This is a genomic window from Phenylobacterium sp. Root1290, from assembly GCF_001425305.1.
Lineage (GTDB): Bacteria > Pseudomonadota > Alphaproteobacteria > Caulobacterales > Caulobacteraceae > Phenylobacterium.
The window spans coordinates 257,567-370,473 of record NZ_LMEE01000002.1 but is presented as its reverse complement, the minus strand read 5'-3'; the positions used below and the strand labels follow the sequence as shown (position 1 = coordinate 370,473).

The 112,907-nt window shown below is 67.5% G+C and carries 101 protein-coding genes and 1 pseudogene (1 of these 102 cut by a window edge); 64 read left to right on the top strand and 38 right to left on the bottom strand.

The features are described 5' to 3' along the window. Positions 1–1,183, bottom strand: partial view of an ABC-F family ATP-binding cassette domain-containing protein gene (locus tag ASC79_RS11220; RefSeq protein ID WP_056015920.1) — the 5' portion only. Its footprint begins 629 nt before the window's first position; 1,183 of the gene's 1,812 nt are visible here — the first part of the coding sequence; it begins with the start codon at positions 1,181–1,183; its stop codon lies off the left edge, out of view. A 30-nt stretch (positions 1,184–1,213) separates the two neighbouring features. Continuing rightward, on the bottom strand, positions 1,214–3,316 hold the full coding sequence (locus ASC79_RS11215) for a transglycosylase domain-containing protein (RefSeq protein ID WP_056015917.1): 2,103 nt from the start codon (positions 3,314–3,316) through the stop codon (positions 1,214–1,216). Positions 3,317–3,363: 47 nt separating this feature from the next. Between ASC79_RS11215 and ASC79_RS11210 the strand changes: the two genes are divergently transcribed. From ASC79_RS11210 to ASC79_RS11130, 17 genes are all read left to right on the top strand, one after another. After that, entirely contained in the window at positions 3,364–3,828 is a 465-nt protein-coding gene (locus tag ASC79_RS11210) for a YcgN family cysteine cluster protein (RefSeq protein ID WP_056015914.1), read from the top strand. Positions 3,829–3,936: 108 nt separating this feature from the next. After that, positions 3,937–4,854 carry a DnaJ C-terminal domain-containing protein gene (locus tag ASC79_RS11205; RefSeq protein ID WP_056015911.1) on the top strand — a complete coding sequence of 306 codons (918 nt, stop codon included), beginning with the start codon at positions 3,937–3,939 and terminating at the stop codon, positions 4,852–4,854. 91 nt (positions 4,855–4,945) lie between these two features. Then, positions 4,946–5,275, top strand: a complete 330-nt coding sequence (locus tag ASC79_RS11200) for a PepSY domain-containing protein (RefSeq protein WP_056015908.1) — start codon at positions 4,946–4,948, stop codon at positions 5,273–5,275. 8 nt (positions 5,276–5,283) lie between these two features. Next, positions 5,284–5,976 carry a response regulator transcription factor gene (locus ASC79_RS11195; RefSeq protein ID WP_056015905.1) on the top strand — a complete coding sequence of 231 codons (693 nt, stop codon included), beginning with the start codon at positions 5,284–5,286 and terminating at the stop codon, positions 5,974–5,976. Beyond that, positions 5,973–7,361, top strand: coding sequence for a sensor histidine kinase (locus ASC79_RS11190; protein WP_056015903.1), 1,389 nt, complete (start codon positions 5,973–5,975; stop codon positions 7,359–7,361). Before ASC79_RS11195 ends, ASC79_RS11190 begins: the two co-directional genes overlap by 4 nt. 90 nt (positions 7,362–7,451) lie before the next feature. Further along, positions 7,452–8,846, top strand: a complete 1,395-nt coding sequence (locus ASC79_RS11185; protein ID WP_056015901.1) for a hypothetical protein — start codon at positions 7,452–7,454, stop codon at positions 8,844–8,846. A gap of 61 nt (positions 8,847–8,907) precedes the next feature. Then, positions 8,908–9,984, top strand: a complete 1,077-nt coding sequence (gene ccmI / locus ASC79_RS11180; protein ID WP_056015899.1) for a c-type cytochrome biogenesis protein CcmI — start codon at positions 8,908–8,910, stop codon at positions 9,982–9,984. After that, positions 9,981–10,478, top strand: coding sequence for a cytochrome c maturation protein CcmE (ccmE, locus tag ASC79_RS11175; protein ID WP_056015897.1), 498 nt, complete (start codon positions 9,981–9,983; stop codon positions 10,476–10,478). The genes ccmI and ccmE overlap by 4 nt, the downstream gene beginning before the upstream one ends. Next, positions 10,475–12,451 carry a heme lyase CcmF/NrfE family subunit gene (locus ASC79_RS11170; RefSeq protein WP_056015895.1) on the top strand — a complete coding sequence of 659 codons (1,977 nt, stop codon included), beginning with the start codon at positions 10,475–10,477 and terminating at the stop codon, positions 12,449–12,451. The genes ccmE and ASC79_RS11170 overlap by 4 nt, the downstream gene beginning before the upstream one ends. Continuing rightward, positions 12,448–12,885, top strand: a complete 438-nt coding sequence (locus tag ASC79_RS11165) for a cytochrome c-type biogenesis protein (RefSeq protein ID WP_056015894.1) — start codon at positions 12,448–12,450, stop codon at positions 12,883–12,885. The genes ASC79_RS11170 and ASC79_RS11165 overlap by 4 nt, the downstream gene beginning before the upstream one ends. 159 nt (positions 12,886–13,044) lie before the next feature. Next, entirely contained in the window at positions 13,045–14,640 is a 1,596-nt protein-coding gene (locus ASC79_RS11160) for a Do family serine endopeptidase (protein WP_056015891.1), read from the top strand. Between the two features lie 27 nt (positions 14,641–14,667). After that, positions 14,668–15,339, top strand: a complete 672-nt coding sequence (locus tag ASC79_RS11155) for a response regulator transcription factor (RefSeq protein WP_056015889.1) — start codon at positions 14,668–14,670, stop codon at positions 15,337–15,339. A gap of 15 nt (positions 15,340–15,354) precedes the next feature. Continuing rightward, positions 15,355–16,761 (top strand): HAMP domain-containing sensor histidine kinase, encoded by a 1,407-nt coding sequence (locus ASC79_RS11150; protein ID WP_056015887.1) that lies wholly within the window; start codon positions 15,355–15,357, stop codon positions 16,759–16,761. A gap of 57 nt (positions 16,762–16,818) precedes the next feature. Next, positions 16,819–19,710 carry a bifunctional [glutamine synthetase] adenylyltransferase/[glutamine synthetase]-adenylyl-L-tyrosine phosphorylase gene (locus tag ASC79_RS11145; protein ID WP_056015885.1) on the top strand — a complete coding sequence of 964 codons (2,892 nt, stop codon included), beginning with the start codon at positions 16,819–16,821 and terminating at the stop codon, positions 19,708–19,710. 124 nt (positions 19,711–19,834) lie between these two features. After that, positions 19,835–20,377, top strand: a complete 543-nt coding sequence (locus tag ASC79_RS11140) for an RNA polymerase sigma factor (RefSeq protein ID WP_056015883.1) — start codon at positions 19,835–19,837, stop codon at positions 20,375–20,377. Between the two features lie 4 nt (positions 20,378–20,381). Further along, the gene (locus ASC79_RS11135; protein ID WP_056015881.1) at positions 20,382–20,810 is read left to right on the top strand and encodes a hypothetical protein; all 429 of its coding nucleotides are present in this window, start codon (positions 20,382–20,384) and stop codon (positions 20,808–20,810) included. After that, positions 20,811–21,287: a periplasmic heavy metal sensor gene (locus ASC79_RS11130; protein ID WP_056015879.1), complete on the top strand. Its 477-nt coding sequence runs from the start codon at positions 20,811–20,813 to the stop codon at positions 21,285–21,287. Here the strand turns inward: ASC79_RS11130 and ASC79_RS11125 are convergent. From ASC79_RS11125 to pepN, 3 genes are all read right to left on the bottom strand, one after another. After that, positions 21,284–23,818 carry an ATP-binding protein gene (locus ASC79_RS11125; RefSeq protein WP_056015876.1) on the bottom strand — a complete coding sequence of 845 codons (2,535 nt, stop codon included), beginning with the start codon at positions 23,816–23,818 and terminating at the stop codon, positions 21,284–21,286. The two genes, ASC79_RS11130 and ASC79_RS11125, sit on opposite strands and share 4 nt — an antisense overlap. Positions 23,819–23,907: 89 nt before the next feature. Further along, positions 23,908–24,408 carry a response regulator gene (locus ASC79_RS11120; RefSeq protein ID WP_056015870.1) on the bottom strand — a complete coding sequence of 167 codons (501 nt, stop codon included), beginning with the start codon at positions 24,406–24,408 and terminating at the stop codon, positions 23,908–23,910. A gap of 86 nt (positions 24,409–24,494) precedes the next feature. After that, positions 24,495–27,113, bottom strand: coding sequence for an aminopeptidase N (gene pepN, locus ASC79_RS11115; RefSeq protein ID WP_056015866.1), 2,619 nt, complete (start codon positions 27,111–27,113; stop codon positions 24,495–24,497). A gap of 124 nt (positions 27,114–27,237) precedes the next feature. Between pepN and ASC79_RS11110 the strand changes: the two genes are divergently transcribed. Beyond that, positions 27,238–27,885, top strand: coding sequence for an OmpW family protein (locus tag ASC79_RS11110; RefSeq protein ID WP_056015863.1), 648 nt, complete (start codon positions 27,238–27,240; stop codon positions 27,883–27,885). Positions 27,886–28,018: 133 nt separating this feature from the next. On the opposite strand, the gene ASC79_RS11105 is transcribed toward ASC79_RS11110, so the two are convergent. Then, positions 28,019–28,588 (bottom strand): hypothetical protein, encoded by a 570-nt coding sequence (locus ASC79_RS11105; RefSeq protein ID WP_056015860.1) that lies wholly within the window; start codon positions 28,586–28,588, stop codon positions 28,019–28,021. 138 nt (positions 28,589–28,726) lie between these two features. On the opposite strand from ASC79_RS11105, the gene ASC79_RS11100 reads away from it, so the two are divergent. Together ASC79_RS11100 and ASC79_RS11095 are read left to right on the top strand one after the other, a co-directional pair. Further along, complete coding sequence (locus ASC79_RS11100) at positions 28,727–29,848, top strand: acyl-CoA dehydrogenase family protein (protein WP_056015855.1); 1,122 nt, start codon at positions 28,727–28,729, stop codon at positions 29,846–29,848. A 14-nt stretch (positions 29,849–29,862) separates the two neighbouring features. Beyond that, positions 29,863–31,092: an acyl-CoA dehydrogenase family protein gene (locus tag ASC79_RS11095; protein ID WP_056015852.1), complete on the top strand. Its 1,230-nt coding sequence runs from the start codon at positions 29,863–29,865 to the stop codon at positions 31,090–31,092. A 71-nt stretch (positions 31,093–31,163) separates the two neighbouring features. On the opposite strand, the gene ASC79_RS11090 is transcribed toward ASC79_RS11095, so the two are convergent. Further along, entirely contained in the window at positions 31,164–32,300 is a 1,137-nt protein-coding gene (locus ASC79_RS11090) for a glycosyltransferase (RefSeq protein WP_082532078.1), read from the bottom strand. 205 nt (positions 32,301–32,505) lie between these two features. Continuing rightward, positions 32,506–34,290 (bottom strand): VWA domain-containing protein, encoded by a 1,785-nt coding sequence (locus ASC79_RS11085; RefSeq protein WP_056015846.1) that lies wholly within the window; start codon positions 34,288–34,290, stop codon positions 32,506–32,508. Positions 34,291–34,482: 192 nt separating this feature from the next. Between ASC79_RS11085 and ASC79_RS11080 the strand changes: the two genes are divergently transcribed. After that, positions 34,483–36,690 (top strand): TonB-dependent receptor domain-containing protein, encoded by a 2,208-nt coding sequence (locus ASC79_RS11080; RefSeq protein WP_200937165.1) that lies wholly within the window; start codon positions 34,483–34,485, stop codon positions 36,688–36,690. A gap of 76 nt (positions 36,691–36,766) precedes the next feature. Here the strand turns inward: ASC79_RS11080 and ASC79_RS11075 are convergent, their stop codons facing one another. Further along, positions 36,767–36,949: a CsbD family protein gene (locus tag ASC79_RS11075; protein WP_056015843.1), complete on the bottom strand. Its 183-nt coding sequence runs from the start codon at positions 36,947–36,949 to the stop codon at positions 36,767–36,769. A gap of 262 nt (positions 36,950–37,211) precedes the next feature. Between ASC79_RS11075 and ettA the strand changes: the two genes are divergently transcribed. Then, complete coding sequence (gene ettA / locus ASC79_RS11070) at positions 37,212–38,879, top strand: energy-dependent translational throttle protein EttA (protein ID WP_056015840.1); 1,668 nt, start codon at positions 37,212–37,214, stop codon at positions 38,877–38,879. Positions 38,880–38,938: 59 nt separating this feature from the next. On the opposite strand, the gene ygiD is transcribed toward ettA, so the two are convergent. Further along, positions 38,939–39,730: a 4,5-DOPA dioxygenase extradiol gene (ygiD, locus tag ASC79_RS11065; protein WP_082532077.1), complete on the bottom strand. Its 792-nt coding sequence runs from the start codon at positions 39,728–39,730 to the stop codon at positions 38,939–38,941. Between the two features lie 72 nt (positions 39,731–39,802). Next, on the bottom strand, positions 39,803–40,315 hold the full coding sequence (locus ASC79_RS11060) for an AAA family ATPase (RefSeq protein WP_156378237.1): 513 nt from the start codon (positions 40,313–40,315) through the stop codon (positions 39,803–39,805). A 51-nt stretch (positions 40,316–40,366) separates the two neighbouring features. On the opposite strand from ASC79_RS11060, the gene ASC79_RS11055 reads away from it, so the two are divergent. The 6 genes from ASC79_RS11055 (at position 40,367) to metH (ending at position 47,941) form a co-directional block, all read left to right on the top strand. Then, a complete protein-coding gene (locus ASC79_RS11055) occupies positions 40,367–41,302 on the top strand; it encodes a 2-hydroxyacid dehydrogenase (protein ID WP_056015834.1) in 936 nt (311 codons plus the stop codon). An 84-nt stretch (positions 41,303–41,386) separates the two neighbouring features. After that, complete coding sequence (locus ASC79_RS11050) at positions 41,387–42,358, top strand: metalloregulator ArsR/SmtB family transcription factor (RefSeq protein WP_056015831.1); 972 nt, start codon at positions 41,387–41,389, stop codon at positions 42,356–42,358. Next, positions 42,355–43,287, top strand: coding sequence for a methylenetetrahydrofolate reductase [NAD(P)H] (gene metF, locus ASC79_RS11045; RefSeq protein ID WP_056015828.1), 933 nt, complete (start codon positions 42,355–42,357; stop codon positions 43,285–43,287). Before ASC79_RS11050 ends, metF begins: the two co-directional genes overlap by 4 nt. Beyond that, entirely contained in the window at positions 43,284–44,138 is an 855-nt protein-coding gene (gene bla / locus ASC79_RS11040; protein ID WP_056015823.1) for a subclass B3 metallo-beta-lactamase, read from the top strand. Before metF ends, bla begins: the two co-directional genes overlap by 4 nt. Beyond that, positions 44,135–45,199, top strand: coding sequence for a homocysteine S-methyltransferase family protein (locus ASC79_RS11035; RefSeq protein ID WP_056015820.1), 1,065 nt, complete (start codon positions 44,135–44,137; stop codon positions 45,197–45,199). Before bla ends, ASC79_RS11035 begins: the two co-directional genes overlap by 4 nt. 81 nt (positions 45,200–45,280) lie before the next feature. Continuing rightward, on the top strand, positions 45,281–47,941 hold the full coding sequence (gene metH / locus ASC79_RS11030) for a methionine synthase (protein WP_056015817.1): 2,661 nt from the start codon (positions 45,281–45,283) through the stop codon (positions 47,939–47,941). A 13-nt stretch (positions 47,942–47,954) separates the two neighbouring features. On the opposite strand, the gene ASC79_RS11025 is transcribed toward metH, so the two are convergent. Beyond that, positions 47,955–51,854, bottom strand: a complete 3,900-nt coding sequence (locus ASC79_RS11025; protein WP_156378236.1) for a hypothetical protein — start codon at positions 51,852–51,854, stop codon at positions 47,955–47,957. Positions 51,855–52,191: 337 nt separating this feature from the next. On the opposite strand from ASC79_RS11025, the gene ASC79_RS11020 reads away from it, so the two are divergent. Beyond that, positions 52,192–52,902 carry a hypothetical protein gene (locus tag ASC79_RS11020; RefSeq protein ID WP_056015811.1) on the top strand — a complete coding sequence of 237 codons (711 nt, stop codon included), beginning with the start codon at positions 52,192–52,194 and terminating at the stop codon, positions 52,900–52,902. A gap of 597 nt (positions 52,903–53,499) precedes the next feature. On the opposite strand, the gene ASC79_RS11015 is transcribed toward ASC79_RS11020, so the two are convergent. Next, positions 53,500–54,108 (bottom strand): peptidylprolyl isomerase, encoded by a 609-nt coding sequence (locus tag ASC79_RS11015; RefSeq protein WP_056015807.1) that lies wholly within the window; start codon positions 54,106–54,108, stop codon positions 53,500–53,502. A gap of 55 nt (positions 54,109–54,163) precedes the next feature. Continuing rightward, the gene (locus tag ASC79_RS11010; protein WP_056015804.1) at positions 54,164–54,610 is read right to left on the bottom strand and encodes a c-type cytochrome; all 447 of its coding nucleotides are present in this window, start codon (positions 54,608–54,610) and stop codon (positions 54,164–54,166) included. Positions 54,611–54,766: 156 nt separating this feature from the next. Here ASC79_RS11010 and ASC79_RS11005 point away from each other — a divergent pair, with 156 nt between their 5' ends. Continuing rightward, positions 54,767–55,222 (top strand): surface-adhesin E family protein, encoded by a 456-nt coding sequence (locus ASC79_RS11005; protein ID WP_056015799.1) that lies wholly within the window; start codon positions 54,767–54,769, stop codon positions 55,220–55,222. On the opposite strand, the gene ASC79_RS11000 is transcribed toward ASC79_RS11005, so the two are convergent. Beyond that, positions 55,219–55,533, bottom strand: coding sequence for a hypothetical protein (locus ASC79_RS11000; RefSeq protein ID WP_056015797.1), 315 nt, complete (start codon positions 55,531–55,533; stop codon positions 55,219–55,221). The two genes, ASC79_RS11005 and ASC79_RS11000, sit on opposite strands and share 4 nt — an antisense overlap. Positions 55,534–55,619: 86 nt before the next feature. Between ASC79_RS11000 and ASC79_RS10995 the strand changes: the two genes are divergently transcribed. Continuing rightward, positions 55,620–55,991 (top strand): hypothetical protein, encoded by a 372-nt coding sequence (locus ASC79_RS10995; RefSeq protein WP_156378235.1) that lies wholly within the window; start codon positions 55,620–55,622, stop codon positions 55,989–55,991. On the opposite strand, the gene ASC79_RS10990 is transcribed toward ASC79_RS10995, so the two are convergent. From ASC79_RS10990 to ASC79_RS10975, 4 genes are read right to left on the bottom strand one after another with little or no spacing between them, the layout of a single operon-like run. After that, complete coding sequence (locus ASC79_RS10990; RefSeq protein WP_056015791.1) at positions 55,988–56,392, bottom strand: hypothetical protein; 405 nt, start codon at positions 56,390–56,392, stop codon at positions 55,988–55,990. The two genes, ASC79_RS10995 and ASC79_RS10990, sit on opposite strands and share 4 nt — an antisense overlap. 60 nt (positions 56,393–56,452) lie before the next feature. After that, positions 56,453–57,529, bottom strand: coding sequence for a phosphotransferase (locus ASC79_RS10985; RefSeq protein WP_056015787.1), 1,077 nt, complete (start codon positions 57,527–57,529; stop codon positions 56,453–56,455). Further along, positions 57,526–57,873, bottom strand: coding sequence for a nuclear transport factor 2 family protein (locus ASC79_RS10980; protein WP_056015784.1), 348 nt, complete (start codon positions 57,871–57,873; stop codon positions 57,526–57,528). The genes ASC79_RS10985 and ASC79_RS10980 overlap by 4 nt, the downstream gene beginning before the upstream one ends. Positions 57,874–57,884: 11 nt before the next feature. Then, the gene (locus ASC79_RS10975) at positions 57,885–59,117 is read right to left on the bottom strand and encodes an NAD(P)/FAD-dependent oxidoreductase (protein WP_200937163.1); all 1,233 of its coding nucleotides are present in this window, start codon (positions 59,115–59,117) and stop codon (positions 57,885–57,887) included. Positions 59,118–59,225: 108 nt separating this feature from the next. On the opposite strand from ASC79_RS10975, the gene ASC79_RS10970 reads away from it, so the two are divergent. After that, on the top strand, positions 59,226–60,206 hold the full coding sequence (locus tag ASC79_RS10970) for a LysR family transcriptional regulator (protein ID WP_056015781.1): 981 nt from the start codon (positions 59,226–59,228) through the stop codon (positions 60,204–60,206). Between the two features lie 1,128 nt (positions 60,207–61,334). Continuing rightward, a complete protein-coding gene (locus tag ASC79_RS10960) occupies positions 61,335–62,117 on the top strand; it encodes a siderophore-interacting protein (protein WP_200937161.1) in 783 nt (260 codons plus the stop codon). Here the strand turns inward: ASC79_RS10960 and ASC79_RS10955 are convergent. Continuing rightward, positions 62,114–62,335, bottom strand: coding sequence for a hypothetical protein (locus ASC79_RS10955; protein ID WP_156378234.1), 222 nt, complete (start codon positions 62,333–62,335; stop codon positions 62,114–62,116). The genes ASC79_RS10960 and ASC79_RS10955 overlap by 4 nt on opposite strands. Before the next feature lie 333 nt (positions 62,336–62,668). Between ASC79_RS10955 and ASC79_RS10950 the strand changes: the two genes are divergently transcribed. Then, positions 62,669–63,079 (top strand): hypothetical protein, encoded by a 411-nt coding sequence (locus ASC79_RS10950; protein WP_156378233.1) that lies wholly within the window; start codon positions 62,669–62,671, stop codon positions 63,077–63,079. A gap of 111 nt (positions 63,080–63,190) precedes the next feature. On the opposite strand, the gene ASC79_RS10945 is transcribed toward ASC79_RS10950, so the two are convergent. After that, positions 63,191–64,120: a LysR substrate-binding domain-containing protein gene (locus ASC79_RS10945; protein WP_056015768.1), complete on the bottom strand. Its 930-nt coding sequence runs from the start codon at positions 64,118–64,120 to the stop codon at positions 63,191–63,193. Between the two features lie 99 nt (positions 64,121–64,219). On the opposite strand from ASC79_RS10945, the gene ASC79_RS10940 reads away from it, so the two are divergent. After that, positions 64,220–64,399 (top strand): hypothetical protein, encoded by a 180-nt coding sequence (locus ASC79_RS10940; RefSeq protein ID WP_056015765.1) that lies wholly within the window; start codon positions 64,220–64,222, stop codon positions 64,397–64,399. 11 nt (positions 64,400–64,410) lie between these two features. Here the strand turns inward: ASC79_RS10940 and ASC79_RS10935 are convergent, their stop codons facing one another. Both ASC79_RS10935 and ASC79_RS10930 read right to left on the bottom strand, forming a co-directional pair. Further along, entirely contained in the window at positions 64,411–64,656 is a 246-nt protein-coding gene (locus ASC79_RS10935) for a DUF3297 family protein (RefSeq protein WP_056015763.1), read from the bottom strand. A 38-nt stretch (positions 64,657–64,694) separates the two neighbouring features. Beyond that, on the bottom strand, positions 64,695–65,558 hold the full coding sequence (locus ASC79_RS10930; protein WP_200937159.1) for an HAD family phosphatase: 864 nt from the start codon (positions 65,556–65,558) through the stop codon (positions 64,695–64,697). A gap of 229 nt (positions 65,559–65,787) precedes the next feature. Here ASC79_RS10930 and ASC79_RS10925 point away from each other — a divergent pair, with 229 nt between their 5' ends. Beyond that, complete coding sequence (locus tag ASC79_RS10925; protein ID WP_056015754.1) at positions 65,788–66,315, top strand: VOC family protein; 528 nt, start codon at positions 65,788–65,790, stop codon at positions 66,313–66,315. 84 nt (positions 66,316–66,399) lie between these two features. Next, on the top strand, positions 66,400–66,783 hold the full coding sequence (locus tag ASC79_RS10920) for a hypothetical protein (protein WP_056017859.1): 384 nt from the start codon (positions 66,400–66,402) through the stop codon (positions 66,781–66,783). Between the two features lie 4 nt (positions 66,784–66,787). On the opposite strand, the gene ASC79_RS10915 is transcribed toward ASC79_RS10920, so the two are convergent. Beyond that, positions 66,788–68,161 carry a PLP-dependent aminotransferase family protein gene (locus tag ASC79_RS10915; protein WP_056015752.1) on the bottom strand — a complete coding sequence of 458 codons (1,374 nt, stop codon included), beginning with the start codon at positions 68,159–68,161 and terminating at the stop codon, positions 66,788–66,790. 83 nt (positions 68,162–68,244) lie between these two features. Here ASC79_RS10915 and ASC79_RS10910 point away from each other — a divergent pair, with 83 nt between their 5' ends. Continuing rightward, entirely contained in the window at positions 68,245–68,685 is a 441-nt protein-coding gene (locus tag ASC79_RS10910; RefSeq protein WP_056017856.1) for a DUF983 domain-containing protein, read from the top strand. Positions 68,686–68,924: 239 nt separating this feature from the next. Here the strand turns inward: ASC79_RS10910 and ASC79_RS10905 are convergent, their stop codons facing one another. Both ASC79_RS10905 and ASC79_RS10900 read right to left on the bottom strand, forming a co-directional pair. Continuing rightward, on the bottom strand, positions 68,925–69,287 hold the full coding sequence (locus tag ASC79_RS10905; RefSeq protein ID WP_056015749.1) for an EthD domain-containing protein: 363 nt from the start codon (positions 69,285–69,287) through the stop codon (positions 68,925–68,927). Positions 69,288–69,289: 2 nt separating this feature from the next. After that, a complete protein-coding gene (locus tag ASC79_RS10900; protein ID WP_056015746.1) occupies positions 69,290–70,009 on the bottom strand; it encodes a dienelactone hydrolase family protein in 720 nt (239 codons plus the stop codon). A 137-nt stretch (positions 70,010–70,146) separates the two neighbouring features. On the opposite strand from ASC79_RS10900, the gene ASC79_RS10895 reads away from it, so the two are divergent. The 3 genes from ASC79_RS10895 to ASC79_RS10885 all read left to right on the top strand — a co-directional run bounded on the left by ASC79_RS10895 (position 70,147) and on the right by ASC79_RS10885 (position 72,043). Continuing rightward, positions 70,147–70,506 (top strand): nuclear transport factor 2 family protein, encoded by a 360-nt coding sequence (locus ASC79_RS10895; protein WP_056015743.1) that lies wholly within the window; start codon positions 70,147–70,149, stop codon positions 70,504–70,506. A 347-nt stretch (positions 70,507–70,853) separates the two neighbouring features. Further along, complete coding sequence (locus ASC79_RS10890) at positions 70,854–71,618, top strand: outer membrane protein (RefSeq protein WP_056015740.1); 765 nt, start codon at positions 70,854–70,856, stop codon at positions 71,616–71,618. Positions 71,619–71,833: 215 nt separating this feature from the next. After that, on the top strand, positions 71,834–72,043 hold the full coding sequence (locus tag ASC79_RS10885) for a dodecin (RefSeq protein WP_056015737.1): 210 nt from the start codon (positions 71,834–71,836) through the stop codon (positions 72,041–72,043). On the opposite strand, the gene ASC79_RS10880 is transcribed toward ASC79_RS10885, so the two are convergent. Next, positions 72,030–72,683, bottom strand: coding sequence for a DsbA family protein (locus ASC79_RS10880; protein ID WP_056015735.1), 654 nt, complete (start codon positions 72,681–72,683; stop codon positions 72,030–72,032). The two genes, ASC79_RS10885 and ASC79_RS10880, sit on opposite strands and share 14 nt — an antisense overlap. A gap of 158 nt (positions 72,684–72,841) precedes the next feature. Between ASC79_RS10880 and ASC79_RS10875 the strand changes: the two genes are divergently transcribed. Continuing rightward, positions 72,842–73,345, top strand: coding sequence for a GNAT family N-acetyltransferase (locus ASC79_RS10875; protein ID WP_056015732.1), 504 nt, complete (start codon positions 72,842–72,844; stop codon positions 73,343–73,345). Positions 73,346–73,348: 3 nt separating this feature from the next. Here ASC79_RS10875 and ASC79_RS10870 read toward each other — a convergent pair whose 3' ends face one another. Continuing rightward, entirely contained in the window at positions 73,349–73,954 is a 606-nt protein-coding gene (locus ASC79_RS10870; RefSeq protein ID WP_056015729.1) for an FMN-dependent NADH-azoreductase, read from the bottom strand. Between the two features lie 111 nt (positions 73,955–74,065). Here ASC79_RS10870 and ASC79_RS10865 point away from each other — a divergent pair, with 111 nt between their 5' ends. Beyond that, a complete protein-coding gene (locus ASC79_RS10865; protein ID WP_056015727.1) occupies positions 74,066–74,995 on the top strand; it encodes a LysR family transcriptional regulator in 930 nt (309 codons plus the stop codon). A gap of 63 nt (positions 74,996–75,058) precedes the next feature. Here ASC79_RS10865 and ASC79_RS10860 read toward each other — a convergent pair whose 3' ends face one another. From ASC79_RS10860 to ASC79_RS10845, 4 genes are all read right to left on the bottom strand, one after another. Then, positions 75,059–77,977, bottom strand: coding sequence for a TonB-dependent receptor (locus ASC79_RS10860; RefSeq protein ID WP_056015724.1), 2,919 nt, complete (start codon positions 77,975–77,977; stop codon positions 75,059–75,061). Between the two features lie 400 nt (positions 77,978–78,377). Further along, positions 78,378–79,061 carry a ParA family protein gene (locus ASC79_RS10855; RefSeq protein WP_162244283.1) on the bottom strand — a complete coding sequence of 228 codons (684 nt, stop codon included), beginning with the start codon at positions 79,059–79,061 and terminating at the stop codon, positions 78,378–78,380. Between the two features lie 196 nt (positions 79,062–79,257). Then, positions 79,258–79,857, bottom strand: coding sequence for a hypothetical protein (locus tag ASC79_RS10850; protein WP_156378232.1), 600 nt, complete (start codon positions 79,855–79,857; stop codon positions 79,258–79,260). Between the two features lie 22 nt (positions 79,858–79,879). Next, on the bottom strand, positions 79,880–83,527 hold the full coding sequence (locus ASC79_RS10845) for a hydantoinase B/oxoprolinase family protein (RefSeq protein WP_327082822.1): 3,648 nt from the start codon (positions 83,525–83,527) through the stop codon (positions 79,880–79,882). Positions 83,528–83,597: 70 nt separating this feature from the next. Between ASC79_RS10845 and ASC79_RS10840 the strand changes: the two genes are divergently transcribed. The 16 genes from ASC79_RS10840 to ASC79_RS10765 all read left to right on the top strand — a co-directional run bounded on the left by ASC79_RS10840 (position 83,598) and on the right by ASC79_RS10765 (position 99,062). Continuing rightward, positions 83,598–84,293, top strand: a complete 696-nt coding sequence (locus ASC79_RS10840; protein ID WP_056015712.1) for a DnaJ family molecular chaperone — start codon at positions 83,598–83,600, stop codon at positions 84,291–84,293. A 102-nt stretch (positions 84,294–84,395) separates the two neighbouring features. Further along, positions 84,396–84,689, top strand: a complete 294-nt coding sequence (locus ASC79_RS10835; RefSeq protein ID WP_056015708.1) for a hypothetical protein — start codon at positions 84,396–84,398, stop codon at positions 84,687–84,689. Between the two features lie 12 nt (positions 84,690–84,701). Next, entirely contained in the window at positions 84,702–85,169 is a 468-nt protein-coding gene (locus ASC79_RS10830; RefSeq protein ID WP_056015705.1) for a GNAT family N-acetyltransferase, read from the top strand. Positions 85,170–85,243: 74 nt separating this feature from the next. Next, positions 85,244–85,534: a putative quinol monooxygenase gene (locus ASC79_RS10825; protein WP_056015703.1), complete on the top strand. Its 291-nt coding sequence runs from the start codon at positions 85,244–85,246 to the stop codon at positions 85,532–85,534. Positions 85,535–85,539: 5 nt separating this feature from the next. Beyond that, positions 85,540–86,763, top strand: a complete 1,224-nt coding sequence (locus tag ASC79_RS10820) for an acyl-CoA dehydrogenase family protein (RefSeq protein ID WP_056015700.1) — start codon at positions 85,540–85,542, stop codon at positions 86,761–86,763. A gap of 467 nt (positions 86,764–87,230) precedes the next feature. Next, on the top strand, positions 87,231–87,911 hold the full coding sequence (locus ASC79_RS10815) for a hypothetical protein (protein WP_056826613.1): 681 nt from the start codon (positions 87,231–87,233) through the stop codon (positions 87,909–87,911). Further along, positions 87,902–88,432, top strand: coding sequence for a flavin reductase family protein (locus ASC79_RS10810; RefSeq protein ID WP_082532076.1), 531 nt, complete (start codon positions 87,902–87,904; stop codon positions 88,430–88,432). Before ASC79_RS10815 ends, ASC79_RS10810 begins: the two co-directional genes overlap by 10 nt. 88 nt (positions 88,433–88,520) lie before the next feature. After that, on the top strand, positions 88,521–90,065 hold the full coding sequence (locus ASC79_RS10805; RefSeq protein ID WP_056015691.1) for an ABC transporter substrate-binding protein: 1,545 nt from the start codon (positions 88,521–88,523) through the stop codon (positions 90,063–90,065). 287 nt (positions 90,066–90,352) lie between these two features. After that, the gene (locus ASC79_RS10800) at positions 90,353–92,500 is read left to right on the top strand and encodes a TonB-dependent receptor (RefSeq protein WP_162244282.1); all 2,148 of its coding nucleotides are present in this window, start codon (positions 90,353–90,355) and stop codon (positions 92,498–92,500) included. Positions 92,501–92,511: 11 nt separating this feature from the next. Next, entirely contained in the window at positions 92,512–93,540 is a 1,029-nt protein-coding gene (locus ASC79_RS10795) for an aldo/keto reductase (protein WP_082532073.1), read from the top strand. A gap of 1 nt (position 93,541) precedes the next feature. Further along, a complete protein-coding gene (locus ASC79_RS10790) occupies positions 93,542–94,606 on the top strand; it encodes an ABC transporter permease (RefSeq protein ID WP_082532072.1) in 1,065 nt (354 codons plus the stop codon). A 4-nt stretch (positions 94,607–94,610) separates the two neighbouring features. Next, the gene (locus ASC79_RS10785; protein ID WP_056015685.1) at positions 94,611–95,438 is read left to right on the top strand and encodes an ABC transporter permease; all 828 of its coding nucleotides are present in this window, start codon (positions 94,611–94,613) and stop codon (positions 95,436–95,438) included. Next, the gene (locus ASC79_RS10780; protein WP_056015680.1) at positions 95,435–96,421 is read left to right on the top strand and encodes an ABC transporter ATP-binding protein; all 987 of its coding nucleotides are present in this window, start codon (positions 95,435–95,437) and stop codon (positions 96,419–96,421) included. The genes ASC79_RS10785 and ASC79_RS10780 overlap by 4 nt, the downstream gene beginning before the upstream one ends. Then, a complete protein-coding gene (locus tag ASC79_RS10775) occupies positions 96,418–97,419 on the top strand; it encodes an ABC transporter ATP-binding protein (RefSeq protein WP_056015677.1) in 1,002 nt (333 codons plus the stop codon). The genes ASC79_RS10780 and ASC79_RS10775 overlap by 4 nt, the downstream gene beginning before the upstream one ends. Positions 97,420–97,423: 4 nt before the next feature. After that, the gene (locus ASC79_RS10770; protein ID WP_056015675.1) at positions 97,424–97,756 is read left to right on the top strand and encodes a tautomerase family protein; all 333 of its coding nucleotides are present in this window, start codon (positions 97,424–97,426) and stop codon (positions 97,754–97,756) included. Between the two features lie 19 nt (positions 97,757–97,775). Then, positions 97,776–99,062: an MFS transporter gene (locus ASC79_RS10765; RefSeq protein ID WP_056015672.1), complete on the top strand. Its 1,287-nt coding sequence runs from the start codon at positions 97,776–97,778 to the stop codon at positions 99,060–99,062. Here the strand turns inward: ASC79_RS10765 and ASC79_RS10760 are convergent. Continuing rightward, positions 99,059–100,030: an aldo/keto reductase gene (locus tag ASC79_RS10760; RefSeq protein WP_056015669.1), complete on the bottom strand. Its 972-nt coding sequence runs from the start codon at positions 100,028–100,030 to the stop codon at positions 99,059–99,061. The two genes, ASC79_RS10765 and ASC79_RS10760, sit on opposite strands and share 4 nt — an antisense overlap. A gap of 148 nt (positions 100,031–100,178) precedes the next feature. Between ASC79_RS10760 and ASC79_RS10755 the strand changes: the two genes are divergently transcribed. The 4 genes from ASC79_RS10755 to ASC79_RS10740 all read left to right on the top strand — a co-directional run bounded on the left by ASC79_RS10755 (position 100,179) and on the right by ASC79_RS10740 (position 104,177). Beyond that, positions 100,179–101,270 (top strand): LLM class flavin-dependent oxidoreductase, encoded by a 1,092-nt coding sequence (locus tag ASC79_RS10755; RefSeq protein WP_056015666.1) that lies wholly within the window; start codon positions 100,179–100,181, stop codon positions 101,268–101,270. Positions 101,271–101,368: 98 nt separating this feature from the next. Next, on the top strand, positions 101,369–102,763 hold the full coding sequence (locus ASC79_RS10750) for an NtaA/DmoA family FMN-dependent monooxygenase (protein WP_056015663.1): 1,395 nt from the start codon (positions 101,369–101,371) through the stop codon (positions 102,761–102,763). A 3-nt stretch (positions 102,764–102,766) separates the two neighbouring features. Further along, positions 102,767–103,558, top strand: coding sequence for a sulfurtransferase (locus tag ASC79_RS10745; RefSeq protein ID WP_056015659.1), 792 nt, complete (start codon positions 102,767–102,769; stop codon positions 103,556–103,558). 16 nt (positions 103,559–103,574) lie between these two features. Beyond that, a complete protein-coding gene (locus ASC79_RS10740; RefSeq protein ID WP_056017845.1) occupies positions 103,575–104,177 on the top strand; it encodes a malonic semialdehyde reductase in 603 nt (200 codons plus the stop codon). 101 nt (positions 104,178–104,278) lie between these two features. Here the strand turns inward: ASC79_RS10740 and ASC79_RS10735 are convergent, their stop codons facing one another. The 5 genes from ASC79_RS10735 to ASC79_RS10715 all read right to left on the bottom strand — a co-directional run bounded on the left by ASC79_RS10735 (position 104,279) and on the right by ASC79_RS10715 (position 111,989). Continuing rightward, positions 104,279–105,232 (bottom strand): rhodanese-related sulfurtransferase, encoded by a 954-nt coding sequence (locus ASC79_RS10735; RefSeq protein ID WP_056015656.1) that lies wholly within the window; start codon positions 105,230–105,232, stop codon positions 104,279–104,281. Between the two features lie 226 nt (positions 105,233–105,458). Next, on the bottom strand, positions 105,459–106,550 hold the full coding sequence (locus ASC79_RS10730) for a hypothetical protein (RefSeq protein ID WP_056015653.1): 1,092 nt from the start codon (positions 106,548–106,550) through the stop codon (positions 105,459–105,461). Between the two features lie 12 nt (positions 106,551–106,562). After that, complete coding sequence (locus ASC79_RS10725; protein WP_056015649.1) at positions 106,563–108,518, bottom strand: PQQ-binding-like beta-propeller repeat protein; 1,956 nt, start codon at positions 108,516–108,518, stop codon at positions 106,563–106,565. 65 nt (positions 108,519–108,583) lie between these two features. After that, the gene (locus ASC79_RS10720; RefSeq protein WP_056015646.1) at positions 108,584–110,971 is read right to left on the bottom strand and encodes a TonB-dependent receptor; all 2,388 of its coding nucleotides are present in this window, start codon (positions 110,969–110,971) and stop codon (positions 108,584–108,586) included. A gap of 220 nt (positions 110,972–111,191) precedes the next feature. Continuing rightward, positions 111,192–111,989: an SDR family NAD(P)-dependent oxidoreductase gene (locus ASC79_RS10715; RefSeq protein WP_056015642.1), complete on the bottom strand. Its 798-nt coding sequence runs from the start codon at positions 111,987–111,989 to the stop codon at positions 111,192–111,194. A gap of 295 nt (positions 111,990–112,284) precedes the next feature. Between ASC79_RS10715 and ASC79_RS10710 the strand changes: the two are divergent. Further along, a pseudogene (locus ASC79_RS10710) lies at positions 112,285–112,907 on the top strand (class I adenylate-forming enzyme family protein); the annotation flags it as partial.

The window sequence follows — 112,907 nt, the reverse complement described above, 5'->3', positions numbered from 1 at the left end:
TGAAGAGGAATTCCTTGGCGTAGGCCGCCACGTGCTTGGGTTGGCCGCGGACCATGACCTGGTCGCCGCCGAGCGGCGTCAGCACGTCGCGCAGCATCATGTCGGGCTTCAGGTCGACGCGGCCCTGGTCGATGTAGGCGATCTCCAGGTTGACCCCGAGGTTCACGGACCCGCTGTCGGGCGGCAGCTCGCCCAGCAGCAGCTTGACCAGCGTGGTCTTGCCCGCGCCGTTGGGGCCGACGATGGCGACGCGGTCGCCGCGCAGGATGCGGGTCGAGAAGTCCTTCACCAGCGTCCGGTCGCCGAACGCCTTGGCGATGTTCTTCACTTCGGCGACGCGTTGACCCGAGAGGCCTGATGAGGCCAGGCCCATCGAAAGGTCGCCACGCACTTCGCGCATGCGCTCGACCTTGGTCTTGCGCAGATCCATCAGGGCCCGGCGGCGGCCTTCGTTCCGCGCCCGGCGTCCGGTCACGCCGCGGCGCAGCCAGTATTCTTCCTTTTCGAGCTGCTTATCGAGGCGGCGGCCTTCCTCGGCCTCGGCGGCGAGAATGCGCTCCACCCACTCGTCGAAGGCCGCGAAGCCCTTCTCCAGCCGCCGGACCCGGCGGTGCTCCAGCCAGAAGCAGCGGTTGGTGACGCGTTCCAGGAAGGCGCGGTCGTGGCTGACGATGACGAGCGCCGAGCGGGAGGAGGCGAGTTCCGTCTCCAGCGTTTCGATCGCGAGGATGTCCAGGTGGTTGGTCGGTTCGTCCAGCAGGATGACGTCCGGCTCTTCGGCGAAGGCGCGGGCGAGGGCGGTCCTGCGGATTTCGCCGCCCGAGAGACCTTTGGCAGGTTTGGCCGGATCGATGCCGAACAGCTCCAGCGCCGCCTCGCCACGATGTGGCTCGGCCCCGCCGGCGACCACGTAGTCCAGCAGCGTGTCGCCGGTGATGTCCGGCTCCTGCGGCACATAGGCGATGCGGATGGCCGGTTGGACCGTACGCTCGCCCTCGTCGGCGGCGATCTGGCCGGCCAGTATCTTCAGCAGGGTCGACTTGCCCGCGCCGTTGCGGCCGACCAGGCAGGCGCGCGAACGCGGCTCCACGGCCAGATCGACGCCGTCGAACAGCATCTTCGGTCCGTCGGCGAGACGGACGTCCTTGAGCGCGAGAACAGGGGGCTTCATGGGCGCAGGCACATATAGGTAGCTACGCCTCGAAGCGACCCCTCAGTTCGGCGCAGGCTCGATCTCGGGCTCGTACATGTCGGGAACGGGCAATTGCGGGATTGGCGGCGGCGGGGGCGCGACGTCGCGTTCGGTCTGCTCGAATTCGTACGCCAGGCCTTCGTAGAAGCTGTTGCGCGGGTCGTCCTCGTAAACCGGCTCGGGGTCGGGCAGCAGCCACTCGAACTCGCGGCTCGGCAGGTTCATGTGGGCCGTGACCATGTAATCCTTCCAGATGGCGGCGGCGACTTGGCCGCCGGTGACCTGGTTCATCGGCCGGTCGTCGTCGTTGCCGACCCACACCCCGGCGACGTAGTCCGGCGTAAAGCCAATGAACCACGCGTCGCGGAAGTTCTGGCTGGTCCCGGTCTTGCCCGCCGCCGGCCGCCCGAAGTTCGCCCGCGTCCCAGTCCCCTCCGTCACCACCTTCTGCATCATCTTCACCATCATGCTGGCCCAGTGGATGTCGTAGGCCGGCACCGGCGAGGAGGTCTGGTGGGCGTAGATCACCTGGCCGTCGGCCGTCTGGATCTGGGCGACGATGTAGGGCCGCAGGCGGTTCCCGGCCTGCTGGAACACCTGATAGGCCGAAGTCATCTCGATCAGCGGGACTTCGTACGCGCCCAGCGATACCGAGAGGTTCGGGTTCGGCGGCAGGGTGCTGACACCGAAGCGGCTGGCGAGGTTGGAGATCGCCGAGGGGCCGACTTCCTCACCCAGCCTGACGGCCACGGTGTTGAGCGAGCGGGCCAGGGCCGACTCCACGGTGACGGTCCCGGCGTACTTGCCGCCGTAGTTCTTGGGCTCCCAGTCGCCGATCTTCACCGGCTCATCGACGCGGGTGTCGGTGGGCAGCACGCCCTTTTCGAGCGCCGCCGCATAGATGAGGGGCTTGAAGCTGGAGCCCGGCTGGCGCTTGGCCTGGACGGCGCGGTTGAAGACGCTCTTGGTGTAGTCGACGCCGCCCACCATCGTGCGGATGGCCCCTGTCGAATCCAGCGCGATCATCGCGCCCTGGCTGGCGCCGCTGGCCTTGCCGTCGACCTCGATGATCCGCCGCAGGACCTGGGCGCCCGCCGTTTGCAGGCGCGGGTCGATCGTCAGGGTGACGTTGAGATCGGGCGAGTTCTCCCCGACCATCTTCAGCACCTCGGCCTGGGCGTAGTCAATCAGGTAGCCGTTATCGCCGTCGTTGGCCAAGGCGGTCGCCGCCAGCTTCGGCGGGGCGGCCAGCGCGGCGCGCATCTCGGCGTCGCTGATCCAGTTCTCGCCCCGCATCCGCTCCAGAACCAGTCGCTGGCGTTGCAGCGCCTTGTCCATGTTGCGGTGAAGCGCCATCCGCGACGGCGCCTTGGGCAGCGAGGCCAGCAGCGCGGCTTCCGAGAGGTTCAGCTGGTTGGCCGGCTTGCCGAAGTAGGTCCGCGAGGCGCCGTCCAGGCCGAAGGTGTTGGCGCCGAAGTAGATGCGGTCGAGGTAGAGCTCGAGCACCTCGTCCTTCGTCAGCATCTGTTCGAGCTTGTAGGCGAGCGCCGCCTCCTGGATCTTGCGCTTCAGGTTCTGCTCGGGGCTCAGGAACATGCCCTTGGCAAGCTGTTGAGTGATCGTCGATCCGCCCTCGACGACGCGGCCGGCCTTCTGGTTTGCGCGCGCCGCGCGGGCGATGGCCCACGGATCGACCGCGCCATGCTGATAGAAGCGTCGGTCTTCGGCGGCCAGGAAGGCCTTCGGCACGTAGTCGGGCAGGGCCGCCAGCCGGACGTTCTCGCCGTACTGCGGCCCGCGCGAGGCGATGAACTGGCCGTTCATGTCGTAGAACTTGATCGCGGGCGCCCGCGTGGTTGCGTAAATTTCCTGGCGGGTCGGCACCTCCGGCAGATCCTGCAGGTAGGTCTTGTTGACGTGGTTCCAGGCCATGAACGCGGCGATCAGCCCCGCGGCGACCAGCACCAGCATCGCCACGCCCGCCCACTTGAGCACCGACCACAGCAGCGACCGCCCGCCAAGCTTGCCTTTGGGCGGCGAACCGGTCAGGTCAGCTTCCGGAAGCTCCCGGCGCTGGCCGAAAGGCGTCTTGGCGCCGTTGGAGTCGTTGTTGTCGTCGGTCACGGGTAATCTGGGGCGGCTGGAATTGGATTGTGTAGGGCGCCTGTAGCATGCCTTCGAGGCCTTTCTGGGAAACGAAGTCGCTCGAACAGATGACTGTTCGCGAGTGGGAGAGCCTCTGCGACGGTTGCGGGCTCTGCTGCCTCGTCCGCTTCGAGGACGAGGACTCCGGCGAAATCTTTCCGACCCGCGTGCACTGCAAGCTGTTCGATTCCGACCGCTGCAGCTGCACCAACTATCCGCAGCGCAAGAAGTACGTGCCCGACTGCATCAAGTTGACGCCGCACAACGTCGAGACCCTGCAGTGGATGCCCAAGAGCTGCGCCTATCGGCGGATCAACGAGGGGCGCGGGCTGGCGTCCTGGCATCCGCTGGTGTCCGGCGATCCTGAGAGCGTCCATGACGCAGGCGTTTCGATCCGCGGCGAGACGATCAGCGAAGACACGCTGGAAGATCCCGAAGACGCGATCCAATATGCTGCCTGGGACTTGCTCGAGGAGCGCGGCGGCGACTAGGCGCCACAACGGGTTGTGGTAAAAATGTCACATCAAGGCTTGCGCCCTTCGTCAAACGGCCTAATTGAGTGGCCCGTGAGTTTCCCCAAGGTTTGAGAGGTCTTTTCTTTGGCGCGCGACCCCTATCAGGAGCTGGGCGTCTCCCGCAGCGCGAGCGCTGACGAGATCCGCAAGGCGTTCCGCAAGCTCGCCAAGCAGCATCACCCCGACACCAATCCCGGCAACAAGGCCGCCGAAGAGCGCTTCAAGCAGGTCAGCGCCGCCTTCGACATCCTGGGCGACGTGGAGAAGCGCAAGAAGTTCGACGCCGGCGAAATCGACGCCGACGGTCGCGAAACCATGCGCGGGTTCGGCGGCGGGCCTTTCGGTCAACAGGGCAGCCCCTGGGGCGCGCAGGGCCGGCAGTCGGAGACGATGGAGGGCGCTGACCTCAGCGACCTGTTCAGCGAGATCCTGGGCCGACGCAGCGGCGGCGGAGGAGGAGGCGGATTCGGAGGCTTTTCGCAGCGCGGCTCGGATGTTCGCGCCAAGCTGGAGATCGAGCTGGAGGAAGCCATCCATGGCGCCAAGCGGCGCATCGCCTTCTCAGACGGCCGCACGATCGACGTCACCATCCCCAAGGGCGCCGAAGAGGGGCAGACCCTACGCCTGAAGGGCCAGGGTTCGCCGGGGCGCGGTGGTCCGGGTGACGCCTTCATCGAGCTGGTGATGCGGCCGCATCCGATCTTCCGACGCGAAGGCGACGCCCTGGTGATGGATCTGCCGGTCTCGATTCCCGACGCGGTGCTGGGCGGCAAGGTCGAGGCGCGCACGCCTGACGGCGCCGTCACCCTGACCGTGCCGAAGGGCGCCAACAGCGGTCAGTCGCTGCGGTTGAAGGGCAAGGGTTTGTCGGACAGTCGCGGCAAGCGCGGCGACCTGCTGGCGCGCATCGTGCTCATGCTGCCAGAGAAAGCTGATCACGAACTGGAGACTTTCGCCGAGCGCTGGCGAAAAGAGCGGCCCTACACGCCCAAGAAGAAGTAGTTTCGCTGCTGCGAGTGACAGGACCGGCGCGGGCATTCATAAACCCCGTATTCAGGCTCGGTTCAGTGATCTCCATCTAAAGCTGTGGTCCATGAAACGCCTTCTTGTCATCGCCGCGTTGCTGGCGGCCGCCCCCGCGGCGGTCGCCCAGCCGTACCCTGACCATGGCCGTCCGTCCTATGGCGGCCGAGGCGATCAGGACGCGGCCCGCGACGCCGTCCGCGGCGGACGGCAGGTCCCGCTGTCGCAGGTGATCGCCAACATCGCTTCGCGCACGCCGGGCCGCCAGCTCAACACCACCCAGGGCGATGCAGGCGGACGTCGCGCCTATTTCGTCCAGTGGCAAACGAACGACGGCCGGGTGATCATCTTCGTCGTCGACGCCCAAAGCGGCCAGATCATCTCGCGCCAGGGCGGCTAAGGAGTTCCATGCGTATTCTATTGGTCGAGGACGATCCGGATCTGTCGCGCCAGCTCAAGGCCGCGCTCGGCGACGCCGGATATGCGGTGGACCACGCCGCCGACGGCGAGGAAGCCCAATTTCTGGGCGAGACCGAGCCCTATGATGCGGTGATCCTGGATCTGGGTTTGCCCAAGGTGGACGGCGTATCGGTGCTGGAGCGCTGGCGGCGCGAGAGCATGGCCGTGCCGGTGCTTATCCTCACCGCGCGGGGGGCATGGAGCGAGAAGGTCGCCGGCTTCGACGCCGGGGCCGACGACTACCTGACCAAGCCGTTCCACACCGAGGAGCTGCTGGCCCGGCTGCGCGCCCTGCTGCGCCGTTCCGCCGGACACGCGGCGCCCAGCCTGTCGCTGGGCGGCCTGCGGCTGGATCCGCGCGCCGCCCGCGCCAGCGTCAACGGCGAGCCCCTGCGGCTCACTTCGCTGGAGTACCGGCTGCTGCACTATCTGATGATGCACCAGGGTCGGGTCATCAGCCGGACCGAATTGGTGGAGCACCTGTACGATCAGGATTTCGACCGCGACTCCAACACTATCGAGGTGTTCATCGGCCGGCTGCGTAAGAAGATCGGCGCTGACCGGATCGAGACCGTGCGCGGGCTTGGCTACCGGCTGACCGCTCCAGCCGAGGAACTGGGAGGCGGGGCGGCGGGATCGTGACCATACCGACCCTTGGCCAGCCGTCGCTCGTTCGGCGGCTGGTGATCCTGGCGGCAGGCTGGAGCCTGGCCGTGCTGGTGGTCTGCGCGGTGGTGCTGGCGCTGCTGTTCCAGCAGGCGGCGCTGCGGCGGTTCGACCAGGGACTTTCCGAACTCATCGACAATCTGACCGCAGGCACGACCATCGCCGAGAAGGGCGAGGTCGTGGCGCCGGCCCTGACCGATCTGCGGGCGCTTCGGGCCTTTTCCGGCAAGTACTGGCAGATCGCCGAGCCGGGCGAGGGCGGCAAGCTGCGGGTCCTGGTGCGCTCGCGCTCACTCTGGGACAGCGAACTCAAGTCTCCAGCGGACGTCGTGAACCGCTTGGACGCCGGGCCGGGCCAGCCGGTTTCCTATGACACCTTCGGTCCTCTGAACGAGCCGCTGCGGGCCATGGCCACGCAGGCGAAGCTGCCGGGGCGCGCGGCTCCGGTGGTGTTCATGGCGGCCGAGGACCGCAGCCCGGTCGACCGTGACGTCCGCGGCTTCGTCACCGCGACAGCCATCGCCTTTGCGTTGCTGGCCGTCGGCATGATCGCCGCCGTGGTCATTCAGGTGCGCGTGGGCCTCAACCCGCTCTTCGCCCTACGGCGGGAGGTGGCGTCGGTGCGGCGAGGCAAGGCCGAGCGGGTGGTGCGGGCCTATCCCAGCGAGCTCTCGCCGCTGGCGGATGAGTTGAACGCCCTGATGGCGCACAATCAGGAGGTCGTGGAGCGTCAGCGGACCCACGTCGGCAATCTGGCCCATGCGCTCAAGACACCGCTGTCGGTGATGCTGACGGAAGCGCGCCAGACGGGCGGCCCGCTGGCCGAGGTGGTCGAGTCCCAGGCCGAGGCCATGCGCCTGCAGGTCGATCACCATCTGCGCCGAGCCCGCGCGGCTGCACGCACCCAAGGCTCGGGCGAACGGACCTCCGTGGCCGATGTTCTCGACGAACTGTCGCGCACCCTGGAGCGCATCTTCATGGACAAGGGCGTCGAGATCGACTGGGACGCGGCTGACGACATCTATTTCCAGGGCGAGCGCCAGGACCTGCTCGAACTGGCCGGCAATGCGATGGAGAACGCGGGCAAGTGGTGCAAGGGACGGGTGAGAGTTCGCGCCTTCATCGCGCCCGGCGATCGCTTGCGGCTGACCATCGAGGACGACGGCCCGGGCCTGACGCCCGAGCAACGGGAAGCCGTGGTGCGCCGCGGAGCACGATTGGACGAAAGCGCGCCCGGTTCGGGGCTTGGCCTCTCGATCGTCGATGAACTGGCCAGGGCCTATGGCGGCGCGCTGAAGTTGGGTGAGGCGCGGCTTGGCGGACTTCTGGTTGAGCTGGACCTGCCGCGCGCTGAGGCCTGATTTTCAAGGGCTTTTCGTAAAGCCTTAACTTGGAGAGGGCGATGTTGCCGCTTGCGCGGGAGTGCGCCCGCGACTGGAGCGTCTTCCCCTATGGCCGGCTTGCCCGACGCCAAGATCGACATTGTCCGCACGCTCGTCGCCAACGCGCCTGACAAGGTGGTCAGCGGCCTGCGCAACGCGCTGGCGGCGGCCGATGGCGACACGGCCCTGGCCGGGGTCCGCCGGGTCGTCGAGGCCGAGGTCGCGGACCGCACGCTGCGCAACAAGGCGCTCGAGCCGATCGCGCCGCTTTTCGTGCATGTGGCCGCCGACGCCCAGCGACTGACCTTTCCACCGCGCGCGTTGCCGCTGCTCTGGCGGGGATTGCGCGACCTCGCTCCGGCTGATGTGGCGAGCGCAGCCTTAATCCTGGCCGACTACGAGCCGGGCGTGAGCTCGACCGAAGCCTTCGATCGTCTGACCGAGGTGCTGGCCGAAGAGATCGAGACAGGCCAGCAGCGCGACATCGCCGCGGCGCTGGAGATCATCGAAGCCGCCAGATCGGGCGGGACCGAGGTTCTGCACTCTTGCCTGACCATGGCGCCTGTCGTGCGGCGGGCGACGCAGAAGCTGCCCGAGTGGATCAGCCGGACGACCCAGGAACGCGCCGCCGCCGCACGCCTGGCCTATCGTGACGCCTGTCGGTCGGGAGAGGACGCCGGTCCGCGGTTCTTCGAGATGCTGGGCGCGCAGATGACCGAGCCCTGGACCATCCTGCGGATCGTCTCCGCCGTCATGGATCACCCGACCGAGAGCTATCTGTCCGGCTCCGAGCTGGCGGTCTTCGCCATCCGGTTGATGGACGCTGTCGACGCCAATCTGAAGACGGTGGCGGGCTTTGACCTCAACGGCGGCGCCGTCGCCGGACAGACTGCGGCGGCCACCGTGGAAGTCCTGACCCTGCAGATCACCGAACTCGAGAACGCCATCGACCTGGCGCGCGAGGGCGGCTGGGGCAGTCGGATCCAGAAGCAGAAGCAATCCTTGGCGTCGGTCGTCGAACGGCGACTGCGCGAGCTGGCGAAGTTGCAGCAAGCGGCGTTGCCAAGCCAGAAGGTGCGCGTGGCGCGGGCCGTGGTCTCGGAGCCGAACCTCACCACCGCGCCCGACCAGGATCATGTGCAGCGGTGCCGCACCCTGCTGACCTTCGCCGAGGGCATCCGCGCGAGCGCCAACTACGGCGGCTTCGCGTCCACGCGCGCGAAGGTCATGGAGGCGGCGGGCGAGACGCTCGATCAGTATGTCGAGGACGTGCTGTCGCTGGTCCGCGACGGCGAGGCGTTCGACCGCGAGATCGCCGCCCTGTACCTGCAGATCGCCGCCGAGTTCGCCGGCCTGATTCATGAGCCGCGGGCCCGTGAAATCGTTCGTCGCAGGGCCGCCACGGCGTTCGGCGCGGTCAAGGCGCCGCGCCCGGCATGGGAAGACCCGGCTCGCCCCCTGTAATTTGATCGGTGCGCCGATCGGACCGGTGGCACTGGCGGTCTGTTTCAGCTAAAGCCCCGCCATGATCGCGTTCTGGGTGGTCGCGGGCGTGCTGTCAGCGCTCTGCGCCGGTCTCGTCCTCTGGAGTTCGGCCCGCGCGGCGGCTGTCGCTGGCGCTGATGACCCGACGACCGCTGTTTATCGCCGTCAACTTCGTGAAATCGACGACCTCGCCGATCGCGGCCTGATCGAGGCCTCTGAACGAACCATCGCTCACGCTGAGGCCGCACGCCGCCTGCTTGGCGCGGCGGAAGGCAAGTCCGCGCCCTGGTCTGCGGATGTCGCGTTGCGTAAGCCAGTACTGCTCGTCGCCGCGCTGACGCCGTTGCTGGCGCTGGGCATCTATTTCGCGGTGGGCTCGCCTGGCTTCGCCGACCAGCCGTTCAAGGCGCGGGTGGCGGCGTGGCGCGGGGCCGATCCGTCGGCGCTGACCCCGCCCGAGATGGCGGTCGTGCTGCAGTCGCTGATCTCTGAACGCGGCGGCGATCCCGAGGCCTATGGCTTTCTCGCCCAGGCCGAGATGGCGTCCGACAACCCCGCCGGCGCCGCCCGGGCCCTTCGCCGGGCGATCGAACTTGCCCCTAACCGGGCGGACCTTTGGGAAGGTCTGGGCGAGGTGCTGATGGTGCAGGCCGAGGGCGAGGTCACGCCTCAGGCCCAGCGTGCGTTCCAGGAAGCGACGAAGCGCGATCCCAAGGCGGTCAGCGCACGATTCCATCTGGCGCGCGCCCAGATCACCGGTGGCCAGCGGGCTGAAGGGCTCGCTGCGTGGCGCGCCCTGGCCGCCGAACTGCCGCCGACCGATGCGCGGCAAGCGTCGATCCAGCAGGCCATCGCCCAGGCCGAAGGCGCGCCTGCGCCGAAGTTTGACGACAGCCAGATGGCCGCAGTCGAGGGCATGGTCGCCAGCCTCGCTGCACGGTTGGAGACCAACCCCGCAGATTCCGAAGGATGGGTGCGCCTGGTCCGCTCCTACGCAGTCCTCGGAGACGTGGGCGAACGCGATGCGACTTTGACGGAAGCCAAGGCGCGTTTCGCCGGAAACGCCGATGTTCTGAAGGCCCTGGATCTGGCGGCGAAAACGGAACCCATGCGATGAGCGGCTGGCTGCCCAAGTCTCCGAAGGCGCGGCGACGCCTCTATCTGATCGCGGCGATCGCGCCGGTGCTCGCGCTGGCTGTCAGCCTGACACTTTGGGGGCTCTCGGATTCCATCTCGTTCTTCTACACCCCGGCCCAAGCTGCCGAGGCGAAGCCGCCGGTCGGTCGGTCGATCCAGCTAGGCGGCCTGGTGCAGCCCGGCAGCGTCGCCAAGCATCCGGATGGACGCGTGGAGTTCGTGGTGGCCGACCAGCTGGCGACCGCCAAGGTCCATTACTCCGGCGACCTTCCAGACCTGTTCCGTGAAGGCCAGGGCATCGTCGCCACCGGCGCGTTCCGGGCGGACGGCGACTTCGAGGCTAAGCAGGTGCTGGCCAAGCACGACGAGAAGTACATGCCGCGCGAAGTCTCCAAGGCGCTCAAAGAGCAGGGCGAGTGGCGGGGCGAAGGTGCGCCGCCGCCGAGCTACGGGGCGGAACCGTCCGCGCTATGATCGTCGAGATCGGGGCGTTCTCGCTGGCGCTGGCCCTTGCGCTGTCGGTTGTTCAGGCGCTGCTCGGCGCGGTGGCGCGGCTGCGTCGCTCGCCGGTGCTTTCGGGCGCGGCGCAGGGCGCAGCGATAGGGGCGTTCGGCGGCCTGATCGTCGCTTTCGCAGCGTTGATGTACGCGTTCGTGACGTCGGACTTCTCGGTGGCCAACGTGGCCGCCAACTCTCACACCGCCAAGCCGCTGCTTTACCGCGTGGCTGGAACCTGGGGCAGCCACGAAGGCTCGATGCTGCTGTGGTGCCTGGCGCTGACGGGCTGCGGCGCGGCCGTCGCCGCGTACGGCCGCGATCTGCCGGCTGGCCTCAAGACGCTGACCATCGCCGTCCAGGGCGCGCTGGGCATCGTCTTCCTTGCCTATACGGTGTTCGCCTCCAACCCCTTCAACCGCATCGCCAACCCGCCGGTGGAGGGCCGATCGCTCAACCCGCTGCTGCAGGATCCGGCACTCGCGTTCCACCCGCCCGCGCTCTATGTCGGCTATGTCGGCATGTCGGTGGTGTTCTCGTTCGCCGTGGCGGCGCTCATCGAAGGCCGGGTCGACACCGCCTGGGCGCGCTGGGTGCGGCCCTGGACGCTGGCGGCCTGGAGCGCGCTGACGGTCGGCATCACGCTCGGGGCCTTCTGGGCGTACTACGAGCTCGGGTGGGGCGGCTGGTGGTTCTGGGATCCGGTTGAGAACGCCAGCTTCATGCCCTGGCTGATCGCCGCGGCGCTGCTGCATTCATCCATCGTGACGGAGAAGCGCGGGGCGCTGGCCGGCTGGACGGTGTTTTTGGCGCTCGCGGCCTTCACCTTCTCGATGCTCGGCGCGTTCCTGGTCCGCTCGGGCGTGCTGACCTCGGTGCATGCGTTCGCCGTCGATCCGACCCGCGGCGTGCTGCTGCTGATGATCCTCGGCGTAACCGCCGGTTCGGGGTTTGCGCTGTTCGCTTGGCGCGCGCCGCTGTTCGCGCGCGGCGGGGTCTTCGCGCCCGTCAGCCGCGAGAGCGCGCTGGTGCTGAACAATATCCTTCTCGCGGCCGCCACGGCCACCGTCCTGCTGGGCACGCTCTATCCGCTGATCCGCGAAGCGGCGACTGGCGAGGCGATCTCCGTCGGTCCGCCCTTCTTCAACCTCACCTTCACGCCGTTGATGGCCGCCTTGGCGATCCTGCTGCCGGCCGGCCCGCTCCTAGCCTGGAAGCGCGGCGACCTGCAGGGCGTGATTCAGCGGTTGTGGCTGGCGGCCCTGATTGCGATCGCCTGCGGACTGGCGGCGTTCGCCCTGATCAGTCCGCGCAAGGCCTTCTCGGCGGCCGGCGTGGCGATGGGCGCCTGGCTGGTGATCGGCGCGCTCGTCGAATTGGCCGAACGCACGCGGATGTTCCGGGTCTCAGCGGGGGAAACCGTGCGGCGTCTGGTGGGCTTGCCGCGCGGCGCGTGGGGCATGACGCTCGCGCATCTTGGCCTGGGCGTCTTCGTGCTGGGGGCGTGCTTCGAAACAGGCTGGAAGCTCGAGACCGCCGAAACGCTGCCGGTCGGCGGACGGCTCAACATCGGCGAGTACAGCCTGGTGCTGGACGAGATCCGGGGTGTCGAAGGACCGAACTACGAGGCCGAACGCGGCATGCTGCGGGCCTTCAAGGGCGATCGCGAGATCTGTGCGCCCAAGCCTGAACGCCGGTTCTATCCGGCCGGGGGCCAGACCACGTCCGAGGTCGCCATCTGCACGCGTGGCGCCGACCATCTCTATGTTGTGCTCGGCGAGCGCCGTGACGCCGCAGGTCAGGATGTCTGGCTGGTGCGGGCCTATTGGAACCCGTGGGCGCTGCTGATCTTCATCGGTCCCGGGATCATGGCCCTGGGAGGCGTCGTTTCGCTGTCCGACCGTCGGCTTCGCATGGCGAGCGGTCGCAAGCTCGAAGCGGCGAGCGCATGAAGCGGCTGGCGGCTGTCATCGGGGCGGTGCTGTGCATCGCCGCAGCCTCCGACCCGGCCGAGCGGCTGCCCGATCCGGCGCAGGAAGCGCGCGCGCGCGAGCTCTTCCGCGAGGTTCGCTGCCTGGTCTGCCAGAACGAGTCGATCGACGACTCCAACGCCGAACTGGCCGCCGATCTGCGCCGCCTGGTGCGCGACGAGGTCAAGGCCGGCAAGTCAAATGCCGAGGTGCGCAAGCACCTGACCGACCGCTATGGCGAGTTCGTTCTGCTCAAGCCGGCGTTCTCCCTGGGCAACGCCGCGCTCTGGGGCGCGCCGCTGCTGGTGGTCCTGCTGGGACTTTGGCTGCTGCTGCGCAACTTCCGGAACCGGCCCGTCGATCGGGAGCTATCGCCTGAGGAAAGCGCGCGCCTGGCCGACCTGTCGCGCGATTGAGCAGCGTGACAAGATTGCGCCAAAGATTGAACGCTATGAAGAGCCGAGCGTGACCTAAACGTAACTTGAGAGACATTGCGCTCTTTGGCATCGAACATAGGTTGTCGGGGACGTGCCCGTGTTATTGGCGTCGGGCGCCCACAGGGAAATTGAAGGCTAATGACCTCGAAGAAGACCGGTTATCTCCTCGGCGCCCTGGCGGGCGTCGGCGTCGCGACTGCGGCCCTTGCCGGCGCCAATCTCGCGGACCAGCCGCGAGCCGAGTCCAGCGTCCAGCGCGGCCTGCTGATGAAGACGTCGACGGCGCCGATCTTCGCGCCCCCGCCGGGTGCGCCGCTCTCCTTCGCCGACATCTTCGAGAAGGTCTCGCCTGCGGTCGTGTCCATCAATGTGACGTCGGACGTCGATCCCTCCGCCCTGCGCCGCGTGCCGGGCTTTGAGAACTTCCCCTTCGACATCGTGCCGCGCCAGCCGCCCGGCGGCGGTGAGGACGAAGAAGGCCAGCAAGGTCAGCCGGGCCAACAGGCCCCGGGCCGCGGCCAGCCGCGCCTGCCCAGCCAGCAATCCTCCGGCTCGGGCTTCTTCATCTCGGGCGACGGCTACATCGTCACCAACAACCACGTCGTCGAGAACGCCAAGGAAATCAAGGTCGTGCTCAAGGACGAGCGCGAACTGGACGCCGTGGTCGTCGGCCGCGACGAAGGGACTGACCTAGCCGTCCTCAAGGTCAAGGGCAGCGGCTTCCCATATGTGAACTTCGAGAACGCCGGCAAGCCGCGCGTCGGCGACTGGGTCATCACGGTCGGCAACCCGTTCGGCCTCGGCGGAACGGCCACCGCCGGCATCATCTCAGCCTATGGCCGCGACATCGGCGAGACCTTCGTCGACTACATCCAGATCGACGCGCCCATCAACCGCGGCAACTCCGGCGGTCCGACCTTCGACGTCTACGGCCGCGTGATCGGCGTCAACACCGCGATCTTCTCGCCGTCGGGAGGCTCAGTCGGCATCGGCTTCGCCATTCCGGCCGACGTCGCGGACTCGATCACCAAGCAGCTCATCGCGGGCGGCAAGATCACCCGCGGCTACATCGGCGCCTCGATCCAGAACTTCACCGCCGAGATGGCCGAGGCCCAGGGTATGGGCGCTCAGCGCGGAGCGATCGTGGCCAACGTCACGCCGGGCGGCCCGTCGGAACGTGGCGGTCTGCAGTCAGGCGACGTGGTCACCTCGGTCAACGGCGTCAACGTCAAGACCTCGTCCGAGCTGACCCGCGAAGTCGCGAAGGCCAAGCCGGGCGATGTGCTGCGTCTTGAAGTGCTGCGTGCGGGCAAGCGCAAGTCGGTCGAGATCCGGTCGGGCGTGCGTCCGACCGAGCGTGAGCTAGCGGCGAATGACAACCAGCAGGGCGGGCAAAACCGTGGCGGCGGCGAAAAGCCCGAAGCCCAGGCGCAACGTCCTGTCGTGCTCGGCCTGGCGCTGGCTCCGCTCGACGAGGCCACCCGTCGTCGCCTGAATCTCGATCCGGGCTTCAAGGGCGTGCTGATCTCCAGCGTCGACCAGTCTTCCGACGCCGCTCTGCGCGGCCTGCGCAAGGACGACGTTCTGGTGCAGGCGAACGGCGAGCCGGTCACCACGGCGGCCGAGTTCTCCGCGGCGGTGACGACGGCCAAGAAGGCCGGCCGTCAGAGCATCCTCGTCGGGGTGCATCGCGGTGGCCGCACGTCGTTCCTGCCGCTGAAGATTTCCGGCTAGGTTGAAGCAAGGCTGGGGGCCTGAACGATGCGGATTCTGATTGTCGAAGACGATCTCGAAGCGGCCGAGGTGATGGACCGCGGCCTCACCGAGGCAGGGCACGAATGTGTTCGGGCCAGCGACGGGGAGGCGGGCCTCTCCGCCGCCCACGCCGGCGAGTTCGAAGTGATGATCGTCGACCGCATGATGCCGCGCCTGGACGGGGTCTCCATGGTGCAGGCGCTGCGACGCGAGGGCGATCAGACCCCGGTCCTGTTCCTCAGCGCCCTGGGCGAGATCAACGACCGCGTCGAAGGCCTCAAGGCCGGGGGCGACGACTATCTGGTCAAGCCCTACGCCTTCGCTGAGTTGATCGCCCGCGTCGAAGCGCTTTCGCGCCGTCGGGAGACCGGCTCGGTGCAGACCCTTCTGAGGGTCGGCGAGCTGGAGATGGATCTCATCGGCCGCACTGTGCATCGGCAGGGCAAGGAGATTGACCTGCAACCGCGCGAGTTCCAGCTTCTGGAGTTCATGATGCGCCATGCTGGCCAGTCGGTGACCCGGACCATGTTGCTGGAAAAGGTCTGGGAGTATCATTTCGATCCGCAGACCAACGTCATCGACGTCCACGTCTCGCGGCTCCGCTCGAAGATCGACAAAGGCTTCGACAGGGCGATGCTGCAGACCGTCCGCGGGGCGGGCTACCGCCTCGAGCCGTAAGGTTCGGCGCGCGCGATGCGCTTGCCGCGCCTCTTCAGAACCACGCCGTTTCGGCTGACGCTGCTCTTCCTGGCGCTGTTCGCAGCTGCCGCCAGCGCCTTCCTGGCCTATATCTACCTGGCCACGGCCGGGGAGGCGACGCGGCGCACGGACCAGAACATCACCCGTGAAATGCACTCGCTGGTCGCGGCGTACGACCGCGCCGGCGTCGATGCGGTGAACCAGTCGCTCATCGAGCGCGCGGCCAGTGAACGGCCGTTCCTCTATCTGCTCATGAAGCCGGACGGGACACGCATCTCGGGTTCGATCGCGGAGTCGCCGATCGAGGACACGGCTGGCCGCGGCTCAACGCGTGCGAGTTTCTCGGTCACCGACTACGACAGCCAGGGGCGCCTGGTGAAGCACCCCGCGCGCGGGATCCAGGAGCACCTCAGCGGTGGTGAGATCCTGTTCGTCGGGGCCGACATCAGCGAGGATCAAGCCTATGTCGTGAAGATCGTCCGGGCGCTCTGGGGCGCGGGCGCCCTGGTCATCGTGCTGGGCCTGGCTGGCGGCCTGCTCGTGAGCCGCAATGTCTCGCGTAGCATGGGCGCGCTGAATGATGTGGTGGCCGCCGTGCGCAACGGCGACTTCGACGCGCGTGCAGCCGTCCGCGGGGCGCGTGACGAGTTCGACGAGCTCTCCGAAGGCATCAACGAGATGCTGGACCGTCTACAGCGCTCGATGTCCGGTCACCGTCACGCCGGCGACGCCATCGCCCACGATCTGCGCTCGCCCCTGACGCGGCTGCGGGCGCGGCTGGAAACGGCCTATCTCGATGTCGAGGCGGGCAAGGGAGATGCGCAGGAAGCTCTCGCCCAAGCGCTGGAAGACACCGATGGCGTATTGAAGACGTTCGGCGCCGTCTTGGCGATCGCCCGATTACAGGCGGCCGGCCAGGCGCCCGACCAGAACCTGTTCGATCCGACCGACCTGGCCGCGGACCTCGCCGAGCTCTATGAGCCGACCTGCGAGGACAAGGGCCTGGAGTTCGGCGCTGAGCTGGCCAAAAATCTTCAGGTCCGGGGCAACCGCGAGTTCCTGGCCCAGGCGCTGGCCAACCTGCTCGACAACGCGATCAAGTACACGCCGGCCGGCGGCGCCATCATGCTGCGGGTGCGGCGGCGCTCGTCCGGCGAGATAGAGTTCTCGGTCACCGACACTGGCCCGGGCGTTCCGGACGAGGACCGCGCGCGTGTGGTCGAGCGCTTCGTGCGGCTGGAAAACAGCCGCAGCGAGCCCGGGTCGGGTCTTGGACTATCGCTCGTCGCTGCAGTCGCCGAGGCGCACGGCGGACGGCTGGAGCTCTCCGAAGGACCCGGAAAAGTCGGCGAAATGGGTCCTGGTCTGCGCGTCGCGCTGATCCTGCCGCGGGCTGTCTGACACGGACTGGGCCGTGCCTAGTGAAATGTCCACCTTGGGCCGTCTACAGTCGATCCGATGACTCGATTGATTGACGCCATGTCCCCCTGCGGTCCGATCGCGGACGAGAAGGCCGCTGACCGCGCCCGCAACGTGCTGGTCGAAGTCGCCGAGCGCGACGGCTGGTCGCCGCTGCTGGACGAAGCGTGGCCGGCCTTGGCGCCGGTCTTCGGCGCTTCCCCCTATCTGACCAGCCTTGCGCGGCGCGATCCTGGCCGGTTGCGCGCGCTGCTGGAAAGTGTTCCCGACGCGCGGTTCGAAGACCTTCTCGTCAGGACGGCGGAGCTCGCCATGGCGGGATGGGAGGAGGCGAAGGCCGGCTTGCGCAAGCTCAAGGCCGAAGCTCACCTGCTGATCGCCTTGGCCGATCTCGGCGGCGTCTGGAACCTCGACCAGGTCACCGGCGCGCTGACGCGTTTCGCCGATGCGGCGCTGGCGTCGGCCCTGACCGTCGCGGCGCAGGCGGAGCTTGAGGCCGGCCGCCTGACCCGAATGGGCGCGGGCGAGGAGGGGCCCGTGCCAGGCTGGTTCTGCATCGCCATGGGCAAGCACGGCGCCTATGAGCTGAACTATTCCAGCGATATCGACATCTCGGTCTTCTACGAGCCGGACGTCCTGCCGTTGGCCGACGGCGTTGAGACCCAGGCTTTCGCGGTCAGGCTGACGCACCGGCTGGCGGAGATGATGCAGGACAAGACCGGCGACGGTTACGTCTTCCGCGTCGACCTGCGCCTGAGGCCCGATCCGTCTTCGACCCCGCCGGCGGTGCCGGCCCCCGCCGCCTTCGACTACTACGAGAGCGTGGGCCAGAACTGGGAGCGTGCGGCCTTCATCAAGGCGCGGGCGGCGGCGGGCGATATCGGCCGCGGTCGGGCGTTCCTGGATGAGCTGGCGCCCTTCATCTGGCGCAAGAATCTCGACTTCGCGGCCATCGCCGACATCCACTCGATCAAGCGCCAGATCCACGTGCACAAGGTCGACGACCGCCTGACCGCCAAGGGTGTGGACCTGAAGCTCGGCCGGGGCGGCATCCGCGAGATCGAGTTCTATGTGCAGACCCAGCAATTGATCCTGGGCGGACGCCATCCCGAGTTGCGATCCCCGCGCACCCTAGATGCGCTTCGCGCGCTGGAAGCGGCCGGCCACGTTTCAGCGCAAGCCGTTGAAGAACTGACTGAAGCCTATCGCCAGCTGCGATCGGCCGAACATCGCGTTCAGATGCTGGCCGACGAGCAGACCCATCGCCTCTCGGAATCCGACGGCGAGCGCAAGCGGGTGGCGGCGCTGTCCGGCTTCGACCGCGTGCGCAGCTTCGACACCGCCATCGAGCGGACCCTGAAGACCGTCAACCGTCGCTATGGCGAGCTCTTCCCGGATGAGGAGCAGTTGTCCTCGCGCTTCGGCAGCCTGATCTTCACGGGGGTCGAGGATGACCCTGAGACGCTTGCGACGCTGTCGCGGATGGGGTTCTCAAGCCCAGCGACGGTCTCGCAGACCATCCGCAGCTGGCACCACGGTCACATCCAGGCGACCCGCACCGAGCGCGGCCGCGAGCTGTTCACCCGGCTCGCGCCCCGCCTGCTGGACGCCGCGCAGGCCAGCGGCGCGCCCGATGCGGCTTTCACCCGCTTTGAAGCCTTCTTCTCGAAGCTGTCGTCGGGCGTGCAGCTTCAGTCGTTGTTCCTCGCGCAGCCCAAGCTGTTCGAGCTAATGGTTCAGGTCATGGCCTTTGCGCCGCGTCTCGCCAGCACCCTGGCCAGGCGTCCCGCGGCTCTGGACGCCCTGCTCGACGGAGCGTTCTTCGCTGACATCGACACAGATGAGGACCGCAGCGTCATGACGCTGGCGGTCAGCCGGGCCGAGGGCTTCGAAGAGGTCATGGACGCGGTGCGCCGCGTGCACCGCGAGCAGGCGTTCCGGGTTGGGGTGCAGGTGATGAGCGGCGCGGCCAGCGCCGAGATGGCCGGGCGCGCCTTCGCCAATCTCGCCGATCTCTGCATGGAGGCGCTGGCGCCGGCCGCTCTGGCCGAGGCCGAGCGCCTGGGCGGACAGTTTCCCGGCGAGGTCGCGGTGATCGCCCTGGGCAAGTGCGGGTCGCGAGAGATGAGCGCGGGTTCCGACCTGGATTTGATGACCCTCTATCGGCCGGCGGAGCCAGGCGCGGCGTCATCGGTCAAGGAGTGGAGCGCTGACGTGTTCTACGGCCGCTTCACACAGCGCCTCATTGCAGCGCTGTCGACTCCGACCGGCGAGGGAGAGCTCTACGAGGTCGACATGCAGTTGCGGCCTTCTGGCACGAAGGGCCCGGTGGCGGTCAGCTTCGCAGCCTTCGAGGATTACTATGAGCGCGAGGCCGAGACCTGGGAGTTGCTGGCCCTGACCAGGGCGCGTGTCGTCTGGGCGAGCTCGCCGCAGTTCGCCGAGGCCGCCGCCGGCGCGGTCGAGGCCGCTCTGCGCCGCCCTCGAGACCGTGGGCGCACAGTGGCGGACGTGCGCGACATGCGGGCCCTGCTGGAACAGGAGCGCCCGCCGAAGGGCGAGTGGGACCTGAAGCTGTCGCCCGGCGGGTTGGTCGACATCGAGTTCACAGCCCAGTTCCTGCAGCTCGCCCATGCGGCCGAGGGCGGGCCGCTGCATCAGAACACTGCGCAGGCGCTGGCGGCGTTTGACGGTCTGGCGCCGGCCGACGCCCTGGCGGCTCTGCAGAAGGCCTGGACGCTCCAGCAGAACCTGACCCAGCTGCTGAAGGTGGCGCTGGGCGACAACGCCGATCCGGCCGAGGAGCCCAAGGCCTTCCGCGCGCTGCTGGCGCGCGCTGGCGATGCCCGCGATTTCCGGGCGTTGCGAACCAAGCTGGAGGCTGCCCGCAAAGCGGCGCGGGGGGCCTACGAGACAATCGTGCGCGCCTAGCGACGGACTTGCGCGCCCTGGTGCGTTGAACAGGCGCAGGGCCTTTACCCTGCGCCCAGAACAGAGGCCGTGAGCGCGATTGCAGGACATAGCAGGCTCCCATCCCTCGCAGGCGAGGTGACGTTTGAGCGACCCGGACGAGGAGCTGCTGACGCGTGTGGGCGAAGGCGACCCCGCGGCCGTGCGCGCCCTCGTGGCCCGCAAGCTCCCGAGGCTGCTCGCGCTCGCTGGAAGGATGCTGGGCGATCCGGCCGAGGCCGAAGACGTGGCCCAGGAGACGTTTGTGCGGGCATGGAAGCAGGCGCGCGACTGGCGCCCAGGCGTCGCCCGGTTCGACACCTGGCTGCACCGGGTGGCGCTCAACCTCTGCTACGACCGCTTGCGCCGCCGGCGCGAAGTGGTCACCGACACGCCTCCCGAGCGCGCCGACGAGGGGCCGGCGCCCGACCGCGGGCTGGAAGCCAAGGATGTCGGCGATCGGGTTGGGGCCGCGATGCAACGGCTGCCGGACAGGCAGCGGGAGGCGATCGTGTTGTGCCATTACCAGGAGCTCTCGAACATCGAGGCTGCGGCGCTGATGGGGATCAGCGTCGAGGCGCTGGAGAGCCTGCTCGGACGGGGGAGACGCGCCTTGCGCGCGGCGTTGTCGGATATGGTGGGAGGTTAGTCACATGACCCACGAACGCTTTGAGATCCTGGCCCAGGCCTATGGCGGCGACATCGCCCGCTGGCCCGCGCCGGAACGTGATGCGGCGGCCTTGCTCATGGCGGCGGAGCCGGAATTCTCCCGCATTGTCCTCAGCGACGCCGGCGAACTGGACGCGGCGCTGGAGCTCTGGGCGCCGATGTCGGTTTCGCCGGCGCTGCGCCAGACAGCCATCGCCTCGGCGCCGGGGATGCGGCGTCGCTGGGGCGGCCCGTGGTCATGGTTCATGGGCGCCGGCGTCGGCGCTGGACTGGCGGCGGCGTGTGCGGCCGGATTGGTGGTCGGCGTGATGCTCTCGGACGTGACGCAGCCAGCAGCGTCCGACGACACCGTCAGCGCCTCGCTCAGCAACTATGAAGACCTGTCGGGTCTGGTGACGGGGGAGGGCGCCTAGATGAGCCGCAAGAGTCTGTTGATCGTCCTTTTCATCTCGCTGGCGCTGAACCTGTTCCTGGCCGGCGCGGTCGCGGGCGGCCTGGTCGTCGGCCAGAAGGTGCGCGGAGAGCGGCCGCCGATGGGCCAGCGCCCGGTACAGCCGCTGTGGCGCGCCGGAGACTCCCTGCCGCCGGATCGCGCAGAGGCGTATCGCAACGCGCTGCGCCAGCAGAGCCCCGATGTCCGGGAAGCGATGCGCTCGGCCCGTTCGGCGCGAATGGAGGCCTGGCGTTCGATCGGTCAGGAGCCGTTCGATCCGGCCGCCACCAAGCGCCGGCTGGCCGATATCCGAGCCCAGGAAGCCAATGCCCGCGGCCGCATCGAAGACAACATGATCGACTTCGCGGCCGGCCTGTCGCCCGCGGATCGGGCGGTGCTGGCGCGTGGTCTTACCGAACGTCCTCGTGGCGGTCCTCCTCAGGACCGTCCGCGTTAGGCGGCCGCGAAGCCGCCCAGCGTCTTCACACGCTCGCCCTGTTGCAGTGGAATGGTGAAGGAGACCATCGTGCCCTCGCCAGGGGCGCTCTGCATGTCGAGCATGCCGCCGTGCATCTCCACCAGCGACTTGGTGAGCGCCAGGCCCAGGCCGGTGCCCTGAGTGGTCTTGGAGTGCTGACTCTCGACCTGTTCGAACGGGCGTGCGAGGCGGGCTAGGTCGTCCTGGGCGATGCCGATGCCGGTGTCCTGGACGCTGACCCGGATGCTCTCGCCGGTCGGATCGCGGCGGCCCTCGGCGCGTACGGTCACGCGCCCGCCACGGGGCGTGAACTTGATCGCGTTCGACAACAGGTTCAGCAGCACCTGCTTTACGGCGCGATAGTCCGCGTCGACCTCGGGCAGGTGCGGGAAGTCGATGGTCAGCGTCAGGCCGGCGGCTTCGGCGCGGTTGCGGACCAGGCGCGCGGCGTCTTCGGCCACTTCTTCCAGCGCCAGCGGTTCGAACTTCAGGCTCATCTTGCCGGCCTCGATCTTCGACATGTCGAGGATGTCGTTGATCAGCGCCAGGAGGTGCTGGCCCGATGACAGGATGTCCTGCGCGTAGCCCTTGTAGCGCGCGTCGCCGAGCGTCCCGAACATCTCGCCGACCATGATCTCGGAGAAACCGTTGATGGCGTTGAGCGGCGTGCGCAGCTCGTGGCTCATATTGGCGAGGAACTCGCTCTTGGCCTTGTTGGCGCCCTCCGCCCGAACCTTCTCCATCTCGTACTTGCGCGCCAGTTCAGACAGCTGCTCCTGGCTGCGCTCAAGATTGAAGACCGCCTTTTGCAGTTGCTCTTCGTTCAGGCGGCGGGCGGCTTCCTGAGTCTTGATCGCGGTGATGTCGGCGGCGGTCATCACCAGTCCGCCCTCGGCCGTGCGCCGCTCGGAAATCTGGATCCAGCGGCCGTCGCTCAGCTCAGCCTCGCGAACGCCCTTTCGTCCGTCTGGACTGGGCCCTTCCTGCTGGATGGCCAGTTGGGCGAAGCGGGTGACCTCCTCGCGCATGGCGCCTGGCTTCAGCAGGCGCGGCTCCAGCGAGAAGACATTGCGGAAGTTCTGATTGCACAGCAGCAGCCGGCCGTTGCGATCCCAGAGCACGAAGGCCTCGGAGACGCTCTCGATCGCATCGCGCAGGCGGCCCTCGGCGGCCTGCGCGCGCGCCTGCGCCATCCGCTCTTCGGTGACGTCCAGCGCCACGCCGATGATCCGAGAATATCCATCGTGCCCTGGCCGGCCGAAGGCCTGACCGCGGGCGTCGATCCAGATCGGGCGGCCGCCTTGAAGCGAGGGCACCCGGAACGATACGTCGAAACCGCCGTACATCGCCGCCGTGGACAGCGCCTGTCGGACCCGCTCGCGATGGTCGGGCGAGACGCGATCCAGCACCTCCTGGCCGGACACCACGCCGCCGCCGCCCCAGCCCAGGATCGCGCCCGTTACGTCGGACATGAACATCTGGTCAGTGGTCAGATCCCACTCCCAGATGCCGCAGCGAGCCGCCTCGACCGCCAGGCGAAAGCGCTGCTCGGAGTCGATGAAGGCTTGCTGGGCGCTCTCGATTCGGCGGCTCTGGTTCAGCAGCAGGAGGCCGAGGGCGAAAGCGACCATCAGCGGCGCGGTCAGCCAGGCAAGCTCGCGGCTGGCGGAGATACCCTCCCGGGCGCTGGACGGCGTAGCCGCCACGGTCAGAAGCGCCCCGCCCATCGCGGGCCGCGCCACCAGGTCGAGCGCCGCCCCGTCCGGCCTGGCGCCCTTGAGCAGCCCGCTGGCGCGCGTCATGCCCGGCGCTGAAACGCCAAAACCCTGGCTCACGTCCAGGGCTTGAGACAGGCCGCCGCTGCCGAGGGCTGCAATTATGCGTCCCTGCGCTGTGGCGACCGCCTGGTCAGGCGCGAGGGCTGCGCCCAGCCGATTGGTGTCGCCGATTGCGACGATGCGTCTGCGACCCTTGGGCGTCACTGCCTCAATCGAGGCGGCAAGGGCTGGCGCCGACTGAGCTGACCCGCCGAACCAGATATCGCCTTTGGTGCGCTCAATTTCGGCCGAGAGCGCCGGCCAATCGACGCCCTGAGCCTTTCCGGCGAGCGCGATGACGCCCTGGTCGTCGAGAATGGCGACGGCGCTGGCCGCGCCGCCCGCGGCGATCAGACCTGCTTCAGCGGCGTCCAGCGGCGGATCGACCTTGCGCTGGAGTATCTCGCGAGCGGCCAACAGGCCGCCGCGAAGCGCCGTGCCTTCGACGTCGACCCTGGCCGCCAGCGCTTCCGCACGGCTGGGCAGGGCGGCGTTCTCAAGCGTCTGGACCTGGGGCTCGCGGCCGATCCGGATGATGGCTACGGCCGTGTAGACCGCCAGCAGCAGCAGGGTTGAGAGGATGGCGATGCGGACGAAGCCCTGATGGGCAAGCAGCTTCGTGCCCGGCGCGGGGGCGCCGCGCAGGTGGCCGGGCCGAGCCCCGGCCGTGTCCTTGCCCCCGCGTATGGCCAAAGCCCAGCAGCTCCTCTGCGCGCCGATTCACCTTAACGATGAGTCTACGCAAGCGGGCAGGTCGCGTCACGGGCCGTCTAGCTTAACTGTCAGGGTTTCACGCGCCGATCGGCCCGTCGCTCGGGACCTGTGTATCTGGGGTCGTCGTGGCGGCGTCGGTCGGGACCGAAATAGGCCTCGCTGCGGACGAACGGACGGGCCTTGTCGATCACCCAGGCGATGCGCTTCAGCAGGTCGGCCGGCGTGATCGGCTTGACGCAGAACTCATTCACCCCGGCGTCGCGCGCCGCTTCGATGCGCGGCCTGTCGGCATGTCCGGTGAGCAGGATGATGGGCGTATAGGGAGCCGGGCTTTCTGGCGCGGTCCGCAGCCAGCGGGCGAAGTCCACGCCGGCCTCGGAGCCCAGCATGTAGTCGAGGATGACGATGTCGCAGGGCGAGGTTCGCATCTGCGACTTGGCGGAGGCGATGGTCTGGGCGTCGTACAGCTGATCGGCGCCGAAGCCGCGCAGCATGGCCTTCACCAGGTTCACGGCATGGGTGCTGTCGTCGACGATCAGGAACCGCAGTCGTTGAAGTGACACGGACATGGCGCGCGGCTCCGTTCCTGTCCCCCGAAGCTACGGAATTAGCGTAAATTTTCCGTTCGCCGTGACTTCGGGGGCAAGCTGGGCGGCTAGTCGGCCAGCGCCTTGGCGGCCAGTTCGTAGACGTTCTTCGACAGGCCTTCCGTCGCCACGATGCGGGCCAGCTGCTCTTTCATCAACGCGCCCAGCTCGGGCTTGTAGCGACGCCAGCCGCCGAGCGGCTCGACGAGGCGGGCGGCGGTCATCGGATTGAAGCCATCGACGGCGAGGATCTGGTCGGCGAGGAAGCGATACCCTGCGCCGCTCGGATCATGGAACCTGGCCGGGTTGAAGTTGGCGAAGGTCGAGACGAGCGCCCGCAACCGGTTCGGATTCTTCTGGTCGAACGCAGGGTGGGCGGTCAGCCCCATAACCCGGCCCAGAGCGGATTCGTCGGGGTCGCGGGCCTGCAGCGCGAACCACTTGTCGATCACGAGCGGCTCGGACTTCCAGCGCGCGAAGAAGTCGGCCAGCGCTGTTTCATAGAGTTCGCCGCCGATCTGCATGAGCGCCGAGAGGCCGCCGATTGCGTCGGTCATGTTCGCGGCCGCGCGATAATGGCCTTCGGCCAGTTCGCCGACTTCGGCCCGCGGGTTGGCGGCCATCAGGTCGAGGGCCGCATTGCGCAGGGCGCGTCGCCCGGCGCTGGCGGCGTCGGGCGAGAACTCGCCCAGTTCCTGCAGCCCGATGTGAAGGCGCTTCAGGTCCTCGGTCAGGTGCAGAGCCAGCCGCGTGCGCATGGCTTCACGCGCGACGTGGATGGCGGCCGGATCGGCCGGCTGTATCGACATCGCAAGGTCCGACTCGGTCGGCAGCGAGAGCAGCAGCGCCTTGAAGGCGGGGTCAGACGCCTGATCCGCCAGCGCGCGGCCCAGCGCTTCGGCGAACCGCTCTTCGCCGACCTCGTCCGGGGCGCCCGTCGCCCGGGCGATGATCAGGGCGCGAGCCAGGTCTTGGCCGGATTCCCAGCGGTTGAAGAGGTCGGGGTCGCCGGCCAGCTGCACGTAGCGATCGGCGGCCCGAGCATCGGTGTTGAGCGTCACCGGCGAGGAAAAGCCGCGCAGCGCGGAGATCACAGGCGCCTCGTCGACGCCGGTCAGGGTGACGGACGAGGCCGCGCTGTCCAGCACGACAAGGGTTTCGTCCACGGCGCGTCCATCGCGTTCGAACGCCAGGGTGCGGCCTTCGCCATCCAGCAGGCCGAGGATGACCGGAACGGGCAGGGGCTTCTTGTTCGGTTGCCCCGGAGTCGGCGGCGTTTGCTGGGACAGGTCGATGGTCAGCGTCTTGGCGTCGGCGTCGTAGCTGTGGGTCAGCTGCACCTTCGGCGTGCCGGCCTGTTCATACCAGGCGAAGAAGTCCGAGAGGTCCTGTCCGCTCACTTCGGCGAAACAACGGATGAATTCCTCGACCGTGGTGGCGTGGCCGTCCCAGCGCTCGAAGTAGAGGTCCATACCCTGCCGGAAAGCTTCGGCCCCGATCAGGGTCTTGAGCATCCGGATGACCTCGGCGCCCTTTTCGTAGATCGTCGCGGTGTAGAAGTTGTCGATCTTCAGGTAGCTCGACGGACGCACCGGGTGGGCCAGCGGGCCCTGGTCCTCGGGGAACTGGCGCGCACGCAGCGCCTTCACGTCCTTGATCCGCTGAACCGCGTGGCCGCGCATGTCGGCCGAGAAGCTCTGGTCGCGGAAGACGGTGAGCCCCTCCTTCAGGCACAGCTGGAACCAGTCGCGGCAGGTGATCCGGTCGCCGGTCCAGTTGTGGAAGTACTCGTGGGCGACGACGCTCTCGATGCGTTCATAGTCGAGGTCGGTTGCGGTCGCTGGGTCGGCCAGCAGCAGCGAGGAGTTGAAGATGTTCAACCCCTTGTTCTCCATCGCCCCGAAATTGAAGTCGCGCACGGCGACGATCATGAACAGGTCGAGGTCGTACTCGCGGCCGAACGCCTCTTCGTCCCACTTCATCGAGCGCTTCAGGGCGTCCATGGCGTAGGCGGCCCGCGGCGCCATGCCGGTGTCGACGAAGATGCGAAGATCGACCGTGCGGCCGGTCATGGTGACGAGCTTGTCTTCCAGCACGTCGAGCTCACCGCCGACCAGGGCGAACAGGTAGGCCGGCTTGGGGAACGGGTCGTTCCAGACCGCGAAGTGGCGGCCGCCCGGCAGCTCGCCGGCCTCGATCAGGTTGCCGTTCGACAACAGGTGGCGGAACACCTTGTCGGCCTCGATCCGAACGGTGAAGCGCGAGAGAACGTCCGGGCGGTCCGGATACCAGGTGATCTTCCGGAAGCCCTCAGCCTCGCACTGAGTGCAGAAGCGGCCGCCGGACATGTAGAGCCCTTCCAGCGCCTTGTTGTTTTCCGGGTCGATCTCGACCTCGGTCTCCAGGACGAACGCGTCCGGCACGTCAGGCACCGTCAGGAACTCGGCGTCGATCGAGCGTTCGCCTTCGGCGAGGACGCGGCCGTCGACGGCCACCGAAATCGGCTTCAGCCGCTCCCCGTTCAACACCAGCGGATCCGAATGCTCGCCGTTGCGTCGGACGCTCAGGCGCGCCTTCACCCGCGTCGTATTGGGCGCGAGCGCGAAGTCCAGGCGGACCTCTTCGATGAGGAAAGCGGGCGGGGTGTAATCGTCGAGCCGGATCGGCTGGGGCGTGTCAGTGCGCATGGGGGGCATTTAGCCACGCCAGGCGTCGTCCGCCAGTGCGCCGATTTGAGGTTGGTCAAGGCGAAGCTTCCCGTTCGGCGCGATGTCTCCGTTGGCGATAGCCACAAGAGAAATGGGGATACTCATGACGACCGCTCGCTTTGTCCTGGCCTTGGGCGTCGCCCTGGCCATGGCGGCTCCTGCCGCCGCACAAGACTTCCAGCCCAAGGAAAAAGGGCTGTTGATGCTGAACGCACGCGTCAGCGGCGTGCTCACCGACGCTGAGGATCCGATCCTGACCTCTGGCGGCGCCGCGAGCGGGCTCAACGCCAAGGTGGGGGACGACGTCATGCCGACGCTCGGGCTGACCTACTTCCTGACCGATCACCTGGCGGTCGAGGCCATCGCCGGAACCACGAAGCACGAAGTGAAGGCGGTCGGGCCCGGTACTGACGTGAAGGTTCACGAGACCTGGGTGCTGCCGCCCGTCGTGTCGCTGCAGTACCACTTTGCGCCGCAAGGCAAGGTCAGCCCCTATGTCGGCGCCGGGATCAACTACATGATCTTCTATGGCGGCGAGAACGAGAACGGCTTCAAGGTCGATATCGACAACGGCTTTGGGTATGCGCTGCAGGCTGGCGTCGATGTCGCGCTGCAGGGGCCGTGGAGCGCCAATCTCGACATCAAGAAGGTGTTCTTCGAGACCGACGCCTCGGTCAACGGCGGCGCGCTGAAGAGCAAGGTCAAGCTTGACCCTTGGGTCGTGTCCGCGGGCCTCGGCTACAAGTTCTAGGCGCTCCGGACCTCTTAAACAGCCGCGCAAGCTCGGCCTTCGAGCGGATGCCGAGCTCGAGGGCTGAGGGGAAGTAGCCGTGTCGGGGGACGCGGTCCCTTCTGCTTCAGGAGCCGCGGTCGAGGCTTCCCGGTTAGGCCACCTCGGCCCTGGCGGGCGTGGGGTTCGCCGTCGGCGCTTCCCGGAAGTGTCGGTCAAGCTTGGCGATCTCTTCGGCGATGCGTTGCAGCTCGGGCGGCGCATCGCCGGCGCTCTCATCGACGATCCGCACCACCTCACGGGCCAAAGCCAGCAGGTGCGGAGCTCGCGCGATCAGCCGCGCCTGGAATTCGATCTTGTGGGGATCGCGGTCGTACTCGGCGCCCGGCACGCGCCAGCCGCCCCAATCTGCGGCGTCCGTGACCACGACCGGATAGGTGCCGGGATAGGGATGGTGGCTGGCGTCTTCCTCGGTCTGCCACTTGTTCCGCGCCCGCATCAGCCGCCAGGGCGGGGCGCCGGCGCCCAGCGCCTCGGCGCCGCTCTCCTGCTCAGGCTTCAGCTCGTGGGCCAGGAATTCCCGGCCCAGGCCGACGTCGTAGGTCACCCGCACCGGCTCGTCGAAGCCCTTGGCCCAGACCGGGACGATCTTCTCGATCATCGCCCAGACGCCGACGCTCTCGACCCAGACCTTCTGGTTACGCTGGAAATTCGCCTTGGCCATGTGCCGGAGCCCTCGTTCAGCTCGCCATAAGACCCTGAATTTCTTGACGCGAGGTCAATCTTTCCAAGGCGCGCACGGTGCGTATGGTGGCCGCCGAACAAGCATCAACCGGCCGGACACACGGCGGAATGGGCGGAAATGAATTTCGATTTTTCTGACGACCAGAAGTTCCTGAAGAGCGAGGCCCGCAAGTTCCTCGAAGCCAACAGCCCGACCTCGCGGGTCCGCAAGGTGCTCGACGATGACGCCAAAGCCTATGACGCCGACCTCTGGAAAGCGGTGGCCGGGCAGGGCTGGCTGGGCGCGGCGATTCCTGAGGAACACGGCGGCCTTGGCTTGGGACACCTCGAACTCTGCGTGATCGCCGAGGAGCTCGGCCGCGCGGTGGCTCCGATCCCCTTCGCCTCGACGGTCTACTTCCTGGCCGAAGCGATAATGCTGGCCGGCAACGACGAGCAGAAGGCCTATCTGCTGCCGAAGATCGCCGCCGGCGAGATCATCGGCGCGATCGCCACTTCCGAAGGCCCGGGGGTGCTCAATGCGTCGAGCCTCCAGGCGAGCGTCGCTGACGGCAAGCTGACCGGCGTGAAGATCCCGGTGACCGACGGGGACATCGCCAACGTCGCCCTCGTCCTGGCCAAGGAGAACGGCAAGCCCGGCCTGTTCCTGGCCGAGCTGTCGGACGCCTCGGTCGCTCGTGAAGCGGTCAAGACCCTCGACCCGACGCGCGACGCCGCCAAGCTGACGTTCAAGGACACGCCCGTCCGCCGCGTCGGCAATGCGGGCGAAGGTTTCGAGCTGGTCGAGCAGATCTTCGACCGGGCCGCCGTGCTGTTGGCCTTCGAACAGACCGGCGGCGCCGACCGCTGCCTGGAGATGGCCAAGGAATACGCGATGGAGCGCTATGCTTTCGGCCGCGTCATCGCCTCCTACCAGGCGATCAAGCACAAGCTCGCCGACATGTACGTGAAGAACGAACTCTCGCGTTCGAACGCCTACTATGGCGCCTGGGCGCTGAACACGAACGCACCTGAACTGCCGGTCGCCGCCAGCGCCGCGCGGATCGCAGCCAGCGAGGCCTACTGGTTCGGCTCCAAGGAAAACATCCAGACCCACGGCGGCATCGGCTTCACCTGGGAAATGGACTGCCATCTCCACTACCGCCGTTCGCGCCAACTCTCGCTCGTGGCCGGCGCCCCGCGCGTCTGGAAAGAGCGTCTCGTCAGCCACCTCGAACGCCGCAACGTCGAAGCCGCTTAAGGGAGATCAGGATCATGGATTTCAACGACACTCCCGAAGAAGCTGCCTACCGCAAGCAGGTCCGCGATTGGCTTGAGGCCAACGCCCCCAAGGCGCGCGAGGGTTCCGCCGATCCCGAGGCCAGCGACGGCATGGCCGCCTCCAAGGCCTGGCAGGCCAAGAAGGCGGCGGCCGGCTATGCCTGTATCACTTGGCCCAAGGAGTGGGGCGGGCAGGGCGGAACGCCGGTGCAGCAGGTCATCTTCAACCAGGAAGAGGCCAAGCACCCGATCCCAGGCAACCCCTTCCAGATCGGTCTGGGCATGTGCGTGCCCACGGTGATGACCTTCGCCGACGAGGAGACCAAGAAGCGGTTCGTCGGACCGGCCCTGCGCGGCGAGGAGATCTGGAGCCAGCTGTTCTCCGAGCCGTCCGGCGGCTCCGACGTCGCCGCCTCGCGCACCAAGGCCGAGCGTGTCGATGACGGGTCCGGCGATTGGGTGATCAACGGCCAGAAGGTGTGGACGACAGGCGCCCAGTTTTCCGACTATGGGATTGTAATCGTTCGGACAAATCCGGATGTGCCGAAGCACAAGGGCCTGACCATGTTCTGGCTCGACCTCAAGGATCCGGGGGTTGAGGTCAAGCCGATCCACCAGATGTCGGGCGGCTCGGGCTTCAACGAGGTGTTCTTCACCAATGTGCGGGTCAAGGACAGCCAGCGGCTCGGCGCGGAGGGCGATGGCTGGAAGGTCAGCCTGGTGACCCTGATGAACGAGCGCCTGGCGGTCGGCGGCGCCACCGGCGCGGGCTGGAGCCAGTTCATGGAGGCGGCGCGCAAGACGCCGGGCCTGGACGGCGCCTCGGCGCTGCAGGACCAGTCCGTGCGCGAGAAGCTGGCCGACTGGTACGTCCAGGCCGAGGGGCTGAAGCACACCCGCAACCGCACCATGACCGCGCTCTCGCGCGGCCAGACGCCGGGGCCGGAAAGCTCGATCGGCAAGATCATCTCCGCCGTCCAGATGCAGGAACTGGCCAACACCGCCGTCGAGATGCTCGATCAGTACGGGATCATCAACGATGAGGACCTGGCCCCGCTCAGCGCGGCCTTCCACTGGTCGCTGATGTTCGCACCGGGCCTGCGGATCGCCGGCGGCACGGACGAAATCCTGCGCAACATCATCGCCGAACGCGTGCTTGGTCTGCCCGGCGACATCCGCGTCGACAAGGACGTGGCGTTCAAGGACATGCCCACCGGGCGTTGACGAACTGGGCGCTTGGGAGGTGCCTGGCCTTGAAGGCTCCCCGCGAGGGGAGCCTTTCTTTTTCGGCCAGATCAGGCCCGCATCGGCACCACTTCGGCGGCGCTGCGTCCAGCGACGAGCTCGCCGTACATGCGGGTCAGGCCCTCGAAGGTGTTGTCCCACCGGTGGCGCTGCTCGGCGCGGCGGCGGGCCGCGACCTTCACCTTGGCGAGATCGCGGGCGAACAATGCTTCGATGGCCTCGGCCATGCCCGCCGGATCGACGGTGGCGGCGCGCTGGCCGACATGCTCGTCGATCAGCTCGGAGATCCCGCCTCGAGACGGGCCGACGACAGGCAGGCCGGCGGCCAGCGCTTCCAGCACCACCAGGCCGAACGGCTCGTTCTCGTTGGCGTGCACCAGCGCGTCGCAGCTTGCGATGACGCCGGCCAGCTTCACCGGGTCGCGCTCGTAGCCCATCGGGATGACGCGCGGCGAGTAGTGGGTGTCCTTCGCCGCGCCCACGAGCAGCAAGTAGTAGGGCGCCCCGAGCCGCTCGACGGCGCAGATCAGGCTCTCGATGTTCTTCTCGCGCGCGGGGCGGCCGGCGAACACCAGCAGTCGAGCCTCAGGGGGCAGCCCCAGGCGCCGCTTCAGCCTGCCGCCGTCGGCTCGGCTCGGATGGAAGAGCTCGGTGTCGACGCCCAGCATCTGGACGCTCACCTTCTCCACCCCGGCCTCGGAGAGGCGCTGGGCGATGTGACGGCTGGGCGCCACCACGCGATCGAACTTCTGGAAGGTGGCGGCCCAGTGCTTCATGGCCGGGGCCTCGGCCCATTCGCCGAAGTGCAGCGCGGCCAGCGCCGCGGCGTCGGTGTGGCAGAAGCCGACCACCGGGACGCCCAAGGCCTCGCCGGCGTCCAAAGCCGCGTGGCCCGGCACGAAAATGTCGCCAGCCTCGATGATGTCCGGCTCCAGCATCCGGATCACGGTCTCCCACTTGGTCGTGGAGGCCGGCATCCGGTAGCCGTCGCCAAACGGCAACCGCGCGGCCGCCACGCTGACGACGCCGTGCGCGGCCAGGCCGGTGGTGGGGCCGGGCACGACCAGAGTGTGGCTGATGTCGGGCCGACGGTTGGTCAGCCATTCACGCTTCTGATGCAGGTAGCGCTTCACGCCGCCGGAACGCGGGGCGTACATCATGGTGGTGTCGATCAGGTGGAAACCCATGCGACCCGGTGCGCCAAAATGTGGAGCTTCTGTCGGATCGAGGCGTATCAGATTCTCAGAGCGCGAGTCGGTGACGTCGAACACTCGCCGCCTCCCTCTTGTTTGGACCCAGGGCTAACGAACGGAAGAGCAGTTTGGTTTCTGACCGGACGGAAATGGCCTGCGCGCAGTCTCGAGAGCGCCAGGCGCGCAGGTTCCGTCGCCTCTAGTCGCCGCGCGATTGCGCCTCGCCGGCCGATCGCACCAACTGCACGAACTCCGCCCGGATGCCGAACGGGTCTTCGCCGCGTGCGCCCTGCGCCAGGCTCGCCACGTCGTTCCAGCCGTAGCCGGCGTCAACGCGCGGATCGGCCTTCAGGAGCTGACCGAAAGCCGCGACAGCAAGCGCCCAACGGGTCGCCTCGGGGGCGGCCTGCACGGTCGGGTAGGAGTCGCGCACCCCGATGGGTCGCTCGATGAGCTTCGAGGCGCCCGCTCCCGGCAACTTGTAACGAACTTTCAGGTAGGCGAGCTCGCCGGCCGCAGCGGGCGCCGCTGAAGGCCGTGCGGCCCCGTAGCGCAGGGGATCGCTGGAGCCGGGCGCGCCGACCGGGGTGATCTCGTAGAGCGCGGTGACCGAGGCGCGAGACCCGACTTCGCCGGCGTCGACCTGGTCGTTGTTGAAGTCCTCTCGCTGCAACATCCGGGTCTCGTAGCCGATCAGCCGGTATTCGCTGACCGTCGAAGGGTTGAACTCGACCTGGATCTTCACGTCGTCGGCGATCGGGAACAGCGAACTGGCGAAGTCGTCGCGCAGCAGTTTGCGGGCCTCGTTCAAGGTGTCGATGTAGGCGGCGGTCCCGTTGCCGTTCTGGGCCAGGGTCTGCATCATCACGTCGTTGTAGTTGCCGCGCCCGAAGCCGTAGACCGACAGGTAGGTCCCTTCCTTGCGCTTGGCCGTGACCAAGTCCTTCAGCTTGGCGGGATCAGCGACCCCGACGTTGAAGTCGCCGTCCGTCATCAGGATCACGCGATTGACGGACTTGGGGTCGAAGTTCTGCTTGGCGAGGTCATAGGCGAGCTTTAGCCCCTCGCCACCCGCCGTCGACCCGCCGGCCCGCAGCGCGCCCAGCGCGCAGCGCACCTTCAGCTTGCTGCGTCCATCGGTGGGGGCGAGCACGGCGCCGGCCGAACCGGCATAGGCGACGATGGAGACCCGGTCCTGCGGCCGCAGCTGATCGACCAGCAGGTTCAGCGACTTGATCGCCAGCGGCAGCCGGTCCTGGCCCCACATCGAGCCTGACGTATCGACCAGGAACACCAGGTTCAGCGGCGGCTCTGACGTGCGCGGCAGGTCATACCCCTGCAGTCCGATGTGGACGATCTGGCGATCCTTGGCCCAAGGCGAGGGGGTCACCGCGACATAAGGCCGGAACGGCGTCGCACGGTCGCCGGGCTTTGCGTAGCCGTAGTCGAAGTAGTTGATGAGCTCCTCAACCCGGACAGCGTCACCGGGGGGCCGGGAGCCGTCATTCAGGAACCGCCGGACATTGGCGTAGGAGGCGGTGTCGACATCGACCGAGAAGGTGGAGACCGGCTCTTCGGCTGTCCGCTTGATCGGGTTGGCCTGGACGCCAGGATAACGTTCGGTGTCCATCGGCGGGCGGGCCTGGCCGGTGACGACGATGCTGGGCCGTGAAGGCGGAGCCGGCGCTGCGAGGTATGCCTCGGATTGTTCGATCCGCTTCTGCACCGGCGGCACGGGCAGGGGCGGGATCTGCGCTACTGGTGAAGGCGGAGGCGGGGGAGCAGGCATTCCCCCGCGATAGGCCTGGCGAGGCATGCCGCGCGTGTAGTCCTGAGCTTGCGGAAAGCCGAGCGCCTCGCAGGCGGCGGGGTTCGGCGCGCCGTCGCGCACGACGGGTTGGGCTATTCCCGGTGCGGCCGGGGCGGCGATCATGCCTGCAAGCCCAAGGATGGAGACGCTACGCAACATCTTCTGCACCGGCATGACGAAGCTCCTGGCTAGTTCATGGTGCAGCTTGGCGCGCCGCGTGAGGCGAAATGTCGGCGTGATCGCGGCCCGCGCGCGGCATCACATCCGCGTCAGTCTGATGAGAATGGCTCTCAGAAGCGATTGCATCTCAGGATCTTCGTGCTAGTGCGACCAAGTTGCAGAAAGCTTGAGTTTAAGGGGATTGTTTTGATTACGCCGATTGCCCGCGCCCTGATGCGAACCAGCGCGGGTGTTTGCCTCGCCTTTTCCGGCGGCGCCGCTTTTGCCGAAGTCGAATCCGAGGATCGCCGCAAGGCTCCGCCCGCCCGCGCGTTCAGCGTGGCGAGCGCCGCCGTCGACGCCAATGACAGCGCCGTCGATCTTGAGGGCGTGGTCGTTACCGCCGCAGGCTTCGAGCAGAAGATCGTCGATGCTCCCGCCAGCGTGACCGTGATCTCCCGCACCGAACTCCAGCAAATGCGCGCCACCAACCTGGCCGAAGTGCTCTCGACCGTCGAAGGCGTCGACGTCGGCGGCGCGGTCGGCAAGACCGGCGGCCTCAACATCAACATCCGCGGCATGGGCAGCGACTACACGCTGATCCTGATCGACGGCCGCCGCCAGAACACGGCCGGCAGCGTCACGCCGAACGGCTTTGGCGAAACCTCCACCAGCTTCCTGCCGCCGGTCAGCGCGATCGAGCGCATCGAGGTCGTGCGCGGCCCGGTCTCGACCCTCTACGGCTCGGACGCCATGGGCGGCGTCGTCAACATCATCACGCGCAAGGTCGGCGAGACCTGGGGCGGCTCGGTCACGCTGGACGGCACGATCCAGGGCGATGACGAGTTCGGCAACATCTACGGCGGCAACGTCTACGCCAGCGGCCCGCTGGTTCCCGGCCTGCTGGGTCTGACCCTGCGCGGCTCGTTCGTGGACCGCGAGGCCTCCGGCCTGACGTTCGAGAACGTCAACGGCGTGCCGACGCCGGTGACCGGCTTTGGCCGCAGCTCGACGAAGAGCGAGATTCGCGGCTACGGCGCGCGCCTCAGCTGGACCCCGATCGACAGCATGGACTTCTGGCTGGACGCCGATGTCGGGACCCAGTGGTACGACAACTCCAAAGGCCAGATGGGCACCAACACCCTCGCCGGCGGCTATGCCAACGCCTTGGAGTTCAATCGCCAGCAGTACGCCTTGGCGCACAATTGGCGCCTGCCGTTCGGCGTCCTGGAGAGCAACCTCTCGCGCGGGATCACCGAGACCAAGGGCCGGATCATTCCGCCCGGCGTCGCGGGCGCCGGCGGTGCGCGGACCTTGGAGTCGACCAACACCATCTTCGACACCAAATTCTATTCGCAGTGGCGCAATCACACCTTCACGGTGGGCGGCCAGTACTGGGACGCCGAAATGGTCGATGGCGTCGCGCCGGGCAATTTCGAGCACCAGCAGTGGGCGATCTACGCCGAGGACGAGTGGCGCTTCACCGAGAACCTCGCCCTGACCGTCGGCGCGCGGCATGACGACCACAGCACCTTCGGCGGCCACTTCAGCCCCCGCGCCTATCTGGTCTGGAACCCGAACGAGCATTGGACCTTGAAGGGCGGCGTCAGCCAGGGCTTCAAGACCCCGCGTCTGGAGCAGCTGGCCAGCGGCATCAACGGCTTCGGCAACCAGGGGCGCCTGCCGCTGCTCGGCACCCCGACCTTGATGCCGGAAACCAGCACCAGCAGCGAGATCGGCGTCTACTATGACAGCCTGGAAGGCTTCTCGGCCAACCTGACGGTCTTCGACAACAAGTTCGAGGACAAGATCGCCACGGGCCAACCCGTCTCCAACTGCAGCGCCGGCCTGACTCTGGCCCAGTACAACTCCGGGGCCGGCCGCCCGGCCGGTTGCATCGATGTCGGCTTCTTCCCCGGCTTCCCGACGTTCGGTCAGAGCGTGAACATCGACGAAGCCGTGACCCGCGGCGTCGAGATGGCGATGCGTGCCCGCTTCCTCGAGGATTGGACGCTCTCGGCCAACTACACCTACACCGACAGCGAGCAGAAGAGCGGCGCGTCCGCCGGCCAGAAGCTGACCGACACTCCTGAGCATATGGCCAACGCCGACCTGCGTTGGCAGGCGACGGATCGCCTGACCACCTGGCTGCGCGGCGAGTACCGCAGCGAGCGGTTCCGGAGCGATGCGCCGGCACGGGCCGCCCTGGGCGACTTCAAGGCCTACAGCCTCTTCCACGTCGGCGGATCGTTCCAGGTGACCGAGCGCGTGACGGTGAACGCCACGATCTACAATCTGCTGAACAAGGACTTCGTGCGCCTGCTGCCTTACGGCACGCCGGTCGCCTATGGGGCCGAGTACACCAATAACCAGGAGCCGCGGCGCCTGTGGCTTTCGGTGAAGGTCGACTTCTAGTCGCCCAGCCCGCCGAGACGGACATGAAGAAGGCCGCGCCCTCCAGGGCGCGGCCTCCGATGTTTCCGGACGCTGGCTAGTGCTTCAGCGCGTCGCGGGCGGCGTCCTTGATGTCGCCGACGCCCTTCTGGATCTTGCCCTCGGTCTTTTCGACGGCGCCTTCCGCTTCGAGCTCGCGGTTGCCGGTCGCCTTGCCGGCGGCCTGCTTGACGGAGCCGGCGGCTTCCTTGGCGGCGCCTTTGATTTGATCTTTGTGCATCACGTACTCCTCACAACTGTGGGGAGGACTACGCGGGGCGAGGCGGATCGTTCCGAAGCTTGGCTTTGCGCCGGGGCGCCTCTGCGCCCAAATCAACGAGCCGACAGCGCGCGCCGGCGGCCTCGTTTCCGGTGATTCGTGCGGCGCTTTTTCTTCGGACGTCGCGGCTCGTTCGTCCCGCCGCATTGCGCCAAGGGCTTGCGGCGGCTATCTCCCTCACCGAATTCCCTGAACTTTTCGGCAGAGCGAGCGCGGACGCCTCATGGCGCAGCAGTATATTTTCCAGATGCAGGGCCTGACCAAGGCCTATCCCGGCGGCAAGAAGGTGTTCGAGAACATCTGGCTGTCGTTCTACTCGGACGCCAAGATCGGCGTCGTCGGGGTGAACGGCTCGGGCAAGTCGACCCTGCTGAAGATCATGGCCGGGATCGACAAGGAATTTAACGGCGAGGCCAAGGCGGCCGACGGCGTGAAGATGGGCTACCTGCAGCAGGAGCCGCACCTCGACGAACAGCTGAACGTCTGGGGCAACGTCATCGCCTGGTGCGAAGAGAAGAAGATCTTCGACCGCTACAACGAAATCGCCGCCAAGCTGGGCGAGGACTATTCCGACGAACTCATGGAGGAGATGACCACCCTCCAGGAGAAGATCGACGCCGGGGACCTGTGGGACATCGACAGCCGCGTCGAGATGGCCATGGACGCCCTGCGCTGCCCGCCGAACGATTGGCCGGTGGACAAGCTGTCGGGCGGTGAGAAGCGCCGCGTGGCGCTGGCCCGCCTGCTGCTGTCCAAGCCGGACATGCTGCTGCTCGACGAACCGACCAACCACCTGGACGCCGAGTCCGTGGCCTGGCTGCAGCATCACCTGGAAGCGTTCCCGGGCTGCGTGATCCTCGTCACCCACGACCGCTACTTCCTGGACCAGGTCACCAAGTGGACCCTGGAACTCGACCGCGGCAAGGGCCACCCGCACGAGGGCAACTACTCCAGCTGGCTGGAAGCCAAGACCAAGCGGATCGTTCAGGAGCAGTCGGAGTCCGAGGCCCGCCAGCGCGCCATGACCCGCGAACTGGAATGGGTCCGCTCGGGCGCCAAGGCCCGCCAGGCCAAGTCCAAGGCCCGTCTGGCGGCCTATGACGACATGGTGCGCGAACAGGAGAACTCGCGCCAGGCGCAGAGCTTCTCGACCATCCAGATCCCGCCTGGCCCGCGCCTGGGCAACCTGGTCATCGAGGCCAAGGATCTCTCAAAGGCCTACGGCGACAAGGTGCTGTTCGAGAACCTCTCGTTCAGCCTGCCGCCGAACGGCATCGTGGGCGTCATCGGGCCGAACGGCGCCGGCAAGTCGACTCTGTTCCGGATCATCACCGGGCAGGAGCAGCCGGACAGCGGCACCTTCCGCCTCGGCGAGACCGTGAAGCTCTCCTACGTGGACCAGAGCCGCGACGCGCTCGATCCGGCCAAGACCATCTGGCAGGAGGTCTCCCAGGGCCTGGACATCCTCACGGTCGGCAAGCGCGAGATCAATACGCGCTCATACGTAGGCTCCTTCAACTTCAAGGGCGGCGACCAGCAAAAGAAGGTCGGCCTGCTGTCGGGCGGTGAGCGCAACCGCGTCCACCTGGCCAAGACCCTGACCACCGGCGGCAACGTCATCCTGCTCGACGAACCGACCAACGACCTGGACATCGAGACCCTGCAGAACCTCGAAGAGGCTCTGGAGGAATTCGCCGGCTGCGCCGTGGTCATCTCCCACGACCGCTGGTTCCTGGACCGTCTGGCCACCCACATCCTGGCCTTCGAGGGCGACAGCCACGTCGAATGGTTCGAAGGCAACTTCGAAGCCTACGAGGAAGACAAGAAGCGCCGCCTGGGCGCCGACAGCCTGATCCCGCACCGGATCAAGTTCCAGAAGTTCACGCGCTAGGCGCGAGCTTCATCCAATCGATCGGGCCGGCGGTGACGCCGGCCCGTTTTCGTTCGGGCCTAGGCGGCGCGGCCCACCACGACGCCGGTCATGCTGATGGCGCCCAGGTCGATCGCGTCGTTGAAGAACCGCACCTCGTCGTCCTGTCCCTGCGCGCCCAGGACGTAGAGCAGCGGCAGGTAGTGCTCGTCGGTCGGTATCGAGAGGCGCGCGTCCTGGCCAAGGCTCATCCAGTCGATCAGCGGCGCGTGGTCGTGGGCCGTGATCAGGCCTTTGACCGTCTCGTTGAAGCGGTCGGCCCAGTCGAGCGGCTCGGCGCTTTGGGCGCGGATCGCCAGCCGCAGGTTGTGCACCCAGTCGCCCGAGCCGACGATCAGCACGCCCTCGTCGCGCAGTTCGGCCAGCTTGCGGCCCAGCTCGTAGTGGAAGGCTGGCGGCTGGCGCAGATCGATGGCCAGCTGCAGCACCGGAATGTCCGCTTGCGGGAACATGTGCATCAGCACCGACCACGCGCCGTGATCCAGGCCCCAGTCATGGTCGTGGCGAACGGGGACGGGCGCGAGCAGGTCGCTCACGCGCTCGACCAGCCAGGCGTCGCCCGGGGCCGGGTAGTGGATGTCGTAGAGCGGTTTCGGAAAGCCATAGAAGTCGTGGATGGTCCGCGGCTGGCTCATCGCCGTGATCGCGGTCTCCTCGACATACCAGTGGGCCGAGACGCAGAGGATCGCCTTGGGGCGGGGCAGGCTGGCGCCCAGATCGCGCCAGGTCTGCGCATAGTCGCCGCCGAGGGCGTTCATCGGGCTGCCGTGGCCGACGAAGATCGCCGGCATGTGGGGGACGCGTTCGCTCATGACGCCCTTCTAGATCGGTAGAGCTTCGCCGCTCGTCAATCGGCCGCGTCAATCTCGCGCAAACGGGGGGCCTCATCCAGCGATGCTCTGAACGAATGCCGCTACGGCGCGGTCGCCTCTCAGCCGTTGGATCGACGTGGCCGGCGCCAGTGTCGCCAGGCGGCGCTCCAGGTCGGGCCGCCCCTCGCGCTCGAAACTCCAGATGTCGGCCAACATTTCGCGACTGGGCGTATCGCGGCAGCCGGCCGGCAGATCGGCTCGCGCCGCTTGTCTTGGATCGATGCAGCGGGCGAGCGCGCGGGCCAGCGCCCGCCAGCGCGGCTGCTCAAGCCAGATGACGTGTTCGGCGCGGGGCAGGGTGATGTCGCCGACCAGCGAGAGGAAGGCTCCGTCCACGATCCAGGCGTCACCCGCGAGCGCCTCGGTCACGCGCCGCCGAAACGTCGCGGCGTCGCCGTGAACCCAGCCGGCGCCGTAGTAGAGCGGATCGAGATGCACGACCGGCAGACCGAGGCGCGCGCCCAGCATCCGCGCCAACCTGGACTTACCGCACCCCGAGTTGCCAAGGATCACCATGCGGCGCATGACGGCCTCCCTGCGCCTTGGCTATAGGACGCGCAGAGTTCGGAGAACCCCATGACCGACGCCGCCCGCCCCCTCGTCCTGATTTCCCACCAGATGCTGTCGCCGGTGCAACAGGCGCTGGAGGCGGCGGGCTATCTGGTCGCGCGGCGCTGGGAGCTGGAGCCGGGCCAGGCCGAACAGGTGACAGCGATCGTCCATGCCGGCGAGATTCCGCTCAGCCACGACTTTCTGCAGAGCCTGCCGAAGCTCGGGCTCATCGCCAATGTCAGCGTCGGCTACGATGGCGTCGATGTGCCTTGGTGCCGGGCCCGCGGGATCGAAGTCAGCCACGCCAAGGGGCTGAACGCCGACGATGTTGCAGATCACGCCATCGGCCTGCTGATCGCCGGTTGGCGCAACATCGTCGCCGGCGATGCGGTGGTGCGCGGAGGCGGCTGGCGTGACGATCCGCGGGTCGGCAACCGGCCCGGGCTACGCGGCCGCAAGCTGGGCGTCATGGGCCTGGGCGCGATCGGCGAGGCGGTCGCCGTGCGCGGCGTGTCGATGGGCATGGAGATCGCCTGGTGGGGCCCGCGCGAGAAGCCGGACGCACCCTGGCCGCGGGCCGAGAGCCTCGTGCAGTTGGCGCAGGCCAGCGACATCCTGGTGGTGGCCTGCCGTGCCGACGAGAGCAATCGCAAGGCGGTGAACCGGGAGGTCCTCGACGCCCTCGGATCGCGGGGCATGGTGGTCAACGTCGCTCGCGGCTCGGTCATCGATGAAGATGCGCTGATCGCGGCGCTGAAGGAGGGGCGGCTTGGGCGCGCCGCGCTCGACGTGTTCGAAACCGAACCGACGCCGGCGTCGCGCTGGGCCGACGTGCCCAATACGGTGCTGACGCCCCATAGCGCCGGCGGCACGGTGGATTCCATTCCGCGGATGGTCGGTCAGGCGCTTGAAAACGTGCGGCTCTTCGTGGCCGGACAACCGGTCATGAGCCCGGTCTAACCGCACGCGGGACGCTGTGGTATAAGCGCTGGCGAACGCTCCAGGCAACTTGACATAAAGACATAAAGATATCTTTATGCGCCCATGACGCTCTCGACGAGTCAGGCGGTGGATATCTTGCGCGCGGCGGGCGAGCCCACGCGCCTTCGCATTCTCGCGCTGCTGTCTGGTGAAGAGCTGGCGGTGCTGGAGCTGTGCCGGGTTCTGGACCAAAGCCAGCCGCGCGTCTCGCGGCATTTGAAGCTTCTGGCCGAGGCGGGTCTGGTCGAGCGGTTTCCGGACGGAGCCTGGGTTTTCTACCGGCTCGTGAACAGCGGCGACGCTCGGCACCTGACTGATGAAGCCTTGAAGCTGGTGGATCCCAGCGATGAGGTCATCGTCCGCGATGCCGTGCGCCTGCAAGCCGTTCGCGGCGAGCGCTCGACCGAAGCGGGCGAGTACTTCGCGCGCAACGCCGCCCGTTGGGACGAAATTCGCTCTCTCTATGTGGCCGAGAACGCGGTCGAGGCGGCGATCCTCGAAGCCGTCGGGCCTGGCCCCTTCAAGCGGCTGGTCGACCTGGGCTCGGGCACGGGCCGAATGCTGACCTTGCTCGGCCCCCACGCGGACGCCGCGATAGGGCTCGATCTCTCCCAGCAGATGCTGAACATCGCCCGCAACCATGTCGCCGAGGCGGGGCTCGAAGGCTTCGAGCTGCGTCATGGCGACATTTTCGGCACACGCCTTCCGGGGCAGAGCGCCGACCTCGTCGTCGTCCACCAGGTTCTGCATTACCTGGCCGACCCTGCCGCGGCGGTTCGCGAAGCGGCGCGCCTGGTCGCCGAGGGCGGTCGCCTGCTGATCGTCGACTTCGCACCCCACACCCTGGAATTCCTGCGCGAGCAGCACCAGCACCGGCGCCTCGGCTTCGCCGAGCCGGAGATGGCGCGTTGGCTGGGAGAGGCAGGGCTTTCCAACATCCGCGTAACGGCGCTGCCCCCAGCCAGGGCTGAAGGCCTCACCGTGAAAATCTGGGTCGCCGAGCGCGGCCGCATGCCCCAAAGGAGCGCCGCATGAGCCCTCATGAAACTGCGCTCGGACCTGTCGCCCGCGCCGCCGCTGGAAACACGCGCCGCCCGTCCGTGTCGTTCGAGTTCTCCCCGCCCAAGACGCCGGAAGCCGAGGTGAGCCTGTGGGAGGCGATCCGCCGGCTCGAGCCGTTGAATCCTTCGTTCGTCTCCGTCACCTATGGCGCTGGCGGCTCCACGCGTGACCGCACGCACCGCACGGTCGTCAGGATGTTGAAGGAGACGACCCTAAAACCTGCCGCTCATTTGACCTGCGTCGAGGCTTCGAAGGCCGAAGTCGATGAGGTCGTGCAGGCCTATTGGGACGCGGGTATCCGCCACATCGTCGCCCTGCGCGGCGACCCGCCCGGCAACATCGGCGGGGTCTATGCGCCGCGCGCCGACGGCTACCTGAACGCTACGGAACTGACCGCCGGCATCAAGGCGGTCGCGCCATTCGAGGTCAGCGTCAGCCTCTATCCGCAAATCCATCCGGAAAGCCCGTCGATCGATCACGATATCGAGGTGCTGAAGGCCAAGATCGACGCCGGGGCGACCCGCGCGATCACCCAGTTCTTCTACGACATCGACGCCTACCTGTTCTTCATGGACAAGCTGCGCAAGGCCGGCGTGACCATCCCAGTTTCGCCGGGGATCATGCCGGTGTCGAACTACAAGGGTCTCAAGAAGATGGCCGGCCCGGTAGGCATCCCGCTGCCGGCGTGGCTGGGGAACCTGTTCGACGGCCTGGACAAGGACCCGGAGACCCGCAAGCTCATCGCCGCTTCGGTGGCGTCCGAGATGTGCGTGCGTCTGGCCGAGGAAGGCTATTCAGATTTCCACTTCTACACGCTTAACCGCGCAGACCTAGTCTATGCGATCTGCCGGGTCCTCGGCGTGCGCGAGGCGCCGACCGAGCCCAGCGAGGTGGCGGCGTGAAGGCGCTCCTGACCATCGCCCTGCTGGCTTCGGCCGCGCCGGCGCTCGCCCAGTCGCCGGCCAACTGGAGCGCGCCGACGAAGCCGTTCCGCATCGCGGACAACCTCTATTATGTCGGCACCGAAGGGCTCACCTCGTTGCTGCTGACGACGCCGCAGGGCCACATCCTGATCGACGGCGCCGTGCCGAGCGCGGCCAAGGGCATCGAGGCGAACATCACGGCCCTGGGCTTCAAGCCATCGGACGTGAAGATCCTTTTGAACAGCCACGCCCACTTCGATCACTCCGGCGGTCTCGCTCAACTGAAGACCGACACCGGAGCCATGCTGGCGGCGAGCGGCCCGGACAAGGCCGCGCTGGAGAGCGGGACCTATCCCGGCTCAGAGGAACGCAGGGACCTCGATTTTCCGCCGGTCAAGGTCGATCGGGTCCTGAAGGACGGCGAGAAGGTGGCTCTGGGCGGCGTCGTGCTGACGGCGCACCTGACGCCTGGCCACAGCGCTGGCTGCACGACCTGGACCTTTCCGCTGAAGGTGGACGGAGCCGTGCGGCAGGCCGTCTATCATTGCAGCACCAGCGTGGCGCTGAACCGCCTGGTCTCCAAGGACAAGGGGCCGCAGTACCCCGGCATCGTGGGCGACTACCAGGCGACTTTCGCCAAGCTGAAGACCATCAAGGCCGACGTCTTCCTCGCGCCGCACGCCGAGAGCTTCAAGTTGGCCGACAAGCGCGCCCGGCTGGGCGCCCAACCCAATCCCTTCGTCGATCCGACCGAACTTCAGGCGGCTGTCGCCAGTTCGGAGCGGGACTTCAAGAAGGCTCTCGCCAAGCAGCAGGAGGCTGCCCGATGACCGCACGTCAGGACCGTATCGCGGCGCTCAAGCAGGTCGCCAAGGAGCGCATCCTCATCCTCGACGGCTCGTGGGGGGTGATGATCCAGAAGCGCGGCCTGGACGAGGCCGACTACCGCGGTGAGCGCTTCGCTGGGCACAAGTCGGAGCTCAAGGGCAACAACGACCTGCTGTGCATCACGCGGCCGGACATCATCGGGGACCTGCACGACCAGTACTACGCCGCCGGCGCCGACATCTCTGAGACCAACACCTTCTCGGCGACCACGATCGCGCAGGCTGAATACGAATGCGGCGAGGCGGTCTACGATATCAACTTCCTGGGCGCGAAGATCGCCCGCGAGCGCGCCGACGCCTGGACCGCGAAGGAGCCGCACAAGCCGCGCTTCGTCGCCGGGTCGATCGGCCCGCTGCCCAAGATGCTGTCGATGTCCTCGGATGTGAACGACCCGGGCGCTCGGCTCGTCACCTTCGACGAGGTCTACCAGTCCTATCGCGAGCAGATGATCGCGCTGCATGACGGCGGCGTGGACATGTATCTGATCGAGACCATCACCGACACGCTCAACTGCAAGGCCGCGATCAAGGCGATCCTCGACCTCGAAGACGAGGGCTACGAGCCGCTGCCGATCTGGATTTCCGGCACCATCACCGACCGCTCGGGCCGGACGCTGTCGGGCCAGACCGTCGAGGCGTTCTGGAACTCGGTGAAGCACGCCAAGCCGTTCGCCATCGGACTGAATTGCGCGCTGGGCGCCGATCTGATGCGGCCGCACATCGCCGAGCTGGCGCGGGTGGCCGACACCCTGGTCTCGGCCTATCCGAACGCCGGCCTGCCCAACGCCATGGGCGAATACGACGAGCAGCCGCACCAGACTGGCCACCAGCTGCACGAATGGGCCGAGCAGGGCCTGGTCAACATCCTGGGCGGCTGCTGCGGCACGACGCCTGACCACATCAAGCACGTCGCCGACGCCGTCGCCGGCCTGACGCCCCGCCAGCCGCCCGAGCGGCCGAAGGCGATGCGCCTCGCCGGCCTCGAACCGTTCGAGCTCGCCTAGGTCCGCGCGCGGACTGTGTTACTTCCCGGCTTCGGCCAAACCTGATTCAGCTTGGGTCCCCGCTTCGGCGGGGAATTTGCGATGCGACCTGTCTTCATCAATGTCGGCGAACGGACCAACGTCACCGGTTCGGCCAAGTTCAAGAAGCTGATCGTCGAAGGCGATTACAGCGCTGCGCTGTCGGTCGCCCGGCAGCAGGTCGAGGCGGGCGCGCAGGTCATCGACATCAACATGGATGAGGGCCTGCTGGACTCGGTCCAGGCCATGAAGACCTTCCTCAACCTATTGGCGGCAGAGCCCGACATTGCACGCGTGCCGATCATGGTCGACTCCTCGAAGTGGGAGGTGATCGAGGCGGGCCTGAAGTGCGTCCAGGGCAAGTGCATCGTCAACTCCATCTCGATGAAGGAAGGCGAGGCCAAGTTCATAGAACAAGCGAAAGCGTGTTTGCGCTACGGCGCCGCGGTCGTGGTCATGGCCTTCGACGAGGTCGGCCAGGCCGACACCGCTGAGCGCAAGTATGAGATCTGCGCCCGCGCCTACAAGATCCTGACCGAGCAGGTCGGCTTCCCCCCCGAAGACATCATCTTCGACCCCAACATCTTCGCCGTCGCGACGGGGATCGAGGAGCACGACAACTACGCCGTCGACTTCATCGAGGGCACGCGCCGCATCAAAGAGAACCTGCCCCACGCCCGCGTCTCGGGCGGCGTCTCCAACGTCTCCTTCAGCTTCCGCGGCAACGAGCCGGTCCGCCGGGCGATCCACTCGGTCTTCCTCTACCACGCCATCGCCGCGGGCATGGACATGGGCATCGTCAACGCCGGCGACCTGCCGGTCTATGACGACATCGACGCCGAGCTGCGCGAGGCCGTCGAGGACGTGATCCTCAACCGCCCGCAGCGCACCAACGTCTCCAATACCGAGCGCCTGGTCGACCTGGCGCCGAAGTACAAGGGCCAGAAGGGCGAGGCCAAGGTCGTCGACCTGGCCTGGCGCCAGGCCTCCGTCGGCTCGCGCCTGGCCCACGCCCTGGTCCACGGCATCACCGAGTACATCGACGCCGACACCGAGGAAGCCCGCCAGGCCGCCGAGCGCCCGCTGCACGTCATCGAAGGCCCGCTGATGGACGGCATGAACGTCGTCGGCGACCTGTTCGGCTCGGGCAAGATGTTCCTGCCCCAGGTGGTCAAGTCGGCCCGGGTGATGAAGCAGGCCGTCGCCTACCTGATGCCGTTCATGGAGGCCGAGAAGGAAGGCCAGCCGCGCAGCAGCGCCGGCAAGATCCTGATGGCCACCGTCAAGGGCGACGTCCACGACATCGGCAAGAACATCGTCGGCGTGGTCCTGCAGTGCAACAACTACGAGGTGATCGACCTCGGCGTCATGGTCTCGGCCGACCGCATCCTCGACGCGGCCAAGGAGCACCAGGTCGACATCGTCGGCCTGTCGGGCCTGATCACCCCCAGCCTCGACGAGATGGTCTATGTGGCCGGCGAGATGGAGCGCCGCGGTTTCGACATCCCGCTGCTCATCGGCGGCGCCACCACCTCAAAGACCCACACCGCGGTCAAGATCGAGCCCGCCTACAAGGCCGGCTCCACCACCTATGTGCTCGACGCCAGCCGCGCGGTCGGCGTGGTCTCGGGCCTGCTCTCGCCCACCGAGAAGACCCGCATCCAGGCGCAGACCCGCACCGAATACGCCAAGGTCCGCGAGAGCTACGCCAGAGGGCAGGGGAACCGCGCCCGCGCCTCCCTGGCCGAGGCGCGCGAAAACGCCTTCCAGCCCGACTTCAAGGCCTACGTGCCGCCGAGGCCCAGCTTCACCGGCACGCGCAGCTTCGTCGCCTATGACCTGGCCGACCTCGCCCGCCACATCGACTGGTCGCCGTTCTTCGCCTCCTGGGAGCTGATCGGCCGCTTCCCGCAGATCCTCGAGGACGACGTGGTCGGCGAGGCGGCCCGCGACCTCTATCGCGACGCCCAGGCCATGCTGCAGCAGATCATCGACGAGAAGTGGTTCGAGGCTAGAGGCGTGGTCGGCTTCTGGCCGGCCGCCGCCGACGGCGACGACATCGTGCTCTATACCGACGAGACGCGGTCCGCCGAGCTGACCCGCCTGCACAGCCTTCGCCAGCAGATGCCCAAGGACAAGAGCCGCGACGACGGCGGCCGGGCCAACGTCGCCCTGGCCGACTTCGTGGCCCCGGTCGGCGGACCGGCCGACTGGGTCGGCGGCTTCGCCGTCACCGCCGGCCACGGCGAGATCGCGGTGGCCGAGAAGTTCAAGGCCGCCGGCGACGACTACTCGGCCATCCTCGCCACCGCCCTGGCCGACCGCCTGGCCGAAGCCTTCGCCGAGGCCATGCACCGCAAGGTCCGCACCGAGCTCTGGGGCTACGCCCCGGACGAGGCCTTCGACATCGACGCCCTGGTGGCGGAGCAGTACCGCGGCGTGCGCCCGGCCCCAGGCTACCCGGCCCAGCCCGACCACACCGAAAAGGCGACCCTGTTCAAGATCCTGGACGCCGAGGCGGCGACCGGCATGGAGCTGACCGAAAGCTTCGCCATGAACCCGCCGGCCTCGGTGTCGGGGCTCTACTTCGCCCACCCGGAGGCGCACTATTTCGGCGTCGGCCGGATCGAGAAGGACCAGGTCGAGGACTACGCGAAGCGCAAGGGCTGGGAACTGAAGACGGCGGAGCGCTGGTTGGCGCCGATCCTGAATTACGAGCCGTAGAGGGCTTTGGTTCCTAGGCAACTTTAGGAAGGTCTGCTCCCAGCGCCTCGTGCGTCATGGGGTCGTAGACGAAAAACGCTTTATGAATGTGGGTGTGCTTGCCCCAAATTGCCTGAATTGTGGGGTCATCGCGCAGTTTCTCCGACGCGCTAGAATGCATCTCGCGTTCGCCCCAATTGAGCCAAACGAGCGACCTCTTCCTCTGCCGCAGGTAGTCTTCAACGAGATCGGCGCGCATGTAGAATAGTCGGCCTCGTGATTCCGGATTTTCGGAATCGAACACGCGATAGATAGTCGCTCGTTGGCCCTTTTCGTCGAACATGTCGATCTGGGGGCCGCGCTTCCGCAGCCGCAATTGATCGACCATTGCCGGGGATGGATAGGTCGCGCCACCACCCTGATTTTCCTCGCTGTGGTGGCTCTCCCAACTGAAGGCGCGGACCGGCACCTCAAGCTTCACGCCTGCAACGTGCTCGTACGTCTCCACCGTCACCAGATGATCAGGATCAGGTTCGATTGCTTCCTCGCGTATTGCCTTCCTCCCTTTCAGGATGACGCGAAAGCGGCCGAGCAGGCGCATTTTCTCGATGGCATCCATGTCGCCGTAGCGTTTGGTGACTGCTATCGTTTTACTTCGGTCAAAGGCCTCACTTACATCTGGTCGCGCCATGCCTCCGAGCTTTCGCTGACCATACTTGTCAGACCATCCGATTTCGCCTGCGAAGAGGTAGTACTCCTCGCGGGGCTCGGGAATTTTCCGGTTGCCCGGATACTCTGTGTCGTTCACCGCGCCATGGAGCGCTCGAATGTCTCGCGGCGTCACAAAGGCACCGCGCAGGAATGTGAAGGTCTGGCGATGATCGTTGGGGGTTCCTTCGCCGAGATAGCCCTCCAAGAGTACCCAGGGCCCGGGCTGACCATCAACCGAATCGAGGACGAGCAGGTCGTGGTAGTGTGGTGATGGGCCGTGTTCGAGCCAGCCTGCCGCCGAGGTGAAGGGGGCTGAGAACAGCTTCGGCAGAGGCGGCTTCCACATAAGCGCCGCCGCAGGAAAACTTGGATCGATGTCGGTGTCGCTTACGCGCGTTTCCCGCTGGCGGGGAAGGCGGCCGCGCAGTGCAAGTCGCCCAGCTACCTCGAAGTATGCGATCCAAGAGTACTTTTTGCCGTAGCGATCGGTCTTCTGGCCGTCACTTGATTGACGCCCGTAGAAGGAACGATCGGAGATCGTGCGATCGATCATTCGGAACCGCTCCGCATCGTAGCCTAAATCGAGAATCCGACGCTCGATTTGGCGACGGATGGCACGATAGCCCTTGTGATTGTAGTCGTAGTTGCTTCGGCCCGGCACAAGGCGACCGATCGTGTAATTGCCGAAATCCATGTGGATCGCATCGTCTGCGCCCTTCACGGACTTCTCCGAAATGCGGCTCGGACGGCGCAGGACAGATTCGGACGAAACACGCCGCGGTTCCGCTCGAAGCTCATCCGCATGACTTGGCCAAAGTCGAGCCGTTAGTTCAATAAAGCCTTGAGCGTAGTCTCGCATCAGTACGTGCTCGATCGGGGGGGTATCATCCGCCCCCGCCAAGCGATCACGAAGCTCGCGCGCTAGCGGCAAGGCGGCCGCCCTTAGGCCATCCGGTGCGCTAGCCCATTGCCGCATTAGAACCCCGTAGGCGGCAGCAAGCATACGTTCTCGAACATAGGGGTCGTTGAACGCGAAGCTTCGGCTTACCTCCGCAAACAGGCTGTCAGGGAACCGCTCACCGAGGATAACTAGGCAGTGGGTGGCTCGATCTCGAAAGGGCCTCACGTTGGACGTGAGGAATAGCGAGATTAGGGTAATGAGGTTCCTTGCCGTGGCCTCCTCCATTTGGGAGCCAGGCCTTTGAACCCAATCGAGCACGCGATACGCCGCAGCTGACCGGCCATGCGCCCGTAAAAATTCCGACCAGAACAGGTCGCGGCCGGTAACCTCCATCGCCCCCAGATAACGACGGAGCCTGTCGGCGCTGTAGCGATGATCGGGCCTGGAGGCGAGGCCGACGAGGGCCTCGAGCATGGACTCCTGTGTTTCCCTTTGTGGAGCGTTGAGGAAGGCGCCTACGAGCTTGTCCGTCTGCTTCGAGAATGAATCGACATCCCGCCATAGTAGACCTTCAATAAAGGGCTGGCTGAGCTCGTAACTCCTCAGCTTGGTGGGAATATAGAAGGCGAGCTCCTGGCGGTCCTTATGCACTGCGCGTTTAACTCTCTCCGGAAACTCCAGCATCACGGCCGACACGATGCCCGGCATTTCGTAGCCGCCCCAACTTCGCGTCTTGAAAATTCTTCCGAGAGGTTTTGTTGGGCGGAAGCAGTTCCGGATAGCGGCCGTCGAGCTGACGTCCAGGTGCCGCGCGAGAAGATGGCGGCTGATGAGGTGGTCGCTGAAACGTTGATACGGTAGACGTATGGTATCGAGCCAGGCACCGTTCATGTAACGGCTATCCTCGCTAAGGAGACCTTCATTTGCCATGCGAGCAATCAACGCCATGGCTCTGACATCATTAAATTTGGTAACCTGAGAGACGATCTCTACCGCATCAGTGCGCGGGATTTGGTCGTCCATCAGTTCAGCCATTTTGGGTGCGAATCCGACGGTGACCGCCGCATCTCCATGGCCTTTGAGTATACGCCAGCAAGCTTTCGGCGTGAGGCCAAAGTCCTTCTCAATGTTGGCTCCAATTTGACCAACGAAATCTTCTAAGAGCTTGGTCATTCCTTTGTGGCCAGAGGCGAAGCTCTTGATGCGCCTCATCTTGGCAGATCGGCTGAGATTCGCGATACTCTCGCAGAGAATTTTCAGAAACAGTGGTGTCGAAAACTCGGGTGCCAGTAGGGGAAGCTGTGGACTTGGGATGTCATAGTAGCGAAAAAATTCGTCCTGGGCATCGAATTCTACGTCGATGAAGCCCATATGATCTGCGAATGCGAAGTTCTTTTCGGCGCTATCTTTTAGTATTTGCTTGTCGAACGGCGTGCGGCAGCTAAGGGCGAGGCCGACGTTCGGATAGTCTCCAACAAGCGACGCGATCCGATCGAGGTGCTCGTGCCAAGCTACGCGGTCCCCCTCGTTGATGGCGTCGACAAGGATCAGGGCGCGCCCGCCGGCCTGCTCGCCCAGGTCGTTCAGCACTTGAAGGGCAGTATCTACGTCGGAACCGAGGCCTGTAGACTGAACCACCGCGCGGAGCGGATCCTCGCCAGCTGGCAAGGTCTGAGCGAGGATCAGCAAGGTGGGCTGCCCAAGCTTTATGCGCTCGTGGGCTATATCGCACAGGAGGTGGGTCTTACCCGTGCCCCAGGACCCTCTCAGGAACAACCGGTTATTGAAGATGGCCCTGAACGCGGTCGAGGTGACAAACTCCTCCTGCTCTGCAAGCGTCTGACCAAGCCGTCGTGTCTCCTCTATTGAAGCGTCGAGAGACTGCCGTTCCTTAGATCCCTTTTCATGCTTTGTGCGAACGGCATCCAACTCGGCCTCGTACTCCCAGAGAGCGGATCGGACGTTGTCGTTGGCAGTTTTGAGTTCACTTTCGAGATGTGGTTCTGACCCGGGCGGTTGGGTCCGAAGTCTCTTCAGAAGTTCCGCACCAAGCACCGACGCTTCGCCAGCTTTCGCCAGCGCCTGACGCAATGGACTTGAGAGCCGAGACCACGCCTCACGAAGTTCACTCTCAATCTTGAGAAGGCGGACCTTGAACTCACCCGAGTAAGTCAGCGCATCGAAGGCTTCGACGAGCGGCGCAATGCGGAGGTTAGGCGCATTTGGATCAAGCGCTGGCGTATATCGCGGGCCGGCGCGATGAATACTGGCCTCGGTTATGCGCTTTAGGTCGGACAAGCCGAATAACTTTTCGTCGGCCAACATTTCCTTGTTGATCCTCCACATCCCTCTTCCGGCTGGAAACGCGCTGGTTCATTTGCGCAGCGCTTGCGTCCATGGGTTGCAAGCGTAGCAGTTATTGCAGATTCGGTTCAGCAGTCGTGGTTGGCAGGATCAGCCCGGAGTTGGGCTCGTGTGTTGTTATGGTTCAGGCGAGCCGGGTGTGTGGCACGGCGAAGCCCTCACGTCGCAATTGTTCGTTCTTTGTTCTTGAATTTCCGGTTCGCTCGCGCTACACTGAAGCCTTCTCATTTGCTGTCGTGGGGGCTTGATGCCTTCGTCATTGCCGGGGCCTGGGCGGGCCGGGGTTCGGGCGTCTGTGCGCTATTCGGCCGAGCTGGGGCGGGAGATCTGCGCGCGGGTGGCGGCGGGGGAGAGTCAGCATGCTCTGGCCCGCGAGCCGGGGATGCCGTCTCGGCGGACGTTTCGTGACTGGGCGCTGCGCGAGCCTGAGTTCGGGGCGGCGTTCGAGGCCGCCAAGCTGGAGGGGCGGGCGCGGCAGATCGCGGCCGACCGGGAGGCGGACTTAAGGCCGGGCAGCGGCAAGATCTGGCGGCGGATGCTGGCTCAGGCCTCGCCCGCGCGGCGGCGCGGGGGCAGCGTCTCGATCCTGACCCCCGAGCTGGCCGAGGAGATCTGCCTGCGCATCGCCGGGGGCGAGACGGTGCTGGCGCTGTCGGCCGATCCGGACATGCCGTGCGCCGGCTCGATCTATGGCTGGGCGCGGCGGGACGACGAGTTCCGCGAGATGTACCTGCGGGCCAAGGAGCTCGCCGCCGACCTGTTCTTCGACCTGGCCCATGAGGTGGCGATGGAGGCGACCGAGGATTCGGTGCGCGGCGACCGGCTGCGGGTGCAGGTGCTGCGCTGGCGGCTGGCGGCGATGGAGCCGAAGAAATACGGGACGCGGCGGTTGCTGGGGCCGGTTGTGCGCGATGACCTGGACGAGAGCGGGGCGCCTCGGCCGTTTGCGATCGAGGTGGTGAACTTTGTGGAGCGGGACGGGGGTTGGCGGGAGTTGGGGTCTTAGGGTGGGCTTGTGGGGCGGATGGGCTTTGGCCCCCTCACCCTAGCCCTCTCCCCAAGGGGCGAGGGGATGTTTTGGGGTGGCTTGGGTGGCTCCTCTCCCCGCTTGAGGGGAGAGGTTGGGTGATGGGGGGCGGCGCGGAGCGGCGCTCTGCTGGTTTGCGGTTTTGGGGCGGTGGGGCTTTGGCCCCCTCACCCTAGCCCTCTCCCCAAGGGGCGAGGGGACGTTTTGGGGTGGCGTGGCTTGGGTGGCTCCTCTCCCCGCTTGAGGGGAGAGGTTGGGTGAGGGGGGGGCGGCGCGGAGCGGCGCTCTGCTGGTTTGCGGTTTTGGGGCGGATGGGGTGTGGCCCCCTCACCCTAGCCCTCTCCCCAAGGGGCGAGGGGACGTTTGGGGGTGGCGTGGGCGGTGCGTCTCCTCTCCCCGCTTGAGGGGAGAGGTTGGGTGAGGGGTGGCGGCGCGGAGCGGCGCTCTGCTGGTTTGCGGTTTTGAGGCGGATGGGCTGTGGCCCCTAGCCCTCTCCCCCAGGGGGCGAGGGGATGTTTGGGTGGGCGCCGCACTCTCCGCCCGGATTGCGAAGCCTGCGCGGGGATGAGCGGGTTTTTACGGCGCTCGGCGCATGGTGAGGATGGGGACCGGGGGCTTGAGCCACTGGCCGCTCTGGTCCTTGAACTTGGTCTCGCCGTTGGTGGGTAGCGACAGGATCTTCTCGACGATGGGCATGCCCTGGACGACGCGGCCGAAGGCGGCGTAGCCGAGGTTGTCGCCCTTGGCGGCGGGGTTGGCGTCGAGATAGGGCTGGTCGCCGACGCAGATGAAGAAGTTGCTGGTGGCGGTGCCGGTGGCGAAGCGGCCGAGCGAGATCGTGCCGTTGAGGTGCTTGAGCCCCGTCTTGGTGGTGCTTTCGTGGGCGATCGGCGGGAAGGGGCGGACCTTGGCGTCCGGGGCGCCGACGATGGTGCCGTCCTTGGGAACGCCCGGCGTGCGGGCGGCGCGGAAGAACGTCCCGCCGTCATAGGACTGGGCGTCCACGTAGCGCAGGAAGTTGGCGGTGGTGAGCGGGGCCTTGCGGGGCTCGAGCTCGACGACGATCGAGCCGCGCGGGGTCTTGATGACCACGCGCGGCTTGGCCGGGGCGGCCAGGGCGGCGCGGGGGGCGGCGAGGACCAGGCCGCCGGCGGCGATCAGGCTGCGTCGGGGAAGGTCGCTCATCGTCGGGCTCCGTGCGGCGGCTGCCGGGATCGTTTCGGGCCTCGCGCGCGCGGCGTCAACCGTTGGGCCAGGCCTTGGCGGTCCCGGCCTCGCGCACCGGGCCGCGGCCGTCGGAGCCGTGCCAGATCTGCATCTGGATGTCCTGGGCGTCCGTCGCATAGCGGAACTGGCGGCGGGTGAGGTCGGGGGTTCCGAGCAGCTCCGCGCCCTCGCCGCCGAGGCCGTGGCAGGCCGCGCAATGGGTCTGGTAGAGCGGCACGGCGCGGACGACGGCGGCCGGGTCGCGCGGGGCGCCGGCCAGGGCCAGGACGTACTCGCTGAGGTCGGCGATCTGCGAGGGGCCAAGCTCGCCGGCGTCGCCGAAGCCCGGCATGTTTCCGGGCGCCGGCCAGGCGGTGAGGCGGGCGGGCTCGGCCGGGCGGGGAATCTGCTGCAGCGCATGGGCGCCCAGGGCCAGGGCGCCGAGCAGGCCGGCGCAGAGGAGGGCGGGCACGCGGGACATGGGGGCAGTCTAGGGCGCGTCGGCGAGCGGCGCCTAGGCGGGCGTCAAAATCCTGGCGCCGATCGTGAACTTCGAGCCGTCGTGGACGGTTAACTGTCCCAGTCGCGCACGGGCTTCCGGACGCGGATGGACCATGCTCGCTCGGAGGGCTGTGGGATGATGCATCGCAAGGCGGCGGCGCTGGCGCTGGGATTGGCTTTGGCGGCCGGGGGCGTGCAGGCCGCGCCGTTCGAGGCGATCAGCTTCAAGAAGGGCGCGAGCGCCCTGGTTTATGACGTCGGCAGCGTGCGGCGCGACGGGGCGATGGCGCAGGCCTGGGTCTACCAGATCGTCGCCCACCCGATGGATGGGGCCAGCATGGTCGCCACCTATCGCGAGTTCTCCTGCGCCATGCGCCGCACGCGCGACATGGCCCGCCGCTTCGTCTCGCCGGACGGCGAGACGCTGCGGGCGGTGGAGGCGCCGGGCGAATGGCAGGACGTGGCGCCGGGCGACGAGCGCTACGACCTGATGCAGAAGGTCTGCGTGGGCCAGCCCCAGCGGATCGCCGGCCAGCAGATGTCGGTGTTCGACTTCCAGACCGTGGTGCGCGAGGCGCTGGGCGCGCGCTAGGACTCGTGGTGGAGGGTCTTGGCGGCGGGTTCGGCGGCCTGCAGGTCGTCGTGCTCGGCGTCGCGGACGGCGCGGGAGACGTTGAGGCGGGTGAACAGATGGCCGGACGAGGCGGAGAGGGTGTCGTGCGAGAGCTGCTTGGCGCGCGACAGGTCGCTGCACACGCCGAGCCCGACGATGCTCACGCCCTGTCCCTCGAACGCCAGGACGGCGAAATTGCCCGCCGTCGGCGTATGATGATCGCTCTCCGGCCAGGCGCGGAAGCGATAGGTGGCGCCCGAAGCGCCGCGGAGTTCAACAAATTCACGCATCAACACAACCCAAGCGCCCTACCGGCGCCAATATCAAGAACTAGGCCCGAGATCGACTGATCAACGGAAGGGAGCCGAACCGGCGTATGGCGGAGTCTATCGAGCGCTTTCTGCGTCGTCGCCCCACCATCTCCACACATGCGCCACTTGGCCGCGTGTTCAACGTGCTGCGGGAGACGTGGCGTCTGGACGACGATCCCAAACGCACGGCGCCTGATAGCAGTTTCATCGCCACAGGGCGATCCGCCGCGGAAGCCGCCGATCTGGCCCGCGAGTGGGCGGGGCGGTTCCAGCGGCATGGCTTCGACAAGGCCTCGGGCGCGTGGTGGGCGGTGGAGGGCGAACGCATCCACCGGGTGACCGTCGCGCCCAAGCGGCGCCGCCCGGTCGGACTGGCGCTAGGCCTGGGCGCCGCGGGCCTGGCCGCCGTGCTGGTGGCCCGCGGCGTGCGCCGCTAGCAGGCGTAGCGCCGCTCGACCACCACGCGACGGCCGCTATAGGGGTCGTAGACCCGCTCGCGGCTGCTGCAGGTGCGCGCGCGGTAGCCGTAGGGCTGGGCGTAACCGTAGCTGCGGCCGCCGCCATAGTAGCGGTTGTCGTAGTAGCCGTCGCCGCCGCCGTAGTAGCCCGAGCCGTAGTAGCGGTTGTCGTAGCGGTCCTTGTTGGAGCCGGCGATGGCCGCGCCGAGCGCCAGGCCGATGACGCCGCCGACAATGGCCGCAGCGGCGGCGTCGTTGTTGTTGTTGTGACGGCGGTCGCCGTAATAGCGGTAGGGCTCGGCCTGGGCCGCGCCCGCGCTGGCGGCGATCGCGCCGGCCGCGGTGAGCGCCGCGATGGTCGCTGTCAGGAGCTTCTTCATGCTCGCCTCCTTGCTTGGGCGGCACCCTCGCAAAGTCACGCTGAACGCAGGCTGAATGGGTTAACGGGCGACGCCGTGGTCGCGCATGTGCTCGGCGGCGGCGCCCAGCATCTGCAGGAACATCTCGTCGCCGCGGTCGGTCTGGGTGACGAGCATGGCGGCGAAGAAGGCGGTGCCGAACAGCAGGTAGGCCCCGCGCCCGTAGAGCGGCTTCAGTTCGTCCATGCCGAAGCCCACGACGCCGTGGGCCTGCAGGGTGCGCAGATAGAGCGCCAGGAGCTCGGGCTCATGGGCGCGGCGGACGTCGGGGGCCAGCGCGCCGGCCAGGAAATAGGCCAGGTCGGTCGGGCCGCAGCCGTAGGCGAAGGACTGCCAGTCGAGGACGGTCACCGGGTGGCCGCCGGCCGCCGTGCCGAACATCATGTTGTCGGGCCGGAAGTCGTTGTGGGTCAGGCAGCGGGGGCCGTCCTCGGTGCGGGCGAACTGGCCGAACCGCGGCGCCAGCCAGTCGCCGACCTCGACCCAGGCTGGGTCCAGCCGGGCGCCGTAGCGGAGCTTGAAGCCGGCCCACAGAGCTGAGACCGCGGCCTCGTCGGCGGCGCTGGGCGGCGCGGCCTTGGAACCGGAGACCCAGGGCAACTCGTCCAGCCCATCGTCGGCCCAGTGCGAGGCGTGGAGCCTGGCGGCCTGCTCGACCACCAGGCGCGCCTGCTCGAGGCTGACGCCCAGCAGTTGGTCGCCCTGCACCGCGGGGGTGAGGTCCTCCATCATCAGCACGAAGTCGCTGGTCGCCTCGTCGACGTCGGTGAAGTAGCAGCGCGGGGTCTGGACCAGGGCGGTGGGGGCCAGCTGCTGGTAGAAGCGCACCTCGCGAAGGTAGTTGCCGAGCATGACGCCGGTGGCGCGGCTGGCCTCGCCCGCGGCGGGGAACTTGCCGACCAGGGTGTCGGGCGCGTCCTGGCCGCGGCGATCGTAGGTCAGGCGAAAGCGGATGCTGTCGCCGATCTGGCCGGTGCCGACGGGCTGGGCCTCGAAGCTGCGGACCGCGGCGTCGACGCCGCCGGCCTCGAGCACCGCCGACAGCCAGGCGGCGTCGATCTCGCCGGGCGCGCGGATGTCCGGGCGGGCGGCGCTCATGCCGGAAGCTGGTGGACGTAGACTTCGTTGAGGGCGATCAGATCGCCCTCGAAGATCACGAGGTCGAAGCCGCGCAGGCGCGCGCCGCCCGCGATGTCGCAGTACCAGCGGCCGCAGAAGCCGCCGGGGATCGGCCAGACCTCGTCGGGGGTGTAGGTCATGGCCGGCGTCGCCGCGAACAGACCCTGGAGATAGGCGCGCAGCGCGGCGCGGCCGTCCAGGCCGGCGGGCGTCTGCGGGTCCTTGTAGACGGTGTCCTCGGTGTAGAAGCCGACCAGGCGTTCGACGTCCTTCTGGGTCCAGGCCGCCAGCCAGCGGGCGTTGAAGTCGGCGATGTCGGGCAAGGGCGTTTCTCTCAGGCTTCCAGCACGCGGGCGCGGTGCGCGTCGGTGAAGATTTCGGCGGGGGCGGCCTCGGGGCCGGCCATCACGGCGAACCCGTGGGCGCGCAGGCTGGGATCGCCGGCGGCGCGTTCGAAGTGGCGCCGACGCCGCTCGCGGGCGACATCGCCGAACTCCATGTCGAGGGTCGACTGCAGCTTGGCGGCGAACCGCAGCCGGCGCATCCGCTCGGCCCGTTCGACGGCGTAGGGCTCGAAGTCGAGGCGCTCCCAGTCGGGAGTGGATTTCAGCAGCTCGCTGACGATGCGGACGTCGCGGTAGGTGATGGAGAGGCCGAGCCCCAGGATCGGGTCGTTCCAGCCGGCGGCGTCGCCGATCAGCACCGCGCCCTTGCGGAACGGCTCGTCCGTCCAGCTGTCGGCGTTGAAATAGCTGAACAGCGGCCCGGCCGGCTCGCCGCGGGCCAGGCTGGCGGTGGCCGGGCTGCATCCCATGTCGAAGGCGTCGAGGAAGCGGCGCGGGCCGTCGGCGCCCTTGAACCGGTGGGTCTGGTCGAGGGCGTAGCCGCCGTAGACGCGCACCGTGCCGCCGCCCTGCGGGAAGGCGAGGAAGCCGAAGTCGCCCTCGGTTCCGATCGCCTGCAACAGCGGGTCCCAATCGACGACATTGCGCACCAGCAGGCCGCCGAACCAGTGGTGGGGGCGGTCCTGATGCAGCGGGACGCCGATCGTCTCGCGCACCTGGGAGGTGCGCCCGTCCGCGCCGACCAGCAACCGCGCAGACGCCTCGTGCGGTTGGCCGCCGTGTTCATAGGCGACATGGGGCCGCTCGCCGGCCGCGAGGCTGGTGACCTGCACGCCGCGCAGCGCGACGGCGCCCGCGGCCTTGGCGGCGTCGAACAGGGTCTGGCAGTGCAACGGATGGCGCAGGCAGAGCGGACCTGGAACACCCTCCTTGAAGAAGTTGAGCGGCAGGGCGGCGGCCTCGGCGGCGGCCGGATCGAGCGACTCGTCATAGGTGACGTGGCGGGTGATGTGGTGGCCGCCGGCCGCGACCAACCGGTCGTAGACGCCGAGCCGATGGGTCTCGGCCACGCCCCAGGGGGCGATCCACTCGCCGCGGACCTTGTCCTCGTAGACGTCGGTCTGCTCCAGCAGCAGCACCGAATGTCCGGCCTCGGCCATGACGAGCGCCAGGGCAGAGCCGCCGATGCCGCCGCCGACGATGATCAGATCGTAAGTCTGCACGATGCTCGCCCGCTCCGTACCCGCGTTCTGCGAGCAGTACGCGCCGGCGAAAGGGCGCTGTCTAATCAATAGGTAGCCGCGATTTATAGCGGGTGCTTATATATCGTCATGGCCGCGCTTCCCGAGATCGAGTTGCGACTGCTGCGCGCCTTCGTCGTCCTGGCGGAGGAGCTGAACTTCGGCCGCGCGGCCGAGCGGCTGAATGTGACCCAGCCGGCCCTGTCGGCGCAGCTGAGGCAGCTGGAGCAGCGCCTGGACTTCCAGCTTTTCGAGCGCAGCACGCGGCGGGTGGGCTTGACCCAGAAGGGCGCGGCGCTGTTGGAGCCGGCACGTACCCTGCTGGCCGAGAGCCGTCGCTTCGCGGGTCTGGCCAGTCAGTTGCGCGGGCGGGCGCACCGGCGGCTGATCTTCGGCGCGGCGCTCTACACGTTCGGAATTCCCGAGCGCGAGGCGTTGCTGGAAGCGTTCTTCGCGCGCCACCCGGACGTCCCGTTCTCGGTCTCGCCGCTCTGGCAGCGGGAGATGGGCGAGGCCCTGCTGCGCGGGGAGGCGGACCTGGCGCTGATGCTGGGCGTGGCGGTCCCGCAGACGAGGTGGGAGAGCGAGCCGGCCGCCGAGGTGATGTTCCCGGACACGCTGACGCGTCTGGTGCTGCGCCGAGAGCGGGTCGGGCTGCTGCTGCCGCGGGAGTCGCCGCTGGCGCAGTTCGAGGAGACGCCGCCGGCCGCCCTGGAGGGCGTCGCCGTCGCCATGCTCGGCGGCCCGCACGGCACGCCGATCCTGGGGCCGGTGCGCAAGGCGCTGGCCGGCGCGAGCCTGGTCGTGCCGCCCGAACCGCATGGCATGGGCGTGGAGCGCTATGGACGGCAGTTCCGGTTGCCGGCGGTGTCGCTGGGCTGGTTCGGCACTGGCGGCGCCGACGACCCCGACATGATCCGCCGTCCGGTCGAGGGGCTGACGCTGGAGACCGAGCTGGCGCTGGTGCGCGCGCCGCCGGGGCGCCATCAGGCCGCCGATCTTTTCTGGGAGGAAGCCGAAGCGCGGTTTCCCGCCGCGCGCCTGTGTCGCGGCCCGGAGTATTTGACCTAGGACTCCGCGTTGATGGCCGGACTGCCGGTCAAAAACTACACTAGCCGTCCGGACAGCAATTTGACGCTCAGGGTTGGTGGCCCTGGCCGGCAGAGAGACCGCATGCAGGCTCGCCCACCATTTCCGCATGCGACCCATTGCGGACCTACAATTCGTTCAAGGTTGGCCACCTACTCTCGGGCGAATGAACAAGCCCAGATTGAAGAGGCCCAGGCGAAAGCGACGGCCGGGCACGGCCATGGAGCTGGTTTCGCTCACAATGGTTGGGCTGGCGGTTGCTGGCTGCCTACCTGCGCCCAACAAGCAAGCGTGCGCGCCGGCAGACGTTGTCCGCGTTGTCGTCGATGGCGTGGACTGGCAGATACCCGCGGCGCTACAAGCCGAGTTCGAGGCGGAGGAGTATGGGCCGAAGTTGCCCTACCGCTGGGTGTCTGGAAATTACGTCTACTGTCAGGAAGCGCGTACTGAGCCAACTCGACAGTCCACCTTTTGGATTAGACAGCGCACGTTGCGTAGCCTCGCTGAGGCCGATCCCACTCGCTACGCCGGCCTCGCGGACATCGATTTGCTCAGTGTGGGCGGCCCTGCGCGCAGGTCCGCCCTCCCTAATCGCGAGCGAGGCGAATTCTATGGGCCGCCTCTTTTCGGCCGCCCGACGGTCGTGCGGCGCCAAGTCATTGACGTCTTGCCGACACAGAAGATCGGCCACCTGGATCGTCTGGCTGGCTGGGCTCCTGGTGGCGTAGCTGTCGAGCTGATCTACTCTGATCACGACGTCGCGGCGAGTGTGCCCTCGGTCGAAGCGCTGCTTACCGATTTGCGGGAAAACAATACGTCGGTAGGTGATGGCGGCTGCAGCGTTCCCGCTAGTGCAGCGTGCGTCCGCTAACCACCCCTCGCAGACATCGCCGAGGTCCGCTTCGGGGCAGCAACTATGCCCAGCCGTGGCCAAGAATACTGACGGATTCCCGGACAACAACAAATGGGTCAACCATTGTGGACCGTGACACGCCTGGCGGAAGGCTGAAACCCGCAGCGTTTCAGGACCGTTGCATACCGACATGGTTCAGACATTATATAGATATATCTAAACCTATCGAAGATGTTCACTGAAGGGAGACGTAAGCCATGAGTTCCAGCCCTGAACAGCCGGCCCGGCCGGCGGCCGATATGTTGGAAATGCTCCGCCGCCGGGGCCTGGTCGAGCGGCGGCTGGTCATGGTGTCGAGCGAGGACCTGACCCCGCGCATGCGGCGGCTGACGCTGAGCGTCGCCGGCGCCGAGCCGTTCGAGCCGCGCGCCGGGCAGGACCTGGTGATGCTGTTGCCCGACGGCGCCGGCGGGCTTGGGCGGCGGCACTATACGATCCGCAGCTACCGCCCCGAGCAGCGGCAGATCGACATCGATTTCGTGATCCACAGCCGCAACACGCCCGGGGCGCGGTGGGCCCTGGAGGCCAAGGCCGGCGACGAGGTGATCGCCTTCGGTCCGCGGGGCCGCAACGTCATCCAGCCGGGCGCGGACTGGCGGCTGTTCGTCGGCGACGAGACCTGCGTGCCGGCCATCTTCGGGATGCTGGAGGAACTGCCTGACGGCGCGGCGGCGCACGCGATCATCGAGGTGGCCGACGCCGAAGAACGCCTGCAGCCGGGTCGCCCAGGCGCCTCGATCGAGTGGGTGCTGCGCGGCGGTGCGGCGGCCGAGCCGTCAAGCGCCCGGCTGATCGAGAAGCTGGCCGCGCATCCGCTGCCGCCAGGGCGCGGGCATGTCTATGTTTTGGGCGAGACGAGCACCATTCGCCGCCAGCGCCATGATCTGCTGGCGCGGGGCTTGGACAAGGATCAGATCTTCGGCGAAGGCTACTGGCGTCCGGGCCGGGTCGGCGGCCACGATCACCTGGCCGAGCACTAGCCTGGCGGGAGCTCAGCGGCGCGCGGCACGGCGCGCGCGCCCCAGGGGTCGCCGGGCGGCAGGTCGATGATGAAGTCCGGACCGTCGAGCAGGGCGATGCTTTCCGGGGCCGCCGCCGCCGCCGCCGCCGATGCTTGTGCGCCGACATAGGCTGGCGTTTCCGCGGCCGAGGCCGAGGCCAGTCCGACAACAAAAACCGTCGTAGCCAATACTTTCATGACAGATCCCTCGTTGGCCCGTCACCGGGGATTCACCAAGAAGACGCCCCTGAACCGATGTCGTAGAGCAGGCCGGAGGGATTTCCACTCAAATCAACTCTGTCACGAAAGTTTACCGTAAATGCGATCTTAAGAAGCGAGTTCTGACTGCTGATTAAGCGTCGGTGCGGCGTCGAAAATCCCAAGCGCTACTGTGCGGGCGCCCGTGGATTGCACAGTCGCGCGGAATTCGCCCGATTGCATCGCGGCCGTCATGCGCTCGCCATCTTCGCCGCGTTAAGCGTTCCCCCTTTGCGTCCTGCGTTTCGGGGCGCGTGTTGGACGGAGCAGACGGTGAAGATACTACCCATGGCGATCCTCACGGCGGCGCTTGGACTGGCGGCCTGCCAGGGCGGCGAGAAGGGCGGAGCGCAGGGGGGCGACCCGAACGCCGGGCTGGATGTGGCCATCCGGAGCTGGCACGCCGAGCTGAAGACCAACGACCCGCAGTGCAAGGGGCGGCCGGACGGCGAGCAGTGCCGCGCGTTCGAAGTGGCCTGCAAGGGCCTGCGCGACGTCTCGCCCGAGGAAGCGGCCGGCGGCATGTCGGCCAAGATCGGCGCGGCCATCGGCTGGGAAGCCTGGGACAGCGCGCGTTCGGAGTACCGCCCCACCTCGGCCACGGCCGAATTCCAGAAGGTCGGCGGCGAGTGGAAGCGGCTGGCGACCGGGCCGGTGAACCTGTCGACCTGCGTGGCGTCCTAACCGCACGGACGGCCATTTCCTGTCATAGTCCCGAGGGGCGAGGCAGGAGGCGGCCATGGCGCACATCCGCGAGCCACGATGCTGGATCCCGAAGGGAACCGGTTGCTGCGTTCAGGATCCGCGCGGCGGATAGTCGCGCAGCACGGGATCTTGCGCCACGCAGTCGAGAATCCACTCGCGGAACGCCTTGATCTTGGGCGCGCGCTTGCGGTCGGCGCGGTAGGCCAGCCAGTGACCGCCGCCATAGTGGGCGACGATCGGGAACGGCATGACCAGGCGTCCTGCCTCCAGGTCGGCCGTGAAGAAGAAGGGGCAGGCGAGGGCGACGCCCTGCTCGCCGAGCGCGGAGGCGACCTCGACCGTCTGGCTGTCGCCGGCGATGCGCGGGATGCGCAGATCGGCGGCGCCCTGGCGTTCCAGCCCGGCGGCGGCGAACCAGACCGCCCATTCCTGCGGCGAGCCGATCAAGGGCGCATCGAAAAGCTCTTCCGGGCGGGTCAGGCCGCCGAGACGCTCGCGCATGGCCGGCGTGCAGAGCGGGGCGTGGATGTGCGGAAACAGGTAGTGGCTTTCGATCCCCGGCCAGTCGCCTTCGCCTGACCGCACGGCGACGTCGAAGTTCTCGTGCGCGAGGTCGACCATGCGGGTCGAGGTGTCCAGCCGGACGGCGATCGACGGATGCTGGAGCTGGAACGCGCCGATCCGCGGCGCCAGCCATTGATTGGCGGCCGTGGCCAGCGAGGTGATCGACAGCACGCCTTCGCCGATTTCGGTGATGTCCAGCAGGGCCGTGCGCAAGGCGCTGACCGCCTCGCTGGCGGCGCGTGACAGCCGCTCGCCCGCAGCGGTGAGGGCGACCTCGCGCGGCAGGCGCAGGAACAGCGGCTGGTCGAGCCGCTTCTCCAACGCCTTCACCTGCCAGCTGACTGCGGCCTGGGTGACGCCGAGCTCCTCCGCCGCACGGGTGAAGCTCTTGAGGCGGGCGGCGGCCTCGAACACGCGGATGGCGCTGAGCGGGATGGAGGCGAGGATGTCTGACATAAGCTGCCCTAATGCGTAGCGCAGCAGGACCCGTTTGTCATCAAGCGCCGACGGGCCGATCTTTCCCTTGCAAAAAGGCGATTAGAGCGGGTCAGAGCCATGGAAGAGCTGCACAGGATTCATAAGGACGTTCCCTTCGGGTGGGTCCTCTGGCTGCAAGAGATCTTCGGTCAGGCGGCGCGCAAGGGCGCGGTGCGTCAGGGCAGGGCTGACCCGCGCAAGGCGACGACGGCCGGCTATGTTCCCGGCGACCTTCACTGTCTCTCCGGGCCGCATTAGCGGCCGGAGGGCTACTCGGCGATGTCCTGGAAGTAGGGCTCGACCTCGCCCTGCAGCTTGACGGTCATGGCGTTGCCCTTGCGGTCGACGGTCTTGCCGACGCTGAGCCGCACCCAACCTTCGCTGACGCAGTATTCGTCGACATTGGTCTTCTCGACGCCCTTGAAGCGGACGCCGACGCCGCGCTCCAGCGCTGCGGCGTCGTGATGGGGGCTGGCCGGGTTCACGGAGAGCCGGTCGGGAGGTGTGTCGCTCATGGCGCCCGATTAGCCTTCCTGGGCGCGATTGCCAACTGTTAGCGGGCGGGCGGGAAGACCTGGGCCCAGTCGTTCTTGACGCTGACCACGTGGATGCCGAACTCGGCGGCGCGGTCGAGGGTGTCGGTCAGCGGGCTGAGCTTGAAATCGCGGTCGTAGGCGCTCTCGCGCGTGTCGTCGTCGTGGTGGACGATCAGGGCCAGCCGCCGACCCGGCCCGTCGAGGGTGTAGCGCAGCATCGCCTGGTCGCCGTCAGAGTTGCCGAAGGCCAGGATCGGCCGGCGGCCGATGTGCAGCCAGATGTTGGCGGGCTTCACCGCGCGGTCGTCGAAGGTGTCCAGCTGCGCCAGCTTGGTCAGTTGGAAGCGGCCGTTCGTCTCGCGCAACTCGGTCTTCACGCTGGAACCGATGACCTGCTCGGGCGGCACGCCGTACACGTGCTCGGCGAAGGCGCGCATGAAGTCGACGCCGCCGCCGGAGACGATGAAGGTCTTGAAGCCGTTCGCCCGCAGATAGGCCAGCAACTCGAGCTGGGGCTGGTAGACGACCTGCGTATAGGGGCGGTCGAGCTTGGGGTGACGGGCGCTGGCGAGCCATTGGCGCACCTCGTCCTGGAAGGCCTCGACCGGCATGCCGGCGTGGATGGCGAAGGCGAACTCGAACACCCCCTCTTTGCCCAGGGCGTGGATCGCGGCCATGTCGTGATCCAGGAACGCCTTGAACGGCTGGCGCTGGGCCAGCGCGGGATCGGCCATGGCCATGGCCGAGGCGCGGTCGAGGGTGAACAGCACCTGCACCTGCAGCGGCTGCTCGCACCAGAGGGTGCCGTCGTTGTCGAATACGGCGATCCGTTCGGCGGCGGGGACGAAGTCAGGGCCGCCCTCGGTGGTCACGGCGGTCACGAAATCGACGATGGCGCGGCGGGCTGCGGCGTCATTCCAGGACGGGAGCGATTGGGTCAGGACGGGTCCTCCAGGGCCCGAGAGCTTGGCGCGCGGACCGGAGGGGGCCTATCGGGGGTTTCCCTGCGGCGGGCGCAGAGATCCACCTGAACGGCCCGCGCGTTCGTTAGGTGTTGCTCACCGGGGCGAACGAACGTTGGCTATGAGCCAGGCCGCGACGGGAGGAACCATGAGCCGGGTATTCGGGAAGGTCTGCCAGAACGGCTATGTCGTGCGCGACATCGAGGCGGCCATGACGCATTGGATCGAAGTCATGGGCGTTGGTCCCTGGTTCTATATCGAGGACGTCAAGACCGACTGGTTTCGGCATCGCGGCGCCCCGTCGGACGTGAAGATGTCCATTGCGCTGGCGAACTCAGGCGACCTGCAGATCGAGCTGATCCAGCAGCGCAACGACGCGCCGTCGATGTACAAGGAGTTCCTGGACGCCGGCCTCGAGGGCCTGCAGCACATGTCCTATTGGACCCATGACTATCAGGGGCTCTACGACAAGGCGCTGGCCCTGGGCTACGTGGTCGGCCACGAGGGCGCGATCGGCGGCGAGAAGGGGCGGTTCGCCTATTTCGACACCCAGGCGCATCCGGGGACGGTCGTCGAAATCTCCGACATCAGCGGCACGAAGGGGCGAACCTTCGAGCATATCCGCAAGGTCGCCGAGGGCTGGGACGGCGCCAATCCGATCCGGACGTTCAAGTGACGGCGTAACACCCTCTTAAGTCGCGGCCCGTCAGGATGGCGGGGCCCTCGCATGACGGGGGTCCTTGCGACCTGGGAGGTCGGCATGTCGGTGACCCGGACCTCTAGCGTGCGGCGGAGCCACGATCACTTCGAGCCCGACGGGTCGCTGGATCCGCAGGCCCAGAAGCGCCTGCGCGGGCATATCGAGCAGATCGACTATACGGCCTATGCCTCCAACCGCGAGGTGATCGGCCAGATGCTCGGCCAGGCCGACGCGGGCAAGTTCCAGAAGCTGGCGGTGGCGGCGGCGGTCGCGCGCAGCCAGTGGGTGGCGCAGGCCCTGGCGCTCAGCGAGACGCCGCGCCCGCTGACGGCGCAGGAAACCGAGCGGCTGGGTTCGCTGCGCAGCGCCTACGAGGAACTGACCGAAGCCTATGAGGCCATGCGGCGCATGGTCGAGCGCGGATACCTGACCTTCCCGGGCTGAGTCTTCAGACCACCATCCGGCCCGTGGGCTCGCCGTCGAGGATGGCGGCGACGCCGCGCAGGGCCTGGGCCAGCACCGTTTGCTTGGACGGACCCCCCAGCGAAATGCGCAGGCCGGCGCGCGCGCCCGGCGCGGCGGCGAAGGCGTCGGCGGTGACCAGGGACAGGCCCCGGCTCTGGGCGGTCTCGCGCAGGCGTTCGCCCGGCCAGTGGTCGGGCGTGTCGAGCCAGATGTGGATGCCTTCGGGCGAGCCCTTGGCGGCGGGCAGGATCTGGCGGGCGAGGGCCTGGCGCTCGGACGCCTCGGCGCGGACGGCGGCCAGCACGCGTTCGGCGGTTCCTTCGCGGATCCAGGCGGTGACGATGGCGGCGCTGAGCGGGGCGGGCATCAGGGTGGTGGCGCGCAAGGCCTCGGCCAGGCGCTGGGCGGCGCTCGCGTCGGGGGCGGCGACGAAGCCGATCCGCAGGCCAGGAGACAGCGCCTTGGCGGTGGTGGCCAGATGCCAGACCATCTCGGGCGCGAAGGCGGCGATGGCGGGCACGGGATCGGCCGGCAGCCGGCCGTAGGCGTCGTCCTCGATGATCGGCACGCCGGAGGTGCGGGCGAGCGCGGCGATCGCGCGGCGGCGACTTTCGCTCATGGTCGCGGCGGTCGGGTTCTGCTGGGTCGGAATGCAGTAGATGGCGCGCGGGGCGGTCTCGGCGCAGAGCCGCGCCAGGGCCTGGGGATCGAAGCCGTCCTCGTCCACTGGGCAGGGAACCAGGCGCAGCCCGAGCAGGGCGGCGGCCGAACGCAGGCCCGGATAGGTCAGCGGCTCGACGATCACCGCATCGCCGCGGCGGGCGAGCAGGGCGAGGGCGGCGGTCAGGGCGGCCTGGGCCCCTGGCGCGACGACGATGCGATCGGGCGCGACCTGCCCCAGGCAGGGCGCGAGCCAGGTCGCGCCGGCCGTGCGCTGGGCCAGCGAGCCGCCGGACGGGTGATAGGCCATCAGCGCCTGGGCGTCGGTGCGCTCCAGCACCGCCTGGGCGGTCTCCTTCAGGAGTTTCCCGAGGTTGAGCCCCTTGGGCGGGGGCGGCAGGTTCATGGAGAGATCGACGAGGCCCGCCTCGTCTTCGGCCGCGCGGCCGGCGACGAAGGTGCCGCGGCCGACCGAGCCCTCGACCAGCCCGCGGGCGCGGGCGGCGGTGTAGGCGCGGGTGACGGTGGTGAAGTCGACGCCGAGCGCCGAGGCCACCGCCCGTTGCGGCGGCAACTGCTCGCCGGCCTGCAGTTCGCCGTCGGCGATGGCGGCCTCAAGGCCGCGCAGGATGGCCAAGTAGATCGGGCCGTCGCCGCGTTCGACGCGCCGCAGCCAAAGGGTCGCAGGGGAGGCCATGCTTGCTATCCGCGCTCAGTATCCATACATTGATAGGCAATTGTAGGCATCAATGCAACGATTGTATGTAATAGGACATGGTCATGGCCGACGCCGAACCCACCTATGATCCCCCGCTGCCCATCATCTCGGGCCTGACCTGCCGCTGCCCGCGCTGCGGCAAGGGCAAGCTGTTCCGCGGCTTCCTGACCATGGCCAAGGAATGCGACGCCTGCGGCCTGGATCTCTCGTTCGCCGATCCGGCTGACGGTCCCGCCTTCTTCGTGATGACCGCCATCGGGATGATCGTCATCGCCGTCTTCACCTATGTCGAGGTGGTCTATCACCCGCCGTTGTGGGTGCATGCGGTGACCGTGTTCCCGGCCCTGATCCTCGGCTGCCTGGGGGGCCTCAGGCCCGTCAAGGCGTGGCTGGTGGCCTCGCAGTATTTCCACAAGGCCGAGGAGGCTCGGTTCTCCAGCCTGGGCGGTCATGGCGAGGGCGGGTTCGGCCTGAGAGGCAAGGCGCGCGACCGGGCGGCGTAATCAGATCAAGTTCTATCTGTGGTAGGGTGTTCTCGGCGCCACGTTCACGCATTTTGTGGTGGCAAGTCCGCCTGCGGAACAACTGCGACAAGAATGTTAATTGGATGGACTCATCGCCTCCGTCATAAAGACGCCATCGTTTCGACGCGGCGCCGATGACGGCGACGAGGTCCGCCTGTGGGGACAGGCTAAAAGGGCGCTTCCGGCTTTGGTCGGGAGCGCCTTTTTCTTTACCGTGCTTAGAAGATGACGTGCTCGTGGCCCCACCATAGGGGTGAGCGCGAGAGGTCGATGAATCGCTTCTCGTCCTCCAGAAGCAGTGCTCCGGCGGCGCGGGCCGCCTGCGGCTCGGCGGCGGCCATGTCCTCGAAACTGTCCCACCAGAGCTGGGCGACGCCATCGAAGCCCTCCGGTCCGCCGCGTACGTCGCGCAATGCGGCGGACGCATCCAGCGGCAGGCTGTGCAACTGGACGTAGCGCCTGATGCGCAGCGCGTCGCGCACGCTGGCGACCAGCGGGGCATGGGTGTTCAGCCAGTAGTCCTGGAACTGCTCGCGGGTCAGGTCGGGCCGCCGAACCAGGGCGAAGGTGAGCTTGAGCATGATCAGGCCAGCGCCTCGCCCAGGAAGCCGGCCATGGCGGTCCAGGCGCGGTGCGCGGTGCGCTCGTGATACTCGATGCCCATGTCGGGCAGGTTCGCGCCGGGGTTCATGAAGGCGTGCTTGGCGCCGCCGAAGGCGTGGATCTGCCAGTCGGCCTGAGCGGCGGTCAGTTCCTGACCCAGGGCGACGACGTCGGCGGGCGGCACCATCGGGTCGTCCCAGCCGTGATAGGCCGCGACCTTGGCGGCGATCGGGCTGGCGGTCGGCAGGCCGGGCGGGGTGAACAGGCCATGGAAGCTGGCCACGCCCTTGAGCGGCGCGCCGGCGCGGGCGAGGTCGAGCACGCACAGCCCGCCGAAGCAGAAGCCGATCGCGGCCAGCCGGTCGGCGCGAAGTTCGGGCAGGGCGGCGACCACCTCGACCACGTGCAGCAGGCGCCGGCGCAGTTCGGCGCGGTCCTGGACGAGCGGGGTCATCAGCGCCTCGCACTCGGCCGGGGTCTCGCCGCGCCGGCCCTTGCCATAGAGGTCGACGCAGAAGGCGCCGTAGCCGAGGCCGGCCAGCTTATGGGCGAAGGCCTCCTGGCCCTCGGAGCGGCCTTCCCAGCCATGGAACACCAGTACGCCGGGCAGCGGAGCCGTCGCTCCGTCGGGCAGCACCAGCGCCCCGTCGTGCAGCGCGTCGTCGCGATGGTACTCGATGGTGCGGATATGGCTGTCCATGCGCGGTCCTCCCTTGGGCGGACCGACGCTAGGCGCTGGGATGCGGGCTTCGCAAGGCGGTCCCTACGTTACCTGGCGGGTAATCGCGCGGCCTCGGCCCGGCCGGCATGGTCGGCTCATCAACAAGGAGCTTTCCGATGACCAACGCCGCCGACATCGCCGAAATCTACATCGCCGCCTGGAACGAGACCGACGTCGCCGCCCGCCAGGCGATGATCGCCGACACCTGGAGCGGCGACGCCACCTATGTGGACCCGATGGCCGCGGTCGAGGGCCACGCCGGGGTCGACGCCCTGATCGCCGGGGTGCAGGAGCGCTTCCCGGGCTTCCGCTTCGCGCTGATCGGCGAGCCGGACGGCCACGGTGAGCATGTCCGCTTCTCCTGGGGCCTGGGCCCGGACGGCGCCGACGCCCCGATCAAGGGCACCGACTATGTCCGGGTCGAGGATGGGCGCCTGAAGAGCGTCACCGGTTTCCTGGACCAGATCCCGGGCTAGGGCGGGTACGCGTCTCAACATCTTCTGTAAGCATTGGCGCGGCATGTGAAAGCATGTCGCGCCATCCTTTCTTGGCCCTCGAAGATCTATGAAGATCCGTGGCCAAATGGCGGCGCATTGTCGTGGCCGATCCAGCCAGTAACTGCGCCTTATGACCCGATGGGGCATCGACCCGATATAGGCGTGGGCCGCCGGCGGCGCCAGAATGACTGGGCTGGAGACTCCTCCAGCGACGCTTTCAAGCGCTTCTTTTTTAAAGATGCCCAGCTCGACCTCGGCGGTCCTTCGCCGAAGGCGGTCCAGGCCTGAGCGGGCGTCGCCCAACCCAAAAATGAGAGGGGATAGCCATGTCTCTCAAGCTCGCATTGACGGCGGCCGGCTGCATCAGCCTGCTCGCGCCCGCCTCGGCCCTGGCCCAGGAGGACTACGACTGGACCGGGTTCTATGTCGGCGGCAACCTCGGCGCCAGCTGGGGCGACACCTCGATGAAGACCCGGATCGAGCCTGGGCGCGGCGCCGCGCCGATCGATCCGCGCGACATCGCCGTGCTCAACGCGCCGATCGCCGAAGACAGCAACGACACGGGATTCACCGGGGGCGTCCAGGGCGGGCTAAACTACCAAACCGGCAGCTGGGTGTTCGGGCTGGAGACCGATGTCGGCTGGATGGACATCGGCCAGAGCCGGTCGAACTCCATCATCCTGCCGTCGGTGCTCAATCCGCCGATCACCGCGACCCTCAGCCAGGAGGTCAGCACCGACTGGGTCTGGACGCTGCGGCCGCGCATCGGCTGGGCGAGCGGGCCGTACATGATCTACGGCACCGCCGGCCTGGCCGTCTCGAACATCGAGGTGAAGGCCAGCTACACGGACAACCGGGCGCTGGGGAACACCGGAAGCTTCACCGACGACGACACCAAGACCGGCTGGGCCGCAGGCCTCGGCGGCGCCTACGCCTTCAGCGACAACGTGTCGGTGCGCGGCGAGTGGATCTACACCGACTTCGGCGAAGTGAGGGCCACGTGGGTGACGCCAAACGGCTATGCCGCGTTCACGACGGAATCCGACACGCGGGCGAACCTCCTGAGGATCGGGATGGACTACAAGTTCTGACGGCTCAGGCGGTCGGCGCCGTGCCGCCGTCGATTCCGCGCCGTGAAGGGTGGCGGCCCGGTCGCTGATCAGGAAGGCGATCAGGTCGGCCGCCTCCTGCGGCAGGTCCTGCTCGAACGGGCCGCGCAGCGTCCGGCCGCGCCCAAGCGCGAAGCCTAGCGGCAACCGCCGCGGCTACGCGTCCGTTTCTCCTTGAGACGCAAGGGAGACGGAAGATGGCCGACGACAATGTCTACAAGCTTCTGGAACTGGCGGGGTCATCGACCTCGAGCGTGGAGGACGCCATCCAGACGGCGGTCTCCAAGGCCAGCGCCACGGTGCGCAACATTCGCTGGTTCGAGGTGATCCAGGTGCGCGGCCATGTCGAGGACGGCAAGGTCGCGCACTATCAGGTGCTGCTGAAGGTCGGCTTTACGCTGGAGTAGCGGCGTCCGGCTCCGTGCCCAGCCACTGGTGCAGGACCGACAGCACGGCCGGCGCCGGCTGATAGCCGCGGTTGACGATGCCGTAGTGACCTTCCTCGTTGGGGCCGCCGACCAGGGTCGGGAAGCCGGTGACGCCGGCGCGCTGGGCCGTGGCGTAGTCGTTCCAGGTTTCGTGCTTGAGGTCGTCGGTCTCGAAGTCGGCGAGGAAGGCGTCGCGCTCGACGCCGAACTCGGCGGCGAGGCCGGCCAGGACCTCGGCCTTGGTCACGTCCTGACCCTCGGCGTAGAAGGCGTGGTGCAGGCGGCGCAGGAACAGCACTGCCTTTTCTCCGTCGTGGCGGCGCACGCGCACCACGGCCCGGGCGGCCGGATCGGTGTCGTAGAGAAAGCCGGGCCGGTCGAGGACGGCGTCGTCGAACGGCAGGCCGGTCGCCTCATACACGTGTTCCCAGTGGACCTTCAGTTCGGTCCGGGACTGTTCGGTGGAGGGCGTTTCCGTTCCAGGACGCAGTCCGCCCATCACCAGCTGGATCGGCAGCGCCCGGCCGAAGGTCTGCCGGATCTGGGTGATGACGGGCGAGAAGCCGTAGCACCACGAACACATCGGGTCGGCGAAGTAGATCAGGCGGGGCGTCTGCATGGCGGCTTCCTCTCGTGCGGTCTATGTAATGCGCGGGGGCCGCCTGGGCGAGCCGCATGGAGACCACGATCCTTGAAAGCCTGAAGTCCGCAATTTTCGCGAACAAGCTTTCACGCTCGCCCGAGCGGCGCGGCGATCCCTTCTGACCAGGCATCCATATGACCCTCCACATCCGCCCTGCGCGCGCCGACGAGATCGAGCGCGTCCGCGACATCGAACGCCTTTCGGCGACGCGCTTCCTTGGCACGGAACGGGCGGCGCTCGCCGATGACGAGCCGACCGACGCCGCCATCCTGGCCGCGCGGATCGGGGAGGGCGGGCTGCTGGTCGCCGCCGAGGCGGGGGCGCCGGTCGCCTTCGTGATGTTCCGGCCGGTCGAGGGCTGCGCCTATGTCGAACAGATCGACGTGGCTCCGAGCCACGCGCGGCGCGCGATCGGGGCGAGGCTGCTGGACGCGGTGGCGGACCTGGCGGGGGCGCGGGGCTGGCCGGCGCTGACGCTGTCGACCTTCAAGGACGTGCCGTTCAACGCGCCGTACTACGCGCGGCTGGGCTTCGCGGAGGTGGGCGAGCTGACGCCGGGCCTGGCGGAGATCCGGGCCGAACACGAAGCGCGCGGGCTCGATGAGACCGCGCGCGTGTTCATGCGTCGGGAAGTCTAGGCGTTACGCCGCTATGTTGGCGAGCGCGGCCCGGCTGTCGGCGAGGGCCTGGTCGCGGGCTTCAGGGCCGTAGCCGATCTTCTCGGCGCGGATGAAGGTCACGTCGGTCAGGCCGATGAAGCCGAGCAGCTGGCGCAGGTAGGGCTCCTGGAAGTCGATGGCCTGGGCCGGGCCTTCGCTGTAGAGGCCGCCGCGGCTCTCGACGACGATCACCTTCTTGCCGGTCAGCAGGCCTTCGGGGCCAGCCTCGGAATAGCGGAAGGTCTCGCCGGCCCGCAGCACGTGGTCGAACCACGAGCGCAGGTTGGTCGGGATGCTGAAGTTGTACATCGGCGCGCCGATGACGATGACGTCGGCCGCGCGCAGTTCGGCGATCAGCTTGTCGCTGAGGGCGCGGGCTTCCTGCTCGGCCGGGGTCGAGGCCTGGGCGCGCACGCCGGCCACGGTCGAGGGCAGCAGGTGCGGGATCGGATCGGCGGCCAGGTCGCGGAACACGATCTTGGCGTCGGGCTCGCGGGCGGTCAGCTCGGTGACGGCGTCTGCGACCAGCAGCCGCGAGATCGAGGCCTGGCCGCTGACGCTGCTGTTGAGAACGAGGATGTTGGACATATCAGCCCTCCAGGGCGTTGGTGAATTCGACGCCGACAGAGGTGAGGTCTTGAACGGTGCAACAGTAGCCCGATATTTCGAACCAGATTGTTGCATAATCAGGAACGCAAAATGCTCGACCTCGAAGACATCCAGGCCTTCGCCGAGGTGGTGGAGGCGCAGAGCTTCGGCCGCGCGGGCCAACGGCTGGGGCTGTCCAAGTCGATGGTCAGCCGGCGGGTGGCGCGGCTGGAGGCCGAGCTGGGCGCCCAGCTGCTGAGCCGTACGACCCGCGGGGTCTCGGTCACCGAGGCCGGGGTGGAGTTCAAGGAGCGCGCCGACCGGGTGCTGGCCGAACTGGAGGCGGCGCGCGACGACCTGGCTCAACGTGGCGAGGAGATCGTCGGCAGCCTGCGCATCTCCGCGCCGCTGTCGTTCGGCATGACCCACCTGTCGACGGTGTTGGCCGAACTGGCGGTGCGCCATCCCAAGCTTCAGGTCGACGTCTCCTACAGCGACCGCTTCGTCGACCTGATCGGCGAGCGCTATGACGCCGCCGTGCGGATCGGGACGCTGGAGGATTCCAGCCTGGTGGCGCGCAAGATCGCGCCGATCCGCGCGGCGCTGGTCGCCAGCCCCGCCTTCCTGGAGGCGCACGGGACGCCGAGCCGGCCAGAGGAGCTGGACAGCCTGCCGGCGGTCATGAGCGGCTCGGAGGTCTGGCGGTTCATGGACGGCAAGCGGACGATCACCGTGCGGCCCGAGGGACGGTTCAAGGCCGACAACGGCCCGGCGGTGCTGGCGGGCGCGGCGGCCGGGCTGGGGGTCGCGATGCTGCCGACCTTCCTGATGGGGCCGGCGATCGACCGCGGCGAGGTGGTGCCGCTGCTGCTCGACTTTCCGCCCCCGCCGGCCGGGCTGTTCGTGGTGCGGCCGCCGCCGGCGACGCACATGCCGGCCAAGGTGCGGGCGCTGAGCGACCTGATGATCGAGCGGTTCGGCGGCGAGCCAGCCTGGGACGCCTGCTATGCGCGGCGGGTCGCCGAGGGGCTGCCCGTCTAGACAAAAAAATAGGGCGGTCGCCGTAGCGACCGCCCCAGTCAGCGTTCTCGAGGGGGAAGACCTCTAGAACTTCTTGGTGACGCCCAGCTTGTAGTACCGGCCCAGCGGGTTCGCCGTGAACGGGTCGTAGCTGAGGTCAAGACGGGCGAACGGCGGTTCTTCGTCCAGCACGTTGATGACCGAGGCCGTCAGCGTCGTTTCCCACGGCAGGAACACGCGGTAGGCGAGGTCGTGCGTGATGAAAGCGTCGATCTTGCGGCCGTTCTGGTTGGTCGCGAAGGTCGAGGAGCCGCCACGGGTGTCGATCATGTTGTCGACGTAGCGGACGGTCCAGCGCAGGTTGTGCTCGCCGCGGGTGTATTCGGCGAAGGCGCTGCCCTTCCACTGCGGCTGCGAGCCGTAGCCGAGGTAGTCCATGGTGCCGACGTAGTCGGTTTCCGGGGCCGTCACGATGCCCTCGATCGTGTTCTGAGCGACCACGTATTCCAGGACGTAGGTGACGTCGGCGCCGAAGTTCATGTCGCCGCCGATGACGTCGCGGGCCGTGTAGTTGGCCGAGAAGTCGATACCGCTGGTCTTCACGTCCGGACCGTTCACGAAGTTGTGGCGGACCCGGTTGATGTTCGCCGCCGAGCAGGCGCCGTTGAACGAGATGCGGTTCTGCAGCGCGGCGAAGGCCGCGACGCCGCAGTTGTTCGGCGCAATGATGGTCGCCGGTTGCCCCGGCTCACCCGCCCGCGGGTTCGGGATCGTACCGCCTTGCGGGAAGATCGCGTTGACGATCTGCGAACCGCTTTCCGAACGGATCGGGCCTTCGAAGTCGAACGACCAGTAGTCGACCGAGGCGCGGAAGTCGCCGAAGTCGAACAGGGCGCCGAGGTTGATCGTCTGGGCCTTTTCCGGCTCCAGGTTCGGGTTGCCCCACAGATCATAGGCGCGATAGCCGCCGGCCGCGGTGGTGTACGACAGGTTGGTGGTGGCGGTCGCGGCGATCTGGGTCTGCGGCGGGGCGCGGAAGGTCGAGCCGGCCGAGGCGCGGAACGCCAGCCAGTCGGTGGCCTGCCACTTCAGAGCGACCTTCGGGTTGGTGGTCGCGCCGATGTTGCCGCCGTAGTCCTCGTAACGGACCGCCAGGGTGCCGGTGAGGGTGTCGGTGAACGGCATCTGCATTTCGACGAAGGCCGCGCCGACCGAGTAGTCGAGGTCGTAGTCGGCCAGGGCGCCGAAGAAGCTGAACGGACCGTTCTGGGCGACGCAGGTCGCGCCCGGGTTCACCGACGAGTCGGCGCAGGGGCTGACGGCGATGTTGGTGTCGTCGTTGTTCTGACGCTCAACGCCGCTCCAGCGGTATTGGCCGCCGGCGGCCCAGGCCAGCGGGCCGGCGCCGAAGTCGACGCCTTCAACCTGGCCGTTGAACACCAGGTCGGCGGTGAACATGCGCGAGCGCTGCTTGTAGCCGTACTCACCGAAGATGTAGTCGAGCACTTCGCGGCTGTTGGCCGTGGAGGCGACGTAGCCCGGGTTGGTGCGGCCGTCGATCACGTTGCTGGCGACGCCGGTCGAGAACGGGTTGAACCACAGACAGCCGTTGGCGCCCGCGGTCGTGCCCTGGCAGTTGTCGCCGCCAAAGCCCTGCATCGCGCGCTGCAGCTTGCCGACCAGGATGTCGGACGTCGCCACTTCGGAGTTGGAGTCCATGTAGGTGACGGCCGCGTCCCAGCCGATGCCGCCGGCATAGTCGAACTCGCCCTTCAGGCCAGCCGAGATCCGGTAGGTCTCGAAGTAGCGCTTGTCGTGCTTCGCGCCGCCGCCGAACAGGTCGTTGCCGCCGACGCCGATCGGACGCCAGGCGATCGAGGTGAAGAGGCCGTTGGCGGCCGCGGCGGCCTGAGCCGGGGTCAGCTGGCCGAGCATCGCCTGCAGGCCGGGGTTGGCCGCCGGGATGAAGAAGCCGTTCGGCTGGATCTTGCCGGTCAGCGCCGAGGTCGGGAAGTTGTTCGGCGGATAGGACGGCGAGGAGTGTTCCTGCGGCACGTCGTGGGCCGCGTACAGCACTTCGGCGTGGAACTTGGTCTTCTCGGTGAGGTCGACGTTGATCTCGCCGTACAGCTGCCAGTGTTCTTCTTCTTCAATCAGGTTGTTGAAGCCGATGAACTGGAACTGGCAACCCGGACCGGTGATGGTCGCGCAGCCCGGATCTTGCAGCGCGCTGGTGTAGGTCACACCGCCGTTGCCGCTGGTCAGGTAGGTGCCGGGATTGCCGAAGCTCGACCAGCCGCCTTGCGGGTTCTCGGTGAGCGAACGCATCGCGAAGTCACGCTCGGTGACTGGCAGCGGGGTGCGCTTGCGGTAACCGGCGGTCAGCAGGATGTCGGCGTTATCGCCTTGCCAGCCGTAGGCGGCGCTCAGAGTGTAGTCGCCATCGGTACCGTCGATGTACGAGTAGTTGCCCGAGACTTCGAGGCCGTTGAGGTTCTTGCGGGTGATGAAGTTCACGACGCCGGCGACGGCGTCGGAGCCGTAGGTCGCGGCGGCGCCGTCCTTCAGCACTTCCACGCGGCCGATCGCAGCCGTCGGGATCATGTTGGTGTCGACGTAGATCGCGCCGGGCGAGATCGCCATGCGGCGGCCGTTCATCAGCACCAGGGTGCGCTCGGCGCCGAGGCCGCGCAGGTTGACGTTGCCCACGCCGGTCGACTGGGCGGCGGCGTACTGGTTGGCTTCGCCGAGAACGCCGGACACGGCCGGGATCGACTTCAGCAGATCGACAGTGCTGGGCGTGCCCTGCTTCTGCATTTCGTCTTGGCCGATGACATTAACCGGCAGAGCAGCGTTTTCCGGCGAGCCCGCGATGAAGGAGCCGGTGACCACGATCTCTTCGACCGCGACCGAATCGTCTTGCGCGCTGGCAGGGCCGGCGAGCCCGAGGACCGCCAGGAGCGCGAGGGAGGAGGCTCCTGCGAGGTACCTACAATGCAACATTCGTTTCCCCTAATATAACTACGTTATACGTCGAATTGTCGTCTTAACGTGGCGCAGGAAAAAGCGGCCGAGCCCAGGAAACGCAAGTCTCTTTTCCGTCACGGAAAGAATAACGCCGCTACATCGTCGTAATCGAATGCCGTTATCGCAAAAATGGCGGCGAAATTTTTGACTTATTCGCCAAATCGTACCGACAATTCGAATTGCGGTCGAATTTTCCTATAAAAATCAGCGACTAGTTTTGGTGTGCCTGTCGAATTGGCTGTGGCGCCCGAAAATGTCGCTTCCGCGCCACAGGGGGGCGGAATTCGTTTTCAACGACCAGGTATGGTGGGAAAACCGGCGTGGGAACGCCGTTCGGCGAGAATCCTAGCGTTCGTCTGGGATTCCGCGAAGCGAGCTAGTTTGACGTTTCGGTAGGTTTTGCCAGCAGGTCGAGGATCGAGACGAGGTAAGCCTCGGCGTTGGCGCGGGCGGCTGGGACGCCGCTGACGCCGCTGGCCTCGAGTTGGTCGAAGCCGCCGCCGATGGCGAACAGGATGCGGAACGCTTCCTTCTCGATGAGCGGCGTGGGCAGGATCTCGATGTCGCAGGTGCGCAGCTGAGCGACGACTTCCTTCAGCGAGCGCGGCCGCAGGGCGGCGGGCACCCGGGTCAGCAGGCAGCGGTGGGGCAGGGGGCGGCCGGCGCGGCGCCCGAACTGGGTCACCATTTCCGCCGCCTTGATCGCCTGGATCGCCTCAAGCTGCGAGGCGGCGAGCGGCGTCACCACCAGGTCCAGGCGCATGGTCGTGAAGGCCATGGCCCCACGGATCGAGCCCTCGGTGTCGAGGATCAGCCAATCGGGCTGCTTGCGCTGCGCCTCGCGCAGGGCGTCGCGCATGTCTTCCATCATCGGGGCGGGATGGATGCTGATCTTGTCGGGGCGGCCGGGCAGCGAGGCCCAGTGCACCAGCGGCTTGTTGGGATCGGAATCGATCATCGCCACGCGCTGCCCGCGCTCGACCAGGCCGAGGGCGAGAAGCAGCGCCGCGGTGGTTTTCCCCGCGCCGCCCTTCGGATTGACAAAGGCGACTGTCGGCAAGCCGATCTCTCTGATTGAGGCGCCCCCCGGCGGGACCTGGGCGTAAACCATAGCGCTCAGCAGCCGGACTATCGAGCGGGTATGCGGCGCTACTTTGTCCTAGGGGCGGGACGAGCTTGCCGGATCGGCGTGTCATCCCGGTTTGCGAAGCAAGACCGGGACCCATTCGCGCCGCATCTGCCGAGTTCGCCTGGACTCAGCTGGTCGGGGCTTCGGCCGGAGGCGGGGTCTCGGCGTCGGCGGCGGCCGATTCCATTCCGGCTGTGGGGTCGAAGGCCGCGCCGAGCAGCTTGGCGTTCTTCTCCAGGCGCTCGGCGGTGGGACTGCAGCGCACCGGGAGCGACCAGCTCATCCACTCCTGGGCGAGGCGCGCCTTGGTCAGGTTCGGGGCGCCGGCCCAGACGGACTGGCCCTTCTTGATCGCGGCGGCGCCGATCGGGCCGAGCGGCTTGATGCTGGCCTTCTCGGCGGTCTCGATGGCGCGCTCGAAGGCCTTGAGGTCCTTGCGGCTCTGCTTCTGCATGTCGGCGTAGACCTTGAGGTCCTCGGCCACCGAGCGGCCCGGCGGGCGATAGGCGGTCTCGATGCGGGTGACTTCGGGCATCACCTGATCATGCAGCTCAAGATACCCGGTCAGCGCGCCGTGGCACCAGGACACCAGCCCGTAGTCGTCACGCGGCGCCCCCACCGGCCAGGGGAGCTCTTCCACGCCAGCAGGCGTCGCTGCGTCGGCCGTGGCGGGCTCGGCCGCCTGGTCGACGGCCATAAGGGCGAGAGCGATGAGTAGCGCTGACATGGAACCTCGTTGAAAGATGGGATCAGGCGGCCCCGAAACCCCCGCCCCCGGGGGTCTCGATCTCGATAATGTCGTCGGGCTCGACTGTAAGCGAAAAACAGCCCGGTAGTTCCTTTACCGCGCCATTGGCGGCGATCAAACGCTGAGCGCCGGCCTGGGCGGCCCCGCCGCCGGCGATTCCCTGGGGCGCATGGTCGCGGCGGGTGGAGAGCAGGGCCGCCTCCATCGGGGCCAGGAAGCGGATCCGGCGGTGCGAACCCTCGCCGCCGGCCATGGCGCCGGCGCCGGCCGACCCGCGCCGGATCGCGAAGCTTTCCACGCGCACCGGGAAACGGCGCTCGAGGATCTCCGGGTCGGTGAGGCGCGAGTTGGTCATGTGGGTGTGGACGGCGCTGGTCCCGGCGCGCTGGGCGGTCGCGCCGGCGCCGCCGCAGATGGTCTCGTAGTACTGCCGGGTTTCATCGCCGAAGGTGAAATTGTTCATCGAACCCTGGGCGTTGGCCATCACCCCCAGCGCGGCATAGAGCGCGTCGACCACGTGCTGGCTGGTCTCGACATTGCCGGCGACGACGGCCGCCGGAAAGCGCGGGGCGAGCATGGAGCCGTCGCGGGTGAGGATCTTCAGCGGCTCCAGGCAGCCTGCGTTGAGCGGGATGTCGTCGTCCACGAGGCTGCGGAACACGTAGAGCGCGGCGGCGTCGACGATGGCCGAAGGGGCGTTGAAGTTGGAGCCGAGCTGGTCGGCGGACTGGCGGAAGTCCAGCACCGCCTCGCCGGCCGCCGCATCGACGGTGGTGGTGACGACGATCTCGCCGCCGCCGTCCATCGGCACCCGCGCCTGCCCGTCGCGGAGCTTGCCGACCGCGCGGCGGACCGAAGCGGCGGCGTTGGCCTGGACGAAGCGCATGTAGGCGGCGACCGCGTCGCCGCCGTAGGTCTCGATCATGGCGCTGACCGCGCCTGCGCCCGCCTGGCACGCGGCGATCTGGGCCTTGAGGTCGGCGACATTGCGATCTGGCGCGCGCGACGGATAGCGGCCGGCGGTGAGCGCCGTTCGCACGGCGTCTTCCAGGAAGACGCCGCCAGCCATGATCGGCAGGGCGTCCAAAAGCACGCCCTCTTCTTCCAGGGTGTGGGAGAAGGGCGGCATGGAGCCCGGCTGTATGCCGCCGACGTCGGCGTGGTGCCCCCGCGCGGCGACGTAGAAATCGGGCTGGGCGGCCTGGCCCACGAACACAGGCATGACCACGGTGATGTCAGGCAGATGGGTGCCGCCCGCATAGGGATTGTTGAGGGCGAAGGCCTCGCCGCGATGCAGGCGGGCGTGGCGGTCGCGGACGGCGCGCACGCTGGCGCCCATCGAACCCAGGTGCACGGGCATGTGCGGGGCGTTCGCGACCAGCCCGCCGTCGGAGTCGAACAGGGCGCAGGAGAAGTCGAGCCGCTCCTTGATATTCACTGAGTGCGCCGTGCGCTCCAGGGCCGCGCCCATCGCCTCGGCGACGCCCATGAAGCGCTTGTTGAAGAGTTCGAGGGTGACGGGGTCGGGCTTGTCTAGCGCCAGGGCCGCAGCCTTGCGGCGGCCGGCCTGCTCCAGCCGCACCATGCCGTCCGGAGCTCGGGTCGCGCTCCAGCCAGGCGAGAGCGCGATCTGGGTGTCGGCGCGGACGATCAGGGCCGGACCTTGGGCCGTGGTCAGGTCGTCGGCGGCGATGATGGGCGCATCGTGCCAGGCGCCGTGGAAGAAGATGCGGGTCATGTTCCCTCTCCCCCCGTCCCGCGGGGGGAGAGGGTCGGGTGAGGGCGGGCTCTCGGCTGGGCTGGCGATTGGGAGAGGTTGCGTTGCGTCGCCTTGCGACGCGCCCCTCACCCCACCCTCTCCCCATGTCTGGGCAGAGGGAGTTGACGCGCCGCTCACGGCCTCCGCCTCCACCGAGGCGATGACGATGGGGAGGTTCGCCTCGATGAAGCCGAACAGGCGCTTGTGGGCGGCCTCGAAGGCGGCCTTCACCTGCGCCAGCGGGCCGAGGGCGATCGGCAGTTCGGCGTCGGCGCCTTCGTAGCGCAGCCGCAGGATCTGGCGGACCTCGCGGGCCTGCGCGCCCTGGTCGGCCAGGGCGGACCGGGCGGCGGTGTCGGCCTCCCGCGCGGCGGCTTCGGCGCTGGCGAGGCCGGCGGCGTCGAGCACGGCGTCGACGCCGACCTGCCGCAGGCTGGAGACCTGGGCCTGGCCGATGCCCCAGGCCGAGAGCACGCTGCCGTAGCGCGGGCAGATGACCTGGGAGGGGCCGAGCGCTTCGGCGACCTCGCAGGCCACCTGGCCGGCCGCGCCGCCGAATGCGGTGAGCACGTGGTCGCGCGGATCGAACCCGCGTTCGGTGGAAATACGGTCGGTGGCGCGGGCCATCTGCTCGACGGCGATGGCCACGAAGCCCTCGGCGGCCGCTTCGACGCTGAGCGCGCCCATGGCCTGGGCGAGCGTCTGCAGCGCGGCGCGGGCGGCCGCGACGTCCAGCGGGGCGTCGGCGTTGGGGCCGAAGATCGGCGGGAAGAAGCGCGGATCGAGCCGGCCGAGCACCAAGTTGGCGTCGGTGACGGTGGCCGGGCCGCCGCGGCCATAGGCGGCCGGGCCGGGATTGGCGCCGGCGCTCTGCGGCCCGACCCGGGCGCGCAGGCCGTCGAAGGCCAGGATCGAACCGCCGCCGGCCGCGACGGTCTCGACGTCCAGCATCGGGCTACGCAGCCTGACCCCGGCGATGCGGGCGCTGTCGCGGCGCTCCAGCAGGCCGGCATAGCGGCAGACGTCGGTGGAGGTGCCGCCCATGTCGAAGCCGAGCGCCTGGTCGGCGCCGGCCGCCTGGGCGGTGCGGGCGACGCCGACGACGCCTCCGGCCGGTCCGGAGACCACGGCGTCGCGACCGCGGAACGCTTGCGCGCGGACCAGACCGCCGGCCGAGGTCATGAAGTAGAGCGGGGCGCCTTCGACCGCGTCTGCCACCCGCTCGACATAGGCCTGCAGGATTGGGGTCAGATAGGCGTCGGCCACCGTCGTCTCGGCGCGCGGCACGAAGCGGGGCAGGGGCGAGACGTCATGGCTGAGGGCGACGAACTCGAAACCCGCCTCCCTGGCCAGTTCGCCGGCCCGGCGCTCATGGGCCGGATTGAGGTCGGCATGCAGGAAGGCGATCGCCGCGGAGGTGAAGCCCTCGGCGTGGGCGGCCGTCAGGGCGGCAAGGAGGGCGGCCTCGTCCAGCGCGGTCACTTCGGCGCCGTCGGCGGCGAGCCGCTCGCTCGCCTCGACGACCCCCGAATAGAGCGGGTCGGGCCGAACGATGTTGAGCGCGAAGAGATCGGGGCGGGCCTGGTCGCCGATCACCAGGGCGTCGGCGAACCCGGCGGTGGTGACGAAGAGGGTCTTGGCGCCGGCCCGTTCCAGCAAGGCGTTGGTGGCGACGGTCGTGCCCATCTTGATCGCGCGGACGCGGGCGGCGGGGAACGGCTCACCGGCCGCCGCGCCCAGGACCCGGCGCATCGCCTCGACGGCGGCGTCCTCGTAGGCCGGAGAGGCGGACAGCAGCTTGAGGGAGACTTCCTGGCCGTCGTCGGCGCGGGCGATGACGTCGGTGAAGGTGCCGCCGCGATCGATCCAGAAGCTCCAAAGCCTGTCCAAACTGTAACCTTTCGCGGGGGCGATCTGCATTGTCAGGACCGACGGCGGGCCTTACAGCTTGGATACTCCCATGAGCTTCTGGCGCAACATTGCTGGGCTCGCAGTCAAGAAGCCCGATGCTGGTGACTGCGCCGATTGCCCTGCCACCCGGCCGGGTGAGGATCCCGCCTTTTCCACCGCCGTCACCGCGCTGGGCGCGAAGCTGGCGAAGGCTGACGGTCGCGCCTGCGTCGGCGAGTTCGACGCGTTTTCGCAGGTGTTCCAGCCGGACGCCGCCTCCGAGCGCAACATCCACCGGCTCTACGACCTGGCCCGCCAGACGACGCGCGGGTTCGAGAGCTATGCGCGCCGGCTGGCCAAGCGCTACGCGAACTGTCCCACCCTGCTGGAAGACGTGCTGGACGGCCTTTTCCATATCGCCGCCGCCGACGGCGTGGTGAGCGCCGACGAGCTGGAGTACCTGGAGCAGGTCTCGGACCTGTTCGGGTTCTCGCCGCTGGTGTTCCGCCGGCTGAAGGCGGTGCACCTGGGGATCGGCGCGGACGATCCGTACGGCGTGCTGAGCGTGGCGCACGATGCGTCGGACGCCGAGGTGCGCGCGGTCTGGAAGGCGGCGCTGTCCGAGGCCCACCCCGACCGCGCTCGCGCCCGCGGGCTGCCCAGCGAGTTCATCGAGGTCGCCGAGGCGAAGTCTGCGGCGATCAACGCGGCGTTTGACGACATCATGCGCGAACGCCGGGCGATGGCGCTCGAAGGTGCGGCATGATGCAGCCACTTTGTCGTGTTTTGTCGTGTTCTCGTTGACGTCGGGGATCGTCCGACCAAATTATTCGTTTAGCCGTAGCAAGCGGCGCCCTTGAGGAAGCGCATGGTTCGCGAATTCGCCAGGAAACACGGCTCGACCCTTCGCGGGTTCGCCGCGGTCGGAGGGGCTCTGGCCACCGCCGCCGCTGTCGCGGTCGGCGCGGTGCTCGCCGTTTTCTTCGCCGCCACGGTGGTGGTGATCGCGGTCATGGCCTCGGCCCTGCTGGCCCTGGCGGGTCTGGCGTTGCGCGCCAAGAAGGCCCGCGCCCAGCAGCGCGACGACGGCGTGATCGAAGCGCGCAACCTCGGCGGCCACCACTGGGTGGCCTATGGCTGGAACGAGCGCCAGGGGCGCTAGGCGCCTGATCCCATGTTCATCTTGAGACCCTTCCGCCCCGGCGACGCCGCCGGGGTGATCGCCGTGCTGGACGACACCTTCGAGTCGACCTGGGCGCCGCAGCTGCGTCCCGAAGCGCTGGCCAGGCGCCGGCGCGAGCAGCCGGCCAGGGCCTATGTCGCGCAGAAGGCCGAGGCCTTCGTCGTGGCGGCGCAGGGCGAGCAGGTCCTGGGCATGGTTCACTGGGACGGCGATTTCATCCACGCCCTGCATGTGACCGGCGCGGCGCAGAGACACGGGGTTGGGCGGGCGCTGCTGGCCCACGCCGAGCAGGCGATCGCCGCGGCCGGGCGGGCGGCGGCGCGGCTGGAGACCGACACCTTCAACACCCGCTCGCGGGCGTTCTATGCGGCGCTCGGCTATCGCGAGATCGACAGCTATCCCGACCAGGAGTGGGACAGCGGGCTGACCACCCTGCTGCTGGAGAAGCTGCTGGATTGACCCTGCGTCGCGGCTTGCCCGACGGCCACGCCGCCTCTAGGCTCCCATTCAAACAATCGTTGGGAGAAAACGGCATGATCGGCGTGGTGGCGACCCTCAAGGTCCAGGACGGCAAGCAATCCGAGTTCGAGGCGATCTTCATCGATCTCGCCAAGCAGGTCCGGGCCAACGAGCCGGGCAACATCGCCTACCAGCTGACCAAGAGCCGCACCGACCCGACGGTCTACAAGGTGCTGGAGCTCTACAAGGACGAAGACGCCCTGAAGGCCCACGGCGGCACCGACTACTTCAAGGCCGCCGGCGCCAAGATGGGCCCCTGCATGGGCGGCCGTCCCGAGATCGAGTACCTCGACGCCGTGGAGTAGGGACCATGGATCTCGAATTCTCGAAGGAAGATCTGGCGTTCCGTGACGAGGTGCGCGCGTTCATCGCCGAGGCGTTCGACGACGACATGCGGGCGCACTCGGCGCAATCGAAGAACGCCCACATCGACAAGGCCGGTCAGGTCCGCTGGCTCAAGCGGCTGAACGACAGGGGCTGGATCGCGCCCGACTGGCCGAAGGAATACGGCGGCACCGGCTGGAGCCACGCCCAGAAGTACATCTTCGACATGGAGATGGCCCTGGCCGGCGCGCCCTCGACCTCGAACATGGGGCTGAAGATGTGCGCCCCGGTGGTGATGGCGTTCGGGACCCCCGAGCAGAAGGCCCAGCATCTGCCGAAGATCCTCTCCACCGACGTCTGGTGGTGCCAGGGATATTCGGAGCCGGGTTCGGGTTCGGACCTCGCCTCGCTGTCCATGAAGGCTGAGAGGGACGGTGATCATTACGTCCTAAACGGTTCAAAAATATGGACAACTTACGCCCAGTGGGCGGACTGGATGTTCTGCCTGGTGCGGACCTCGAATGAGGATATCCGCCAGAAGGGCATCTCGTTCCTGCTGCTGGAGATGAATACGCCGGGGATCACCATCGTGCCCCTGCCGACCCTGGACGGCCCGCCCGAGGGCGACCAGGAGATCAACCAGGTGTTCTTCGAGAACGTGCGGGTGCCGGTCGCCAACCGCATCGGCGAGGAAGGCCAGGGCTGGACCTACGCCAAGTACCTGCTGCAGTTCGAGCGCGGCAATCCCTATGCGGCCGGCCTGACCAACCAGCTCAACAAGGTGCGCAAGATCGCCAGCCTGGAGCCGTCGGACGGCGGCGGGCGGATGATCGACGATCCGGATTTCCGCAAGAAACTCAGCGAGATGCAGATCAAGGTTGATGTGCTGAACGCTACCGAATTGCGGATGTTCTCGGCGCGCTCGTCCGGCGAGGCGATGGGGGCGGCGTCCTCCATGCTGAAGCTGGAGGGCAGCCAGGCGCAGCAGGCGGTGACCGAACTGGCGCTGGAGGCGGCGGGGATCTACGCCCAGCCGTTCGTGCGCGACACCTGGGCCGAGATCCGCGGCGAGCGCAACGAACCGCGGGCCGGGCCGGACTATGCGGCCACGCTCGCGCCGACCTACTTCAACTACCGCAAGACCTCGATCTATGCGGGCTCCAACGAGATCCAGCACAACATCATGGCCAAGATGGTGCTGGGCCTGTAGCGGGCCTTTTCAGCAGGTTGCGGGTCGCCCGTAACCTGCTGAAAACCGTATGAAAAAGCTGTTCGACCAGATCGAGGTCATGGCCGAGCCATAGCGATGGCCTTGTCGCCTCAAAATGGTTGGCGACCTGGCTCATGGAGCCAGTGCAGGCCGCCTGGCGGCCAGTTGCACGCGGATCTCTCCGACAAGATGGAAGCGGGAGCTCGATCTCCGACCTCCTCGCGCGGGCGCACGCCTGCTCCAGCTAGGGCGTCTCCGGCCGGCATTTGGTCCCGGTGGTCCACGTCTGCGGTCCATCAGGGTGTCCGCTTCCAGAAAACAGAGGTCGGCGCCCGCGACGCCGCCAGGACACCGAGCGCCCGCAGGTGGGACCCCGCCTGCCGCATTTTTCGAGACAAGCGGCCTTGTAATATTGTTCCTATCGGAATTATAGGAATATAGGGTCGGTCCTCTAGAGAGAGAATTTCATGCGCCGGACGCCTGTCGGTCTTGAGTTGGTGGCGTTGGATGTGCGCCTCCAGGATTTCCTGGGCGCGACGCGCCTGGATGCGGCGCGCGCCTTTCGCGTGTTCAGGGATGTCGGTCCCGTTCATCCTGCCGCCGAACTCGACTTCATCCTCCGCGGTCCGGGGGAGGGGCAGATCGTGCGATTGGGCCATCCGGGCCTGTGGTCGGTCTCACTGGAGCCGAAGGTCACGGTCCTGGACCCGGACGGCCAGCTCGTGGCGGGAGAGCGTGCGGCTCGCGCGCCCGTGGACGAGTACATCGATCTCTTCCAGCGCCGCGAGGACCTGAACGCCATCGCGCGGTTCAACAGCCCCCGGCTCGACGCCTGGGCGCGGGGCGGGCGCAACCTGCCATTCGCTCACATGCCCCTGGCCCGGTCGAGCCTTCATCAGGGCGTGTGGGTTTACGGCCACGGCTCTGCTGTCGCCGCGCTCGGTCCGGCGCTGGACAACAACTATGCCGGCGTCGTGCACGAGCAGGGCGGCGCGGTGCTGGTCGGCACGGGGATCCTGCAACTCACCGAGCTCGTGCTTCAGGTCGAACAGGCCGCTCATGTCGAACTGCTGTCGGACGTCTGGCGGCGTGAAGAGCGTGAGGAGCAGCGGGCTCCCGAAGCTCGGGCGCTGCTGTCATGGGCCTAGTACAGGCTCTGGCTCCGGCGCCGTCACGGCTGGACGAGGCCCGCCTGCGCGATGGAATGGCGCGGCTCGCCAGCGGCGTCACCCTGATCACGTGCTGGGCGGACGGCGCGCCTGTCGGTCTGGCGGCCACGTCTCTGGTCAGCCTGTCGGTGAATCCGCCGCGGCTGTTGTTCAGCGTAAGGCGTGCGGCTTCGGCTCATGACGCCCTCCTGAAGGCTGGCCGGTGCGCCGCCGTCGCGCTCGCCGAGGCGGACCTGGATGAGGCCCAGCTCTTTGCGGCCTCGGACGTTCTGGGGCGGCGCTTCAAGTCGCCTGCCTGGCGGCTGAACGACCCATTCGCGCCACGCTACTCCGGCGGCGTGGCCCGTTTCGATCTCGCCATCGAGCATCGGATCCGTGCGGCCGAGCACACCATTCTCATCGCCGAGGTTCTGGAGGTCGCCAGCCAGCCGGGCGCGCCGCTGCTCTACTTCGAGCGCAACTTCGCGGGCCTGGTGCAGGACCCCCAGCCGGCGGCCTAACCCGCTATTCAGTTTAGTGACACCTTCGAGGTCGTTTATGTTTTCCCGTCGCTCGCTTCTATCTCTCATCCCTGTCGGCGGAGCCGGTATGGCGCTGGCTGCATGCGGGGGCGGTGAGAAGGCGGCCGGCGGCGGCAACGTCGGTTCGCTGACCGCGACGACCGGCTACCCTGAGCCGCACACGATGTTCGCGCCGGGCGGCGGCGGCGGCGGCCCTGGCTTTACCGGCTCGAAGGTGCTTGAGCGCCTGGCCCGCTACAACCGCGATCAGACCTTCTCTCCGGTGCTGGCGGAGAGCTGGAGCATCGCTCCCGACCATCGCTCGGTGACCCTGAACCTTCGGTCCAATGTGACCTGGCACGACGGGAAACCGTTCACCTCCGAGGACGTGGTCTGGACGATCAAGGCGTACTGGAAGCCGTTCTTCCCGCAGACGATCCTCGACTTCCTGGCCGGGGTCGAGGCCACCGGGCCGCTGGGCGTCGTGGTCCGCTTCGACCGCCCCGTCCCGGAGTTCAGCGTCGGATATCTGCTCAGCGACGGCGCCAACTACATCCTGCCCAAGCATCTCTATGCCGGGACAGATCTGCTGCTGAACCCGGTGAACAATGCACCGGTCGGAACCGGTCCTTGGAAATTCTCCCAGTGGGTGCGCGGGTCGCATGCGGAGTTCGTGAAGAACCCGACTTACTGGATCCCCGGCCAACCGAAACTGGACAAGCTGATCGTCCGCTGGTGGCGCGAGCCAGCCTCCCGCGCCGCGGCGTTCGAGACCGGCCAACTCGACATCGGCGTGCACAATCCGGCGCCTTTGGGCGACCTGAAGCGGCTACAGGCCAATCCTCAGCTGTCCGTCAGTTTCGAGGATCAAGGCGCGCCGCTCGGATTGCACTTCAACACTCGCAATCCCGTCGTCTCCGACCCGCGGGTGCGACGCGCGCTGCTGCATGCGGTCGACCGCGATTTCATCTCCCGCACCGTCTACTACGGGTACGCCAAGCCGGCGGCGGGACCGATCCTGACCAGCAACCGGCTCTACTTCGATCCCGATATCCCGAAGTACCCGTTCGACCCGGCCCTGGCCGACCGGCTGCTGACCGAGGCCGGCTATCCCCGTCGCGCTGGCGCTGAGCGCTTCAAGCTGAATCTGCTCGCCTCGGGCTGGTCGGAGGAGAACGGCAAGTCTGGAGCGTATCTCAAGCAGGCCTTCGAGGATCTCGGGATCGCCACAACGCTCCGAGTCCCAGATCGCGCCAACTCGCTGAAGGCGCTCTACACCGACTACGACTTCGACGTGGCCTACAGCCAGGGCGGGGGCACCTATAACGACCCCATCCCCGACCTGCCGCTGGTGTTTGGGACGGCGGGGATCAAGAAGGGGCTGATCTTCCGCAATTCGGCGCGGTACTCGAACCCCGAGCTCGATGCGATCTTCGACCAGATCAAGCAGGAGGTCGATCCGGCGCGCCGCAAGGCCGAGACCCTGAATGCGGCCCGCATCATCCTGCGCGATGCGCCGATCGTGCCCCTGGTCGAGTGGCCGACGCACATCATCCAGAAGACCTCGGTGAAGATCGCTTCGAACGCGGCCAGCATCGCGACCGACTCCTGGGGTGACATCTCCAAGAGCTGACTGTTTCCACGGATCGAAGGCTTGTTCGCCCGCCCGCCACATCGGCGCGGCGGGTGAAACGCGTGCGCGTTCGCGGGCGTCTCTCGAGGATAAAAAACTAAACGATATCAAGAGGAAAACTGGTGCTCGAACCCTCTTCCCGCGGCCGATTTTAAACTCTATCCAGCAGGTATGAATTCGGGGGGCCGCAGGGCCTGACAAGGATGCGACGGCGTGGGCAAGCGCGCTGAACGGTCCGCTATCGTGGAGAGCGTACGAGTATGTTGCGGCCCGTATCTGGTCGGTGGATGTCATCGACGGCAGTAGCTTTGGTCCTGGCGGCGGGCGCCGCAGGTCCAGCCTTCGCAGAAGAGGCGCTCGACGCCGCCACGGTCGAGGAAGTCCTGGTCACCGCCGAGTTCCGTGAGGCCAAGCTTCAGGATACGCCGATCGCGATCACCGTGGTCACGCCTCAGACGCTGGAACTGCGGGCGGTCGAGAACCTTCGCGACGTCGTGACCCGAATCCCGGGTCTGGCCGCGCCGACGGCTTTGCAGCACTCGCAGACCAGTTACTACATCCGCGGCATCGGCGAGTCGGACTCAATCGCCAATCAGACGGTCGGCACCTATGTCGATGATGTCTACATCTCGCGGCCGATCGGCGGCACCTTCGAGCTGAACGACGTCCAGGACATACAGGTGCTGCGCGGCCCCCAGGGCACGCTCTACGGCCGCAACTCCTCGGCCGGCGCCATCAAGGTGACGACGCGCCTTCCGGACAATGACTTGAAGACCTTCTTCGAGGTCGGGGCCGGCAACTACTCCGCCAACATCATCCGGGCGGGCATCTCCGGTCCGATCATCGAGGACAAGCTGGCCGCCAGCCTGTCGTTCATTCACCGGGAGCGTCGCGGCTTCGTCTACAACGTCACCAACGACGAGTATGTCGGCGACGTGCAGACGGACGCGATCCGCCTGAAGGTCAACTACAACGCCACCGACAAGCTCGCGATCCTGTTCGCCGCCGACTACTTCGAGGACAACGGCGACCCGACCCCGAAGCAGACGCGGGTGCAGCCGGGCGGGGTGATCAACAAGAAGGTCAACTACTCGGAATGGCCGATCAGCAACCACACCCAGCTGGGCGGCGCCTCGATCCGGGCCACCTATGACCTGACCGAGAACACCTCGCTGCGCTCGATCACCTCGTATCGCGCCTTCAAGCAGCCGGGCTATTACGATCAGGACGGCGGCGCGAACGCGATCAACCGAACCTATTCCGATCACCGGAACGAGAACTGGTCCCAGGAACTCCAGTATCTCTACAACGGCGATCGCCTGAACGTCGTCGGCGGACTGTTCTATCTCTACGACAACTTCCGCTCCTACCGGACAGGCTACTCCCCGCTGAGCAGCCACGCGCTGCTGCCCTACCGCAACGAATTCCTGCAAGCGCGAACGACGCTGCAGGACTCGGCCGAGGTGACCAAGAACTACTCGGTCTACGGGCAGGCGACCTATGAGTTGACGCCGTCCATCAGCGTTATCGCCGGCGCGCGCTATACGGCCGAGAAGCACAACTTCCGCTTCACCGGCGACGAGCGGAACGCCCAGGGCCAGTACCTTCCGATCAACTACACGATCTACCGTGACTGGCAGAATTGGAACTCGTTCACGCCGAAGCTTGGTGTCGACTGGCGGGCCAACGACCATGTCCTGGCCTATCTGACCTACTCCAAGGGCTTCAAGGCCGGGGGCTTCGACGGGCGGGCCAACTCCAAGGAAGCCGCCGGACTGCCGTACGATCCTGAGTACGTGACGGCGATCGAAGCCGGCCTGAAAACCGACTTCTTCAATCGCAGCCTGCGCGCCAACCTCGCGGTGTTCCACAACAAGATCAAAGGCTACCAGGCCACGGCGCTCGACGAGAACAACGTCAGCCACCGCATCAATCTGGGCGAGGTCGAGACCCAGGGCTTCGAGCTCGAAACCACATGGCTGCCGGTCTCGGGCCTCTCGCTGCTGTACAACATCTCCTTCATGGACTCCGAAGTCCTGAGCGCGGGCGGTGCGGCGACCAACACCGCGCAATTCGTGGGCAAGAAGGTCCAGAACGCGCCTGAGTGGTCGCACTTCGTGTCGGTCGACTACGTGTTGCCGTTCAACAGGTTCGGCGAGTACCGGGTCGGCGCGGAGTACGTGAACCGCTCGGAGTACTTCATCGACGGCCCCAACACCGTCTCGGCCGCGGCCGAGGCGCAGGAGCTGGTGAACCTGTCGGCGAGCTTCCAACCGGAGGGCGCGCAGAACTGGCGGTTCTCGTTCACCGTTCGCAACCTGCTGAACGACCAGTTCGACACCGGCGGCACCCGCGGCAACGGCGTCACCTCGTCCAACGCCACCACCTATTCGGATCCGCGCACCTGGTTCGTGCGCGTCCGCTACGCTTACTGAGGGCGAGCGACATGCAGTACGTCAATCTTGGCCGGACTGGCCTGAAGGTTTCCCGCATCGCATTCGGTTGTTCGAGCTACGGCTCGACCGACTGGATGCCCTGGGCCCTGCCGCCCTCCGAAGCGCTGCCGTTCTACAAGGCGGCCCTGGAGGCGGGGATCAACTTCTTCGACAACGCCGACTCCTATTCGACCGGTCTCGCCGAAACGATCCAGGGCGATGTGTTCAAGGAACTGGGCGTCGATCGCGAACGCGTCGTCATCGCCACCAAGGTGTTCGGCGCCATGGGGCCCGACGTCAACCAGCGGGGCCTGTCGCGAAAGCACATCCGCCACGCGGTCGAGGCCTCGCTGCGCCGGCTGAAGACCGACTACATCGACCTCTACCAGATCCATCGCCTCGACCCGACGACCCCGCCGGAAGAGCTGCTGGAGGCGCTGCATGGCCTCGTCCGCGAGGGCAAGGTCCTGCACATCGGCGCCTCGAGCATGTACGCGTGGCAGTTCGCCAAGCTGCAGGCCCTGGCCGAGCAGAATGGCCTGACCAAGTTCGTGACCATGCAGAACCGCTACAACCTCCTCTATCGGGAGGAGGAGCGGGAGATGATCCCGTTGTGCCTCGACCAGGGCGTCGGCGTCATTCCCTACAGCCCGCTGGCGCGGGGTCTGCTGACCGGTTCGCGCCGGCGCGGCACAAAGCGGTCGGAGGTGGTGAAGGACTTCGCCCGTCCCGAAGACGAGGCCGTGGTCGATCGCGTTCTGGAAGTCGCCGAGGCCCGCGGCGCGCCGGCGGCCCAGGTCGCGCTCGCGTGGCTGCTGTCGCGCCCCGGCGTCACCGCGCCGATCGTCGGCGCCACGAAGCTCAACCACATCTCCGACGCCGTTACGGCCCTCGATGTGGTGCTGACGCCAGAGGAGATCGCGCGACTGGAGGAGCCTTACGTGGCTCAGCCGCCGCAGTTCGGTCGGGAGACGGTGCCCTCGCACAACGCCGCGTCACGGGTTGCGATCGCCGCCGCGCTCGGCCGGGCGGAAGACTGATATGGCGGGCAAGCGCACCCTGCCGACGCCGTTCTCGGATCCCTTGCGCTTCGAGGGCGCGACGCGGACGTCGACCGCTTCACGCGGCCTGAACGTCGCGCGCCGAGTGGGGCTGCGCCTGCTCACCCATGTCCTGCCGCTGATGCTGGTGATCATCACCAGCACGTTCTTCCTGATCCACTCGGCGCCGGGCAGCTTCGTCGAGATCATGTCCTCGGAGATGCAGATCTCCGACCAGGCGATGATCGACCGCCTGACCGTGACCTACGGCCTGGACCAACCGCTCTGGATCCAATGGCTCAGGTACCTGCAGGCGATCGCCCAATTCGACCTGGGCTTCTCCTATCGGCAGAACATGCCGGTGCTGGAGGCCATTCTGCATCACCTTCCGGCGACCCTGATCCTGATGGTCACGGGCCTGCTGGTGGCGTTGATCTCCGGGGTCGCAGCGGGCGTCCTGGCCGCCTCGCGGCCCAACAGCACGCTCGATCGGGTGCTGTCGCTGGCGGGCGTCTTCCTGTTCGCCGCGCCAGGCTTCTGGCTGGGCATCATGCTGATCGTGCTGTTCGGAGTCGTGCTTGGGTGGCTGCCGATCGGCGACATGCGGACGATCGGCGGCGACTTCGGCTTCGTCGGCGGCGTTCTGGACGTGGCCAAGCACCTGATCCTGCCGGCCGTCGCCATGGGCCTGCATCAGTCGGCGATCTATCTGCGGGTGACGCGCGCGGCGATGATCGAGGCCGCGGCCGCCGACTATGTGAAGACCGCGCGGGCCAAGGGGCTGTCGGAACAGGCGGTGGCGCTGCGCCACGTCTTCCGCAATGCGCTGCTGCCGATCGTCACCGTACTAGGGCTGCAGTTCGCGACGGTCTTCTCTGGCTCGGTGGTGGTCGAGGCGGTGTTCAACTGGCCGGGCATCGGCAGCCTGCTCTACGACGCCGTGGTGGCCCGCGACTATCCCATGGTGCTGGGGGTGATCATCCTCAGCGCCCTCGTCGTCATCCTGGTCAACCTCGTGATCGACGCCCTCTACGCGTGGCTCGATCCGCGCATCGCGCTGGACTAGCGGCATGATCGATTTCCTTCGTCGCTTCTCGCAGAACCGGCTGGCCCTCGCAGGCCTGATCCTGCTGGGCCTGGTGCTGCTCGTCGCCCTGCTGGCGCCGGTGATCTCGCCCGAGGATCCGCTGCGGATCGTCGGGCCGGCGCTGTCTGCGCCGTTCACGCCGGGCTTCCCGCTGGGCACCGACGCGCTCGGTCGCGACATGCTGGCGATGCTGGTCCATGGCGCGCGCACCACGCTGCTGATCGGTGTGGCCGCCGCCTGCACGGCGATCCTCATCGGCGTCACCGTCGGCGCGATCGCCGGCTACTATGGCGGCGTCGTCGGGGCGTCTTTCACGCGCCTGATCGAACTGTTCCAGACCATCCCCGGCCTCATCTTCCTGTTGGCGGTGGTGTCGTTCGTCGGGCCGCAACTCATCTTCGTGGTGCTCGCCATCGGCCTGATCTCCTGGGAGTCGATCGCGCGCCTGACGCGCGGCGAGTTCCTGACCTGGCGCAAGCGCGACTTCGTGCTGGCCGGCCGGACCATCGGCATGGGCGACCTGCAGATCATCTTCGGCGAGATCCTGCCCAACGCCATCGGGCCTGTGCTGGCGGTCTCCACCCTCAGCATCGCCGGCGCCATCCTGGCGGAGTCCGGGCTCTCCTTCCTGGGGCTCGGGGACCCGTCGGTGACCACCTGGGGCCGCCTGATCGGCGAGGGCAGGGGGCTGATCCGCACCGCCTGGTACGTCTGCGCGATCCCGGGCGTGGCCATCGTGCTTACGGTTTTCGCGCTCAGCCTGGTCAGCGACGGCCTCAACGACGTTCTCAATCCACGGAGGCTGCGATGACCTTGGCCGAGCCGGCGCTCATCGAGGCGCGGGGCCTTTCCACCGCCGTACGCACCGCCGCCGGCGAGACGCCCATCGTGCTCTCGCTCGACCTCTCGATCGGCCGCGGCGAGACGGTGGCCATCGTAGGGGAGTCGGGTTGCGGAAAGTCGCTGGCCGCCCTGTCGATGATCCGCTTGTTGCCCAAGGGGCAGGCGCGGGTGACGGGAGGCGAGGTCCGGCTGGATGGACGCGACATCCTGCGCCTGCGCGAGCGCGAGATGAATGCGCTGCGCGGGCGCGACATCGCGCTGATCTCGCAGGACCCGATGAGCGCGCTCAATCCGTTGATGACCATCGGGGCCCAGCTGTACGAGGCGATCAGCGCCCATGCGGCGTTGCCGCGCGAGGCGCTGCGCGAGCGGGCGCTCGAGCTCATGCGCCTGGTGCGTATCCCTGATCCTGAGACGCGGCTGGGGGAGTATCCGCATCGACTGTCGGGCGGCATGTGCCAGCGGATCGTCATCGCGATGGCGATCGCCGGACATCCGCGGCTGCTGATCGCCGACGAGCCGACGACGGCGCTCGACGTGACCATTCAGGCCCAGGTGCTGCAACTGTTGCAGCGCCTGAAGGAGGAGACCGGCATGGCGCTCCTCATCGTGACCCACGATTTCGGCGTGGTCGCGGAAATGGCCGACCGCGTCGCCGTGATGTACGCGGGCCGGATCATCGAGGAAGGCCCGGTGCGCGAGATCTTCCGCGCGCCCCGCCATCCCTACACCCAGGGTCTTCTGGCGCTGACGCGGCGGGCGCCGGCTGGTGAGCGGCTGCCCGAGATTCCGGGCGTCGTCCCGTCCTATGCGGATCGCCCGCCCGGTTGCGCCTTCGCTGGCCGATGCGATCGCGCGCTGGACATCTGTCGCACGACGGCTCCGGCCCGGCGGATCGTCGGCCGCCGCCATGAGGTCGAGTGCTGGTTTGATGGGGAGGCGAGCGCATGAGCCTGCTCAGCGTCAAGGATCTTCACGTCAGGCTCCCGACTGGGCAGGGCGTGGTGCACGCGGTCAACGGTCTGGATCTCGAGATCGAGCCAGGCACGACGGTCGGCCTGATCGGCGAGTCCGGCTGCGGCAAGTCGACCCTCGGCAAGGCGATCCTGCGGCTGGTTCCGAGCGCCGAGGGGAGCATCGAGCTCGATGGCGAGGAGATCACGCATCTGGGAGCGGAGGCGCTGCGCGCCATCCGTCCGAAGGTCCAGATGATCTTCCAGGACAACGGCAGCGCGCTCAATCCGCGTCACACGATCGGCAAGAGCATCGGCCAGCCGCTGCGCCTGGCGGGTTGGTCGGCCAAGGACACCCGCCGGCGTGTCGAGGAGCTTCTGGCCCTGGTCGGACTGCCAGCGGACGCCTATGGCCGATACCCCAACGCCTTTTCAGGCGGCCAACGCCAGCGGATCGGCATCGCCCGGGCCATCGCCCTCAACCCGCGTCTGATCGTCTGCGACGAGCCGGTGTCGGCTCTGGACGTCTCCGTGCGGGCCCAGGTCATCAACCTGCTGGGCGACCTGCAGCGCGATCTGCAGATGTCCTACCTGTTCATCTCCCACGATCTCTCGGTGGTCGAGCACATCGCCGACCGGGTGGTGGTGATGTATCTCGGCCGCATCGTCGAGCAGGGCGCGCGTGAGAGCTTCTGGTCGGCGCCCCGCCATCCCTACACCCGCGCGCTGCTGGCCGCGGCCCCGGCGACCGATCCCGACGCCACCAAGGCCATCGACAAGCCGGTCCTGCAGGGCGAACTGCCCAGCAACCTCAACCTGCCCCAGGGCTGCTTCTTCCAGGGACGCTGCCCGCTGGTCGAACCCCGCTGCCGTGAGGCGGCGCCGCAACTGAGGCCAGCCGAGGGCGGCAATCTCGTCGCCTGCCATCTCGTTCCCGACGTCGGCGAGGCCCAGACCGGCGCGCCGGTCCAACTCGCTCTCACCGAAAGTCTCTGACCTCATGCCCTCGACCCTGATCTCCACGCGCCAAGGCTGGATCCAAGACCCGCAGGCGCTGTTCGACGCGGTGCAGTCCGCCCTGACCGAGAGCATCGGCACCCCGCCGCAAGCGCGCCACCTGCGGCTGGCGGAGCACCCGGCCAGCCACTTCAACAGCGGGCCGGGTGAGAGCGATCGCTACACCGAGCTGCAGATCACGCTCTTCTCGGGGCGCACGGATGAGATGAAGCAGGCGCTGTTCGCCGCGGTGAAACGCAATCTCGGCGCGCTCGGCCTGGCCGAGGCGGACATCAAGGTGATCCTCATCGAAGCCCCGCGCGAAAACTGGAGCTAGGCGGTCCGCACAACTTCCAATGACCGCTTTCGCCGCCTTCAGGTCGGGCGACTTCCGTTGGTTCTATGCGGCGCGCGTCGCCAACAACCTCGGCACCAACATCATGCTGCCGACGCTGGGTTGGCAGGTCTATGCGCTGACGCGCGATCCCTTTGCGCTGGGCATGGTGGGCCTGGCCGTCTTCGTGCCGGTCCTGCTGTCCACCTTGCCGTCCGGGCAAGCCGCCGACCGCTTCGAGCGGCGCAACGTCTATCGCGTGTTCCAGCTGGTGCTGACCTCGGCGGCGGTGCTGCTGACGGCGTGCACGATCGCCGGCGTGACCTCGGCGCTGCCGTTCTTCCTGGCGGCGGGCGTCTTCGGCATGGGCAAGACCTTTTCCGCGCCCTCCGCCCAGGCCTGGATGCCTCGTCTGCTGCCGCTCCAGGACTTGCCGAACGCCGTGGCGTGGACCTCTTCGGCCTTCCAGCTCACGGCCATCGCGGGTCCGGCGGTCGCGGGGTTGATCATCGCTGGCTCGGGCGAGGCGGCGGCTTATGGCGTGGCGGCGGGCTCGTACCTCGCCTCGTTCGTCCTGGCGACGCTGGTGCGCACGCGCAGCCGCGGCGGCGACACCCAGACCAAGGGCCTCGCGCATCTGCTCGGGGGGCTCACATTCATCGCCCGCAGTCCCCTGATCCTGTCCGTGACGACCATGGACCTGTTTGCGGGCCTGCTGGGCGGCGCCACGGCGCTGCTCCCGATCTTCGCCACCGAGATCCTCCATGTCGGCGAGGCGGGCTTCGGCGTGTTGCGCAGCGCCCTGGCGGTCGGGGCCCTGGCGGCCGGGACGGTCATCGCGCTGCGTCCCCTGCGCCGACGCGTCGGTCTCTGGACCTTCGTGGCCCTGGCCGTCTTCGGCGTCTCGCTGGTCGTGTTCGGCCTCTCCAGATCCTACATGCTCTCCGTCGTCGCACTGACGGTGATGGGCGCGGCGCGGATGGTCGGCGCCTGCGTGCGCCAGTTGCTCATCCAGCTTTCTACCCCCGACGACATGCGCGGGCGGGTGAGCTCCGCCAACATGGTGTTCGGCAGCGCCTCGACTGAGCTTGGCGACATGGAGGCCGGGTTCGTCGCGTCCCTGGCCGGGGCTGCGCCGGCGGCGGTGATCGGCGGGGCCGGAGTGTTGGCGGTGGGCGGCCTGTGGCTCTGGCTGTTTCCGACGCTTCGCCGGATCGACCGGATCGAGGATGCGCTGTCGCCGACCTTCGGCGGCGGCGAGGAGCCCGCCCGGCCCGCCGCGTTGGCGGGCCGGGGGACATCCGCCTAGGAGGGACCCTGGGCCGGCGCGTTCTCAGGGAAGCGCGCGCCGATGGTCACACCCACCGGGAAGGCCGTCTCCAGTTCGGCGACAACCTCTTGATCCAGTTGCAGGTCATTGGCCGCCCAGTTGCTTTCCAGGTGCGAGACCCGCCGCGTGCCGGGGATCGGGACCACGTTCTTGGAGAGCACCCAGGCCAGGGCCACCTGCGCGCTGGTCGCGCCCAGCCGGCCCGCGACGCCTTCGATCGCGGCGCGGCGACGGGCGTTGGCCTCAACGGCCTCAGCCTGGAATCGCGGGTGGCGATGGCGAACGTCTTCGGCGTCCTCCGGCGCGGAGGCGCCGGCCAGAAACCCGCGTCCCAGCGGCGAGAAGGGCACGAAGGTGACGCCCAGTTCGCGGGTTGTCGGGAGGATTTCGGTCTCCACCTCTCGGGTCCACAGCGAGTACTCGCTCTGCAGGGCCGCGATCGGATGCACCGCGTGCGCGCGCCGCACGGTTTCGGCCGTCGCTTCCGAGAGGCCGATCGCGCCGATCTTGCCTTCTTCCTTCAGTCGCACCAGGCCGCCGATCGCTTCCTCGATCGGCAGCGAGGCGTCGATGCGGTGGAGATAGTAGAGGTCGATCTGCTCGACCCCGAGCCGCTTCAGGCTCTTCTCGGCCTGGAGGCGAGTATAGGCCGGGCTGTTGTTCACCCGCTTGCCTTCGGCCCCCTCCTGGGCCTCGCCGCCGCCAACGATGCCGACCTTGCTGGCGATCACCACCTGGTCCCGACGTCCGCGGATCGCACGGCCGACCAGCTCCTCATTGTGACCGGCGCCATAGACGTTCGCCGTGTCGATCAGATTGATCCCGAGCTCCAGCACGCGCTCCAGCGTGCGCAGCGACTCCGCCTCGTCGGCATGCCCATAGTTGTGGGAAAGGCCCATGGCCCCGAACCCCTGACGGCGCACCTGGAATGGTCCGATCGAACTCATTTGTTATCCTTTTAATCCTATTGACGTACTAGGATATGGCGCGTAACAGACACGGCCTCGGGGGGCAAGGCGAGCCTTGCCGCCAGCCGGCTCAAGGCGCGCTGCGCGCCGCAGCTGGACATTAAAATTCTAGCGGGACCACGGCGAAATGAGCACCAGACCTCTGCATTTCGGCTTCACCTACACGCCCTACAGCGAGCCGGAGGCGCGATTCGATCCGTTCAATCCGGCGCAGATTTCGACCCTGGCTCAGAGCGTCGAGAAGGCCGGCTTCACCTTCATCCGTTTCCAGGACAAGCAGGCGAGCGGCGAGGGTCCGGCGGCCTTCGCCCGCACCGAGCCCTTTACGACGGCCTCGTTCCTGGCCACCCGCACCAAGCGGCTCGGCTTCTTCGTCACCGGCAATACGAGCTACTTCGAGCCCTTCAATCTGGCGCGCCTCACCGCGTCGCTCGATCACGTCACTCATGGCCGCGCCGGCTGGGAGCTGGTTTCCGGCGCGTCGTATCCCGCAGCAATCAACTACAGCCATGCCGAGCCCTCGGCCGAGGAACACTACGGGCGGGCGGGCGAGGCCGCGGAGATCCTGAGCAAGCTCTGGGACTCCTGGGAGGATGACGCCTTCATCCGCAACAAGGCGACCGGCGACTACGTCGATGGCGACAAGATCCATCCGATCCACCACGCCGGCGAGCGCTTCCGCATCAAGGGGCCGCTCAACGTCGCGCGGCCGCCGCAGGGCCAGCTCGTCGTGGCGCACGAGATCACCTCGGAACTGTCCTATCCGCTCGCCGGGGCTCAGGCCGACGTGGTCTTCCTGGGCGCGCAACCGGCCGAAGAACTGAAGGTCCGCGTGGCCGCTTTTCAAGCCGCCCTCGACGCCGCCGGCCGTGATCGCAAGGACGTGCGCCTCTTCGCCGAGGCCACTGTGATCGTCGCGGCGAGCGCGGCGGAGGCCGCGGCCCTGGTGGAGCAACCCAGCCCGGCCGGAGACGCCGCGCCGCGCTTTGTCGGCGCGCCGGGCGAGGTCGCCGAACAACTGGCCGCCTATGCTGACGCCGCCGGCCTCGACGGCCTCACCCTGAGGGCCGCAGGGCTCCCAGGGCAACTCGACGCCCTCATCGAGCTGCTGGCGCCCGAGCTGCAGCGCCTCGGTCTGCTGTCGGCCCCCAAGGATGGCGGCACGCTGCGAGACCACCTGGCCCTCGACAAGCCTGCCAACCGCTACGCGGCGGCCTGAGCAGAAGCACCAATGTCGGCCGTCCATGTGGCCGGCCGACCTAACAATCGACGACCATCGTTGGCGAAATTCCGCCGGCGCCAAAGTGGAAGTGTCCTATGGCTGAGCGTGAACTGCACTTCGGATTGATGTTCTGGGCGAACGGCACCCACCCCTCGGGGTGGCGGATGCCGACGGCGCTCGAAACCGCCCCCTTCGACATCGAGTTCCTGCAAAGCGTGACCCAGATCGCCGAGGCAGCGAAGTTCGACTTCCTGTTCCTGGGCGATCGCCTGGCCTCCGACCCGGCGCTGCAGACCACCAATCCGTCGCAGATGTCGCGGCTGGAGCCGTTCATCTCGGCGGCGAGCCTGGCGGCTGCGACCAACCGCATCGGCATCGTGGTCACGGCCAACCCGACCTATTACGACCCCTTCGCCATCGCCCATCTCACCGCCTCGCTTGATCATCTCTCCGGCGGTCGCGCGTCCTGGAACCTGGTGACCGGCGCCGACGAGATCGCCGCCGCGAACTTCAGCCGCGATGAGCACTGGGATACCGACAAACGCTACGACTGGGCCGAGGAATTCGTCCAGGTGGCGAAGAAGCTGTGGGATTCCTGGGACGAGGACGGCTATGGCGCCGGTCCGAACGGCGGCGCCCAGTCGATCAACCACAGGGGCCGGTTCTTCTCTATCGACGGCCCGCTGCCGGTTCGCCGCCCACCTCAGGGCCACGTGGTGATCCTGCACGCCGGCACCTCGGATCGCTCTCGCGAGCTGGCGGCGCGCGACGCCGACGTGGTGTTCGCGGCCGGCCCGACCATCGCGGTGGCGAAGGCCTACTATGATGACGTGAAGACCCGCGCGAAGAAGTACGGCCGCACAGGCGACCAGATCGCCATCCTGCCGGGCATGACGCCGATCGTGGCTCCGACCACCGCAGAGGCGGTGAAGATCTACGATCAGCTCAACAGCTTCATCAAGCTCGACACCGAGGACACGCTCGAGGAGCATCGTCGCTACGGCGCGCTGGGCGGCCGCGGCAAGCGCAACCTGTCCAACGTCACCCGGGTGATCGAGGTCGACGTGCGTGGCCGCGATCCGGACGAGGCGGTCGATCCGCGGGTGCTCAAGGAAGCCAACGAGGAAGGCCAACGCCTCTTCGCCCAGATCAGCGAGCGCACGCGCCGGGACGTGACCGGCGCTAACCGCATCACCTATCGCGACCTGATCATCGCTGCGGCGGGGCAGGGCGGCGGCGTGGTCGGCAATCCGGTCGAGGTCGCCGATTACATTCAGGACTGGTTCGAGAAGGAAGCCTGCGACGGCTTCAACATCTTCCCCTCGTACAACCCCGACTCGGTCAGCGCCTTCGCCGATCTGGTGGTGCCGGTCCTGCAGGACCGCGGGCTCTACCGCCGGGACTACTCGGGCCCGACCTTCCGCGACCACCTTGGCCTGGCTCGCCCCGCCAATACCCTGACGGGCGCCCGCGCCGCGGCGGCGGAGTAGGCGATGAGCCGTTCTGACGTTCTGATCTCCGCCGCGGAGCTGAAATCGCGGTCTGACTTGGTGTTGATCGACGTCGGACCGCGCGAGGGCCGCGACATCGGCCTGGCGGGCGCCGTCCCCGCCGAGCTTGGCGCCGACTTCGCTGGGCCCGGCGGCGGCGACCTGGGGGCTCGCCCCCTGCCGCAGATCGACGATCTGCAGGCGCGCGTCCGGCGCTGGGGAGTCGGCGCGGACACCGAGGTCGTCGTCTATGACGACAAGGGCGGCCTCCAGGCGGCGCGGGCGTGGTGGACGTTGCGCTGGGCGGGTCTGACGCGGGTGCGGCTGCTGGACGGAGGGTTTCAGGCGGCGCAAGCGGCGGGGGCGCCCGTCGCGCCGCTCGCCGCTCCGTTCGGACCGGAGGGAACCGTCGAGATCTCGGCCGGACATCTATTGGTGCTGGACGCCGAGGCCGCCGCGAGCCTGGCGTGCGAAGGGCGCCTGCTGGACGCGCGCGGCGCTTCCGCCTTCACAGGCGACGAGGCTGCTCGGAGCGGCGGGCACATTCCCGGATCACTCAACGTTCCGGCTGCGGACAATCTCGGCCCGGACGGGCTGTTCTTGTCGGATGAGGCCTTGGCCGCGCGCTACTCGCCCTTCGGCGGCGAGTTAGGGGTGTCCTGCGGTTCGGGGGTGTCGGCGGCGCACGCCGCCGTGGCCTTGGCCATTCTTGGGCGGAACTCCGCGCTATACGTCGCGTCTTGGTCAGGCTGGAGCAGCGATCCGAGCCGACCGGTCGCGTATGGTCAACACTGAGCGGCTCTTGTCGAAGATGACCAGTCAAGCTTCGGCGGCCGTGTCCGAGACCGCTCTCGACACGCTTTTTCGCACCGCGCGGTCCGCCAACGCCTGGGCGCCGGGCGGTGTGTCGGAAGGGCTGCTCCGGAAGGTCTATGACCTGGCCAAGCTTGGCCCGACTTCGGCCAACGTGTCGCCGGCGCGTTTCCTGTTCCTGACGACGCCTGAGGCCAAGGCGCGGCTTGCTCCGCACCTCTCCAGTGCGAACCGCGCCAAGACGCTGGCCGCGCCCGCGACAGTGATCGTCGGCTACGACCTTCAGTTCGCCGACATGATCCCGCAGCTCTTCCCCCACAACCCCGGCGCCAAAGCTTGGTTCTCCGATCCGGAGGTGGCGGCCGTGACGGCCTTGCGCAACGGGACGCTGCAGGGCGCATATCTAATGCTCGCAGCCAGGGCCCTCGGGCTGGACTGCGGGCCGCTCTCTGGCTTCGACCACGCAGGGGTCGACCGCGAGTTCTTCACCGGCAGCGCCGTCGTTAGCAACTTCATCTGCAATCTCGGCAGGGCCGACAGAAGCAGCGAGCTCGCTCGGCTGCCGAGACTGAGCTTCGAGGATGCCTGCGGGCTCCTTTAGGGAAAGTCCGATGACTTCGCTGCGGTGTCGAAGCTGGCAGGCTGGTGGGGGCGAGGACAGGGCGCCTCGGTCCGGCGTCCGGACTTGGCGTTCGGTGGACGTTAGCGATCTGGCTTGGCCGGTGGCCCGCTGGCGAAGTGGTCGATGCCGCGTGACGCGGCCAGAGCGACCTGGCGCTGCCGCTCCGCGTAGCCCGCCCGTTGTTGCACGTCCCGCTCGCCATGGCAGGCCGGGCAGCTGACACCGTCTTCGTAGAGCGGCGAGGCGCGCTCCTCCGAAGTGACCGGCATGCGGCAGGCGCGGCACAGCACGTGGCTTCCTGGCGCAAGACCAGGGCCGAGCGCCACGCGCTGGTCAAAGACGAAACACTCGCCTTCCCAAAGGCTCGTCGGCCCGCTCGCCGTCTCCAGGTATTTCAGGATGCCGCCGTCGAGGTGATAAACGGCGTCCAGACCTTCCGACTTCAGGAAGGCGGTCGCCTTCTCGCAGCGAATTCCGCCGGTGCAGAACATGGCGATCTTCGGCGACGTCCGGCCACCCAGCAGGGCCTCGCGGTTCGCGCGGAACCAGTCTGGAAACTCCCGGAAACTACTCGTCCCCGGGTTCACTGCGCCCACGAAGGTGCCGATCCTGACCTCGTAGTCGTTTCGGGTGTCGATGACGAGCGTGTCCGGCTCGCTGATCAGGGTGTTCCAGTCGTCGGCCGACAAATAGTGTCCGGCCTCCAGGGGGTTTATGTGCGGCTGCCCCATGGTGACGATCTCGCGCTTGATGCGGACCTTCATCCTGTAGAACGGCATGACCTCGGCGCGGGAGATCTTCACCGATAGGTGCTCGCAGCCGGGCAGCGTGCGGATATAGGCCAGCGCCGCATCGATCCCGTCCGGTGTGCCCGCGATCGTGCCATTGATGCCCTCCGGCGCCAGCAGCAGCGTGCCTTTGATCCCGTGGTCGGCGCAGACAGCCGCCAGTCCATCGCGCAGCCGCTCGCAGTCGCTAAACGGCGAGAACCGGTAAAGGGCGGCGACACATACAGGCAGGTGGTGCTCGGTCATTTCGCGGCAATGCTGTCAGGTGAGCGGCTTCAGCGGCAGCAACTCCCACCGATAGCCACGCCATGGCAAGCTGCGAAGCGCGTCACCTTGCCTCGCGATGGAGCCGTGAAGGTCCGCAATCGGGGCGATGCCGGGTTCCGCAACTGGCGCCAAGCGGCCCCTGTGCGGTCGCGCAGGGCGGCTGCAGGAAAAAGGGCCGGCGCGCTGAACGGGCCGGCCCTTCGAACTATTCGGCGTAGAGGTTGTCGAACCTGCCGATCTTGCAGCTGTAGCCCTCGGGCGGGGCGGTCAGCTTGAACTTCCGCGGGTCAGAGCCCTTGGGATGCGAGGCCATGGTGGTCAGCGCCCAGAGGTTGAAGGCCTGGGTGTTCACCTGCGGCCACATATGGCCATGGGTGGCGGTGCAGGCGACGTGGACCACGTTGGGCTTGGAGCTGAAGTAGTTGGACCCGGCCTGGGTGCTGGGGCGATAGTCCGCGCACAGCACCGAGCCGCAGTGCCAGATGTCCTTCTCGCCGCCCCAGACCGTGACCACGATCATCGGATCGAGATCGTCCTTGAGGGGGAAGGGGCCGATGCGGCCCTGATGGATCTTGGCGGGAGCGTCGATCACCGCCTGGCGGGCGGCGTCGAAGCTCAGCGGGCCGCCATCATCCTTGCTGACGTACCACTCGCCCGAGATCGGCATGCCGCCGGCCCAGAAGTCGGAGCGGAAGGTCAGCGCCCGGTTGGTCATGGTCCCGCCCGAGGAGATGCCGCCGATGTAGAACCGGCTGGCGTCGAGCGGGAACTTCGTCCCGACGCACTTGATCATGGCTTCGAAGAAGCTCGAGTCCGGGCCTTGGTCGTTTTTCCAGGCGTCGCCCGCCGCGGTGGGGGCGCGGCCTTCGCGCCAAGGCATCCAGTTCCAGCCGTCCTTGCCCGGACCGTTGCAGGCGCCGCCGCCCAGATTGGGGTCCTGGTTGGCGCACTCGCGGACCGGGCCGATCACCGTGAAGCCCTTGTCGGCCATCAGCGCGTTGGCGCCGCTGCGCGCAACGTTGAGATTGGCGTAGGTCGACTCGACCGTTCCGGTCAGCGGGACCCAGACGGGCGCAGGTCCGGCAACGCCCTTGGCCGGATGGACATAGAAGGCGCGCTTTTCACCCTTGTGGGGGAAATCGACGTTCAGCCCTTCCTTGACCTGGTAGCCATCGGGGCACTCCCAGGTGATCTGCGGGGCTTTGGCGCTTTCAACCTGCGGCTTGTCGGCGGCGGCGCATCCGGCCAACGAGGTCAGCAGCGCGCCCACGCCCAGGATCTTGAGTTCAGAGTTCATCTGCTTTCCCCGTCACTTGCCGTCGATTGAAAAGGCCATGAGCACGTTGCCGTCGGCGCCGGTCAGGTCGCGTCCGGCGCTGGCGCCGGAACGGCCCGCATAGCCCGAGTGCACGTAGACCATGCCGCCTGAGATGGTCGGTCCCGCGCCGTCCATGACGCCGCCGAAGGCCTTGCGCCCTCCCAGCACGTCGGTGGGTTCAGAGCCGGTGTCGTAGGACCAGACCACCTTGCCGGTGGTCGCGTCATAGGCGCGGAAGACGCCGTCATAGGCGCCGGCGAAGACCAGGCCGGGCATGGCGCTCACCGCCTGCGAGACCGCTCCATGGCACCAACGGCCGGTCCAGCGGCACTTGGGGTTGGCGGGCGAGGGCGCGCTCCACAGCAGTTCGCCGTCGGCGATGCGCAGGGCATAGACGCCAGGCTTGCCCTCGTCGCCGGCCAGCACATCGGAGACGCCGACGTAAAGTCGCTTGCCGTCGCTGGCCATGCCGAACTCGACGCCGCCCAGGGCGCTGCCGGGACCGATGCGGCGGCTCCAGACCACCTTGCCTTCGGCGGCGGGATCCAGCGCGTAGACATGTCCCGACTTCTGGCCGACCAGCAGCAGCTGTTTGCCGCCTGGCAGGTCCTGCAGGATCGGCGAGTTGCCGATCGAGAAGTCGGGGCCTAGGTTCTTGGGGCAGTTGGCCGCCAGCTCCTTGCGGCCGTAGCCTTCCCAGCAACCGTTGATGAAGTTGTCGTTGGCCAGCAGCTGGTGCATCCACCGGACCTCGCCGGTGGCGATGTCCATGGCCATCACCGCGTCGGAGCCGTCGTACGGCACATCGGTGTAGGAGTTCGAGGTGCCGACGTAGACGAGGCCCCGCTTGGGGTCGATCGTCGGCGCCGACCAGATCGACCCGCCGGAGGGACCCCACATGGGGCGGCCCAGGCGGTTGGTGGTGAAGATCTTCGGTTCGACCGCGGTGGTGTAGGTCTTCCAGAGCACCTTGCCGGTGACCACGTCGAGCGTCACCAGCGAGCCTCGGAATTTGCAGCACTCCCAGCCGTCGTACTCGGCGAAGGCCTCGATACCGGACGAGATCGGCACGAACAGCTTGCCATCGTGGACGGTGGGCGCGCCGGTCATCTGCAGACCCGCGGAGTCGTCGACCTTGGTCTTCCAGAGCTGCTTGCCGGTTTCGGCGTCCAGAGCGACGGCGGCCTTGGTCCAGTCCGAGAAGAACAGGGCGTGGCGCGCCGGCGAGCCGGCCGGCAACGGGATGACGGTGACGCTGGACCGGGTGGCCGCCTCGGCCTCGTGGCGCCAGCGGACGCAGCCCGTCCTGGCGTCGAGCGCGTAGACCGCGCCGGACATGCTGGTGGTGAACAGCCAGTCGCCAACGATCGTCGCCTGGCCGTTCTTGGCCCCGGGGTAGTTGAAGGCCCACTTGAGCTTGAGCCGTGAGACGTCCGAGGCCTTCAGGCCGGGCTTGGCCTGGTAGCGCGCGTTGCGGGTGGTCGGGCTCCAGCCGTTCCAGCCGGCGGCCTTCAAGTTGATCGGCGGCGCGGGCGTCTCGCACTTCGGCGCGTCGAGCGGCATGTTCGCGGCCGACGGCCCCCAGATGCTGTTGGGGTCGATGTCGCCGGCGACCGGCGGAAGCTTGGTCCCGGTGATGTAGGCCGCGATGGCGGCCTTCTCGGCGCCGGAGAGCCCCTCGGCCATCGGCGCCATGGCGCCGTTGGTCAGCGAGGAGATGATGAAGGAGGGCGGGTTCTTGGACAGAACCTCACGCGCAGGCGTTCGGTCGACGGCGTTGTCGTGGCAGACCGCGCAGCGCTCCTTGTAGAGCGCCTCGCCGTCGGGCGGCGGGGCGATGGCGTCGGACGCCTGGGCGGTCAGCGAGGCGCCCAGCGTGAGGGCGAGTGCGGTCAAGGTCGCCGGGACGATCGCCGCACGGACGCGGGGCGGCAGGCGCTGGATCATGCGGAACTCTTTGAGCTTGAACGGAAAGGCGCCCGGGCCGCGGGCCCGGGCGCCTTGCGCGACGGTCAGAAGCGGTAGCGGAGCTGCAGGTTGTAGAACCGGCCGCCGCCCAGGTTGTGGGTGATGGCGTAGTTCACGTTCGCGCCGCCGACGGCGATCGAGGTGTCGTAGATCTCGTCGGTGAGGTTCGTGATCCCCAGCACCACGTCGTACTGGTTGTCGGCCGCGCGCCAGGTCAGGTTGGTGTTGACCAGGGTGTAGCCCTTCACTTCGAACAGCGGATTGTCGAAGACGCTCTGGTTATAGGAGCTCTGATAGGCCGCCGAGCCGCCCCAGATCAGGGAGCCGGGTTCGAAGTCCCAGGTGTAGGCGCCCGACAGGCTGACCTTGTGCGTCGGCGAGCGCGGCATGGTGTTGCCGGACAGGTCCTGCGGCGTGTTCAGCGGCAGCGAGGCGTTGGTGTTGTCGACCGCGCAGCAGAACTCTTTGATCTCGCCGTGCAGGTAGCTGTAGCCGCCTTGCAGCCAGAGCGAGGGCATCGGGCGCCAGTCGCCCTCGAGCTCGAGCCCGTAGAGTTCCGATTTGTCGATGTTCGTATACTGCGCGAACGTCCCGCCGGTGAGCGAGTTGAAGGCGGTGATCGGCGCCTGGAAGTCACGATAGTCGTAGTAGAAGAGCGCGCCCGACACTCGCAGGTCCGGGGTGATGTCGTGCTTCACGCCCAGTTCGTAGCTGTAGAGCTTTTCCGGATCGGTGGCGTTGTTGGTGGTGGCGTCGCCGAGGGTGAAGCCGCCCGCCTTGTAGCCCTGCGCGAAGTTTGCGTAGACGAGCAGGTCGTCGCTCGGCTCGTACTCGACGCCGAGGCGGATCGTGTAGCCGTCCTGCTCAAGTTTCAGCAGCTTGCCGGCGTATTCGGGCGCCGACCAGATGTCGCCGACCACTGTCTGGGGCGTGGATTCGAAGGCCGCGCCGAAGGCCGGGTTCCAGAAGACATAGCGGAACTGCGTGGTCGCCCGCTTGGAGTCGACGGTGTAGCGCAGGCCGCCCGTCAGCCTCCAGCTGTCATCGATGTGCCAGGTCGCCTGGCCAAAGGCCGCGGCGGACTGCTGACGCAGGATGTTGTGCTGCTGGTAGTAGGCGCGGTCGGGGTTGGCGAGCGCGGCGGGGTAGGGGGCGGCGCCGAAGATGGGGGTCGCGAGCTGCGGAACGTCCGGCATCGCTTCCCAGTAGCGCTCGTTGTAGTCGGACTTCAGGAAGTAGGCGCCGACCGTCCACTCCAGCTTCTCGTGGTCGTTGCCGACCAGGCGCAGCTCGTGGCTGAAATACTGGTTACGGTTCAAGTAGTTGGCGGTCATGTTGGTGCTGACCACCGTGCCGTCGGCCAGGCCGGTGCCGGTCACCTGGCCGGGCTGCGAGCCGGCGACGTACGACCCGCGCGAGGTGTTGTCGAGGTCGCTGTAACCCTTTGATTTATATTGGGCGATGCCGCCCACGTAGTAGAGCGTGGCGGGGCCCAGGTTCCAGTCGGCGTTCAGGATATGGACCTGGTTGCCGGTCAGCTTGTCGACGCCGCGCTGGTCGATATTGATGCGGCGCGGCTCGTTCGACGGCGAGGCGATTTCGTACTGGTACGTAGGGTTTGGAGCCAGGGCTCCCATAAACCCGACGGTGTTGTAGCGGCCCGGCGCGGTCTCAGCCGGCGTGTTCAGGTAGCTGAAGGTCGTCGAGCGCAGCAGGAAGTGCAGGTCCTCGGTGACGTCGCCCTCAAGCTGGAACTCGGCGTAGAAGTTGTCGACGTCGTAGCCGGCCTTGTAGGGCGCGATGTTCTTCGAGGCGGAGTCGCGCTGGTTGATCGACTGAACGCCGATGCGGACGCGGTAGTTGTCGTTGATCGGGCCGGCCAGCGTCAGGCCGAGCGTGCTCCAGTTGTACCGGCCGTAGCCGACCAGGGCCTCGCCCATGAAGGTCTCGGTCGGGCGGCGGCTGAGCAGGTTGGCGGCGCCGCCGATGGAGTCGCGACCCCACTGGGTGCCCTGCGGGCCGCGCAGGAACTGCACGTTGCCCCCGAACAGGGTGCTTTCGCCGACGGTGTTGAAGTCGACGTTGTAGAAGCCGTTCACGTAGTAGGCGATGGCGTTCTCGGAGCCGAGTGCGGTCGTTGCGTTCTGGCGACCGATGCCGCGCATGTTGACGCCGGTGTCGGAGATGTAGACGCCCGGAGTCAGGTTCACCATGTCCCGGACGGTGTTGGCGCCGATCAGGTTGCGCTCTTCAGCGCCGAAGGTCGTGACCGACACCGGCGCGCTCTCGATTTCGGCTTCGTGCCGTTGCGCGGTGACGACGAGCTCTTCGATCACATAGCCGTCGCGGGGCGCCGCTTGCGCGTTCGCGGCATGGGGCGCGAACACGGCCCCCATGGCGGTGGTGGCGAGCAAAAGACGTTGCAGGTTCATGTTTCCCCCCGTGAGCGGGCCGCGTGTCGCGGTCCCATTGTCGATGCATACAACGGCGTCTCGCCGGACGAGTCGCCTAGAAAGTATGCATACTACAGACTCAAAAAAACTCAGATGGCAATGTCATAACCTAGAAATGATCCTACTTAACGATCAGTTTCTGTCGTCGTGATGCGAATGCGCCGCGCTCCTTTCGGGGCGCGGCGCTCTTGTTTGGGGGCTACTCGTAGTTGGTGCGACCGCCCGCGGTCATGCCGCCGTCGACCACCAGGTCGTGGCAGTTGATGTACGCGCCCTCGTCGCTGGCCAGGAACAGCGCGGCGGTGGCGATGTCGTGCGGCAGGCCCGCTCGGCGCAGAGGTGTGGCTTTCGAGAGGTTGCGTGTCAGCTTCGCGAGTTTCGCGTCACCGGCGCCTGCCTCCATTCGCGAGGCGACGGCGGAACCTCCGAAGAAGATCGGCGTGGCGATCGCGCCGGGCGCGATGGAATTGACGCTGACGCCGTACTGCCCAAGCTCCATGCCGGCCATCTTGGTCGCCTGGACCACTGCGGCCTTGGCCATCGAGTAGAGGTAGCCGCCCATGTGGGTGCGGGCCGCCGCGACGCTGGAGTTGTTGATGATCGCGCCGCGGCCCTGGGCGCGCATGATCGGCGCGGCATGCTTGATGCCGAACACCACGCTGCCGACCAGCAGGTCCATCGCGTAGCTGAAGTGCTCCGGCGTCACGGTTTCGACGTCGCCGTCGGTGGGGCCGCCGGCGTTGTTGAACAGGCAGTCGAGCCGGCCGTAGGTGTCGACCGCGGTCTGGATGGCGCGTGCGATGTCCGCTTCGCGGCGCACGTCGGCCTGTACGAACGTGGCGCCGAGGCGGTCGGCCATTTCCTGGCCCTTGTCGGCGTTACGCGCAGCGATCACGACCTTCGCGCCCTCGGCGATGAAGAGCTCGACGCTCGCCTCGCCGATGCCGCTGGTCCCGCCGGTGATGACGGCGACCTTGCCTTCGAGCCTCGATGTCATGACCTGTTTTCCTTGAGTTTGATGTGCGGCTTTTGTCGCGATGAGCGGCGCTGTCCAGGACATTTTGACGAATTGCCACTTTCCAGATTGCCGTAATAGCGCGTATCAATCGGAAAATTTGAACGTGCAGTAGGAAATTCGATGTCGGCCGCTGAGATTCTCGATCGCGACTTCGCCACCCTGCCCGACGTGATCGGCGCGCAGGCGGTCGAGCTGAAGGACAAGCCGGCGCTGGTGGATGCGCGGCGGACGATCTCCTACGCCGAGCTGGACGAGCTGATGGACCGCATCGCCNCGCCGAAGGGCATCGTCCAGCCGCACCGGATGCGCTGGGGCCAGATCCGCCGCGGCGTCTATCCGGCCGAGTCGGTGACGATGATCTCGACGCCGCTCTACTCGAACACGACGTTGGTCTCGTACCTGCCGACGATCTCCAACGGCGGCACGGCGGTGCTGATGCCCAAGTTCGACGCCGAGCAGTTCCTGAAGCTGTCGGAGAAGCACCGCGCCACCCACGCCATGCTGGTGCCGGTGCAGTACCGCCGGCTGATGGAGCGGCCGGACTTCGACAGCTACGATCTTGGCAGTTACGTCGTGAAATTTTCGACCAGCGCGCCGTTTTCAGCCGAGGTGAAGGCTGATGTCCTGAAGCGTTGGCCGGGCGGGCTCGTGGAGTTCTACGGCATGACCGAGGGGGGCGGCTCATGCATGCTCCTGGCGCACGAGCATCCTGACAAGCTGCACACGGTCGGTCGCCCCATACCGGGGCACGACATGAGGCTCATCGGCGAGGACGGGGTCGAGGTGGCGCAAGGCGAGATCGGCGAAGTCGTCGGCCGCTCGGGTGCGATGATGGTCGGCTACCACAACCAGCCGGGCAAGACCTCGGAGGCCGAGTGGTACAGCCCTGAGGGCCTG

Coding starts and splice junctions, on each gene's coding strand:
- ASC79_RS11210 (WP_056015914.1), top strand. CDS start 3,364: ATGCCTTCGAGGCCTTTCTGGGAAACGAAGTCGCTCGAACAGATGACT.
- ASC79_RS11200 (WP_056015908.1), top strand. CDS start 4,946: ATGAAACGCCTTCTTGTCATCGCCGCGTTGCTGGCGGCCGCCCCCGCG.
- ASC79_RS11195 (WP_056015905.1), top strand. CDS start 5,284: ATGCGTATTCTATTGGTCGAGGACGATCCGGATCTGTCGCGCCAGCTC.
- ASC79_RS11185 (WP_056015901.1), top strand. CDS start 7,452: ATGGCCGGCTTGCCCGACGCCAAGATCGACATTGTCCGCACGCTCGTC.
- ccmI (WP_056015899.1), top strand. CDS start 8,908: ATGATCGCGTTCTGGGTGGTCGCGGGCGTGCTGTCAGCGCTCTGCGCC.
- ccmE (WP_056015897.1), top strand. CDS start 9,981: ATGAGCGGCTGGCTGCCCAAGTCTCCGAAGGCGCGGCGACGCCTCTAT.
- ASC79_RS11170 (WP_056015895.1), top strand. CDS start 10,475: ATGATCGTCGAGATCGGGGCGTTCTCGCTGGCGCTGGCCCTTGCGCTG.
- ASC79_RS11165 (WP_056015894.1), top strand. CDS start 12,448: ATGAAGCGGCTGGCGGCTGTCATCGGGGCGGTGCTGTGCATCGCCGCA.
- ASC79_RS11160 (WP_056015891.1), top strand. CDS start 13,045: ATGACCTCGAAGAAGACCGGTTATCTCCTCGGCGCCCTGGCGGGCGTC.
- ASC79_RS11155 (WP_056015889.1), top strand. CDS start 14,668: ATGCGGATTCTGATTGTCGAAGACGATCTCGAAGCGGCCGAGGTGATG.
- ASC79_RS11150 (WP_056015887.1), top strand. CDS start 15,355: ATGCGCTTGCCGCGCCTCTTCAGAACCACGCCGTTTCGGCTGACGCTG.
- ASC79_RS11145 (WP_056015885.1), top strand. CDS start 16,819: ATGACTCGATTGATTGACGCCATGTCCCCCTGCGGTCCGATCGCGGAC.
- ASC79_RS11135 (WP_056015881.1), top strand. CDS start 20,382: ATGACCCACGAACGCTTTGAGATCCTGGCCCAGGCCTATGGCGGCGAC.
- ASC79_RS11130 (WP_056015879.1), top strand. CDS start 20,811: ATGAGCCGCAAGAGTCTGTTGATCGTCCTTTTCATCTCGCTGGCGCTG.
- ASC79_RS11120 (WP_056015870.1), bottom strand. CDS start 24,408: ATGTCCGTGTCACTTCAACGACTGCGGTTCCTGATCGTCGACGACAGC.
- pepN (WP_056015866.1), bottom strand. CDS start 27,113: ATGCGCACTGACACGCCCCAGCCGATCCGGCTCGACGATTACACCCCG.
- ASC79_RS11110 (WP_056015863.1), top strand. CDS start 27,238: ATGACGACCGCTCGCTTTGTCCTGGCCTTGGGCGTCGCCCTGGCCATG.
- ASC79_RS11105 (WP_056015860.1), bottom strand. CDS start 28,588: ATGGCCAAGGCGAATTTCCAGCGTAACCAGAAGGTCTGGGTCGAGAGC.
- ASC79_RS11100 (WP_056015855.1), top strand. CDS start 28,727: ATGAATTTCGATTTTTCTGACGACCAGAAGTTCCTGAAGAGCGAGGCC.
- ASC79_RS11095 (WP_056015852.1), top strand. CDS start 29,863: ATGGATTTCAACGACACTCCCGAAGAAGCTGCCTACCGCAAGCAGGTC.
- ASC79_RS11090 (WP_082532078.1), bottom strand. CDS start 32,300: ATGGGTTTCCACCTGATCGACACCACCATGATGTACGCCCCGCGTTCC.
- ASC79_RS11085 (WP_056015846.1), bottom strand. CDS start 34,290: ATGCCGGTGCAGAAGATGTTGCGTAGCGTCTCCATCCTTGGGCTTGCA.
- ASC79_RS11075 (WP_056015843.1), bottom strand. CDS start 36,949: ATGCACAAAGATCAAATCAAAGGCGCCGCCAAGGAAGCCGCCGGCTCC.
- ettA (WP_056015840.1), top strand. CDS start 37,212: ATGGCGCAGCAGTATATTTTCCAGATGCAGGGCCTGACCAAGGCCTAT.
- ygiD (WP_082532077.1), bottom strand. CDS start 39,730: ATGAGCGAACGCGTCCCCCACATGCCGGCGATCTTCGTCGGCCACGGC.
- ASC79_RS11060 (WP_156378237.1), bottom strand. CDS start 40,315: ATGCGCCGCATGGTGATCCTTGGCAACTCGGGGTGCGGTAAGTCCAGG.
- ASC79_RS11055 (WP_056015834.1), top strand. CDS start 40,367: ATGACCGACGCCGCCCGCCCCCTCGTCCTGATTTCCCACCAGATGCTG.
- ASC79_RS11050 (WP_056015831.1), top strand. CDS start 41,387: ATGACGCTCTCGACGAGTCAGGCGGTGGATATCTTGCGCGCGGCGGGC.
- metF (WP_056015828.1), top strand. CDS start 42,355: ATGAGCCCTCATGAAACTGCGCTCGGACCTGTCGCCCGCGCCGCCGCT.
- ASC79_RS11035 (WP_056015820.1), top strand. CDS start 44,135: ATGACCGCACGTCAGGACCGTATCGCGGCGCTCAAGCAGGTCGCCAAG.
- metH (WP_056015817.1), top strand. CDS start 45,281: ATGCGACCTGTCTTCATCAATGTCGGCGAACGGACCAACGTCACCGGT.
- ASC79_RS11015 (WP_056015807.1), bottom strand. CDS start 54,108: ATGAGCGACCTTCCCCGACGCAGCCTGATCGCCGCCGGCGGCCTGGTC.
- ASC79_RS11010 (WP_056015804.1), bottom strand. CDS start 54,610: ATGTCCCGCGTGCCCGCCCTCCTCTGCGCCGGCCTGCTCGGCGCCCTG.
- ASC79_RS11005 (WP_056015799.1), top strand. CDS start 54,767: ATGATGCATCGCAAGGCGGCGGCGCTGGCGCTGGGATTGGCTTTGGCG.
- ASC79_RS11000 (WP_056015797.1), bottom strand. CDS start 55,533: ATGCGTGAATTTGTTGAACTCCGCGGCGCTTCGGGCGCCACCTATCGC.
- ASC79_RS10995 (WP_156378235.1), top strand. CDS start 55,620: ATGGCGGAGTCTATCGAGCGCTTTCTGCGTCGTCGCCCCACCATCTCC.
- ASC79_RS10990 (WP_056015791.1), bottom strand. CDS start 56,392: ATGAAGAAGCTCCTGACAGCGACCATCGCGGCGCTCACCGCGGCCGGC.
- ASC79_RS10985 (WP_056015787.1), bottom strand. CDS start 57,529: ATGAGCGCCGCCCGCCCGGACATCCGCGCGCCCGGCGAGATCGACGCC.
- ASC79_RS10970 (WP_056015781.1), top strand. CDS start 59,226: ATGGCCGCGCTTCCCGAGATCGAGTTGCGACTGCTGCGCGCCTTCGTC.
- ASC79_RS10960 (WP_200937161.1), top strand. CDS start 61,335: ATGAGTTCCAGCCCTGAACAGCCGGCCCGGCCGGCGGCCGATATGTTG.
- ASC79_RS10955 (WP_156378234.1), bottom strand. CDS start 62,335: ATGAAAGTATTGGCTACGACGGTTTTTGTTGTCGGACTGGCCTCGGCC.
- ASC79_RS10945 (WP_056015768.1), bottom strand. CDS start 64,120: ATGTCAGACATCCTCGCCTCCATCCCGCTCAGCGCCATCCGCGTGTTC.
- ASC79_RS10940 (WP_056015765.1), top strand. CDS start 64,220: ATGGAAGAGCTGCACAGGATTCATAAGGACGTTCCCTTCGGGTGGGTC.
- ASC79_RS10935 (WP_056015763.1), bottom strand. CDS start 64,656: ATGAGCGACACACCTCCCGACCGGCTCTCCGTGAACCCGGCCAGCCCC.
- ASC79_RS10925 (WP_056015754.1), top strand. CDS start 65,788: ATGAGCCGGGTATTCGGGAAGGTCTGCCAGAACGGCTATGTCGTGCGC.
- ASC79_RS10920 (WP_056017859.1), top strand. CDS start 66,400: ATGTCGGTGACCCGGACCTCTAGCGTGCGGCGGAGCCACGATCACTTC.
- ASC79_RS10915 (WP_056015752.1), bottom strand. CDS start 68,161: ATGGCCTCCCCTGCGACCCTTTGGCTGCGGCGCGTCGAACGCGGCGAC.
- ASC79_RS10910 (WP_056017856.1), top strand. CDS start 68,245: ATGGCCGACGCCGAACCCACCTATGATCCCCCGCTGCCCATCATCTCG.
- ASC79_RS10905 (WP_056015749.1), bottom strand. CDS start 69,287: ATGCTCAAGCTCACCTTCGCCCTGGTTCGGCGGCCCGACCTGACCCGC.
- ASC79_RS10900 (WP_056015746.1), bottom strand. CDS start 70,009: ATGGACAGCCATATCCGCACCATCGAGTACCATCGCGACGACGCGCTG.
- ASC79_RS10895 (WP_056015743.1), top strand. CDS start 70,147: ATGACCAACGCCGCCGACATCGCCGAAATCTACATCGCCGCCTGGAAC.
- ASC79_RS10890 (WP_056015740.1), top strand. CDS start 70,854: ATGTCTCTCAAGCTCGCATTGACGGCGGCCGGCTGCATCAGCCTGCTC.
- ASC79_RS10885 (WP_056015737.1), top strand. CDS start 71,834: ATGGCCGACGACAATGTCTACAAGCTTCTGGAACTGGCGGGGTCATCG.
- ASC79_RS10880 (WP_056015735.1), bottom strand. CDS start 72,683: ATGCAGACGCCCCGCCTGATCTACTTCGCCGACCCGATGTGTTCGTGG.
- ASC79_RS10875 (WP_056015732.1), top strand. CDS start 72,842: ATGACCCTCCACATCCGCCCTGCGCGCGCCGACGAGATCGAGCGCGTC.
- ASC79_RS10870 (WP_056015729.1), bottom strand. CDS start 73,954: ATGTCCAACATCCTCGTTCTCAACAGCAGCGTCAGCGGCCAGGCCTCG.
- ASC79_RS10865 (WP_056015727.1), top strand. CDS start 74,066: ATGCTCGACCTCGAAGACATCCAGGCCTTCGCCGAGGTGGTGGAGGCG.
- ASC79_RS10860 (WP_056015724.1), bottom strand. CDS start 77,977: ATGTTGCATTGTAGGTACCTCGCAGGAGCCTCCTCCCTCGCGCTCCTG.
- ASC79_RS10850 (WP_156378232.1), bottom strand. CDS start 79,857: ATGTCAGCGCTACTCATCGCTCTCGCCCTTATGGCCGTCGACCAGGCG.
- ASC79_RS10840 (WP_056015712.1), top strand. CDS start 83,598: ATGAGCTTCTGGCGCAACATTGCTGGGCTCGCAGTCAAGAAGCCCGAT.
- ASC79_RS10835 (WP_056015708.1), top strand. CDS start 84,396: ATGGTTCGCGAATTCGCCAGGAAACACGGCTCGACCCTTCGCGGGTTC.
- ASC79_RS10830 (WP_056015705.1), top strand. CDS start 84,702: ATGTTCATCTTGAGACCCTTCCGCCCCGGCGACGCCGCCGGGGTGATC.
- ASC79_RS10825 (WP_056015703.1), top strand. CDS start 85,244: ATGATCGGCGTGGTGGCGACCCTCAAGGTCCAGGACGGCAAGCAATCC.
- ASC79_RS10820 (WP_056015700.1), top strand. CDS start 85,540: ATGGATCTCGAATTCTCGAAGGAAGATCTGGCGTTCCGTGACGAGGTG.
- ASC79_RS10815 (WP_056826613.1), top strand. CDS start 87,231: ATGCGCCGGACGCCTGTCGGTCTTGAGTTGGTGGCGTTGGATGTGCGC.
- ASC79_RS10810 (WP_082532076.1), top strand. CDS start 87,902: ATGGGCCTAGTACAGGCTCTGGCTCCGGCGCCGTCACGGCTGGACGAG.
- ASC79_RS10805 (WP_056015691.1), top strand. CDS start 88,521: ATGGCGCTGGCTGCATGCGGGGGCGGTGAGAAGGCGGCCGGCGGCGGC.
- ASC79_RS10800 (WP_162244282.1), top strand. CDS start 90,353: ATGTCATCGACGGCAGTAGCTTTGGTCCTGGCGGCGGGCGCCGCAGGT.
- ASC79_RS10795 (WP_082532073.1), top strand. CDS start 92,512: ATGCAGTACGTCAATCTTGGCCGGACTGGCCTGAAGGTTTCCCGCATC.
- ASC79_RS10790 (WP_082532072.1), top strand. CDS start 93,542: ATGGCGGGCAAGCGCACCCTGCCGACGCCGTTCTCGGATCCCTTGCGC.
- ASC79_RS10785 (WP_056015685.1), top strand. CDS start 94,611: ATGATCGATTTCCTTCGTCGCTTCTCGCAGAACCGGCTGGCCCTCGCA.
- ASC79_RS10780 (WP_056015680.1), top strand. CDS start 95,435: ATGACCTTGGCCGAGCCGGCGCTCATCGAGGCGCGGGGCCTTTCCACC.
- ASC79_RS10775 (WP_056015677.1), top strand. CDS start 96,418: ATGAGCCTGCTCAGCGTCAAGGATCTTCACGTCAGGCTCCCGACTGGG.
- ASC79_RS10770 (WP_056015675.1), top strand. CDS start 97,424: ATGCCCTCGACCCTGATCTCCACGCGCCAAGGCTGGATCCAAGACCCG.
- ASC79_RS10765 (WP_056015672.1), top strand. CDS start 97,776: ATGACCGCTTTCGCCGCCTTCAGGTCGGGCGACTTCCGTTGGTTCTAT.
- ASC79_RS10760 (WP_056015669.1), bottom strand. CDS start 100,030: ATGAGTTCGATCGGACCATTCCAGGTGCGCCGTCAGGGGTTCGGGGCC.
- ASC79_RS10755 (WP_056015666.1), top strand. CDS start 100,179: ATGAGCACCAGACCTCTGCATTTCGGCTTCACCTACACGCCCTACAGC.
- ASC79_RS10750 (WP_056015663.1), top strand. CDS start 101,369: ATGGCTGAGCGTGAACTGCACTTCGGATTGATGTTCTGGGCGAACGGC.
- ASC79_RS10745 (WP_056015659.1), top strand. CDS start 102,767: ATGAGCCGTTCTGACGTTCTGATCTCCGCCGCGGAGCTGAAATCGCGG.
- ASC79_RS10740 (WP_056017845.1), top strand. CDS start 103,575: ATGACCAGTCAAGCTTCGGCGGCCGTGTCCGAGACCGCTCTCGACACG.
- ASC79_RS10735 (WP_056015656.1), bottom strand. CDS start 105,232: ATGACCGAGCACCACCTGCCTGTATGTGTCGCCGCCCTTTACCGGTTC.
- ASC79_RS10730 (WP_056015653.1), bottom strand. CDS start 106,550: ATGAACTCTGAACTCAAGATCCTGGGCGTGGGCGCGCTGCTGACCTCG.
- ASC79_RS10725 (WP_056015649.1), bottom strand. CDS start 108,518: ATGATCCAGCGCCTGCCGCCCCGCGTCCGTGCGGCGATCGTCCCGGCG.
- ASC79_RS10720 (WP_056015646.1), bottom strand. CDS start 110,971: ATGAACCTGCAACGTCTTTTGCTCGCCACCACCGCCATGGGGGCCGTG.
- ASC79_RS10715 (WP_056015642.1), bottom strand. CDS start 111,989: ATGACATCGAGGCTCGAAGGCAAGGTCGCCGTCATCACCGGCGGGACC.